The sequence below is a fragment of the Hungatella effluvii genome (genome assembly GCF_003201875.1).
In the GTDB taxonomy this organism is placed as follows: Bacteria; Bacillota; Clostridia; order Lachnospirales; family Lachnospiraceae; genus Hungatella; species Hungatella effluvii.
Genome location: NZ_QJKD01000006.1, coordinates 230,687 through 346,029, shown reverse-complemented (window position 1 = coordinate 346,029; position 115,343 = coordinate 230,687). Strand labels below are relative to the sequence as shown.

Annotated in this window: 104 protein-coding genes and 5 tRNA genes (1 of these 109 cut by a window edge); 84 read left to right on the top strand and 25 right to left on the bottom strand. The window is 50.2% G+C overall.

What is annotated here, in order from left to right; translation table 11 throughout:
* From DFR60_RS13995 to DFR60_RS13945, 10 genes are all read left to right on the top strand, one after another.
* On the top strand, positions 1–911 hold the 3' portion of the coding sequence (locus DFR60_RS13995) for an ABC transporter ATP-binding protein (RefSeq protein WP_243005074.1). Its footprint begins 67 nt before the window's first position; the window shows 911 of its 978 coding nt (coding positions 68–978); its start codon lies off the left edge, out of view; it ends in the stop codon at positions 909–911.
* A gap of 115 nt (positions 912–1,026) precedes the next feature.
* On the top strand, positions 1,027–2,733 hold the full coding sequence (locus DFR60_RS13990; RefSeq protein ID WP_110323421.1) for a peptide ABC transporter substrate-binding protein: 1,707 nt from the start codon (positions 1,027–1,029) through the stop codon (positions 2,731–2,733).
* A gap of 186 nt (positions 2,734–2,919) precedes the next feature.
* Positions 2,920–3,621: a UMP kinase gene (gene pyrH, locus DFR60_RS13985; RefSeq protein WP_055652609.1), complete on the top strand. Its 702-nt coding sequence runs from the start codon at positions 2,920–2,922 to the stop codon at positions 3,619–3,621.
* 14 nt (positions 3,622–3,635) lie between these two features.
* Positions 3,636–4,190, top strand: coding sequence for a ribosome recycling factor (gene frr / locus DFR60_RS13980; RefSeq protein WP_055652610.1), 555 nt, complete (start codon positions 3,636–3,638; stop codon positions 4,188–4,190).
* Between the two features lie 264 nt (positions 4,191–4,454).
* Positions 4,455–5,177, top strand: a complete 723-nt coding sequence (gene uppS, locus DFR60_RS13970) for an undecaprenyl pyrophosphate synthase (RefSeq protein WP_110323420.1) — start codon at positions 4,455–4,457, stop codon at positions 5,175–5,177.
* Positions 5,178–5,196: 19 nt separating this feature from the next.
* Complete coding sequence (locus DFR60_RS13965; RefSeq protein ID WP_110323419.1) at positions 5,197–5,997, top strand: phosphatidate cytidylyltransferase; 801 nt, start codon at positions 5,197–5,199, stop codon at positions 5,995–5,997.
* A 127-nt stretch (positions 5,998–6,124) separates the two neighbouring features.
* The gene (locus DFR60_RS13960; RefSeq protein ID WP_110323418.1) at positions 6,125–7,267 is read left to right on the top strand and encodes a 1-deoxy-D-xylulose-5-phosphate reductoisomerase; all 1,143 of its coding nucleotides are present in this window, start codon (positions 6,125–6,127) and stop codon (positions 7,265–7,267) included.
* A 1-nt stretch (position 7,268) separates the two neighbouring features.
* A complete protein-coding gene (gene rseP / locus DFR60_RS13955) occupies positions 7,269–8,327 on the top strand; it encodes an RIP metalloprotease RseP (protein WP_110323417.1) in 1,059 nt (352 codons plus the stop codon).
* An 84-nt stretch (positions 8,328–8,411) separates the two neighbouring features.
* On the top strand, positions 8,412–9,494 hold the full coding sequence (ispG, locus tag DFR60_RS13950; protein ID WP_110323416.1) for a flavodoxin-dependent (E)-4-hydroxy-3-methylbut-2-enyl-diphosphate synthase: 1,083 nt from the start codon (positions 8,412–8,414) through the stop codon (positions 9,492–9,494).
* Between the two features lie 28 nt (positions 9,495–9,522).
* Entirely contained in the window at positions 9,523–14,142 is a 4,620-nt protein-coding gene (locus tag DFR60_RS13945; RefSeq protein WP_110323415.1) for a PolC-type DNA polymerase III, read from the top strand.
* Positions 14,143–14,264: 122 nt separating this feature from the next.
* Here the strand turns inward: DFR60_RS13945 and DFR60_RS13940 are convergent, their stop codons facing one another.
* A complete protein-coding gene (locus tag DFR60_RS13940; RefSeq protein ID WP_110323414.1) occupies positions 14,265–15,158 on the bottom strand; it encodes a S66 peptidase family protein in 894 nt (297 codons plus the stop codon).
* 243 nt (positions 15,159–15,401) lie between these two features.
* Between DFR60_RS13940 and DFR60_RS13935 the strand changes: the two genes are divergently transcribed.
* From DFR60_RS13935 to DFR60_RS13895, 9 genes are all read left to right on the top strand, one after another.
* Positions 15,402–17,660, top strand: coding sequence for a heavy metal translocating P-type ATPase (locus DFR60_RS13935; protein ID WP_110323413.1), 2,259 nt, complete (start codon positions 15,402–15,404; stop codon positions 17,658–17,660).
* A 24-nt stretch (positions 17,661–17,684) separates the two neighbouring features.
* Complete coding sequence (locus DFR60_RS13930) at positions 17,685–17,990, top strand: metal-sensing transcriptional repressor (RefSeq protein WP_055652616.1); 306 nt, start codon at positions 17,685–17,687, stop codon at positions 17,988–17,990.
* A gap of 43 nt (positions 17,991–18,033) precedes the next feature.
* Complete coding sequence (locus tag DFR60_RS13925) at positions 18,034–18,228, top strand: heavy-metal-associated domain-containing protein (protein ID WP_002604292.1); 195 nt, start codon at positions 18,034–18,036, stop codon at positions 18,226–18,228.
* Positions 18,229–18,313: 85 nt separating this feature from the next.
* Positions 18,314–18,387: transfer RNA gene (locus DFR60_RS13920), tRNA-Pro, on the top strand.
* Positions 18,388–18,413: 26 nt separating this feature from the next.
* Positions 18,414–18,485, top strand: a tRNA-Glu gene (locus DFR60_RS13915).
* 136 nt (positions 18,486–18,621) lie between these two features.
* On the top strand, positions 18,622–19,509 hold the full coding sequence (locus DFR60_RS13910) for an N-acetylmuramoyl-L-alanine amidase family protein (protein ID WP_110323412.1): 888 nt from the start codon (positions 18,622–18,624) through the stop codon (positions 19,507–19,509).
* A 90-nt stretch (positions 19,510–19,599) separates the two neighbouring features.
* Positions 19,600–20,877, top strand: coding sequence for a Y-family DNA polymerase (locus DFR60_RS13905; protein WP_110323411.1), 1,278 nt, complete (start codon positions 19,600–19,602; stop codon positions 20,875–20,877).
* Between the two features lie 12 nt (positions 20,878–20,889).
* Positions 20,890–21,207: a hypothetical protein gene (locus DFR60_RS13900; RefSeq protein ID WP_002604289.1), complete on the top strand. Its 318-nt coding sequence runs from the start codon at positions 20,890–20,892 to the stop codon at positions 21,205–21,207.
* Between the two features lie 81 nt (positions 21,208–21,288).
* Positions 21,289–21,705 carry a bacteriohemerythrin gene (locus tag DFR60_RS13895; protein WP_110323410.1) on the top strand — a complete coding sequence of 139 codons (417 nt, stop codon included), beginning with the start codon at positions 21,289–21,291 and terminating at the stop codon, positions 21,703–21,705.
* A 7-nt stretch (positions 21,706–21,712) separates the two neighbouring features.
* Here DFR60_RS13895 and DFR60_RS30415 read toward each other — a convergent pair whose 3' ends face one another.
* Positions 21,713–21,880 carry a hypothetical protein gene (locus DFR60_RS30415; RefSeq protein ID WP_167437595.1) on the bottom strand — a complete coding sequence of 56 codons (168 nt, stop codon included), beginning with the start codon at positions 21,878–21,880 and terminating at the stop codon, positions 21,713–21,715.
* Positions 21,881–21,947: 67 nt separating this feature from the next.
* On the bottom strand, positions 21,948–22,226 hold the full coding sequence (locus DFR60_RS13890; RefSeq protein WP_110323409.1) for an acylphosphatase: 279 nt from the start codon (positions 22,224–22,226) through the stop codon (positions 21,948–21,950).
* 202 nt (positions 22,227–22,428) lie between these two features.
* On the opposite strand from DFR60_RS13890, the gene DFR60_RS13885 reads away from it, so the two are divergent.
* A tRNA-Thr gene (locus DFR60_RS13885) sits at positions 22,429–22,501 on the top strand.
* A 61-nt stretch (positions 22,502–22,562) separates the two neighbouring features.
* Complete coding sequence (locus DFR60_RS13880; protein WP_146218601.1) at positions 22,563–23,195, top strand: hypothetical protein; 633 nt, start codon at positions 22,563–22,565, stop codon at positions 23,193–23,195.
* Positions 23,196–23,304: 109 nt separating this feature from the next.
* Here DFR60_RS13880 and DFR60_RS13875 read toward each other — a convergent pair.
* A tRNA-Gly gene (locus DFR60_RS13875) sits at positions 23,305–23,375 on the bottom strand.
* A gap of 147 nt (positions 23,376–23,522) precedes the next feature.
* On the opposite strand from DFR60_RS13875, the gene DFR60_RS13870 reads away from it, so the two are divergent.
* The 7 genes from DFR60_RS13870 to DFR60_RS13840 all read left to right on the top strand — a co-directional run bounded on the left by DFR60_RS13870 (position 23,523) and on the right by DFR60_RS13840 (position 32,803).
* The gene (locus DFR60_RS13870; protein ID WP_110323407.1) at positions 23,523–25,442 is read left to right on the top strand and encodes a DNA gyrase/topoisomerase IV subunit B; all 1,920 of its coding nucleotides are present in this window, start codon (positions 23,523–23,525) and stop codon (positions 25,440–25,442) included.
* An 11-nt stretch (positions 25,443–25,453) separates the two neighbouring features.
* Entirely contained in the window at positions 25,454–27,691 is a 2,238-nt protein-coding gene (locus DFR60_RS13865) for a DNA gyrase/topoisomerase IV subunit A (protein WP_110323406.1), read from the top strand.
* A gap of 36 nt (positions 27,692–27,727) precedes the next feature.
* Positions 27,728–28,579, top strand: a complete 852-nt coding sequence (locus DFR60_RS13860; protein ID WP_110323405.1) for a DegV family protein — start codon at positions 27,728–27,730, stop codon at positions 28,577–28,579.
* Between the two features lie 152 nt (positions 28,580–28,731).
* On the top strand, positions 28,732–29,817 hold the full coding sequence (gene asd / locus DFR60_RS13855; protein ID WP_110323404.1) for an aspartate-semialdehyde dehydrogenase: 1,086 nt from the start codon (positions 28,732–28,734) through the stop codon (positions 29,815–29,817).
* Between the two features lie 34 nt (positions 29,818–29,851).
* Positions 29,852–30,910, top strand: coding sequence for an aldose epimerase family protein (locus tag DFR60_RS13850; RefSeq protein WP_110323403.1), 1,059 nt, complete (start codon positions 29,852–29,854; stop codon positions 30,908–30,910).
* A 179-nt stretch (positions 30,911–31,089) separates the two neighbouring features.
* On the top strand, positions 31,090–31,974 hold the full coding sequence (locus tag DFR60_RS13845) for a DMT family transporter (RefSeq protein ID WP_110323402.1): 885 nt from the start codon (positions 31,090–31,092) through the stop codon (positions 31,972–31,974).
* 25 nt (positions 31,975–31,999) lie between these two features.
* Positions 32,000–32,803 (top strand): nitroreductase family protein, encoded by an 804-nt coding sequence (locus tag DFR60_RS13840; protein WP_110323401.1) that lies wholly within the window; start codon positions 32,000–32,002, stop codon positions 32,801–32,803.
* Positions 32,804–33,089: 286 nt separating this feature from the next.
* On the opposite strand, the gene DFR60_RS13835 is transcribed toward DFR60_RS13840, so the two are convergent.
* Both DFR60_RS13835 and DFR60_RS13830 read right to left on the bottom strand, forming a co-directional pair.
* Positions 33,090–33,710 carry a hypothetical protein gene (locus DFR60_RS13835; protein WP_110323400.1) on the bottom strand — a complete coding sequence of 207 codons (621 nt, stop codon included), beginning with the start codon at positions 33,708–33,710 and terminating at the stop codon, positions 33,090–33,092.
* A gap of 127 nt (positions 33,711–33,837) precedes the next feature.
* Positions 33,838–34,326 (bottom strand): YbaK/EbsC family protein, encoded by a 489-nt coding sequence (locus tag DFR60_RS13830; RefSeq protein WP_110323399.1) that lies wholly within the window; start codon positions 34,324–34,326, stop codon positions 33,838–33,840.
* A 124-nt stretch (positions 34,327–34,450) separates the two neighbouring features.
* Between DFR60_RS13830 and DFR60_RS13825 the strand changes: the two genes are divergently transcribed.
* From DFR60_RS13825 to DFR60_RS13815, 3 genes are all read left to right on the top strand, one after another.
* Positions 34,451–36,511, top strand: coding sequence for a DNA topoisomerase (locus DFR60_RS13825; protein ID WP_110323398.1), 2,061 nt, complete (start codon positions 34,451–34,453; stop codon positions 36,509–36,511).
* 13 nt (positions 36,512–36,524) lie between these two features.
* Positions 36,525–37,211, top strand: coding sequence for an acyltransferase (locus DFR60_RS13820; RefSeq protein ID WP_110323397.1), 687 nt, complete (start codon positions 36,525–36,527; stop codon positions 37,209–37,211).
* Positions 37,212–37,297: 86 nt separating this feature from the next.
* Positions 37,298–38,629 (top strand): sodium-dependent transporter, encoded by a 1,332-nt coding sequence (locus DFR60_RS13815; RefSeq protein ID WP_110323396.1) that lies wholly within the window; start codon positions 37,298–37,300, stop codon positions 38,627–38,629.
* A 103-nt stretch (positions 38,630–38,732) separates the two neighbouring features.
* Here DFR60_RS13815 and upp read toward each other — a convergent pair whose 3' ends face one another.
* The 3 genes from upp to DFR60_RS13800 form a co-directional block, all read right to left on the bottom strand.
* A complete protein-coding gene (gene upp, locus DFR60_RS13810; protein WP_055653124.1) occupies positions 38,733–39,362 on the bottom strand; it encodes a uracil phosphoribosyltransferase in 630 nt (209 codons plus the stop codon).
* A 30-nt stretch (positions 39,363–39,392) separates the two neighbouring features.
* The gene (locus tag DFR60_RS13805; RefSeq protein ID WP_432764110.1) at positions 39,393–40,718 is read right to left on the bottom strand and encodes a uracil-xanthine permease family protein; all 1,326 of its coding nucleotides are present in this window, start codon (positions 40,716–40,718) and stop codon (positions 39,393–39,395) included.
* Between the two features lie 77 nt (positions 40,719–40,795).
* The gene (locus DFR60_RS13800; RefSeq protein ID WP_110323394.1) at positions 40,796–41,674 is read right to left on the bottom strand and encodes a polysaccharide deacetylase family protein; all 879 of its coding nucleotides are present in this window, start codon (positions 41,672–41,674) and stop codon (positions 40,796–40,798) included.
* Between the two features lie 241 nt (positions 41,675–41,915).
* Between DFR60_RS13800 and DFR60_RS13795 the strand changes: the two genes are divergently transcribed.
* From DFR60_RS13795 to DFR60_RS13790, 3 genes are all read left to right on the top strand, one after another.
* The gene (locus DFR60_RS13795; RefSeq protein WP_167437594.1) at positions 41,916–42,356 is read left to right on the top strand and encodes a class I SAM-dependent methyltransferase; all 441 of its coding nucleotides are present in this window, start codon (positions 41,916–41,918) and stop codon (positions 42,354–42,356) included.
* A gap of 54 nt (positions 42,357–42,410) precedes the next feature.
* Positions 42,411–42,557 carry a hypothetical protein gene (locus DFR60_RS30410; protein WP_167437593.1) on the top strand — a complete coding sequence of 49 codons (147 nt, stop codon included), beginning with the start codon at positions 42,411–42,413 and terminating at the stop codon, positions 42,555–42,557.
* Between the two features lie 143 nt (positions 42,558–42,700).
* Positions 42,701–43,891 carry an immunity 26/phosphotriesterase HocA family protein gene (locus DFR60_RS13790; RefSeq protein WP_207659533.1) on the top strand — a complete coding sequence of 397 codons (1,191 nt, stop codon included), beginning with the start codon at positions 42,701–42,703 and terminating at the stop codon, positions 43,889–43,891.
* A 121-nt stretch (positions 43,892–44,012) separates the two neighbouring features.
* Here DFR60_RS13790 and DFR60_RS13785 read toward each other — a convergent pair whose 3' ends face one another.
* Complete coding sequence (locus tag DFR60_RS13785; protein WP_110323392.1) at positions 44,013–44,297, bottom strand: helix-turn-helix domain-containing protein; 285 nt, start codon at positions 44,295–44,297, stop codon at positions 44,013–44,015.
* Positions 44,298–44,454: 157 nt separating this feature from the next.
* On the opposite strand from DFR60_RS13785, the gene DFR60_RS13780 reads away from it, so the two are divergent.
* On the top strand, positions 44,455–44,691 hold the full coding sequence (locus DFR60_RS13780; RefSeq protein ID WP_002604264.1) for a hypothetical protein: 237 nt from the start codon (positions 44,455–44,457) through the stop codon (positions 44,689–44,691).
* 139 nt (positions 44,692–44,830) lie between these two features.
* Here the strand turns inward: DFR60_RS13780 and DFR60_RS13775 are convergent.
* Positions 44,831–44,913 (bottom strand) — tRNA-Leu (locus DFR60_RS13775).
* A gap of 132 nt (positions 44,914–45,045) precedes the next feature.
* Between DFR60_RS13775 and DFR60_RS13770 the strand changes: the two genes are divergently transcribed.
* From DFR60_RS13770 to DFR60_RS13725, 10 genes are all read left to right on the top strand, one after another.
* The gene (locus tag DFR60_RS13770) at positions 45,046–45,393 is read left to right on the top strand and encodes an anti-sigma factor family protein (protein ID WP_110323391.1); all 348 of its coding nucleotides are present in this window, start codon (positions 45,046–45,048) and stop codon (positions 45,391–45,393) included.
* A gap of 11 nt (positions 45,394–45,404) precedes the next feature.
* Positions 45,405–48,047 (top strand): DNA polymerase I, encoded by a 2,643-nt coding sequence (gene polA, locus DFR60_RS13765; protein ID WP_110323390.1) that lies wholly within the window; start codon positions 45,405–45,407, stop codon positions 48,045–48,047.
* A 42-nt stretch (positions 48,048–48,089) separates the two neighbouring features.
* Positions 48,090–48,680, top strand: coding sequence for a dephospho-CoA kinase (coaE, locus tag DFR60_RS13760; protein WP_110323389.1), 591 nt, complete (start codon positions 48,090–48,092; stop codon positions 48,678–48,680).
* The gene (locus DFR60_RS13755; protein WP_110323388.1) at positions 48,677–49,474 is read left to right on the top strand and encodes an MBL fold metallo-hydrolase; all 798 of its coding nucleotides are present in this window, start codon (positions 48,677–48,679) and stop codon (positions 49,472–49,474) included. The genes coaE and DFR60_RS13755 overlap by 4 nt, the downstream gene beginning before the upstream one ends.
* Before the next feature lie 18 nt (positions 49,475–49,492).
* Entirely contained in the window at positions 49,493–49,765 is a 273-nt protein-coding gene (locus DFR60_RS13750; RefSeq protein ID WP_002604259.1) for an ACT domain-containing protein, read from the top strand.
* A 33-nt stretch (positions 49,766–49,798) separates the two neighbouring features.
* Positions 49,799–51,163: a PFL family protein gene (locus DFR60_RS13745; RefSeq protein ID WP_110323387.1), complete on the top strand. Its 1,365-nt coding sequence runs from the start codon at positions 49,799–49,801 to the stop codon at positions 51,161–51,163.
* A gap of 240 nt (positions 51,164–51,403) precedes the next feature.
* Complete coding sequence (locus DFR60_RS13740; RefSeq protein WP_110323386.1) at positions 51,404–52,045, top strand: histidine phosphatase family protein; 642 nt, start codon at positions 51,404–51,406, stop codon at positions 52,043–52,045.
* A 19-nt stretch (positions 52,046–52,064) separates the two neighbouring features.
* Positions 52,065–53,288 carry a class I SAM-dependent methyltransferase gene (locus DFR60_RS13735; RefSeq protein ID WP_341457953.1) on the top strand — a complete coding sequence of 408 codons (1,224 nt, stop codon included), beginning with the start codon at positions 52,065–52,067 and terminating at the stop codon, positions 53,286–53,288.
* Between the two features lie 58 nt (positions 53,289–53,346).
* The gene (locus DFR60_RS13730; protein WP_110323385.1) at positions 53,347–53,691 is read left to right on the top strand and encodes a phenylpyruvate tautomerase MIF-related protein; all 345 of its coding nucleotides are present in this window, start codon (positions 53,347–53,349) and stop codon (positions 53,689–53,691) included.
* A 12-nt stretch (positions 53,692–53,703) separates the two neighbouring features.
* A complete protein-coding gene (locus DFR60_RS13725) occupies positions 53,704–54,207 on the top strand; it encodes an NUDIX hydrolase (protein WP_110323384.1) in 504 nt (167 codons plus the stop codon).
* On the opposite strand, the gene DFR60_RS13720 is transcribed toward DFR60_RS13725, so the two are convergent.
* Complete coding sequence (locus DFR60_RS13720; RefSeq protein WP_110323383.1) at positions 54,202–55,461, bottom strand: nucleotidyltransferase; 1,260 nt, start codon at positions 55,459–55,461, stop codon at positions 54,202–54,204. The two genes, DFR60_RS13725 and DFR60_RS13720, sit on opposite strands and share 6 nt — an antisense overlap.
* Before the next feature lie 167 nt (positions 55,462–55,628).
* Between DFR60_RS13720 and pduL the strand changes: the two genes are divergently transcribed.
* From pduL to DFR60_RS13690, 6 genes are all read left to right on the top strand, one after another.
* Complete coding sequence (gene pduL, locus DFR60_RS13715; RefSeq protein WP_002604252.1) at positions 55,629–56,198, top strand: phosphate propanoyltransferase; 570 nt, start codon at positions 55,629–55,631, stop codon at positions 56,196–56,198.
* Between the two features lie 21 nt (positions 56,199–56,219).
* A complete protein-coding gene (locus DFR60_RS13710; RefSeq protein WP_110323382.1) occupies positions 56,220–57,416 on the top strand; it encodes an acetate/propionate family kinase in 1,197 nt (398 codons plus the stop codon).
* Between the two features lie 86 nt (positions 57,417–57,502).
* Positions 57,503–58,030, top strand: coding sequence for a YceD family protein (locus DFR60_RS13705; RefSeq protein ID WP_110323381.1), 528 nt, complete (start codon positions 57,503–57,505; stop codon positions 58,028–58,030).
* A 2-nt stretch (positions 58,031–58,032) separates the two neighbouring features.
* Positions 58,033–58,215, top strand: a complete 183-nt coding sequence (gene rpmF, locus DFR60_RS13700; protein ID WP_002604249.1) for a 50S ribosomal protein L32 — start codon at positions 58,033–58,035, stop codon at positions 58,213–58,215.
* Positions 58,216–58,457: 242 nt separating this feature from the next.
* The gene (locus DFR60_RS13695; protein ID WP_110323380.1) at positions 58,458–59,990 is read left to right on the top strand and encodes a Y-family DNA polymerase; all 1,533 of its coding nucleotides are present in this window, start codon (positions 58,458–58,460) and stop codon (positions 59,988–59,990) included.
* A gap of 17 nt (positions 59,991–60,007) precedes the next feature.
* Positions 60,008–60,460, top strand: coding sequence for a hypothetical protein (locus DFR60_RS13690; protein WP_110323379.1), 453 nt, complete (start codon positions 60,008–60,010; stop codon positions 60,458–60,460).
* Positions 60,461–60,477: 17 nt separating this feature from the next.
* Here DFR60_RS13690 and DFR60_RS13685 read toward each other — a convergent pair whose 3' ends face one another.
* The 5 genes from DFR60_RS13685 to DFR60_RS13665 form a co-directional block, all read right to left on the bottom strand.
* Entirely contained in the window at positions 60,478–61,224 is a 747-nt protein-coding gene (locus tag DFR60_RS13685; RefSeq protein WP_110323378.1) for a hypothetical protein, read from the bottom strand.
* Positions 61,217–63,406 carry a M1 family aminopeptidase gene (locus DFR60_RS13680; RefSeq protein WP_110323377.1) on the bottom strand — a complete coding sequence of 730 codons (2,190 nt, stop codon included), beginning with the start codon at positions 63,404–63,406 and terminating at the stop codon, positions 61,217–61,219. Before DFR60_RS13680 ends, DFR60_RS13685 begins: the two co-directional genes overlap by 8 nt.
* A 1-nt stretch (position 63,407) precedes the next feature.
* Positions 63,408–64,268 (bottom strand): ABC transporter ATP-binding protein, encoded by an 861-nt coding sequence (locus tag DFR60_RS13675; protein WP_110323376.1) that lies wholly within the window; start codon positions 64,266–64,268, stop codon positions 63,408–63,410.
* A gap of 65 nt (positions 64,269–64,333) precedes the next feature.
* Positions 64,334–65,842 carry a sensor histidine kinase gene (locus tag DFR60_RS13670; RefSeq protein ID WP_110323375.1) on the bottom strand — a complete coding sequence of 503 codons (1,509 nt, stop codon included), beginning with the start codon at positions 65,840–65,842 and terminating at the stop codon, positions 64,334–64,336.
* Positions 65,823–66,488, bottom strand: coding sequence for a response regulator transcription factor (locus DFR60_RS13665; protein ID WP_110323374.1), 666 nt, complete (start codon positions 66,486–66,488; stop codon positions 65,823–65,825). The genes DFR60_RS13670 and DFR60_RS13665 overlap by 20 nt, the downstream gene beginning before the upstream one ends.
* Before the next feature lie 278 nt (positions 66,489–66,766).
* Here DFR60_RS13665 and DFR60_RS13660 point away from each other — a divergent pair, with 278 nt between their 5' ends.
* From DFR60_RS13660 to DFR60_RS13630, 7 genes are all read left to right on the top strand, one after another.
* Positions 66,767–67,354 (top strand): biotin transporter BioY, encoded by a 588-nt coding sequence (locus DFR60_RS13660; RefSeq protein WP_110323373.1) that lies wholly within the window; start codon positions 66,767–66,769, stop codon positions 67,352–67,354.
* On the top strand, positions 67,351–68,319 hold the full coding sequence (gene bioB / locus DFR60_RS13655) for a biotin synthase BioB (protein ID WP_110323372.1): 969 nt from the start codon (positions 67,351–67,353) through the stop codon (positions 68,317–68,319). Before DFR60_RS13660 ends, bioB begins: the two co-directional genes overlap by 4 nt.
* Complete coding sequence (gene bioD / locus DFR60_RS13650; protein ID WP_110323371.1) at positions 68,312–69,016, top strand: dethiobiotin synthase; 705 nt, start codon at positions 68,312–68,314, stop codon at positions 69,014–69,016. The genes bioB and bioD overlap by 8 nt, the downstream gene beginning before the upstream one ends.
* Positions 69,013–70,203, top strand: coding sequence for an adenosylmethionine--8-amino-7-oxononanoate transaminase (gene bioA, locus DFR60_RS13645; protein WP_110323370.1), 1,191 nt, complete (start codon positions 69,013–69,015; stop codon positions 70,201–70,203). Before bioD ends, bioA begins: the two co-directional genes overlap by 4 nt.
* Before the next feature lie 116 nt (positions 70,204–70,319).
* Positions 70,320–70,766, top strand: a complete 447-nt coding sequence (locus tag DFR60_RS13640) for a hypothetical protein (protein ID WP_110323369.1) — start codon at positions 70,320–70,322, stop codon at positions 70,764–70,766.
* 305 nt (positions 70,767–71,071) lie between these two features.
* Entirely contained in the window at positions 71,072–71,284 is a 213-nt protein-coding gene (locus DFR60_RS13635; protein WP_025530979.1) for a helix-turn-helix transcriptional regulator, read from the top strand.
* The gene (locus DFR60_RS13630) at positions 71,281–72,018 is read left to right on the top strand and encodes a DUF3169 family protein (RefSeq protein ID WP_110323368.1); all 738 of its coding nucleotides are present in this window, start codon (positions 71,281–71,283) and stop codon (positions 72,016–72,018) included. Before DFR60_RS13635 ends, DFR60_RS13630 begins: the two co-directional genes overlap by 4 nt.
* 102 nt (positions 72,019–72,120) lie before the next feature.
* On the opposite strand, the gene DFR60_RS13625 is transcribed toward DFR60_RS13630, so the two are convergent.
* Entirely contained in the window at positions 72,121–73,320 is a 1,200-nt protein-coding gene (locus DFR60_RS13625) for a glycine C-acetyltransferase (protein WP_110323367.1), read from the bottom strand.
* Positions 73,321–73,339: 19 nt separating this feature from the next.
* Positions 73,340–74,392 carry an L-threonine 3-dehydrogenase gene (gene tdh / locus DFR60_RS13620; protein ID WP_110323366.1) on the bottom strand — a complete coding sequence of 351 codons (1,053 nt, stop codon included), beginning with the start codon at positions 74,390–74,392 and terminating at the stop codon, positions 73,340–73,342.
* A gap of 300 nt (positions 74,393–74,692) precedes the next feature.
* Between tdh and DFR60_RS13615 the strand changes: the two genes are divergently transcribed.
* The 4 genes from DFR60_RS13615 to DFR60_RS13600 all read left to right on the top strand — a co-directional run bounded on the left by DFR60_RS13615 (position 74,693) and on the right by DFR60_RS13600 (position 78,997).
* On the top strand, positions 74,693–75,124 hold the full coding sequence (locus DFR60_RS13615) for a GNAT family N-acetyltransferase (RefSeq protein ID WP_110323365.1): 432 nt from the start codon (positions 74,693–74,695) through the stop codon (positions 75,122–75,124).
* Between the two features lie 128 nt (positions 75,125–75,252).
* Positions 75,253–76,764, top strand: a complete 1,512-nt coding sequence (locus DFR60_RS13610) for a catalase (protein WP_110323364.1) — start codon at positions 75,253–75,255, stop codon at positions 76,762–76,764.
* Between the two features lie 287 nt (positions 76,765–77,051).
* Positions 77,052–77,873, top strand: coding sequence for a metalloprotease (locus DFR60_RS13605; protein ID WP_110323363.1), 822 nt, complete (start codon positions 77,052–77,054; stop codon positions 77,871–77,873).
* Entirely contained in the window at positions 77,873–78,997 is a 1,125-nt protein-coding gene (locus tag DFR60_RS13600; protein ID WP_110323362.1) for a radical SAM/SPASM domain-containing protein, read from the top strand. The genes DFR60_RS13605 and DFR60_RS13600 overlap by 1 nt, the downstream gene beginning before the upstream one ends.
* 118 nt (positions 78,998–79,115) lie before the next feature.
* On the opposite strand, the gene carB is transcribed toward DFR60_RS13600, so the two are convergent.
* The gene (gene carB, locus DFR60_RS13595; protein WP_110323361.1) at positions 79,116–82,343 is read right to left on the bottom strand and encodes a carbamoyl-phosphate synthase large subunit; all 3,228 of its coding nucleotides are present in this window, start codon (positions 82,341–82,343) and stop codon (positions 79,116–79,118) included.
* 213 nt (positions 82,344–82,556) lie between these two features.
* Here carB and yicI point away from each other — a divergent pair, with 213 nt between their 5' ends.
* From yicI to DFR60_RS13565, 6 genes are all read left to right on the top strand, one after another.
* On the top strand, positions 82,557–84,809 hold the full coding sequence (gene yicI, locus DFR60_RS13590; RefSeq protein ID WP_110323360.1) for an alpha-xylosidase: 2,253 nt from the start codon (positions 82,557–82,559) through the stop codon (positions 84,807–84,809).
* A gap of 215 nt (positions 84,810–85,024) precedes the next feature.
* On the top strand, positions 85,025–86,050 hold the full coding sequence (locus DFR60_RS13585; RefSeq protein ID WP_110323359.1) for an N-acetylmuramoyl-L-alanine amidase family protein: 1,026 nt from the start codon (positions 85,025–85,027) through the stop codon (positions 86,048–86,050).
* A gap of 52 nt (positions 86,051–86,102) precedes the next feature.
* Positions 86,103–86,318 carry a hypothetical protein gene (locus DFR60_RS13580; protein WP_146218600.1) on the top strand — a complete coding sequence of 72 codons (216 nt, stop codon included), beginning with the start codon at positions 86,103–86,105 and terminating at the stop codon, positions 86,316–86,318.
* 112 nt (positions 86,319–86,430) lie between these two features.
* Positions 86,431–87,528 carry an ABC transporter substrate-binding protein gene (locus DFR60_RS13575; protein WP_110323460.1) on the top strand — a complete coding sequence of 366 codons (1,098 nt, stop codon included), beginning with the start codon at positions 86,431–86,433 and terminating at the stop codon, positions 87,526–87,528.
* A 12-nt stretch (positions 87,529–87,540) separates the two neighbouring features.
* Positions 87,541–89,295 (top strand): cache domain-containing sensor histidine kinase, encoded by a 1,755-nt coding sequence (locus DFR60_RS13570; protein ID WP_110323357.1) that lies wholly within the window; start codon positions 87,541–87,543, stop codon positions 89,293–89,295.
* The gene (locus DFR60_RS13565) at positions 89,288–90,052 is read left to right on the top strand and encodes a response regulator transcription factor (protein WP_110323356.1); all 765 of its coding nucleotides are present in this window, start codon (positions 89,288–89,290) and stop codon (positions 90,050–90,052) included. The genes DFR60_RS13570 and DFR60_RS13565 overlap by 8 nt, the downstream gene beginning before the upstream one ends.
* A 14-nt stretch (positions 90,053–90,066) precedes the next feature.
* Here DFR60_RS13565 and DFR60_RS13560 read toward each other — a convergent pair whose 3' ends face one another.
* Positions 90,067–90,351 carry a hypothetical protein gene (locus DFR60_RS13560; protein ID WP_002604221.1) on the bottom strand — a complete coding sequence of 95 codons (285 nt, stop codon included), beginning with the start codon at positions 90,349–90,351 and terminating at the stop codon, positions 90,067–90,069.
* Between the two features lie 615 nt (positions 90,352–90,966).
* On the opposite strand from DFR60_RS13560, the gene DFR60_RS13555 reads away from it, so the two are divergent.
* The 3 genes from DFR60_RS13555 to DFR60_RS13545 all read left to right on the top strand — a co-directional run bounded on the left by DFR60_RS13555 (position 90,967) and on the right by DFR60_RS13545 (position 95,972).
* Positions 90,967–92,373, top strand: coding sequence for a hypothetical protein (locus tag DFR60_RS13555; protein WP_432764116.1), 1,407 nt, complete (start codon positions 90,967–90,969; stop codon positions 92,371–92,373).
* A 106-nt stretch (positions 92,374–92,479) separates the two neighbouring features.
* Complete coding sequence (locus DFR60_RS13550; RefSeq protein ID WP_002604219.1) at positions 92,480–94,312, top strand: ABC transporter permease; 1,833 nt, start codon at positions 92,480–92,482, stop codon at positions 94,310–94,312.
* Position 94,313: 1 nt separating this feature from the next.
* Positions 94,314–95,972: an ABC transporter ATP-binding protein gene (locus tag DFR60_RS13545; RefSeq protein WP_110323354.1), complete on the top strand. Its 1,659-nt coding sequence runs from the start codon at positions 94,314–94,316 to the stop codon at positions 95,970–95,972.
* 66 nt (positions 95,973–96,038) lie between these two features.
* Here DFR60_RS13545 and DFR60_RS13540 read toward each other — a convergent pair whose 3' ends face one another.
* The 3 genes from DFR60_RS13540 to DFR60_RS13530 form a co-directional block, all read right to left on the bottom strand.
* The gene (locus tag DFR60_RS13540) at positions 96,039–96,887 is read right to left on the bottom strand and encodes an Rpn family recombination-promoting nuclease/putative transposase (protein ID WP_110323353.1); all 849 of its coding nucleotides are present in this window, start codon (positions 96,885–96,887) and stop codon (positions 96,039–96,041) included.
* A gap of 260 nt (positions 96,888–97,147) precedes the next feature.
* Positions 97,148–98,767 (bottom strand): response regulator, encoded by a 1,620-nt coding sequence (locus tag DFR60_RS13535; RefSeq protein ID WP_167437592.1) that lies wholly within the window; start codon positions 98,765–98,767, stop codon positions 97,148–97,150.
* A 25-nt stretch (positions 98,768–98,792) separates the two neighbouring features.
* Positions 98,793–100,742, bottom strand: coding sequence for a sensor histidine kinase (locus DFR60_RS13530; RefSeq protein ID WP_110323351.1), 1,950 nt, complete (start codon positions 100,740–100,742; stop codon positions 98,793–98,795).
* Between the two features lie 288 nt (positions 100,743–101,030).
* Here DFR60_RS13530 and DFR60_RS13525 point away from each other — a divergent pair, with 288 nt between their 5' ends.
* From DFR60_RS13525 to DFR60_RS13475, 11 genes are all read left to right on the top strand, one after another.
* Positions 101,031–102,305, top strand: a complete 1,275-nt coding sequence (locus DFR60_RS13525) for an ABC transporter substrate-binding protein (RefSeq protein WP_243005069.1) — start codon at positions 101,031–101,033, stop codon at positions 102,303–102,305.
* Positions 102,306–102,319: 14 nt separating this feature from the next.
* Positions 102,320–103,063 carry a cupin domain-containing protein gene (locus DFR60_RS13520; protein ID WP_110323349.1) on the top strand — a complete coding sequence of 248 codons (744 nt, stop codon included), beginning with the start codon at positions 102,320–102,322 and terminating at the stop codon, positions 103,061–103,063.
* A gap of 24 nt (positions 103,064–103,087) precedes the next feature.
* Positions 103,088–104,452, top strand: coding sequence for an ABC transporter substrate-binding protein (locus DFR60_RS13515; protein ID WP_110323459.1), 1,365 nt, complete (start codon positions 103,088–103,090; stop codon positions 104,450–104,452).
* A 100-nt stretch (positions 104,453–104,552) separates the two neighbouring features.
* Entirely contained in the window at positions 104,553–105,674 is a 1,122-nt protein-coding gene (locus DFR60_RS13510) for a glycoside hydrolase family 88/105 protein (protein ID WP_110323348.1), read from the top strand.
* Positions 105,675–105,687: 13 nt separating this feature from the next.
* Complete coding sequence (locus DFR60_RS13505) at positions 105,688–106,602, top strand: carbohydrate ABC transporter permease (RefSeq protein ID WP_110323347.1); 915 nt, start codon at positions 105,688–105,690, stop codon at positions 106,600–106,602.
* 16 nt (positions 106,603–106,618) lie between these two features.
* Positions 106,619–107,467, top strand: a complete 849-nt coding sequence (locus DFR60_RS13500; RefSeq protein WP_110323346.1) for a carbohydrate ABC transporter permease — start codon at positions 106,619–106,621, stop codon at positions 107,465–107,467.
* Positions 107,468–107,471: 4 nt separating this feature from the next.
* On the top strand, positions 107,472–109,061 hold the full coding sequence (locus tag DFR60_RS13495) for a glycoside hydrolase family 28 protein (protein ID WP_110323345.1): 1,590 nt from the start codon (positions 107,472–107,474) through the stop codon (positions 109,059–109,061).
* The gene (locus tag DFR60_RS13490) at positions 109,058–109,882 is read left to right on the top strand and encodes a sugar phosphate isomerase/epimerase family protein (RefSeq protein WP_110323344.1); all 825 of its coding nucleotides are present in this window, start codon (positions 109,058–109,060) and stop codon (positions 109,880–109,882) included. The genes DFR60_RS13495 and DFR60_RS13490 overlap by 4 nt, the downstream gene beginning before the upstream one ends.
* Positions 109,883–109,916: 34 nt before the next feature.
* Complete coding sequence (locus tag DFR60_RS13485; protein WP_110323343.1) at positions 109,917–111,221, top strand: MATE family efflux transporter; 1,305 nt, start codon at positions 109,917–109,919, stop codon at positions 111,219–111,221.
* Positions 111,222–111,354: 133 nt separating this feature from the next.
* A complete protein-coding gene (locus tag DFR60_RS13480; RefSeq protein WP_110323342.1) occupies positions 111,355–112,683 on the top strand; it encodes an alkyl/aryl-sulfatase in 1,329 nt (442 codons plus the stop codon).
* Positions 112,680–113,123 (top strand): MarR family winged helix-turn-helix transcriptional regulator, encoded by a 444-nt coding sequence (locus DFR60_RS13475; RefSeq protein WP_110323341.1) that lies wholly within the window; start codon positions 112,680–112,682, stop codon positions 113,121–113,123. Before DFR60_RS13480 ends, DFR60_RS13475 begins: the two co-directional genes overlap by 4 nt.
* Positions 113,124–113,128: 5 nt before the next feature.
* Here the strand turns inward: DFR60_RS13475 and DFR60_RS13470 are convergent, their stop codons facing one another.
* Positions 113,129–113,596 (bottom strand): DUF4318 domain-containing protein, encoded by a 468-nt coding sequence (locus DFR60_RS13470; protein ID WP_110323340.1) that lies wholly within the window; start codon positions 113,594–113,596, stop codon positions 113,129–113,131.
* 414 nt (positions 113,597–114,010) lie between these two features.
* On the opposite strand from DFR60_RS13470, the gene plsX reads away from it, so the two are divergent.
* Both plsX and acpP read left to right on the top strand, forming a co-directional pair.
* Complete coding sequence (gene plsX, locus DFR60_RS13460; RefSeq protein WP_110323339.1) at positions 114,011–115,027, top strand: phosphate acyltransferase PlsX; 1,017 nt, start codon at positions 114,011–114,013, stop codon at positions 115,025–115,027.
* A gap of 18 nt (positions 115,028–115,045) precedes the next feature.
* Entirely contained in the window at positions 115,046–115,276 is a 231-nt protein-coding gene (acpP, locus tag DFR60_RS13455) for an acyl carrier protein (protein ID WP_002604200.1), read from the top strand.
* Positions 115,277–115,343: the final 67 nt, after the last annotated feature.

Sequence of the window (115,343 nt, the reverse complement as noted above, 5' to 3'; positions counted from 1 at the left end):
TTTTTGAAAAGAGGGTTGTAAAGGCGGTTGATAACGTTTCCTTCGGTATCAAAAGAGGTGAGACGCTCGGCCTGGTAGGAGAGTCCGGCTGCGGAAAGACGACAACAGGCCGTACGCTGCTGCGTTTATATGAACCGACGGATGGAACGATTCTTTATGACGGCAAGGATATCACTCATGTGAATATGCTTCCTTACCGCCGCAAGATGCAGATCGTATTCCAGGATCCGTATGCGAGCCTTGACCCGCGTATGACGGTTGAGGACATCGTGGGAGAAGCCATTGACATTCATCGTCTGGCTGCCAACAAGAAGGACCGCCATGAGAGAATTTTATCTGTGCTGTCCACGGTTGGCTTAAACTCTGAGCATGCAAACCGTTATGCTCATGAGTTCTCAGGCGGACAGCGTCAGCGTGTCGGCATTGCACGCGCCCTGGCGGTAAATCCGGAGTTCATCGTGTGTGACGAGCCTGTATCTGCACTGGACGTATCCATCCAGGCCCAGGTTGTCAACATGTTTGAGCAGCTTCAGGAAGAACTGGGACTGACCTATTTATTCATTGCGCATGATTTATCAATTGTAAAACATATATCAAATCGAATCGGAGTTATGTATTTGGGCAAGCTGGTGGAACTGGCAGACAGCTATGAGCTGACTTTCCACAGTGTACATCCGTATACGAAGAGCCTGATTTCTGCCATCCCGATTGCAGATCCGGAGACCAGCAGAAAATCTAAGAGAATTGTATTGGAAGGCGACGTTCCAAGCCCGGTAAATCCTCCGAGTGGATGTCGATTCCGTACCCGCTGCCCGTATGCCGACGAGCTCTGCGCAGCGGAAGAACCACAGTGGAAAGAGGTCTCCACTGGCCATTACGCAGCGTGCCATCACTTAGACAAAGTAAATTAATTTCTAAGTTGCTATTCCGGGAAATATGTGGTATGCTAAAAGACAAATTAGCACAGTAGTTAAGTAAAGTATTGCTGTGCTAATTTGAATAAAATTCTTTAGAGGAGGAATTGATATGAAAAAAACAGCACTTGTATTAGCGGCTGTTATGGCAACTGGCATGATTCTTACCGCCTGCGGCGGCAATAAGACTGCTGATGCGCCAACAACTGCTGCTGGTACGGAAACTACAACTGCTGCCGCGGAAGGCGAGACCGCTGCACCGGCTGAAGAGGGGGGAAGTGCCCTTGACCTTGCTGTACAGGTTGGTCCTGACCCTGAGACTGTTGACCCGGCACTTAACAGTGCGGTTGACGGCGCAAACATGATTATCCACGCATTTGAGACACTGATGATCGTGGACAAAGACAACAAGATTGTACCTGGACAGGCTGAGTCTTATGAAGTATCTGATGATGGCCTTACCTACACCTTCCACCTTCGCAAAGGCTTAAAGTGGAGCGATGGATCACCTTTAACAGCGAACGATTTCGTTTATGCATGGCAGAGACTTGCTGATCCGAATACAGCAGCTCCATATGCAGGCGATATGCTTGGCTACGTAAAGGGATATGAAGAAGCAGCAGAAGGCAACTTAGAGGCTCTTGGAGTATCTGCGCCAGATGATGATACATTTGTAGTTGAATTATCTGTACCATGTGTATACTTCTCCAAGCTGATTACACATGCTTCCATGGTTCCGATTCAGAAAGCTACCGTTGATGCGAATGGCGACCAGTGGACCTTAACACCAGAGACTTATATCTGTAATGGTCCGTTAAAGATGATTGAGTGGGTCCCAGGTTCTCATATAACTTTTGCTAAGAATGAAAACTACTGGAATGCAGACGCTGTTACACTGAATACCTTAAAGTTTGTCCTGATGGAAGACTCCAATGCTTCCTACAGTGCATACCAGACTGGTGAAGTACAGATGATCAAGGATGTTCCTACAGAAGAGATCCCAAGCTTAAAAGGCAAGGAAGATTTCCATGTAGATCCGATCATGGGTACATACTACTTAAGCTTCCAGACAGAGAAGGCTCCATTTGATAATCCTGATGTGCGTATGGCACTCAGCCTTGCAATCGACCGTGATTATGTAGCCAACACTGTTATGCAGGGAACTTATTCACCGGCAACTAACTTTGTAGGACCTGGCCTTTCTGATGCAGAAGATGGTTCCTCCTTCGAAGAGACAACACGCAAGAACAATGGCGGAGACTTCTTTGATGTTGCAAACCATGATGCAGACGTTGCAAAGGCAAAAGAATTACTTGCAAAAGCCGGTTATCCGGATGGCGCAGGCTTCCCAACTGTTGAATACATGACCAACGATGCCGGTTATCACAAACCACTGGCTGAGTATTTACAGAGCTGCTGGAAAGAAGCACTTGGCATCAACATGGATATTAAGGTTGTTGAGTGGTCTACCTTCACACCAACCCGTCGTGCAGGAGATTTCCAGATGGCACGTAACGGCTGGGTATATGACTATGATGATCCGTCCAACATGCTTAACTTAATGAAATCCACCAGCGGTAACAATGATGGTAAGTACAACAATCCGGAAGTGGATAAGATGTTAGACGAAGCAAATTCCACAGCAGACGTAGCAGAGCACTATCAGAAGCTGCATGATGCTGAGAATATGATCTTAGCAGATGCTGCAATGGCACCGGTTGCTTACTACAATGACTTCTATTTACAGGATCCGAAATTAAAGGGCACATGGCATTCTCCATATGGTTACTGGTACTTCATGTACGCAACCATGGACTAATTGTCCATTAAGTAAACATGTAAATCCCCGTAAGAGGCATTTCGCTTCTTCCGGGGATTTTTGTTTAATGCCGAATCGGATCCCTCCCCTAAAAAACTTTCTCTTTCCAACCAAAAGGAAATATGCTATAATCATTCATGACAATACCAAAGCGGAAAACGCTTAAATAACAGGAGAATGATAGCTATGAACCCAAGACGTGTATTACTGAAATTAAGCGGCGAAGCCCTTGCCGGACCGAATAAAACAGGCTTTGATGAAGCGACTGTGAAGGAAGTAGCGCGGCAGGTTAAGATATCCGTGGATGCTGGTGTCGAGGTAGGCATCGTCATCGGCGGAGGCAACTTCTGGAGGGGAAGGACGAGCAATGCAATCGACCGCACCAAGGCTGACCAGATCGGAATGCTGGCTACAGTTATGAACTGTATCTATGTTTCTGAGATATTCCGGTGTGCCGGGATGACGACTCAGATTCTCACACCGTTTGAGTGCGGCTCCATGACAAAGCTTTTTTCCAAGGACAGAGCAAACAAGTATTTTGAAAAAGGAATGGTCGTCTTTTTTGCAGGAGGTACCGGCCATCCTTACTTTTCTACCGATACCGGAATTGCACTTCGGGCCATCGAGATGGAAGCTGACTGTATCCTTTTGGCGAAGGCCATCGACGGAGTCTACGACAGCGATCCGAAGATCAATCCGGAGGCGAAGAAATATGATGAGATTTCCATACAGGAGGTCATTGACAAGCAGCTGGGCGTAATTGATCTGACTGCCTCCATCATGTGTATGGAGAACCGCATGCCATTGGCAGTATTTAGTCTGAACGAAAAAGACAGCATTGCGAACGCGATGCAGGGGAAAATAAACGGCACGATTGTGACCGCATAAACTAGGAGGACAATATGCAGGAGAGTTTACAGGTTTACGAGGACAAGATGAATAAGACTTTAGAAGTGCTGGAGAGTGATTATATGACGATCCGCGCAGGACGTGCAAACCCGCATGTACTTGATAAAATCAAGGTTGACTACTACGGAACTCCTACACCGCTTCAGCAGGTGGGCAACATCAACGTTCCGGAAGCCCGCATGATCATCATCCAGCCATGGGAGAAGAGCCTCTTAAAGGCGATTGAAAAGGCGATTCTGACTTCTGAACTGGGGATCAATCCGACCAACGACGGCAACGTAATCCGTCTCGTTTTTCCGGAGCTGACCGAGGAACGCAGAAAAGAACTGGTTAAGGATGTCAAGAAAAAAGGCGAGGCAGCCAAGGTAGCAGTTCGTAATATCCGCCGTGACGCCAATGACTTTTTTAAAAAACAGCAGAAGGCGGATGAGATTTCCGAGGACGACTTAGCTGAGGCAGAGGACGATATTCAGAAATTAACTGACAAAATGATCGGTAAGATCGATAAAGCAATCGAAGCGAAATCAAAGGAACTTCTTACTGTATAACAGAAAGAACCGGGGCAGGCATGATTCCAACCCACGCAAGTGAGGGGGCTTTCAAAGTGCCTGTCCTGTTTATGTTTCAGGGCAGCCTAGTACAGCGTTGCATAAATTCCTAAGTAATAGCACCCGCTATCTACGCCAGGAGCACGCCTGCGAAGCTAGCCGTAGGTCCGCCGTCGCTTCGCAGACGCACACCTGACGCAGATATCAGGCACTAATACTCAGTTATTTATGCAATGCTGTACTAGAATAATAAAGGAGAATATAATGGAAATTAATATAGATAATATGGTAATTCCTGACCATATCGCCATCATTTTGGACGGCAATGGACGCTGGGCGAAGAAGCGTGGACTGCCCAGAAGCATGGGCCACAAGGAAGGATGTGTGGTGGTGGAACGGACGGTAGAGGATGCGGCCAGGATTGGAATCAAATATCTGACTGTCTACGGTTTTTCCACGGAGAACTGGAAGCGTTCCGGCGATGAGGTGGGGGCGCTGATGCAGCTGTTCCGTTACTATATGGTCCGGCTCTTAAAGATTGCCAGGGCGAACAATGTCCGGGTACGGATGATTGGAGAAAGAAACCGTTTTGATCAGGATATTATTGACGGCATTAACCGGCTGGAAAGAGAGACCGAGAATAATACGGGACTGACTTTTGTCATCGCAGTGAATTACGGCGGACGGGATGAGATCGTGCGCGCAGCCAGGAAGATCATGAAGGATGCGGCTGACGGGAAGATTTCTCCGGACCAGATGGATGAAGCGGCATTTTCATCGTATCTCGACACAGCGGAGATTCCGGACCCGGATCTTCTGATCCGTACCAGCGGTGAACTGCGGCTGTCCAACTATCTCTTATGGCAGTTAGCCTATACGGAACTGTATGTGACGGACTGCTATTGGCCTGATTTCAATAAAGAAGAACTGAAAAAGGCGATAGCTGCGTACAATAGTAGGGATAGAAGATTTGGAGGAGTGAAATAGTCAGAAGGGAGGAAGCGCGATGTTTACAACCAGACTGATCAGTGGAATTGTCCTGGTCCTGATCGCCCTCGTTACTGTGGGAAGCGGGGGGATGATTCTTTTTGCTACGACTGTGGCCATTTCCATGATAGGGTTGTTTGAATTATATCGTGTTATGAAGATACAGAGGAATGTAATCGGATTTGCCGGCTATCTGACCGTGGTGTCCTACTACGGGCTTTTGTGGTTCCATGGAGAGCAGTATATGATGTTAATGTCCATCGCATTTCTTATGATACTGATGACCATCTATGTCTTTACGTTCCCCAAATATAAGACAGAGGAAGTGACGGTAGCGTTCTTTGGCGTCTTTTATGTGGCGGTTATGCTGTCTTATTTGTATCAGGTTCGCGTCATGGCGGATGGAAAGTATCTCGTCTGGCTGATCTTTTTGAGTTCCTGGGGATGCGATACCTGCGCGTACTGCGTGGGCATGCTGATCGGCAGGCATAAGCTGGCGCCGGTTTTGAGCCCTAAGAAATCGATTGAGGGGGCGATCGGAGGCGTGGCTGGAGCGGCGCTTCTGGGTTTCCTTTATGCGACGGTGTTCGGCGCTTCCATGGCAGAAGTACAGAACCCGCAGGTGGCCTGCGCTTTGGCCTGTGCCATAGCGGCGGTTATTTCCCAGATCGGCGATCTGGCGGCATCGGCGGTAAAACGCAATCACGCAGTGAAGGATTACGGCCATCTGATTCCGGGCCACGGCGGTATTCTGGACCGGTTTGACAGTATGCTGTTTACGGCGCCTGCCATATTCTTTGCAGTAACATTTCTGCGGTGAACAAAATTCTGCAGTGAATAAAACTCTGCGGTGAACAAAATTCTGCGATAAGCAAAATTCTACAATGAGTAAATTCCGCCGATGAGTAAAGAGGAATGCGAGAAAGATAAAAGGAGCGAAAAACAGCATGAAAAAGATTGCAGTTCTGGGTTCAACCGGTTCCATCGGAACACAGACCCTGGAAGTGGTGAGAGCTCAGAAGGATATAGAAGTAACCGCACTGGCGGCTGGAAGTAATATTACACGTTTGGAAGAACAGATCCGGGAGTTTCATCCGGAGATTGTCTGTGTGTGGGAAGAAAAAAAGGCGAAGGAGCTTGCCCTGACGGTCAGCGATCTGCCGGTGAAAGTGGTATGCGGCATGGAAGGGCTCATCGCGGCGGCCGTGGAGACGGACGCGGAGATCGTGGTGACGGCCATCGTCGGTATGATCGGAATACGGCCCACCATTGCGGCCATGGAGGCGGGGAAAGACATTGCGCTCGCCAACAAGGAGACGCTGGTGACGGCCGGCCATATCATTATGCCTCTGGCAAAGGAAAAGGGCGTAAAGATCCTGCCTGTGGACAGCGAGCACAGCGCCATTTTTCAGAGCCTGAACGGCGAGGACAAAAATGCGGTACATAAGATTCTCTTAACTGCGTCAGGCGGGCCGTTTCGTGGAAAGACGAGAGAGGAGCTTAAAAAGGTGCGTATCGAGGATGCCTTAAAGCATCCCAATTGGTCGATGGGAAGGAAGATTACCATCGATTCTTCCACTATGGTCAATAAAGGCCTGGAGGTGATGGAGGCGCACTGGCTCTTCGATGTCTCCATGGATCAGGTACAGGTTGTGGTTCAGCCGCAGAGCGTCATCCATTCCATGGTGCAGTTCGACGATGGGGCGGTGATTGCACAGCTGGGAACACCCGATATGAAGCTGCCCATTCAGTATGCACTTTACTACCCGGAGCGCCGTTTTCTGGCCGGGGACCGGCTGGATTTCTGGAGTATCGGGCAGATTACATTTGAAAAGCCGGATATGGAAAATTTCCCGGGGCTTTCCCTGGCTTACGAAGCCGGAAGAACCGGCGGAACCATGCCGACTGTATTCAACGCGGCCAATGAACGGGCTGTTGCAAAATTTTTAAACAGAGAAATTTCTTATCTTACCATCACGGATATGATAGAGGGGGCTATGAAAGGGCATACTGTGAAAGAGGATCCATCTGTAGATGAGATTCTGGAAGCAGAGGCTTCGGCTTATGACTATATAGAAAGCAGGTGGTAGATTGTCCAGCGTTATCGTAGCAGTTCTTGTATTTGGACTGATCGTGCTGATTCATGAATTAGGGCACTTTTTATTTGCAAAATTAAACGGCATCGCCGTTGTGGAATTTTCCATTGGTATGGGACCGAGGCTGTTCCATGTCAAAAAAGGGGAGACGACGTACTCCTTAAAGCTGCTGCCGATCGGCGGCTCCTGTATGATGCTCGGAGAAGACGAGGATAATCCGGCGGAAGGGGCATTTCAGAATGCAAGCATCCCGGGCAGGATGGCGGTTATCGCGGCCGGTCCGGTCTTTAACTTTATTCTTGCCTTTTTCCTGGCACTGATTCTGGTGGGAATGGGCGGATACAACATCACTCAGATCAAAGAAGTCACAGAGGGTTCTCCTGCTTACGAGGCGGGGCTTAAGCCGGGCGATGTGATTACCGGCGTAAACGATGAGAAGATGACGGTTTACGGCGATTATATCCTTTACCGCATGTTAAAACCGGATGAGAAGATGAACCGGGTGTCCTATGAGAGAACCGATGCGCAGACAGGCAGAAAAGAGCGCGGCACGGTTCTGGTGACACCGGAATTTAATGAAGAATACAACCAGTATATGATAGGCATTTCCGTAACTCCGGTAAATGTCCGGGCAGCGTCTTTCCTGGAACTGGTGAAATACGGAGCCTATGAGGTGAAATATGATATTACCGTGACGATCAAGAGTCTCGGTATGCTTTTGACGGGAAAAGCCAGTGTCAATGACTTGAGCGGTCCGGTGGGAATCGTGGTTATGATCGATGATTCCGTAAAGGCAGGGCTGACAGTGAGCGTCATGGCGGCCATTATGAATGTCCTTAGCATGTGCATTCTTTTAAGTGCGAACCTGGGGATTATGAACCTTCTTCCGATTCCGGCGCTTGACGGAGGAAGACTGCTGTTCTTAATCATTGAGGCGGTCCGTGGCAAACGCATGGATCCGGAAAAAGAAGGTATGGTGAATCTGATCGGCATGATGGCGCTCATGGCCCTGATGGTGTTTGTTGTATTTAACGATATCAGCCGCTTTACCTAAAGTGGGCATGAAAAACAAGAAAAATACTGTGCGTATCCCGGAATTCCCCCACTGAGACAGGAATGGGGTCCCGGGAGTGTGCAAATGGAGGAAAATGCGATGACGGACAGAGAACAGACGAAGACGGTTTCTATCGGGAACCGGAAGATTGGGGGAGGGAATCCCATTCTGATCCAGTCCATGTGCAATACAAAGACAGAGGATGTGGCCGCTACGGTGGCTCAGATTCTGGCGCTGGAGGCTGCCGGCTGTGATATTATCCGTGTGGCGGTACCGACGATGGAAGCGGCAGAGGCTTTAAAGGAGATCAAGAGACAGATTCATATTCCGCTGGTAGCGGATATTCATTTTGATTACCGGCTGGCCGTGGCCTCCATTGAGAACGGTGCGGATAAGATCCGGATTAATCCCGGCAATATCGGGAGTGAGGACCGGGTCAGAGCCGTTGTGGATAAGGCGAAGGAATTCGGCGTCCCCATCCGGGTCGGTGTCAACAGCGGTTCGCTTGAGAAGGAATTACTGGAAAAGTATCACGGAGTGACGGCAGAGGGCATCGTGGAGAGCGCCCTCATGAAGGTGCGTATGATCGAGGAGATGGGATATGATAATCTGGTGATCAGTATCAAGTCCTCCGATGTGCTGATGTGCATAAAGGCCCATGAACTGATCGGGGAGCAGACCGCTTATCCACTTCATGTGGGGATTACCGAGGCGGGAACCGTGCGTTCGGGGACGATCAAGTCCTCCATCGGGCTGGGAATTATCCTGCATCAGGGCATTGGCGACACGATCCGTGTCTCCTTAACCGGAGATCCGGTGGAAGAGGTGACGACGGCGAAGCAGATCTTAAAGACCCTGGGCTTACGAAAGGGCGGAGTGGAGGTTGTCTCCTGTCCGACCTGCGGACGGACCAGAATCGATCTCATTTCCCTGGCGAACCGGGTGGAAGCCATGGTGACGGAATTTGACCATCTCGATGTCAAGGTAGCCGTTATGGGCTGCGTCGTCAACGGGCCGGGTGAGGCGAAGGAAGCGGATCTGGGCGTGGCCGGAGGTATCGGCGAGGGCCTTTTATTCCGCAAGGGAGAGATTATCCGTAAAGTACCCGAGGAGAACTTACTTGACGCTTTGAGAGAGGAGCTCTTAAAGCTGGATAAGAGGAGATAATGTTTGGCAGAAAGCAACAGGTGATGGAATGACAAAAGCATTTTTGGATGTATTTCCAAATCTGAATATGACAGACGAACTGCGGGAGCTTTTAAATCTGGTGGAAGTTGAGAAGGTCACTTCCACCAGGGATAGAAGCTCTATTCGCGTTTATATCGTGAGCCCCAGACTGATCCATAAACAGAATATCTATGGGCTGGAGAAGGGCATTAAGGACCAGCTCTTCCCTTCTAAGCAGGTATCGATCAAGATTATCGAGAAGTTCCGCCTGTCTGACCAGTACACGCCGGAGAAGCTGCTGGATGTGTACCGGGACAGCATCCTGATGGAACTCAAAAATTACAGTATCATCGAATATAATATTTTCCGGAAGACAGAATATGAATTTCCGGAGCCGGATCTGCTTAAGATGACGGTGGAAGACACCATTGTCACCCATGAAAAGGAAGCCGAGTTAAAGCGCGTTCTGGAGAAGATTTTTTATGAGCGCTGCGGCCTTCCTGTTGAGGTGCGCTACGAGTACGTGGAGCCGAAGGAGAATGCACTGGCGAAGCAGAAGGAGCTTCAGATGCAGCGCGAGGTGGAGGAGATCGTCAGCAGGACCTCTCTGGCCGCTGTCTTAAACGAGGAGCAGGTGCTGTCGAAAACTGGGACAGAGGACGGATACGGCGGTCCTTCCATGGCGGACGGTGCATCTTTGGAGGCGCTGGCGGCCGGATATTCGGCGGAAGTTCCCTTCGACGAGGGCCCGGCCCGGCAGGGCGCTGCGGAAAGCGGGGCAGGCGCTCCGGTACTGCGTATGGGCGGTAAGAAGGACGAGAATAAGAAGGACGAAAATAAAAAGGACAGGAACGGAGATTACGGAAAGAAGGACCAGAAGAAAGAATATAAGGATTATAAGAAAAACGGCGGTTATGGCGGCTACGGCGGAAAACGTTCGGATAATCCGGACGTGCTCTATGGCCGTGATTTCGATGGAGAGACAATGGAGATCGAAAAGATCGACGGGGAGATCGGCGAGGTAACCATCCGTGGAAAGATTCTCATGGTGGACAGCCGGGAGCTGCGGAGCGGAAAGACGATTATGATCTTCGATGTCTCTGACTTTACGGATACGATTACCGTGAAGATGTTCGCAAGGGAGGAACAGCTGGATGATCTGAAGGCTGCCGTTGTGGCGGGGACGTTTATTAAGATTAAGGGTGTGACGACCATCGACAAGTTCGACGGCGAGCTGACTCTGGGCTCTGTGGTAGGCATCAAGAAGTCAGAGGACTTCACCGGAAAACGGGTGGACGGAAGCCTGGAGAAACGGGTCGAGCTTCACTGCCATACGAAGATGAGCGATATGGATGGCGTATCGGAGGTTAAGGACATTGTAAAGCGTGCAAAAAAGTGGGGAATGCCGGCCATCGCCGTCACAGACCACGGATGCGTGCAGTCCTTCCCGGATGCCAACCACGCCCTGGACAAGGGGGACACCTTCAAGATCCTTTATGGGGTGGAGGGGTATCTTGTCGACGACTTGAAGCTGCTGGTGGATAATCCGAAAGACCAGACATTTGCGGACTCCTTCGTGGTATTTGATATCGAGACCACAGGCTTCAGCCCGGAAAAGAACCGGATCATCGAGATCGGCGCCGTAAAGGTGGTGAACGGAGTCATTACGGACAAATTCAGCACCTTCGTAAATCCGGATGTACCGATTCCCTTCGAGATCGAGCAGCTGACCAGCATCAATGACAACATGGTGCTCCCGTATCCGAAGATTGATGTGATTCTGCCTCAGTTTCTGGAATTCTGTCAGGGATCCGTTCTGGTGGCTCACAATGCCTCCTTCGACGTGAGCTTTATCAACCGCAACGCGGAGCTGCAGGGGCTTCCCTTTGAACCTACGGTTTTGGATACGGTGACTCTGGCGCGGTTCCTTCTGCCGAACCTAAACAGGTTCAAGCTGGACACGGTCGCCAAGGCGCTGAATATCTCGCTGGCAAACCACCACCGCGCCGTGGATGACGCGGGATGTACGGCGGAGATCTTTGTCAGATTCGTCCAAATGCTGCGGGAGCGCGGCGTGGAGACGCTGATCGAGTTAAACAGCTTAAAGACGATGACTCCGGAGATGATCAAGAAGCTTCCGACCTATCACGTAATCATTATCGCAACCAACGATATCGGGCGTGTGAATCTCTATAAGCTGATCTCATGGTCCCACATCGACTACTATGCCCGAAGGCCCAGAATACCCAAGAGTCTGCTGAACCAGAACCGGGAGGGCTTAATCGTGGGATCAGCCTGCGAGGCGGGGGAACTGTATCAGGCCCTGCTTCGCGGCGGCTCCAACGCGGAGATCGCCAGACTGGTCAGGTTCTATGATTATCTGGAGATCCAGCCTCTTGGAAACAACAGCTTCATGCTCCGTGATGAGAAGAGCAGCATAAATTCGGAGCAGGATTTAATCGATATCAACAAAAAAATCGTGGAACTGGGCGACCAGTTCGGAAAACCGGTCTGCGCCACCTGTGACGTTCACTTCCTGGATCCCGAGGACGAGGTATACCGCCGGATCATCATGGCGGGGCAGGGATTTAAGGACAGTGATGACCAGGCGCCGCTTTACCTTCGGACGACGGAGGAGATGCTGAAGGAATTCGAGTATCTGGGACCAAACAAGGCGGAAGAGGTCGTCATAAAGAATACGCGGAAGATCGCGGACATGTGCGAACGAATCTCGCCGGTGCGCCCCGATAAGTGTCCGCCGGTCATCGAAAATTCAGATGGGGACTTGAGGCAGATCTGTTACGACAGGGCCCACGTGATCTACGGTGACAACCTGCCGACGATCGTTACGGAGCGTCTGGAGAGGGAGTTGAACTCCATCATTTCCAATGGTTTCGCCGTTATGTACATCATTGCGCAGAAGCTGGTGTGGAAGTCCAATGAAGACGGGTATCTCGTAGGTTCCCGTGGTTCGGTAGGATCTTCCTTTGTCGCATACATGTCCGGTATCACGGAGGTTAACTCCTTAAGCCCGCATTATTACTGTACTAACTGCCATTATTACGATTTTGATTCGGAGGAAGTGAAGAAGTATTCCGGTATGGCCGGATGTGATATGCAGGATAAGGAGTGTCCGGTCTGCGGCCATCCGCTCACAAAGGATGGCTTCGACATCCCCTTTGAGACATTCCTGGGATTCAAGGGAGACAAGGAGCCTGATATCGACTTGAACTTCTCCGGTGAGTACCAGAGTAAGGCTCATGACTATACGGAGGTTATTTTCGGAAAAGGCCAGACCTTCCGCGCGGGAACCATCGGTACACTGGCGGATAAGACGGCTTACGGCTATGTGAAGAATTACTATGAGGAACACGGCGTACATAAACGAAACTGTGAGATCAACCGTATTGTCCAGGGATGCGTCGGGGTAAGAAGAACTACGGGACAGCATCCCGGCGGTATCATCGTGCTTCCCCACGGGGAGGAGATCTATTCCTTTACTCCAGTGCAGAGGCCGGCCAACGATATGACGACCATGACGGTCACCACCCATTTTGATTACCATTCCATCGATCATAACCTGCTGAAGCTCGATATACTCGGGCACGATGATCCGACTATGATCCGAATGCTTCAGGATTTAATCGGTTTTGACCCGGTTAAGGATATTCCGCTGGACAGCAGGGAGGTCATGTCCTTATTCCAGGATACATCGGCTCTGGGGATTACGCCGGATGATATCGGCGGATGTAAGCTGGGAGCGCTGGGCGTGCCGGAGTTCGGTACGGACTTCGCCATGCAGATGCTTATTGATACCCAGCCCAAGTATTTTTCTGACCTTGTGCGAATCGCCGGTCTGGCTCACGGTACCGACGTATGGCTGGGAAATGCCCAGACCTTGATTCAGGAGGGAAAGGCGACGATTCAGACCGCGATCTGTACCCGTGACGACATCATGATCTATCTCATTTCCATGGGGCTGGAGGAGGGACTCTCCTTTACCATCATGGAGAGTGTCCGAAAGGGAAAAGGCTTAAAGCCGGAGTGGGAAGAGGAGATGACCGGCCACGGCGTGCCGGACTGGTATATCTGGTCCTGTAAGAAGATCAAATACATGTTCCCGAAGGCCCATGCGGCCGCCTACGTTATGATGGCGTGGCGTATCGCTTACTGTAAGGTGTTTTATCCGCTGGCATATTATGCGGCGTTCTTCAGTATCCGCGCCAATGGCTTCTCCTATGAGCTGATGTGCCAGGGACGCGATAAGCTGGAATATTACCTGGCTGACTACAGGAAGCGGATGGATACGCTGTCGAAGAAGGAACAGGATACGCTCCGCGATATGAGAATCGTTCAGGAGATGTACGCGAGAGGCTATGACTTTACGCCGATCGATATCTATCAGGCGAAGGCCCGCCATTTCCAGATCATCGGAGGCAAGCTGATGCCTTCCTTAAGCAGTATTGACGGACTTGGTGAAAAAGCGGCTGATGCCGTGGTTGATGCCGTGAAGGACGGCAGGTTCTTATCAAAGGAAGATTTCCGGAACAGGACGAAGGTCAGTAAGACGGTGTGCGATCTGATGGGAGATTTGGGACTGCTGGGCGAACTGCCGGAGTCTAATCAGTTGTCGCTGTTTGATTTTTAAAATTTTAATGGCAGCATAGCTATTATGTCATTCTGGGGTTTGTATTCTGGACTCAGAATGCGGATTGAAATAAATTACAGCAAAAAGGCAGGTCCTGTGCAGACCTGCCTTTTTGCTGCCAATTATGAAGGGAGAAACCGCAGTGTCTTATTTTTCGTATCCAACACAGCGCGGCAGCCAACTGGCAGGATGGCGTGATTTTTTCCGTGGCCGAAATCATCGCAGTACGCGACCGGGATGCTGTGTTTCTGGCCGAAACGTTCCAGCCTGCCAAGCAGCTGCTGCGATAAGGTGTCTGAATAGTTGCCGAACAGCAGTCCCGATACCTGATTTATGAAGGAACTCTGCTCAATATGGGACAGATACATGCTCACTGCAGCGACGGAACTAAATTTCTCGTGATCCTCCAGAAACAGGATATACTTCCGGTCTTTTTCTGTCTCCAGATAGCCGCTGTGCAGAGACAGGGCAAAATTCAGGGTATAGCCGCCGATTAAGGTGCCGCTGCAGATGCCGTCTTTCAGGGAATACCAGGTGCTGTTGCTGACGAAATGAACGGCATCCCGGCGAACCAGATGGGAGGAAAATTGTTCATAGGCGTAGGCGTCGATATCCTCGAATAGCCTGGGCGGCAGACCGTAATACGTGACCAGGCCCGTTTTCGTGTAAATCGCATTGAGAATAGAGGTACCGTCGCTGTGACTGGAAAACAGCTTTGGATTCCTCCTGATCGCTTCATAGTCGATATAGGGCAGCAGTTCAATACTGCCGTATCCGCCGCCGAATAAAACCAGTTTGACGTCTTTATCGGAAACCATCTCATTGAGATCATCGGCGCGCTCCGTCTCGCTTGCCGCGTAGCCGTACGTATGCCGGTATAAGCGGCTCCCCGTTTTCACCCGAAAGCCTTTCGCTTCGATCCCGGAGATGATTTTCGCGTAGTCGTCCGGAGTGACGGTATGGCTGGGGGAAATAATGCCGATGGTATCTCCCGGATTCAATGGATTTGCCCACATAATCAATACCTGCTTTCTCATTTGTTTGTTTTGTAACGCTTTTGCTGAAACAAGACTGTCTAATTCTACCATGAACCTGCGGCTTCTTCAAGAAGCGCCGCGGAATCTGCTTTTTTATTTCCGAAGATTTCCAGCAAGATTTTTCTTTATTGAGAAATAATATTGACAGATACCATTGACAGGGATAAGAAATCATACTATAATGAATATACCCTATAGGGGTATATGAGAAAGGATGATCTTATGAGAACTGAAGTTTACGATATTGAAGGCATGTCCTGTGCAGCCTGCAGCAGTGCGGTGGAACGGGTCACGAGAAAACTGGAAGGTGTGGAGTCGAGTGACGTGAATCTGACGACGAACAAGATGACCATCACCTACGACGAGACGAAAGTCACTCCGGAGATGATTATGGGGAAGGTGGAGAAGGCCGGATTCGGCGCCTGCCCTCTGGCGGAGGAGAAAGATGTAAAGGCCCAGGAGGAGGAAAACTGGGGGAAGCAGGAGCAGCAGCGCGACACGATGAAGAGACGGCTGATCGTGGCCATCTGTTTTGCGGTTCCGCTTCTGTACATTTCCATGGGGCATATGCTCCCGTTTGAACTGCCGCTTCCGCATTTCCTCCATATGGAAGCCAATCCTTTCAACTATGCGCTGGCACAGCTGGTACTCACGGTTCCGGTGCTTATTGCGGGAAGGAAGTTTTACCTGGTAGGTTTAAGGGCGCTGTTTAAGGGCAATCCGAACATGGATTCCCTGGTGGCGATCGGCACCGGCAGTGCGTTTATCTACAGTCTCTGTATGACAGTTACGATACCGGTGAATCCGATGAACGCCCATCATCTCTATTACGAGTCAGCGGCCGTGGTCGTCACTCTCGTCATGCTGGGCAAATACATGGAGAGCAGAAGCAAGGGCAAGACCTCTGAGGCGATCAGAAAGCTGATGGAGCTGGCCCCGGATACCGCGATTCTCTATGAGGATGGTACGGAACGGGAAGTGGAGACGGCCAGTGTGAGAGTGGGACAGCATGTCCTCATCAAGCCGGGCAGCAGGATACCCCTGGACGGTATCGTGGCGGGCGGCAGCAGCAGCGTGGATGAGTCCATGCTGACAGGAGAGAGCATCCCTGTGGAGAAGCAGGAGGGCGACACTCTGATCGGCGGCAGCATGAATTACAACGGGGCCATGGAGATGGAGGTTACCCATACAGGCGGGGATACCACGCTTTCCAAGATCATTAAGATGATCGAGGACGCGCAGGGGAAAAAGGCGCCTATCTCCAAACTGGCAGACAAGGTTGCGGGATACTTCGTTCCGACGGTTATGGGAATCGCACTGGTTGCGGCGCTCCTCTGGTGGCTGTTTGGCGGTAAGGAGCTGTCTTTTGTCCTGACCATCTTTGTGGCGGTTCTGGTTATCGCCTGCCCGTGTGCGCTGGGACTGGCGACGCCGACGGCGATCATGGTCGGAACCGGTCTGGGAGCCAGCCATGGAATCCTGATCAAGAGCGGTGAGGCGCTGGAGACCGCTCATAAGATAGACACGGTTGTGTTTGATAAGACAGGTACGATTACGGAAGGAAAGCCAAAGGTCACGGATATCGTGGTTCTGGATCAGACGGAGACCTCCGACGGACTTCTTAAGCTGGCGGCCGGCTGTGAACAGATGTCGGAGCATCCGCTGGGGCAGGCCATTGTATTAAAGGCCAGGGAACAGGGGCTGGAGCTTGTCATGCCGGAGAAGTTCGAGAGTGTGACGGGAGCGGGAATCATCGCTTCCATGGGAACAAGCCAGGTAGCCGTAGGCAATGAACGACTTGTGGAACAGATGAAGGTGTCCATGGGCGATCCTGTGAGAGAGCAGGCCCACCAGATGGCGAATCAGGGCAAGACGCCGATGTATCTGATGGTGGATGGAATATTAAAAGGCATAATCTGTGTAGCGGATACCATTAAGGAAACCAGCGTGGAGGCGGTGGATCAGTTAAAGAGTCTGGGAATCACGGTCTGCATGCTGACGGGAGACAATCAGAAGACTGCGGATTACATTGGAAAACAGGCTCATATCGACACGGTAATCGCGGAGGTTCTGCCGGAAGACAAGGCCAATGTAGTAGAGTCTCTGCAGAAGCAGGGAAAGACCGTCATGATGGTTGGAGACGGAATCAATGACGCTCCGGCGCTTGTATCTGCGGATGTGGGAACCGCCATCGGTTCAGGAAGCGACATCGCTTTGGAATCCGGCGATATCGTTCTCATGAAATCCGATCTGCGCGACGTCTATAAGGCGGTAAAATTAAGCCGTCTCACGATTCGGAACATCAAACAGAATTTATTCTGGGCATTTTTCTATAACAGTCTGGGTATCCCTGTAGCCGCAGGTGTGTTATACTTATTTGGAGGCCCGCTGTTAAATCCGATGTTTGCCGGATTTGCCATGTCACTCAGTTCGGTCTGCGTGGTGAGCAACGCGCTTCGCTTAAAGACAGTAAAGTTGTAGAGGCATAAGGAATGGAGGTATGATATGGAGGAACGCACATGCGACTGTGCGGTGAAGCACAAGCATCGTCAGGCCGCGGAGGAAAAGGACTTACTGAACCGCTTAAACCGGATCGAAGGCCAGATCCGCGGCATCAAGAGCATGGTGGAAGATGAGCGGTACTGTGTGGACATCTTAACGCAGGTATCCGCGGTTCAGGCGGCACTTAACAGCTTTAATAAGGTGCTGCTGTCGAGCCATATCAAGAGCTGTGTCGTGGAGCAGATTCAGGACGGCAATTTAGAAGCGGTTGATGAGCTGTGTATGACGATACAGAAGGTTATGAAGTGATTGACCAACCGCAATTTATGAAAAAGAAAAGGAGATAAAGATTATGAAGACTTATCGCTGTGATGAAATGATGTGTAACGGATGTGTATCAAGAATCAACAAAGGGCTGGATCATGAGGGAATCGGCCACAAAGTGGATTTAGAGACTAAGACTGTGGTGATCGAGGAAGAGAAGGACTACGGGAAAGCGGTGGAAATTCTCGATGATTTGGGCTTTACGGCGGTGGAACAGCAGTAGAATTTTTCTTATATTTTAAAAAATTAAAAAAATTCCAAAATATAGTTGACAATCCATCATTTTTATATTATACTACCAAAGGTATCGAGGCGTGGCTCAGTTTGGTAGAGCGCTGCGTTCGGGACGCAGAGGTCGCAAGTTCGAATCTTGTCGCCTCGACGATTTTTGGTTAACATTCGATACGTGGCCTATTGGTCAAGCGGTCAAGACGCCGCCCTCTCACGGCGGAAACCCGAGTTCGATTCTCGGATAGGTCATAAAAAAGCTTTCGGAAAATAAATCCGGAAGCTTTTTTCGTTATTACACAAAATTATGGGCGCGGGAGCCTGATGCAACACCTGTCCCAAAGCTTCATATCCTGTAGTATAAGCTTAAAAAGGAGTCAGCAGCGATATGAAGATATGTTTGGATGCGGGACATCAGGGCCGGTATAACCAGAGCCCGGCAGACCATCGGTATTATGAGTCTGTCATGGTATGGAAACTGCACCTTCTGCAGAAAAAGTATTTGGAGGAGTATGGAATCGAAGTGATCACCACGAGGCGCCGGGAGGATGAGGACAAGGGTCTTTTCGCCAGAGGCGCGGAGTCGAAAGGATGCGATTTGTTCCTGTCCGACCATTCCAACGCGGTGGGAACCGGTGTGAACAATCAGGTGGACTATCCGGCCGCCTACTGCGTCATTAACGGAAGCGCGGATGGGATCGGAATGGCCCTCGCGCAGTGTGTGGAAAAGGTGATGAAGACGAAGCAGCCTGCCAGAATTGAGCACAGAAGAGGACAGAACGGGGATTATTACGGCGTGCTCCGGGGCGCGGCCTCCGTGGGGACTCCAGGGCTCATCCTGGAGCACTCCTTTCATACCAACGCGCAGATAGCCGCATGGCTCTTAAAAGAATCAAATCTGGACCGTTTGGCCAGGGCGGAAGCCGATGCCATCGCCCTGTATTACGGAATCACCGTGCAGGAAAAGAAATCCGGATGGCTGGAGGAGGACGGCGGGTGGCGGTTCTATCTCGGAGATTCAGGAAACTATGTGGCCGATGACTGGTACGAGGATGGCGATCAGTGGTACTGGTTTGACGGCGCGGGCATGATGGTGCACGATACCTGGAAGACCGGCTCTGACGGGGGCTGGTATTATTTAAAGACCGACGGTGCCATGGCCAGAGACCAGTGGATCATCTGGAAGGGAGAGCTTTACCGGGCAAAGAAAGACGGCGCCATGTTCGAAGGGGAGCTGCATTTGAAAACCGATGAAAAAGGCGCTTTAAAAGAATAGGACGACGGTAGGGGAAGCTGTGACAGCTTCCTTTACTTTCCATTTACAATCGAACGTATATTCGATACAATAGTATTGAGGTGATGATTGATGGAACGCACCATATTTCATGTGGATGTGAATTCGGCGTTTCTTTCCTGGGAAGCGGTCTACCGGATGAAGCATTTGGGCGGCCGCCTGGATTTGAGGACGGTTTCCTCTGCGGTGGGAGGCGATGTGACGAGGCGTCACGGGATTATTCTGGCAAAGTCCATTCCTGCCAGGGCATGTGGGATTAAGACGGGAGAGACTGTGTTTTCTGCTTTGAAAAAGTGCCCGGAGCTGGTATTGGTTCCGCCTAACTATAATCTCTATCAGAGATCCAGTGATGCGCTGATCCGTCTCTTAAAGGAGTATACGCCGCTGGTGGAACAGTACAGCATCGACGAGGCTTATATGGATATGACAGAGAGTACGGCGCTGTTTGGACCGCCGGAGGTGGCCGCGGAGACGATAAGGGAGAGGATCTTACAGGAACTGGGTTTTACGGTGAACATCGGCGTGGCGCAGAATAAGCTTCTGGCAAAGATGGCCTCTGATTTTAAGAAGCCGAACCGGGTCCACACGCTGTGGAAGGAGCAGATTCCGGTGAAGATGTGGCCGCTTCCCGTGTCGGAGCTTTTCTTCATCGGGCGTGCGACCTACCGGAAGCTCAAGGGGATCGGAATCACCACGATCGGTGAGCTGGCACAGAGCGATCCGGATATTTTAAGGCGTCACCTGGGAAAACAGGGAGAGGTGATCTGGGGCTTTGCCAACGGCGTCGATCTATCTGCAGTGGAGGCGGAGGCTCCGCCCAATAAGGGATACGGCAATTCCACCACAGTGGCCTTTGATGTCTGTGACGCGGAAACGGCAAAACTGGTCCTTTTGTCCCTGGCGGAGACACTGGGGGCCAGACTCAGGAAGGATGGCGTTAAGATCGGCGTGGTGGCAGTGGGAATCCGGGATTATCTGTTCGAATACCATTCTCATCAGATTTCGCTGGAAACCCCGACCAACATCACGAGGGAACTGTATGAGGCGGCATGCCGGGCCTTTGACGAGGCGTGGGATAAGACGCCGGTCCGCCATCTGGGCATCCATACAAGTCACGTCTCCTCAGAGGAATCCAGACAGATTGGGCTCTTCGACCGCATGGATTACGAAAAGCTGGAGAGAATGGATAAGGCAGTCGATGAAATCCGGAGGCGGTTCGGCAACGATGCTGTAAAACGCGCAGCGTTTCTCCCGGAGCATCCGGAGGGAGCCGCCGTACATGATCACATGGGCGGCGGAATCGCAAGGGAGAAGCGCACGGTGGATTACAGCAGACAGGAAGTTTTTTAAAGGAGTGGTGACATGTCGGCGTTCGGAATAGGGACAAATGCGGAAAGAGCGGACAGCGGGCTTCTGGCTGGCAGACAGATCAAAATCGCGTGCAAGGCGTGGTTTACCAGTACCGGAGCGATCCAGCCCCTGTCCTTTAAGTTCGAAGGGGACGATGGGATGATGCAGACCGTAAACCATGTGGCAGTCCGTTTTGGAGAAGAAAAGTATTATTCCGGAATACCTTCCATGGAATACGCCTGCCGGGCGGTGATCGGCGGGCTGACCCAGGAGTTTAAACTGATTTTTTATCCGGAAGAGGGAAGATGGGTCATGGTGCTTCCGGAATAGACGGAGCACCTGGAAAGCGTGCTTGAGGCGCAGACGGGTAAAGATGATACGAGTAAAGATGATAAAAGGAGGAATGAAAGAATGAGCATTACATTTGACAGGAGTCTGGTGACGGGGAATGAGTTGATCGACACGCAGCACAGAGAACTGATCAGCCGGGTGAATAAACTGGCGGAGGAGTGCGTTCCGGGAACAGAAAAGAGAACCGCAGTGGGAACGCTCGATTTTTTGCTGGATTATACGGATTACCATTTTTCCGAGGAGGAAGCGCTCCAGAAAAAGAACGGGTATCCGAAGCTTTCGGCCCACCGCCGGGAGCATGAGAAGTTTAAGCGGGCCGTGGAGGAACTGCGGATCATGCTGGAGGAAGAGGAAGGACCGAGCGAGGCGTTCGTGGAGGCCGTGAGAAAGAACGTGGAGGAGTGGCTCCAGAACCACATTATGACCTGGGATAAAGAGGTGGCGGGATACGGGGAAAAAGAAACAGACGGTCTGTAAAGACCGCCTATTTCTTTTCCTTCAGCTCCTTACGAATCCGGGGCTCAATTCCCCGGCGTTTCATCTCAGCCAAAATCGTCTGAAATTCATTGTCCGGTGCTGGTGGTACGGGATCGTCGCTTTCAGCGGCGCGGTCGAATAAATCTGCCAGTTCCTTTTCTCCTTTTTTATGCATTTCAATTCACCCCCATAAGGTAACTATACAACTTTATGGGAGAGGTGAAGCTGGAAAAATATGGAAACTACCTCACGTGAAAGCTGCTTTCCCGTTCCGTTGGAATCTGCTTTACCACACAGTCCGTAATATCAATAAAACTGTTTTGCTCCAGCCTTCGGAAAAGCTTGTTCATGTCTGCTTCATCACCCTGAAGCTCCATCTCGACACGGCCGTCATCCAGGTTCTGAACCCAGCCGGTCAGACCAAGATTCTGGGCGAGATAATAGGTACTGTAGCGGAAGCCGACGCCCTGGACCCGGCCGCTTACCAGAATGTGTTTTCTGACGGGTTCTTTTTCCTTCATCTGATCACCTTTTATCCAATGCCAGTTATTTGGGGACGTTTCTACTGTTATTCATTATAACTTTTCACCCTAATTTTTGCAACTAATACATCAATTGTAACAGTTCTCGCTATTTACAATTTTTTCAAAAAAAGGGTTGATTTTTTTCCCCTTTGCTGATATACTATCTAAGGTCCGACAGTTAAGTCTGACAAACAAAGCTGCTTCCGTAGCGCAGTTGGTAGCGCAACGCATTCGTAATGCGTGGGTCGCCGGTTCAAGTCCGGCCGGGAGCTGACTGAAAACCCCTGATTTTATCAGGGGTTTTTATATTATTTCAAAAGAAGAGGGATGCGAGTGATGAAAAGAGTTTTAAAAACAGGTATGATTCTGCTTGCGGCAGCGGCGCTGTTATCCGGCTGTTCCGGGAAGAGCGGAAAAGAGGAGGCCACGTCGGCGGAACCGGCCCAGGTGCTGTACCCGGTTGCGATAGACGGGAAAGAGATTCTGGTCGGCGAGACCACGGTACAGACACTTTTGGATCAGGGAATGAATGTTACAGTGTCTGAGATGACGGAGGACAAACAGATCAATCAGTATGAGATCGACCCAGAGGCCGAGCTGGAGCCTAATGCTTACTACACCGGCGGATCGATCTGGGTTACGGATTCCATCTTCGCCCATATTTCCCTGGTTACAGATGAAAAGGCCGTTCGTATGGGAGACGCAGTGATCGCCCGTCTGGAATTCAGCCTGGTCAGCGGCGAAGAGAGCGAACTGAAGAGGATCACCTTTCACGGTGTGCCTGTCAGTGAGATGTCCCGGGAGAAGGCTGGAGAGATGTTTCCGGACTTCACCGGCGATGACTATATGTGGCTGCAGAAGGGGGAAGACTATGAATATTTCATGTCATTTGACCCTGCGGACCTTATGTTAAGCAGTTTTTCGCTGGAAAAGGAATACGATGTGGACTGGAGCAGCGAAGAGTAACGAAGGAAAGATTCCAGAGATGTATAAGCAAAGAGGGTGTGAAACACACCCTCTTTTGCAGTGGAAATTTCCTGCCAAATCTATAAATCAATATTTTTGCAATAAAAAAAGCAGATAACGGGAATCGAACCCGCCTCCTCAGCTTGGGAAGCTGATGTTCTACCAATGAACTATATCTGCTTAGCCAGTTTACTGACACGTCATATATTATAGCACGACTCTGGTATAAATTTCAATACTTTTTTGAAAAAATGTGTTAAAAACTTGCCAAGTGCAGGAATTTCATTGTATAATAGCAAAAGACAATACAAGATGTGGAGGAGTATCATGGCGAAAACACAGTATAATGCGGACAGTATTACCGTACTGGAAGGGTTGGAAGCGGTCCGGAAACGTCCGGGTATGTATATAGGCAGTGTCGGCACGAAGGGGCTTAACCATCTGATCTATGAGATCGTGGACAACGCGGTGGACGAGCATCTGGCCGGCTTCTGTAATCAGATATGGGTTACTCTGGAAGCGGATGGTTCCTGCACCGTGAAAGACGCGGGAAGAGGAATTCCGGTGGAGATGCATAAGAAGGGCATGTCCGCGGAACGAATCGTATTATCCACCCTTCATGCGGGCGGCAAATTTGATAATGATGCGTATAAGACAAGCGGCGGACTTCACGGAGTCGGCTCTTCTGTTGTAAACGCTCTTTCGGAGCGGATGAGCGTAAAGGTATATAAGAACGGTCAGATTCATTATGACGCATATGAGCGGGGCATTCCGACGGTGGAACTGGTGGATGGCCTGCTTCCTACGCTGGGAAGGACGAAGGAGACGGGAACCGAGATCAACTTCCTGCCGGACGGAGAGATATTTGAAAAGACCCGTTTTAAGGCAGACTGGCTGAAGAGCCGTCTTCACGAGACGGCCTACTTAAATCCCAACCTTCAGATCACATATCAGAATAAGAGAGCGGGGGAGGAGGAGACCGTCCTGTTCCATGAGCCGGAGGGAATCATCTCTTACGTAAAGGAACTGAACTCCGGAAAGGCTCCGGTTCACGATCCGATCTATTATAAAGGCACTATTGACCGGGTGGAGGTGGAGGTAGCCTTCCAGTTCGTGGATACATTTGAGGAGAACATTCTGGGCTTCTGTAATAATATTTTCACCCAGGAGGGCGGCACGCATCTGGCCGGCTTTAAGACCCGTTTTACGCAGATGATCAACAGCTATGCAAAGGAACTCGGGATTTTAAAGGAGAAGGATACCAACTTTACCGGCGCTGATACGAGAAACGGCATGACGGCTGTGGTGGCGGTGAAACATCCGGATCCCATTTTTGAGGGACAGACGAAAACCAAGCTGGCCAGCGCAGATGCCACAAAGGCAGTCTTTACGGTGACGGGAGACGAACTGCAGCGCTATTTCGACCGAAATTTAGAGATTCTGAAGGCGGTTATTTCCTGTGCGGAAAAGTCGGCGAAGATCAGGAAGGCGGAAGAAAAGGCCAAGACGAACATGCTGTCCAAATCGAAATTCTCCTTTGACAGCAATGGAAAGCTGGCCAACTGTGAGAGCCGTGACGCGGAGAAATGCGAGATCTTCATCGTCGAGGGAGATTCCGCCGGCGGTTCTGCCAAAACTGCGCGAAACAGGATGTACCAGGCCATTCTGCCAATCCGCGGAAAGATTCTCAATGTGGAGAAGGCTTCCATGGACAAGGTACTGGCCAACGCCGAGATCAAGACGATGATCAACGCCTTCGGATGCGGCTTTTCGGAGGGCTATGGCAACGATTTCGATATATCCAGGCTTCGTTACAATAAGATCGTACTGATGACGGATGCCGATGTGGATGGAAGCCATATCGACACCCTGCTTCTGACGTTCCTCTACCGTTTCATGCCGGAACTGATCTATGACGGCCATGTGTTTATCGCCATGCCGCCCCTCTTTAAGGTGATTCCGAAGCGCGGCGAGGAACAGTACCTTTACGATGAGAAAGAGCTGGAGCGCTACCGGAAGACACACACCGGTGATTTTACGCTGCAGCGCTACAAAGGTCTAGGTGAGATGGACGCGCAGCAGCTCTGGGAAACCACGTTAGACCCGGATCACCGGGTGCTGAAGCAGGTGGAGATCGAGGATGCCCGCATGGCCTCCGAAATCACGGAGATGCTGATGGGCAGCGAAGTTCCGCCGCGGCGCCGGTTTATTTACGAGCATGCGGATGAAGCAGAGATTGATGCGTAAGGAGAGGGAACATGGCTGAGAAGATTGTAAAAACAGAATATTCCGAGGAAATGCAGAAGAGCTACATGAACTATTCCATGAGCGTTATCACTGCCAGGGCAATCCCGGATGCGAGAGACGGATTAAAGCCGGTACAGCGGCGTGTATTATATGATATGAGTGAACTTCGCTTAAACCACGATAAGCCGCACAGAAAGTCGGCGCGTATCGTGGGCGATACCATGGGTAAGTACCATCCCCACGGCGACAGCTCCATCTATGAAACCCTGGTCGTGATGTCCCAGGTATTCAAGAAGGGAATGCCCCTTGTAAACGGACACGGCAACTTCGGTTCCATTGAGGGCGACGGCGCGGCTGCCATGCGTTACACGGAGGCCAGGCTGGAGAAGTTTGCAGAGGAAGTCTATTTGAAGGATCTGGATAAGACGGTTGAATTTATCCCCAACTACGACGAGACGGAAAAGGAGCCGGAGGTGCTTCCGGTCCGTGTGCCGAATCTTCTGATTAACGGCGCGGAGGGAATCGCGGTCGGTATGAGTACCAGCATTCCGCCTCATAACCTGGGGGAAGTCATCGATGTCGTCAGAGCCTACATCGACAATCCTGAGATAACAACAAGGGAACTGATGGAATACATGCCGGGTCCGGATTTTCCAACCGGCGGCATCATCGCCAATAAGAGCGGTCTCGCAGAGATATATGAGACGGGAAGCGGAAAGATCAAGCTTCGCGGAAAGATCGATATCGAACTGGGAAAACGGAAGGCCGACAAGGACAAGATGGTCATTACGGAGATTCCGTATACCATGATCGGCGCGGGCATCAACAAGTTCCTTGTGGATGTGGCGGAACTGGTGGAATCAAAGAAGCTGACCGATGTAGTGGACATTTCCAATCAGTCCAACAAGGACGGCATCCGCATCGTGCTGGAGCTGAAAAAAGATGCCGATGTGGAAAAGATCCGCAATATCCTCTATAAGAAGACGAAGCTGGAGGATACGTACGGCGTCAACATGCTCGCCATCGCCGGCGGCCGGCCGGAGACCCTGAATTTAAAGGGAATCCTCAAAAATTACCTGGACTTCCAGTATCACAACGCAACGCGCAAATACCAGGCGCTGCTGGAGAAGGAACTGGAGAAAAAGGAGATCAAGGAAGGCTTAATCAAGGCCTGCGATATCATCGATCTGATTATCGCCGTGCTGAGAGGCTCCAAGAGCTTAAAGGATGCCAAGGCCTGCCTGATGACAGGAGATATCTCCAACATCAAATTCCGGACAGCCGGATTTGAAAAGGATGCGGAGAAGCTTCATTTTACGGAGAAGCAGGCCAGCGCCATTTTAGAGATGCGTTTATATAAGCTGATCGGTCTGGAGATTCTGGCCCTGGAGAAGGAGTATAAGGAGACTATGGCGAAGATCGCCGAGTACCAGCATATTCTGGAGAGCCGGGCCAATATGGACGTCGTGATCAAGAAGGACTTAGAGGCCATCAAAGAGGAATTTGCCACACCGCGCCGCACGCTCATCGAGGATGGAAAAGAAGCTGTTTACGATGAGACAGCCGTGGCCGTCTCGGAGGTGGTGTTCGTCATGGACCGGTTCGGCTACTGCAAGCTGCTGGACAAGTCCACATACGACCGCAACAGAGAGACCATCGAGACGGAGAACGTTCACGTGGTATCGTGCTTCAATACAGACAAGATTTGTATATTCACCAATACCGGCAACTTACATCAGGTGAAGGCAGCCGATATCCCTTACGGAAAGCTGAGGGACAAGGGCACGCCGATCGACAACTTAAGCAAGTACGACGGCACAAAAGAGCAGATTATCTATCTCTGCAGCGCGGAATCCATGAAGGGCAGCCGCTTCCTCTTCGCCACGAAGCAGGCGCTCGTGAAGAGAGTGCCGGGAGAGGAATTCGAGACAAACAACAGGACCGTAGCCGCTACCAAGCTTTTAGAAGGCGACGATGTGGTATCGATTTTAGTTCTCCGGGCGGAGACCGAGGTGGTGCTTCAGACCTCAAGCGGCGTGTTCCTGCGGTTTGCACTGGAAGAGATTCCAGAGATGAAGAAGAATTCCAGAGGCGTGCGGGGCATTAAGCTGGCCCAGGGAGAGGAACTGGAGACGGTCTACTTACTGGGAGAGGATCCGGTGATCGAATACAAGAAGAAGGAAGTTCATTTGAACCGCTTAAAGATCGGAAAGCGTGACGGAAAGGGCAGCAAGGTCCGTCTTTCATAAGAAAGAGCCTGCGGCAGCCACGGGAAAGGAATCACGGTGAAGAGAATAGGGATATCTGCCGACAGCTCCTGCGATCTGTCGGCAGAAATTGCAGAACAGTATGGAATTACGGTAATCCCTCAGGCCATTATCATGGAGGGAAGGACATACCGGGATGGAATCGAACTGAAACCGTCCGATATCTTTCGCCATGTTTCGGCGGGGGGAGAGATCTGCAGTACGACCGCCATCAATACGGCGGAGTACTGCGGCGCTTTTACGGAACTTAGGAAGGAGTGCGGTGCGCTGATTCATTTTACCATCGGTTCGGCGCTGTCCAGCTGTTATCAGAACGCAGTTCTGGCCGCGGAGGAAGTTCCTGGCGTCACGGTGGTGGACTCCATGAATCTTACCACCGGAATCGGTTATCTGGCAGTAGCCGCCGCAAAGATGGCGGAGGCCGGCATGGAACCGGAAGCGATTGCGGCAAAGCTGGAAAATTTGAAGACCCGCATGGATGTGAGTTTTGTCATCGACAAGCTGGACTATTTACGGAAGGGCGGACGCTGTTCGGCGGTTACCGCGTTCGGCGCCAATCTGCTGAACATCAGGCCCAGCATCAGCGTGAGGGACGGGGAACTGACTGTGGACAGAAAGTACCGCGGCGCGTTCCGGCAGTGTGTGAGAAAATATATCGGGGAACGGCTCGACGCGGTGCAGGGGCGCTGTGCGCCGGACGTAATCTTTCTCACCCACGCGGCCTGCCCGGAAGCGGTGGTGGAGGAAGCCAGGGAGCTGATCCGGAGCCGGGGAATCTTTTCGGAGATACTGGTGACGGAGGCCGGATGTACGGTGTCCAGCCACTGCGGCCCAAACACGCTGGGAATTATATTTGCTGTAAAATCATAAAATAAAAACGTGCGATTCTTTTCCAGAACGTACATTTTAGGAAAATGTCTCTCGCAGACGTACAAATGTATTTTTGTGACGAATAAACCTTGATTTTTTTTTAACTTTGTTATAGGATAGTCTGAAAAAAGAAATGAAATGAGGAGAAAACTATGGAAAAGAAGTTAAAGGTTGGTGTGTTAGGTGCTACAGGTATGGTGGGACAGAGATTTCTTTCTCTGCTGGAGAATCATCCCTGGTATGAGGTGGTGACCGTGGCTGCCAGCCCCCGTTCCGCTGGAAAGACGTATGAGGAGGCCGTAGGAGACCGCTGGAAAATGACGACTCCGATGCCGGAAGCAGTAAAGAAGCTGACCGTGATGAATGTAAACGAGGTGGAGAAAGTTGCCGCCAGCGTAGATTTCGTATTCAGCGCCGTCGATATGACGAAGGAAGAGATCAAGGCGATCGAGGAAGCCTATGCGAAGACAGAGACACCAGTCGTTTCCAACAACAGCGCGCACAGATGGACACCGGATGTGCCGATGGTAGTACCGGAGATCAACCCTGAGCACTTCGAAGTGATTAAGGATCAGAGAAAGCGCCTCGGCACAGAGCGGGGCTTCATCGCTGTAAAACCGAACTGTTCCATCCAGAGTTACGCTCCCGTATTAACCGCCTGGAAAGAGTTTGAGCCGTACGAGGTCGTGGCTACAACGTACCAGGCAATCTCAGGCGCAGGCAAGACCTTTAAGGACTGGCCTGAGATGGAAGGCAACATCATCCCATACATAGGCGGCGAAGAAGAAAAGAGCGAGCAGGAACCATTAAGACTCTGGGGAAAGGTAGAGAACGGAGAGATCGTTAAAGCGAGCGAGCCGGTTATCACCTGCCAGTGTATCCGTGTTCCGGTCTTAAACGGTCATACAGCCGCAGTTTTCGTAAAATTCCGCAGGAAACCGACTAAGGAGGAATTGATCGAGCGCCTCGTAAGCTTCAAGGGGCTTCCTCAGGAACTGGAGCTTCCAAGCGCTCCAAAGCAGTTTATCCAGTATCTGTATGAAGACAACCGCCCGCAGGTAACCATGGACGTGGATTTTGAAAATGGTATGGGTGTTTCCATCGGACGTCTTCGTGAGGACACCGTGTACGATTATAAATTTGTCGGTCTGTCCCACAACACGGTCCGCGGCGCGGCCGGCGGCGCAGTGCTCTGTGCAGAACTTTTAACGGCACAGGGATATATTCAGGCAAAATAGTGACACAAATAAGAGAAACGCGGAGGTAGCTGAAATGGCTTACAGGAAAGAACAGTGGGGAGTTATGCCTTCCGGGGAAGCGGTCACACTCTATACGCTGTCTAATGATAACGGCGTATCGGCCTCTTTTACCGATTTGGGCGGCACATGGGTGACGATGAACGTGCCTGACAGAGACGGAAAACTCGTCGATGTGGTTCTGGGATATGACAGTGTGGAAGCGTACCTGGAGAATCCGCCCCACTTCGGAGCACCGATTGGCCGCAACGCCAACCGCATTGCGGGGGCGAAGTTTACGCTGAACGGGAAAGAGTACCGGCTGGCGGCCAACGACGGAACGAACAATTTGCACAGCGCGCCGGATCTGTATCACGACCGTCTCTGGGAGGTCGAGACAGAGGAGGGCGCTCTCGGAACCGTCATCAGCTTTTCGCTGTTCAGTCCTGACGGCGATCAGGGATACCCGGGAAATGCCAACATCACGGTGAGCTACACGCTGACGCAGGATGACAGCCTGGTCATCGCTTACCATATGGTTTCCGACAGCGATACGGTTGCAAACTTTACGAATCACAGTTACTTTAATCTGGACGGCCAGGACGGCGGGAATGCCATGGGCCAGAGAGTATGGATCGACGCGGATACGTATACGGCGGCGGACGCAGGCTCCATTCCGACCGGAGAGATCGTACCGGTGGCAGGTACGCCTATGGACTTCACCACCATGAAGGTGATTGGCCGCGACATCGAAGAGGAGTATGAGGCTCTGATTCTCGGCAAGGGCTACGATCATAACTGGATCTTAAACCACGCTCCCGGGGAGACTGAACTATCCGCGGCAGCTGAATCCGACAAAACGGGGATCCGTATGGAGGTCTACACGGACCTTCCCGGAATGCAGTTCTACACCGGCAATTTCCTCGGCGCAGGCCCGGCCGGCAAGCGTGGCATGGTATATGCCCCGAGATACGGCTACTGCTTTGAGACACAGTACTATCCAAACGCAGTGAATATGCCGGAATTTCCTTCGCCGGTACTGAAAGCGGGAGAGGAATACCGGACTACTACGATATACCGGTTTACACGCTGGTAACGCTTTAAACGTTACAGTTCACGGCCCCTTTGTCCGCCCTGCCGCCAGTGCAGACCGGGCGGCAGGACGGACAAAGGGGCCGTGAACTGCACTGCAGCACCATAGAAAGCAAAGGGCTGCCACGGCCATAATCCGGCCGCGGCAGCCCATGTGTATGTGAAAGGACATTAGGGAAACCTATGAGTACGAAAGACGGAAAAGGAATCAAAATACTGGCAGCCATCGGGCTGATCATCACGACCATCATCTGGGGAAGCGCATTTGTTGTCATGAAAAATTCGGTGGACATCATTTCCCCCACCTACTTACTGGCGCTTCGCTTTACCATAGCGGCTATCGCACTGATCCTGGTATTCTGGAGAAAGGTGATGAGGATCAACAAATCGGATTTATTCTGCGGGGGACTGCTGGGCGTGTTTCTCTTTGTCAGCTATTTCTTTCAGACGTATGGATTAAAGTACACGACGGCCAGCAAAAATGCGTTTATCACCACACTGTATGTGATCCTCGTGCCATTTCTTCACTGGTTCTTTAACCATAAGAAACCGAAGAGAAATAATATCATCGCCGCCTGTATCGCGGTCGTGGGCCTTGCGCTTCTGTCGCTGGAAGGGGATTTATCCATCAACCTCGGAGATTTACTGACCCTGATCTGCGGTTTCTTCTACGCAGTCCACATCGTATTTATCGACCGCTATACGACGGATCACGACCCAATCACGATGACGGTGCTGCAGATGGTGGTGGCTGCGGCCCTGAGCTGGATTATCGCGCCGCTTCTGGAAGGACCGTTTGACGGCGGGGTAATTGACAACACGATGATGATTGGTCTTTTGTATCTGGGAATTTTCAGCACAATGATCGGATTCCTGCTCCAGAATGTGGGGCAGAAATATTTAACGCCGAACACCTCATCCATTCTCTTATCGTTTGAATCGGTATTCGGTCTTATCTTTTCCGTGATCTTCCTGGGAGATCCGCTGACAGTCCGGCTGATGGCCGGCTGTGTATTCATGTTTGCGGCAGTGATTCTCTCCGAATACAGGAAAAAAACGGTATCTTAAAACGAAGTGGGAAAAGGAGAACTGAATGATGAATAATGCAGTTATAATTGATCAGGAACGGTGTATCGGATGTGGTCTCTGCGTGCGGGACTGTCCGGGAAACGCCATTGTATTAAACGAGAAAAAGGCCGCTGCCAAATGGCCCTGCATCACCTGCGGCCACTGTGTGGCAGTCTGTCCCTCCGAGGCGGTTTCCATACCAGAGTATGATATGGCGGGGGTGGAAGCGTATCAAAAGGATTCGTTCACCGTATCTCCGGAAAACTTTCTTCACGCGGTAAAATTCCGCCGGAGCATCCGCAGTTATAAGGATGCACTTATCAGCCGGGAAGTGCTGGAGCAGATCATCGAAGCGGGGCGCTATACGGCAACGGCGAAGAATGCACAGGCGTGTACCTTTGTGGCAGTACAGACACGCCTCCCCGAGTTCAAGGAACTGTTCTGGTCCGAATTTCCATACATTCTGGAGATCCTGCGGGAGACGAAACCTGACTACGTGCGTGCCTTTACTCGTTTCTATGAGAAATGGAAGAACGACCCCAAGGATGACACCTTCTTCTTTAATGCTCCGTGCCTGCTGATTACAGCAGCAGATAATCCGCTGGATGGAGGTCTTGCGGCGGCCAATATGGAAAATATGGCGGTGGCCGAGGGCGCTGGCGCCCTATACAGCGGCTACCTGCAGAGAACAGTCAGTGTGAGCCCGAAACTGATGGAGTGGCTGGGACTCGAAGGCAGAACTCTTGCCTGCTGTATGCTTCTGGGGTATCCGGCCGTGAAATATCAGAGAACGGCGCCACGGAAGACGGGCGACATCCGGTTTTTATAATCTTCATAGAGCTTATAAGAGACGGTTTTAGAAGCTGGCGATTGCCAGAGCGCTGTATAAGGATTTCCCGGTTATCGTGCCGGATGAACCGACAGCGGCACTGGATCGTACGCGGAGATGTTTCAAATGCAGGCAAGCCAGTATACGGGATAAAGAAGTGTTTAAAATGACAAACTGCTCAAAAAAGCGAAAGAGGCAGCTAAAAAATGGAGTTAGATAACTCTTTTTTCACTGCCTCTTCTTTTACTTACTTTTGCCAGGAATGTAATACTTTCATTTGAAATCTTTATGCGATTTTCATTTTGAGCTGCTCCATCTCTTTTTTGAGTTCCTGAATCATCTGAAGGAAAAGAGCGTTGTTTTCATGATCTAACTTTACTGCCCGATAATACTGTGTCAGCTCATCCATATTTTTTTGGAGCTGTTCCATCTTCGTTTCTAGATTCTCCTGTACTCTGTCAACCTCATTTAATACAAGATTTTCTGATCTTCCGATCTCAGTCTTTATAAAATCTCTGAGAAGATTTTCTGACCTTCCGATCTCGGTCTTTATATTATCTCTGAGAAGATTTTCTGATCTTCCGATCTCGGTCTTTATATTATCTCTAAGAAGATTTTCTGATCTTCCGATCTCGGTCTTTATATCATCTCTGAGAAGATTTTCTGACCTTCCGATTTCAGTCTTTATATCATCTCTGAGAAGATTTTCTGACCTTCCGATCTCAGTCTTTATATTATCTCTGAGAAGATTTTCTGACCTTCCGATTTCAGTCTTTATATCATCTCCGAGAAGATTTTCTGACCTTCCGATCTCAGTCCTTATATTATCTCTGAGAAGATTTTCTGATCTTCCGATTTCTTCTTTCATGATGTCCCTGATTGCCTGCAAATCACTATGTTCTAACATATTAACACCTCCTGATATGGATTACCTGTATCACGTTACCATCTTCAGCCAAGGCTAGTATATCATTGTTTCTATAAAGAAACAACTAATTTTATCATAAGTTCAACCCGGATAACCAGGACATTCTTTATATGGCCTGAACATCTTTTGCCTTGCAGACATCGATCCATTCCTTTGCCTGTGAATACTTAAAGAGTTCCTCACAGGTAAGCTCAATCGCGGAGCTGGCGCTTCCGGCCGCCGGAAATACGGAGGGGAACCGCTGCATGGAGACATCCAGGTAAGTCGTCACGTGTTCCGGATTGGCAAACGGGCAGACGCCGCCCACCTCGTGGCCGGTCAGCATGGCGACTTCCTCGGCGCCCAGCATCCGGGCCTTAAAACCGAACTGTTTCTTAAACTTGGCGTTGTCGATCTTCATGTCTCCGGCTGTGACAATCAGGATACAGCCGTTCGTTTCATCTCCATGAAAAGAAAGGGTTTTGGCGATGCGGGCGGGTTCTACGGACAGCGCTTTGGCCGCTAATTCCACCGTGGCACTGGACACCGGAAACTCCTGTACGTCACAGTCTCTGCCGTAATCTCTCAGATATTCTTTTACTTTTGCAATAGACATAATAAGACTCCTTCACTTTAACGTAATAAAATAGAAATAGAATTGTTTATAATTGTATCATTGATATTCCGGATTTTCAATGGTATAATAGACGGGTTATGAATAGAAATCAGTGGGGATATACATGTCAAAATCTTTATACATTGCAGAAAAACCAAGTGTAGCACAGGAATTTGCCAACGCGCTTAAGATAAACGGAAGGCGCAGCGATGGTTATATTGAATCAGAACAGGCAATTGTCACATGGTGCGTAGGCCATTTAGTTACCATGAGCTATCCGGAATGCTACGATCCAAAATACAAGAGATGGAGTCTCGAGACTCTGCCTTTTTTACCGAAAGAATTTAAATATGAAGTGATTCCCAGCGTCGAAAAACAGTTTAAAATCGTAAGCGGTCTGCTGAACCGGCCAGACGTGGATACGATATATGTCTGCACTGACTCGGGGCGCGAGGGAGAATATATTTACCGTCTGGTGGCCCAGATGGCTGATGTGAAGGATAAGGCCCAAAAGCGGGTATGGATCGACTCCCAGACAGAGGAAGAGATTTTAAGAGGAATCAGGGAGGCAAAAGATGAGACGGAATACGATAATCTTTCCGCCTCAGCCTATTTAAGGGCAAAAGAAGATTATTTGATGGGAATTAATTTTTCCCGTCTGCTCACACTAAAGTATGGGCAGAATATTTCGAATTACTTAAGGACCGGAAAGAATACGGTGATTTCCGTGGGACGCGTCATGACGTGTGTCATGGGCATGGTAATCCGGCGGGAGCGGGAGATCAGGGACTTTGTTAAGACTCCATTTTACCGGGTGATCGGTACGTTCTCACCTCAGGACATGGATTTTGACGGAGAGTGGAAAAGCGCCCCGGGCTCCAGATATTTTGAATCCCCGTATCTCTATAAGGAGAACGGATTTAAAGAGAGAAAGACAGCGGAAGCCTTAATCGAAGCACTTTCCGCGGTTCAGCCCATGAATGCGGTGCTGCAGGCCATCGAGAAGAAGAAGGAGACGAAGAATCCCCCGCTTCTTTACAACCTGGCGGAGCTTCAGAATGACTGCTCCAAGATGTTTAAGATCAGTCCGGATGAGACCTTGAAGGTCGTCCAGGAACTGTATGAAAAGAAACTGGTCACGTATCCGAGAACCGATGCCAGAGTCCTTTCCACCGCAGTGGCGAAGGAGATCTACAAGAACATCGGAGGCTTAAAGAACTTTGAACCGCTGGCAGGTTTTGCCGCCGAAGCACTGGAGTCCGGTTCCTTTAAAGGGATTGCAAAAACACGGTACGTGAATGATAAACAGATTACGGACCATTACGCAATCATACCGACCGGACAGGGCATGGGGGCCTTACGAAGCCTGTCGCCGCTTTCCGCGAAGGTCTATGAGGTAATTGCCAGACGATTTTTAAGCATCTTTTATCCTCCGGCCATCTACCAGAAATACGCGCTGGAGCTGGTTATCGATAAGGAGCACTTTTTTGCAAACTTCCGAGTCATGCTGGAGGCAGGGTACTTAAAGGTGGCGGATGTTCCGGGAAGCAAGAAAAAAACAGATGCCAAGCCAAAGGACGGACAGGCGGAGAATGGCTCCGGAGACTCCGAGGAGGGCAGCGCGGATTCCACACAGAAAAACATGGATAATCCGGAATTCATCGCCATGCTGGGGACTCTGAAGAAGGGCGCTGTAATCCCCCTTAAGAGTCTGGCCATCAAGGAGGGAGAGACATCACCTCCCAAGCGCTATACCTCCGGTTCCATGATTCTGGCCATGGAGAATGCGGGCCAGCTGATCGAGGACGATGAGCTGCGGGCCCAGATCAAGGGAAGCGGCATCGGAACCAGTGCGACCCGTGCCGAGATTTTAAAGAAGCTGTTCAATATTAAATATCTGGCTTTAAACCAGAAGACCCAGGTTATTACCCCGACACTCTTAGGGGAGATGATCTTTGACGTGGTAAACGCCTCGATCCGCCAGCTTTTGAATCCAGAGCTGACGGCCAGCTGGGAAAAAGGGCTTACCTACGTGGCGGAGGGAAGCATTACCTCCGATGAATACATGCAGAAACTCGAGAATTTTGTCGCTGGACGCACGGCCAATGTATTAAGGCTGAACAATCAATACGGCCTTCGGGGCGCATTTGATGCGGCGGCGGCTAATTATAAAAAAACAAAATAGGAGACTTAAGACCATGAAAAAAGAAGATATGCAAATCCAGGACTTATTTGATACCAGCCATACCATAGCAAAACTTTTATTTGAAAGAAACACGTATCCGTGGAAGATCCTCCCCAAGATCGGTGAGTATATTACATCCCTCGGCGCGCTGCTTCCGGAAGACGAATACAACCGCATGGGCAAATCCATCTGGATTCACAAATCCGTCAAGATGCCGCCGACCGCGTGTCTGGCCGATAACGTAATCATCTGTAAGGGCGCACAGATTCGTCACTGTGCATTTATCCGCGGCAACGTCATCGTTGGTGAAGGCGCCGTTGTGGGAAACTCCTGTGAGTTAAAGAACGTTATCCTGTTTGACGGCGTTCAGGTACCGCATTACAACTACGTGGGCGACTCTATCCTGGGCTATAAGTCACACATGGGCGCCGGTTCCATCACCTCCAACGTGAAATCTGACAAGACTCTGGTTAAGGTTCACGCAGAGGATGGAGATATCGAGACCGGATTAAAGAAATTCGGCGCGATCCTGGGTGACTTCGTGGAAGTCGGCTGCGGCTCAGTCTTAAATCCGGGAACCGTAATCGGACCGAAATCCAATATCTATCCGCTTTCCAGCGTAAGAGGCTGTGTTGACGGGGGCTGCATCTACAAGAAGCAGGGCGAAGTGGCAGAGAAACGCGAAACAGAGGAAGCATAAGAAAGAAGGCCGATAAAAAGGCCGGGAAAGAGGCCGTCCAATGAGGAAGGCCAGCGATAAAATCAAGGAGTAAGGTACAAAGAGACATGTCAGAAAAAACACATACTGCGGGGAAGAACGGCAAGTTCGGTTCGCGGCTTGGATTTATACTGGCCTCCGTGGGCTCTGCGGTCGGAATGGGGAACATCTGGATGTTCCCCTACCGCGTGGGGCAGTACGGAGGCGCAGCTTTTTTACTCGTTTATTTCGGATTTATCTTTTTATTCGGCATGGTAGGGCTGTCGGGAGAATTTGCATTTGGAAGACTGACTGGGACCGGCCCCATCGGTTCTTACGGCTATGCGCTGAAGAGCAGAGGGAGAAGGGGCGGGGGACTTCTCGGCGCCATCCCTCTGATCGGTTCTCTGGGAATCGCGATCGGTTATGCGATTATCGTGGGCTGGGTACTCCGTTACCTGTTTGGCTCTCTGTCGGGAGTTATGATGGGGATGGAGGCAGAGGTCTATTTCTCCCAGGCGACTGGCCATTTCGGCAGCGTGCCGTGGCATTTCATGGTGGTGGTAATCACTATGGTAGTACTGGTAGGTGGTGTCCTGAAGGGGATCGAGAAGGTCAACCGCATTATGATGCCTGCATTTTTCATCCTGTTCGTGATTATTGCGGTGCGGGTATTCTTCCTGGACGGCGCTCTTGCCGGGTATGAGTATCTGCTGATCCCACGCTGGGAGCTTCTGCTTAAGCCGGAGACGTGGGTGATGGCCATGGGACAGGCATTCTTCTCCTTATCGATTACCGGGTCTGGAATGATCATTTACGGCAGTTATTTAGACAAGAAGGAAGATATACCGAAGGCGGCCATGACGACCGCTCTGCTCGATACGGTGGCGGCCCTGCTCGCAGGCTTTGCCATCATTCCGGCGGTGTTTGCGTTTCAGATGGATCCGGCCAGCGGTCCGCCGCTCATGTTCATCACGCTTCCCAAGGTTTTCGCACAGATACCGGCCGGAAGATGGGTGGCCGTTCTGTTCTTCTTATCCGTGCTTTTTGCAGGAATCACGTCCCTTGTCAACATGTTTGAGGTATGTGCGGAGGCGGTCCAGACTCATCTGCATTTCGACCGGAAAAAGGCGGTTCTTCTCGTGGGCTGTCTCGTGTTCCTGATTGGACTTTTCATCGAGTATGAGCCGTATATGGGTTCCTGGATGGATATGATAACGATCTACGTCGTGCCCTTCGGAGCCGTGCTCTGCGCGATCATGATCTACTGGGTTCTGGGGATAAAAAGGATCGGAGAGGAACTGAATACCGGACGGAAAAAGCCGGTTGGGAAGCTGTTTTGCTTTGCTGCAAAATATATTTACGTGGGACTCGCCGTCCTGGTGTTTATTATGAGCATTGTATACAAAGGAATTGGATAAGAGAAGATAAAAAAGAAACGCCAGAACCGGCATTTGTCGGAACTGGCGTTTCTTTTATAGGAACTTATTTTACAGCTCCTGTCAGCTTTACAGTTTCATTGTCTTATTTCGTACCGAAAATTCTGTCTCCGGCATCTCCCAGGCCTGGGCAGATGTAGGCATTCTCGTTTAACTGGCGGTCGAGATGGCCGACATAGATCTGAATGTCCGGATGGGTTTTGTGAAGGCGTTCCAGACCTTCCGGAGCGGCGATGATTGCCATGAACTTGATGTTCTTTCCGCCGTGTTCCTTGATGAAATCCACGGCTGCGACGGCAGAACCGCCTGTAGCCAGCATGGGATCGGTTACCACGATGGTTCTCTGCTCAATGGGGTTCGGAAGCTTGCAGTAGTACTCGTGAGGCTCGTGTGTGACTTCGTCGCGGTAAAGACCGATGTGACCGACTTTGGCAGAAGGAACGAGAGCGAGGATTCCGTTCACCATACCGAGGCCGGCACGAAGGATCGGAACGATGGCCAGCTTCTTCCCTGCGATCATGGGAGTCATACAGGTCTCGATCGGAGTCTCGACCTCAACCTCCTTTAAGGGAAGGTCTCTTAAGGCCTCGTAGCCCATAAGCATGGCGATCTCTTCGATCAGAGCGCGGAACTCATTGGTTCCGGTTCTCTTATCCCTCAGGATAGAGATCTTGTGCTGGATTAACGGGTGGCTGAAGACAGTTACATTTTCAATTGGATATTCCATGGTATATAAATCCTTTCTTTAGTTTTTTACAGTATCGGCTGCCTGAGGCAGTATGATATTCATGAGAACTCCGATCACAACGGCAATGAAAAGGCCGGAGATGTTAAGCGTTATGGAGCCTGCGTGGACATTGAGTCCGCCCATCTGTGCAAAACCGAGGCCGAATACAAGGATCAGTCCGACGATGGTTAAATTGCGGCTGTGAGTGAAATCAAGATCCGATTCCGCGAGAGAGCGGATTCCGACTGCGGCGATCATACCGAACAGCATAACTTCTACGCCGCCTTTGACCGGGCCCGGAATAGTCTGAAGAATTGCGCCTACCTTACCAAAAAGGCCGAGGATGATCGCGAAGACGGCGGTCACACGCAGAAGACGCGGGTTGTAATTCTTCGTAGTGGCCAGAACACCGGTATTCTCCGAATACGTGGTGTTGGCAGGTCCGCCGACGAATCCGGCGAATAAGGTTGCGAGTCCGTCGCCCATCAGGGTTCTGTGGAGACCCGGATCCTTTAAGAAATCTTTTCCGACAACCGTACCATTGGTGGTAACATCACCGATGTGTTCCATAAAGGTAACACAGGCGATCGGTGCGATGGAGAGAATGGCGCCCAGCTCAAATTTCGGAAGAGACATAAAAGGAACTCCATTCATATCCTTTGTCACAAAGGGGATATTAATCCATGCTGCGGACGTAATGGCGGAATAATCCATATGGAAGACTCCGACCGCGCCCAGAATAATACACAGAACGTATCCTGCGGCGATTCCGATTAAGATCGGGACCAGTTTGAAAAAACCGTGTGCGAATATGGAACAGAGGATTACCACGAAGAGCGTAAACAGGGCGATGCCCAGGTTTAAGGCGATCTCAGAGGTAAGGCCGTCCGCCAGGCTTAAGCCGCCGGTCGCATCACCGATCGCGGTGCTCGCCAGGTTAATACCGATGACCACGATCACGGGTCCTGTTACAACCGGAGGAAATACCCTCTTGATCTTGTCCGCTCCGATTAAAAACGCAATCAGTGCAAACAGCAGATAGATCAGACCGGCAAAAATAATTCCACCCTGTGCTAAAGGAATGTTTTCTGCAACCACAACGCCTTCCGGTCGAATGATGGCGCTTAATGCGGCCAGGAAGGCGAAGGAAGAACCGAGAAAAACAGGAACCTTAAACTTAGTACAGCAGTGGAATATTAAGGTGCCCACACCTGCGGAAAACAGTGCGAGCGATGGATTGAGACCGGTAAGCAAAGGAACCAGAACCGTCGCGCCAAACATGGCAAACAGGTGTTGGATGCTGAGCAGATAGTCTCGTGTTGTCAGTTGCGTTTTTTCACTCATTTTGCTACCCCATTTCATATCTTTGTATTTTTCCGTACTATTTTATCAAATATGGGGTTAAATAGCAACTATTTTCACTATTTTGTGTCAGGAGTGTACTTTATCAGAGCATAATCGCCAAGAGCATGAGGTACCGGTATGGAAACATAGATGGTTCCCTGCTCCTCGTAGCTGAACACTTCCGGAAATTTCACGGCTTCGTCAGAGTCCTTGGAGGTGGTTTTCGGCGCCTTCCATGGGAAATCTGCGCGGCGGAACATCTCGGTATACGTCTCAATGTCGGTGTCATTCTTAACCTTCATCAATTCTTTTTCCAAAGCGGCATCTGCGTCCGCAAACTGGCAGTCACCGGACAGCACATAACCGGCCAGAGTATAGGGATCCGCGTAGTTTGTGAGCCCCATATCTTCACCGAGTGCTGTGTCAATGGTATTCGTATAGAAGAGACTGACCGGATGCGCGCCGCCATCCGGCATGTAGGAACCTGTGTAAACAGCAGTCAGGCGTCTGCGGTCTGCAGAGACAACCCTGCATTTTACGGTAAGGGAGTCCTTGCTTTCATTCACGCCGTAGGCCTTGATGAATTCCAGCGCATGTTCATTTAACAGCTTGTTGATCTTTTCCTGCACGGCAGCCTTGCTCAAATTAGAGACAACCGGGTATTCGATGGAAATGTTTCCTGTGGTGTAAGTGTGTATGGATGTGGTGACGCTGGAGGCGGTGTCTGCCTTCTTAGCGTCATCTTTTTTCGTTTCGCCGCCAGCCGCATCCGTGGTCTCTTTGTCCGCGGCCGTCGTCTCTTTCGTCTCTGCCGCTGTCGTGGTGGGAGACATGGTCTCTGCCGCCGTCGTGTGGGTGCTTGTCAAATCTGTTTTGTCCTGATTCTTCTTACCGCATCCTGCAAGTGAAATGGCACAGACGAGTGAAAGGGTGAGAATAACCGTATATCGCTTCATAAAAAGCCTCCTTTATCATTTGAATTCGATAGGAATAGTATACCATAATGGCGGGGAAATGTATTGCAGAATTGCTTAAGATTTTGTTTCGATGTAATTAGTTTCTTATGAAGTGTATGCGGAATGAGGCTTGCCGTGTTATAATGAACTGGATAAGAAGCGCATTGAAGCCATTGATCTGCTGAATGTATATTTTGAATAGAAAGAAGGGAAAAAGTGGAAATACCTTTTTGGGAAGATAGTGGAAAATCTTATAGAAAAATCAAGTAATATAATTGATGTAGGATGCGGGGATGGTAAAAATTCATTATACCTTGCTGAACACGGGTTTAAGAGTATTGATGCATTTGATCTTTCGGAAAATGCAGTAAATAAATTGCGGCGTTTATCAATTAGTCGACAGCTAACTATTAACACATGGGTTGGCGACTTATGTAATTTTAAATTTACAAAAAAATATGGGCTGATCATGGCGTTTGGAATTTTACATTTCATAAGCAAAAGTGATTGGTATAATTTCATTATCAATGCTAAATGTGCCACCGCAATTGGCGGGATAAATATAATTCAATTATTAACTGATAAGATTCCTCCATCAATTGACATTGCACCTTATGCCATAGGATTAGCTGCTGATGGAGAAATAAGGGAATGTACCAAGACATCTTCATTCGTCAAATAAAATAATTGCTCGACGTATCAAATAAAACAATTAATACCATAAGGGAGTACAACTATGAAAAAAATCACATTAGGTATCGCAATACTATTATTTGCAATTGTGCTGGCGCTCTGTTCGTCCGGATTGGACTGGCTGATTCTTATTATGGGAGTGGCCGGGCTTCTATTTTCAATTGCCGGCTTTTTCGACAAATCAAACTGAGGAGGAGACGTATTATAGGTGATTATGTGGCTTACTATCCCCTGAAACCGGAAAATGAACTGCGTGACAATCGGTTTGCGGAGATATCCGGTCGCTGGCGGAGCAGGAAGAAGAACTTTACCGTATTGTAAAAGAAGAGGGAAATGAAAAGGGTGGGACTGATTGTGAATGACAAATTTATTTTAACCAACGAACAAAGAAAATATTTAGGTTTAAACCCCATCGAAAAGCATTGGGAAGTACTGGATATCAAAGGAACCTCCTATTATTTTGATGGAAATGTGATTAAAAAAGAGATTTCCTCCTCCGGCTGTCAGGAGGAAAATTTTCGGTACAGAGAATGCGAGCTGGATGTTGAAACGGCGGAAAACAGAACGGTGGTTTTGCCGAAGACTGCGAAGGGAAAGCCGAAGAAATTAAATTTTACGGCAACCCAGTCCTTTCGGCCTGTGGATGTCTATTTTTCCTATGAGGGAGGTTGGATCACGATTGCCAGTTATACGACACAAAAGACTTTTTATTCCGAAGAAGCAGGGAGTGAAGAGAGTGGTGCGGTGTTGGAAAACTGGCTGGAAAACTGGATCAGGGAAACGACGCAGGCGGATTTCGCAGAACTGGAAACCTTTAAAAACGAAAAAAGAGTGCATCAGAGCTATAAAGAAGGCGATATTTTTGCTTTTAAAATCGGAAGAAGGCAGTATGGCTTTGGAAAGATTTTAATCGATATCGTGAAGCGGAGGAAGACGGAGGAGTTTAAACAAAACAAAAATTACGGTCTCGCAAATTTAATGGGAACGGCGCTGGTGGTAAAAGTTTACCATAAAATCAGTGACAGCATGGAGGTGAATCTGGATGAATTAGAACAGGGGCTGTCTCTGCCGCCGCAGGCTATCATGGACAACCGTATTTATTATGGTGAGTATAAGATCATCGGAAACCGGGCGGTTACATATCGGGATTTGGACGACGGTCCCATATCGACGAGTAAAAGCATCAATTATCAGGATCGGGAGACTGCATATCTTCAATACGGTTTTATATACAGAGAACTGTCGCTTTTTGAATATAAGATGTATGAAGATGAGGGGTGGTACCATACCGATTACAGGGATGAAGGAATTGGTTTTTCTTTAAATTTAGATCATCTGGAGGAATGCATCACAGCGCATTCCAATGAACCTTATTACGGCAGCGATGTCAGGAATGGTGTCAGGGGGAGACTCAGTCATCCATTAAACAAAAAGGATAAGAAGGCAATTTTTGAAGCCTTTGGTTTAGATGGGAATCTGGATTATGAGGGGAATTTGAAATTACACAGAGCCTCAAAAGAATAAGCGCTTTGATGCTTTCACAGTGAAATTATGGCAGTCAGACAGGCTGCAGCGTTTTTCTGCGGGACATGCAGCCTGATTATTAACAGCAAGCCCGTGCACGGCCTGCGTATCGTTTGGAGTCTTATCTGCTTTTCATAGCCTTGATCAGTGCCAACAGTGCGGACTTTTCATTCTGCGTCAGCCCGGACAGATCCAGACTGTCCTTTTGATCTACGCCTAAGAGGTAATCCGTGGATACTTTAAAAATCTGTGCAATGTGAATTAAAACATCGTAAGACGGCAGGCGCAGACCGGTTTCGTAGGCGCTGATTACGGATTTTGTCAGTCCTAATTTCTGGGATAATTGGGCTTGTGTCATTTTTTCGTGTAATCGTAATGTTTTTAAGGTGTTTCCAAAGTCAACCATATCAATTCTCCTTTTTTCAGTAGTTTACTACATATGGTATGTTTATATGGTGGATTAAATATTCATATAGTTGACCGAATTTAAGAAAAGCTGTATACTTTTTATACCAGGAGCCGGCCGTGATAAGATAATTGACAATGGAGGGGGAGTACATACAGTGATAAAAAAGCAAATTTATAATTTAGAATTTACCGAAGAAGAATTACAGATGATCTATATGGTTTTCAGCAAGCTGGAGAATAAATGTTTTGCAAAGTGGCGTTCCATGTGGCCGGATGACGGCGAAAGAGCAAGCGCAGAATGCACAAAGCAATGGCTGATGCTGGGGAAAGTGGAGAGTATAAAGGACCGTGTGGCCAAGCCGCTGGGGTTGAGCGTCCGGAAAGAATTATAGAATGGTATCGTAGAACCGTATCGCGTTTAAAGTAAAAGGGAATCTGCTGCATTCGGCGGGTCCCCTTTTTTAATAGAAAAAAGGACCAAAAATAACGCAGATACGTTATTTTTAGTCCGATTCCCTGCCAAGGGTGTAGTGCCGGCTGCGGGACTTGAACCCGCACGGTGTTGCCACCAATGGATTTTGAGTCCACCTCGTCTGCCATTCCGACAAGCCGGCGTAACAATCACAGCGTTGATTATTTTATCACAGGATTTTCCATTTGGCAAGTGTTTTTTATGATTATTAAATTGAAAATGGTGGAAATATATTGTATGATAGATAGAGATTTGTGGAAGGAGGTGTCCGGAGGTGACATGTAAAGAAGCGGAAAGCCTTGTAATGCCTTATATTAAGAACGAACTGACTGATGAAGAACTCTTTGAATTTCTGGAGCATATTGAACATTGCCCGGAATGCAGGGAAGAGCTGGAGATATATTTTACTGTTGACGTGGGAATCCGGCAGTTGGACTCCGAGACGGGCAATTATAACATCAAGGGAGCGCTTGAGACAGCGATCGAACAGTCCAGGGAAAGACTGGAAGCAGCTCGGCTCGTTAAGATCGTGCGCTATGCGGTATCCACACTCAGCGTTATGGCATTAATTATTACGGTCCTTCTGCAGTGCCGTATCTGGCTGCAGTCGGGACTCATCTGACAGGAGAGAACATGGACAAAGAGAAAATAGTATTAATAGACGGACACAGCATCATGAGCAGGGCATTCTACGGAGTTCCTGAGCTGACAAATTCAGAGGGGCTCCATACCAACGCCGTATACGGATTTTTGAACATTATGTTTAAGATTCTGGAAGAAGAGCAGGCAGACCATGTGGCGGTGGCCTTTGACCGGAAGGAACCCACATTCCGCCATAAGATGTTCGAACCGTATAAGGGAACGCGAAAACCTATGCCGGAGGAGCTTCACGAGCAGGTGGATTTGATGAAAGAAGTCCTCGGTGCCATGGAGGTGCCCATCCTTACGCTGGCAGGTTACGAGGCTGATGATATTCTGGGAACTGTGGCGAAAGAAAGCCAGGCGAAGGGCGTGGAGGTGGTCGTGGTATCAGGTGACCGTGATCTGCTCCAGCTGGCCGACGAGCATATCAAGATCCGAATTCCCAAGACCAGCAGGGGCGGTACGGAGATTAAAGACTACTATCCGGAGGATGTGAAGAATGAGTACCATGTGACTCCAACGGAATTTATCGATATGAAGGCCCTGATGGGAGATTCCTCCGACAACATTCCCGGAGTACCGTCCATCGGAGAGAAGACGGCCGCTGCCATTATAGAGGCATACGGAAGTATTGAGAACGCTTACGCCCATATAGAGGAGATCAAACCGCCAAGAGCGAAGAAGTCACTGGAAGAGAATTACAGTCTTGCACAGCTGAGCAAGGAGCTGGCAACGATCAATATAAACTGCGGAATAGAATTTTCCTATGACGATGCCAAAGCGGACAACTTATATACACCGGCCGCTTACCAGTATATGAAGCGTCTGGAGTTTAAATCACTCCTTTCCCGTTTCTCGGATACACCGGTGGAGAGTCCGTCGGCGGAGGCACATTTTCAGATGGTCACCGATTTTGGAGAAGCAGAAGCCATCTTTGCCGCCTGCAAAGCCGGGGCGAAGATTGGCCTGGAACTTGTGACCCTGGACCATGAGCTGACTGCCATGGCGCTCTGCACAGGAGAGGAAGCCACCTACTGTTTCGTCCCCCAGGGCTTTATGCGGGCGGAATATCTGGTGGAAAAGGCAAGGGATTTGTGCAGATCATGCGAACGGGTATCTGTGCTCAAGCTAAAGCCGCTGCTTCCATTTTTGAAAGCCGAATCAGACAGCCCGCTGTTTGACGCCAGTGTGGCTGGTTACCTCTTAAATCCGCTTAAGGATACGTATGATTACGATGATCTTGCCCGTGATTATCTGGGCATGACCGTCCCGTCCAGAGCCGATTTATTAGGAAAACAGACGATTAAAAAGGCGCTTGAGAGCGATGAGAAGAAGGCGTTTACGTGCATCTGCTACATGGGCTATATCGCCTTTATGAGTGCGGACCGTCTGACCGAGGAGCTTAAGAAGGCCGAGATGTACAGCCTCTTTACCGATATTGAGATGCCGCTGATCTACAGCCTTTTCCACATGGAGCAGGTGGGAATCAAGGCGGAGAGAGAGCGGCTGAAGGAGTACGGAGACCGCTTAAAGGTGCAGATTGTCGCGCTGGAGCAGAAGATTTATGAGGAAACAGGGGAAACCTTTAATATCAATTCTCCCAAGCAGCTGGGCGAGGTTCTGTTTGACCATATGAAGCTGCCCAATGGGAAAAAGACGAAATCCGGTTATTCCACGGCAGCCGATGTGCTGGACAAACTGGCTCCCGATTATCCGGTGGTACAGATGATTCTCGACTACCGTCAGCTCACCAAGCTGAATTCCACCTATGCGGAAGGTCTGGCCGTCTATATCGGGCCGGATGAGAGAATTCACGGGACTTTTAACCAGACCATCACGGCTACGGGAAGAATCAGCAGTACGGAGCCGAACCTTCAGAACATCCCGGTTCGTATGGAGCTGGGACGTGAAATTCGGAAGATATTCGTGCCGGAGGATGGCTGTGTCTTCATCGACGCCGACTATTCCCAGATCGAGCTTCGTGTCCTGGCGCATATGTCTGGAGATGAGAGGCTGATCGGAGCCTACCGCCATGCGGATGACATTCATGCCATCACGGCTTCCGAGGTCTTCCATACGCCTCTGGACGAGGTGACGCCGCTGCAGAGAAGAAATGCCAAGGCGGTAAATTTCGGAATCGTGTACGGTATCAGCTCCTTCGGACTGAGCGAGGGCTTAAGCATATCCAGGAAAGAGGCGACGGAGTATATCAATAAGTATTTTGAGACGTATCCGGGCGTTAAGGAATTCTTAGACAGGCTTGTGGCAGACGCCAAAGAGACCGGCTATGCGGTCAGCATGTTTGGCAGAAGGCGTCCGGTGCCGGAACTGAAATCTACTAATTTTATGCAGCGCTCCTTCGGCGAGCGTGTGGCCATGAACTCCCCGATTCAGGGAACGGCGGCCGACATCATGAAGATCGCAATGATACGTGTGGATCGTGCATTGAAGGCGAAAGGCCTTAAATCGCGCATTGTTTTACAGGTTCACGATGAGCTTCTGATCGAGACGCAGAAGGACGAAGTGGAAGCGGTAAAGGCGCTTTTGGTGGACGAGATGAAGCATGCAGCGGATTTATCAGTTTCTCTTGAGGTGGAAGCGAACGTCGGAGATTCCTGGTTTGACGCCAAATAGGACCAGGGCGTGTATTTGCCTTACAGGAGAGAGGGAGAAAAAGTGAGAGTGATAGGACTGACAGGTGGAGTCGGCGCCGGGAAGAGCCGGATTCTCGATATCCTGCAGACAGAGTACGGAGCAGAAATTATTGTCGCCGATCAGGTGGCGCATGAGCTGATGGAACCGGGGCACGAGGGCTACGAGATGGTCGTCCGCGCCCTGGGGAACAGCTTCTTAAAACCGGATGGCACCATTGACCGTCCGCTGCTTTCCGCACTCATTTTTCATGACCAAAATGCGCTTGAGACGATGAACGGAATCATCCATCCGATGGTGTGGAAAACGATCAAAGATAAAATTTCTTCTTCACAAGCGGACTTAATTGTGGTAGAATCTGCAATTATGGGCAGGGAACAGGATGACATCTACGATGAAATGTGGTATGTTTATACATCGGAAGAGAATCGCATCAGGCGCCTGAAAGAAAACAGGGGATACAGCAGAGAGCGTTCCCTAAGCATCATGAAGAATCAGCTGTCGGATGAGGAATTCCGGGAACTGGCGGACCGGGTGATTGATAACAACGGGACCGTGGAAGAGGTAAAAGCCGGGCTGGAGGCCCTATTGAAAGATAAAGGACGGAAAACATGAGACTGGTAAGTATAGCGAGCGGAAGCAGCGGAAACTGCATCTATGTTGGTTCGGACAACTCCCATATTCTGGTGGATGCAGGCATCAACAATAAGAGGATTGAGCAGGGCCTAAATGAAATTGGTTTAAAAGGCAGCGAGCTCGACGGAATCGTCATCACGCACGAGCATTCTGATCATACAAAGGGACTGGGAGTCCTGGCAAGAAAGTATGGTGTTCCTCTCTATGGGACAAAGGAAACGCTGGAGGAGGTATCGAAGCAGAAGTATCTGGGAGAGTATCCCAGAGATCTGTACCATCCGATCTGTCCGGATGTGGACTTCTTTGTCGGCGATCTGGAGGTAAAGCCTTTCTCGATCGATCACGACGCGGCAAATCCGGTGGCATACCGGATCCAGCATGACCACAAATCAGTGGCGGTGGCAACGGACATGGGGCACTATGACCAGTACATAATCGATCATTTACAGGGACTCGATGCGCTTTTGCTGGAATCAAACCACGATGTCAACATGCTGCAGGCAGGACCTTATCCTTACTACCTGAAGCGCCGTATTTTAGGGGATCACGGCCATCTCTCCAACGAGAACGCCGGACGCCTTCTGTGCTGCATTCTGCACGATAATTTAAAACGGATTCTGCTTGGCCATTTAAGCAAGGAAAATAATTATGAAGAGCTGGCTTACGAGACCGTAAAGCTGGAGATTACAGACGGAGATAATCCATTTAAGGCGTCCGATTTTTCGATCGCGGTTGCGGGAAGAGACAGGATGTCGGAAATTATCACTATATAAAAGAGGAGAAAAAGCAGCATGAAGAAAACCATTATCACAGTAGTTGGAAAAGACACCGTAGGGATCATTGCAAAAATTTGCACATACCTGGCGAACAACCGGGTGAATATCCTGGATATCTCACAGACCATCGTACAGGATTTCTTTAATATGATGATGATTGTCGACACGAACGACGCCACAAAACCTTTTGGAGAGCTTGCCGATGAACTGGAACAGATCGGAGACGAGATCGGTGTTAAGGTAAAATGCCAGCGCGAGGATATTTTTACTAAGATGCATCGTATCTGACAGCAGCGAAAAAGAAAAAGGATGGTCATTGATATGTTGAATATGTTTGAAGTAAATGAAACAAATAAAATGATAGAACAGGAGAAGCTGGATGTCAGAACGATTACCCTGGGTATCAGCCTTCTGGACTGCAGCGACAGCGATTTAGATGCGGTCAATGAGAAGGTCTATAACAAGATCACCACTACAGCTAAAAATCTCGTCGCAGTCGGCAGAGAGATTGAGCGCGATTTCGGCATCCCGATCGTAAATAAGAGAATTTCCGTTACCCCCATCGCCATGGTTGGCGCGGCGGCCTGCAAGAGTCCGGAGGACTATGTGACCATTGCAAAGACCCTCGACCGGGCGGCTCACGAGGTTGGTGTAAACTTTATTGGCGGTTATTCCGCTCTGGTGAGCAAGGGTATGACCGATGCGGACGAAAGGCTGATTCGTTCCATTCCGCAGGCGCTTGCCGTTACGGAGCGCGTGTGCAGCTCTGTCAACGTGGGTTCCACAAAGACGGGCATCAACATGGATGCCGTGAAGCTGATGGGCGAGATCGTGCTGGCGACGGCGGAAGCGACGAAGGAGTCTGATTCTCTGGGCTGCGCCAAACTGGTCGTCTTCTGTAATGCGCCTGACGACAATCCGTTTATGGCGGGCGCGTTCCACGGCGTGACGGAGGCCGAGTCCATCATCAACGTGGGCGTCAGCGGACCGGGGGTTGTAAAGACGGCCATCGAGACGGCGAGAGGAAAGGATTTTGAGGTCCTCTGTGAGACTATCAAGAAGACGGCGTTTAAGATCACGAGAGTCGGACAGCTGGTGGCTCAGGAGGCCTCCAGACGCTTAAATATCCCGTTCGGCATCATTGATCTGTCCCTTGCTCCGACTCCGGCTGTCGGCGACAGTGTCGCTGAGATTCTGGAAGAGATCGGTCTGGAGCGTGTAGGCGCTCCGGGAACGACGGCGGCTCTCGCCATGTTAAACGATCAGGTGAAGAAGGGCGGCGTCATGGCTTCCTCCTATGTAGGCGGCTTAAGCGGTGCATTTATCCCGGTCAGCGAGGACCAGGGGATGATCGATGCGGTTTCCATGGGAGCCCTGACGATCGAAAAGCTGGAAGCGATGACGTGTGTCTGCTCCGTAGGCCTCGATATGATTGCGATCCCAGGCGATACGCCTTCGACGACCATAGCAGGAATTATTGCGGATGAGGCGGCTATCGGTATGATCAACCAGAAGACGACTGCTGTCAGACTTATACCGGTGATAGGAAAGACCATTGGGGATACGGTGGAATTCGGCGGTCTGCTTGGCTACGCCCCGGTTATGCCGGTCAATCCCTATTCCTGTGAGAAGTTCGTAACCCGCGGAGGCAGAATTCCGGCCCCGATCCACAGCTTTAAAAATTAGGATTAAAAAAGATAGGCCCAGATGAACGAACACCCATCTGGGCCGTACTTGAAGTAACAGTTCAGACGGCGTAAAAATCAGTGCAAAGGCGGGCGTTAAGCTTGCTTATAAGACCGTTTTTGCACTGATTTTTACATCGGATGAACATCCGATGCTTCTTGACCGGCTTTTTCGGTCAAGAAGATGAGCCATCTGAACTGTTACTATTTGACAGAGAAGAGAAATTGGGAGGAAGATCGGATGAGACTGTATCTGATTCGTCATGGCCGCCAGTGCAGCCAGCTGTGCAACGTCAATGTGGATTTGGCTTTAGAGGGCTTCCGACAGGCGGAGCTTTTGGGAGAACGTCTGGCAGGAGAGAAGATTGAAGCTGTATACTCCAGCCATTTGCTGCGGGCGTTTCAGACTGCGGAGACGGCAAACCGCTTCTGGAATGTGGAACACATTGTAAAGGAGGAGCTGCGCGAGATCTCCTTCGGCGAGATGGAAGGAATGTGCGACGAGGATATTGCGGTAAAATTTGCTGCATTTAAGAAGGAACAGGAAAAGATGGAAGCCGACTTGCCGTATCCGGGCGGAGAGTGCGCGGGAGACGTGATCCGGCGGGTGATGCCGGTATTTCATGAGATTGCTGAGAGAGGTTATCAGACGGTTGCGGTAGTCACTCACGGCGGTGTAATCCGAAGCATGACCTCCGCATTTTTAGGCATGGAACCGGCCAGATACCGGCTGCTCGGCAATTCACTGGAAAACTGCAGCATTACCGAGGTGGCCTATAACCCGGGCAATACGCGCTTTACCGTGGAACGTTTTAATGATTACGCGCATTTGGAGCCGCATCCGGAGCTCTTAAGAAGCAGCTGGGTATCGGCAGAGAATTAAGAGAACAGGGGAATATTTTATGGAGCAGAGCAGTATGGTTCTGGAAAAAAGAGAAGAGGTTAAGAAGATCTTTGAGGACTTTTTAGACGACAGTCTGCTCAGGATAATCCTGAGCAATCCGGCCTTTAAGGACGGGGCAGGCCCATGCAAAGCACTGAAGGTCCGGGTGCGCCCGGTTATGCTGAAAGGCGGTATGGTTTTCCAGGCGGAAGAACTGACGGAGAAACAGGCATTTCACCGAAATCTGACGAGGGAAGAAGGCGTATCCTACTTGCTGGGACTGATGGAGAGCGGTTTTAAGCAGGCAGAGGTGGAATCATCCAGAGGACAGGCCCGTGTGTTGGTTGGCAAGAAAGGGACTGTCACGATTAAAGTTAAGAAAAATCAGCAGAAAATGGTGGCGGCTCCGAACGTGGCCTCCCACAACCGGCAGAAGCGCTATATCCTGGAGGAAGGAAAGCCTGTTGCATTTCTGGAGGACTTAGGCGTCATGACAGCCGATGGAAAAGTCGTCCGTTCCCGCTACGATAAGTTCCGCCAGATCAACCGTTTTCTGGAATTTATTGAGGACATTCTCCCAAGACTGGACAAGAGCAGGGAAAATGTAATCATCGATTTTGGATGCGGAAAATCATACCTGACATTTGCCATGTATTATTATCTCCATGAGCTGAAGGGCTATGAGGTGCGCATTATCGGACTGGACTTAAAGCAGGACGTGATCGACCACTGCAACCGCCTAAGCGTGGCTTATGGCTTCGACAAGCTGAAGTTTTATCACGGCGATATTGCTTCCTACGACGGCGTGGACCATGTGGACATGGTAGTGACGCTTCACGCCTGCGACACGGCTACGGATTACGCCCTGGAAAAGGCGGTAAAATGGGATGCCTCAGTGATTCTCTCCGTCCCCTGCTGTCAGCATGAGCTGAATAAACAGATGGACAACGAGCTGCTGCGCCCGGTGCTCCAGTACGGGCTGATCAAGGAGCGTATGGCAGCCTTATACACCGATGCCCTCCGGGCGGAGATCCTGGAAAACAGGGGCTACCGGACTCAAATCCTGGAATTTATCGATATGGAACACACTCCGAAAAACATTCTGATCCGCGCGGTGAAACAGGGCGGGCCGAAGGACAACCGGAAAGAGATCGAGGATATCCTGCAGTTTTTGGGGACGGAACAGACGTTGGCCGGGCTGCTGCTGGAAGATAAAACCCGGGTTGGAATTACGGAAATCTGAATGGCATTTTCTCTTTGACTGTGGTATGATAGAGAAAATTATAGGAAGGAGTAAAATTATGCCATTTATTAATTCCAAGGTAAGTGTGCCGCTTACAGAAAGTGAGAAGGAAACGCTGAAGGGTAAGCTGGGACAGGCAATATCCCTGATTCCGGGGAAATCAGAAAGCTGGCTGATGGTTGGCTTTGAGGACAATTATTCTCTTTATTTCAAGGGGAAGAATGATACGAAACTGGCTTATGTGGAGGTGAAGATTTTCGGCGGAACTACGGATGAAGCTTACGATAAGCTTACGGCCAGACTGTGTCAGATTTATGAGGAGGTGCTGGGAATTCCTCAGGATAAGATTTACATCAAATACGAGGAAGTGGAACACTGGGGCTGGAACGGCGCCAATTTCTAGGAGGAAAAACCTATGGAATTGTGGGATGTTTACGACGAGAACAGGAAACTGACCGGAAATACACATGAGCGGGGCGTGCCGCTGGGACCTGGGGAGTACCATATAATAGCCGATGTCTGGACCGTGAACCAGAGATCGGAGATACTGCTCACCAGAAGGCACCCGGATAAGCCGTACGGCCTTTTGTGGGAGTGTACCGGAGGATCTGTGCTGACGGGTGAGAACAGCGTGGAAGGGGCGCTCCGTGAGCTCTCAGAGGAAGTCGGAATCCACGCGTCAAAAGACGAGCTTCATCTGATCCACTCCATCTGTTTAAAGGAGCGGTTTGTGGATACATACATTACCCGCCAGAATGTGAATCTGGAAGATTTAAAGCTTCAGGCAGAGGAAGTGGTGGATGCGAAGTTTGTCGTGTTTGATGAGCTGATGGAGATGTGGCGTCAGGGAATCGTGGTTCCGAAATCCAGGTTTCTGCTCTATAAAGATAAGATAGAGAGTTTCATCCGGCCGTCATGACTTCATGACGACCGAATGCGTATATTCATTTTTCAAATGCGTATGATATTTTCCGGAAACGACGGCCTGGTAGAGGTGGGAGCAGAACAGATCCTTCTGAAACATCTCCCACGCCGTTCCTTCCAGAAGATTGCCGGCGTCGGCCGTTTTCGTGATGAGAGGGATGGTCCCTCTTTTTTTGATGTCTGAAAGGACCGCGGAAGCACCGCGGTGAAAGCCGAGGACACGGGCGTAAGGCGCGTAATCTGCGGCGCGGCCGGCCATAATCTCCTGATCCGTGATGCCGAGCAGAAGATGAAGCAGGGCGCGGCTGATTCTGGTATAGGTGTACTGCCGGGTCTTCAGCTCGCCTATCCGGTCTTCAAAGGAAGAGAAGGAGAGAAGTTCCTTCCTGATTCTGGCCGCCAGGTCGTCCGAGACATCGAGATACTGCTCAAGGGGATCTGATGCCGCCGTCATGCGCAGCAGCGCCGTATTAAGCAGCGTCGAGAAATCATTTAAAAAGACCGGATAAGCCGGTTCCAGGAAGTGTCCGGCAAATGATGGCATGCCCTGGAGAACAGATGCGGGAAGCCACTCGCCGCCGTTTGATGCGTTTGCTTCCAGTTCTTTTCGAATTGCGGAGGCGGAGCAGAAGACATCGGAAAATCCGGTGTCGTGATATCCGCTTCCCTGACGCAGGACCGTGATTGGCCGGATCGGGCTTTTTCGTCTTATGAGGGCCTTTGCATATTCGATTCCCAATATGTTGTTGGGAGAATCCAGGAGCTCTTTATCGAAGTCGCCGGTTAAAGAGAGTGCATGCGCCCGCGCCTGGGGCCAGGTGAAGCCTTTTTTAAGTTGTTCCTTCAGTGCCGCCGTATAAAGGTCCGGTTCTGAGGCTAAAATAGAAGCAGCACGGGAAATTTCTTCCATATTGCCGCATTCGCTTCCAAAACAGACGGAACCGACAACACCCAGGCGGTCCAGGAGCGCAATCCCGCAGGCCGCGAAATCTTCCGCACTGCTGGCGGCGAAGATGGACGGCATCTCCAGTACCAGATCAGCACCGGCTTCCAGAGCCATGGCTGTTCTTGTGTATTTGTCGAAAATCGCCGGGGCGCCTCTCTGAACAAAGTCACCACTCATGACGGCGATACAGTATTTCGCGCCGGCCAGTTCTTTGGCTTTTTGTATGTGCCAGGCATGTCCCTTGTGGAGCGGATTGTATTCCGCTATAATGCCGACGATGTAAGCATTTTCATTTTTCGTCATAAATTACGTCCTTTTTTTGCTGTTTTCCACTCTATTATGCAATTGTTTCATAAAAAATGCAAATTATTTCGAGACAGCACTTGAAAATTTTAATCAAAGCACATAGAATAGAATCAGAATTGTAATATTCATTCATATTATTAAAAAGAACAGGAGAGAATATAGGTATGAAATTCTTGGTAGAAACTTCAGCGCGTCATGTACATTTAACTCAGGAACATCTTGAGATTTTATTTGGTAAGGGATATGAACTCACAAGAAAGAAAGATTTATCCCAGCCAGGACAGTATGCATGCGAAGAGAGAGTTACCATTGTAGGTTCCAAAAAAGAATTAGCCGGCGTATCCATCTTAGGACCGGTCAGAAAGGCAACTCAGGTAGAGCTTTCGTTAACGGATGCCCGTGCGATTGGCGTGGCTGCGCCGATCAAGGAATCCGGAGACATCGCTGGAAGCGGAGCATGTAAGATCGTCGGACCGTGCGGAGAGATCGAGATCGCAGAGGGCGTAATCGCTGCAAAGCGTCATATTCATGCAACCAACGCAGATGCCGAGGCACTGGGCGTTAAGAACGGTGACATTGTATCCGTTAAGGTTGATACAGACGGCAGGAGCCTTGTATTCGGCGACGTAGTAGTTCGTGTAAGCGACAGCTATGCGCTGGCTATGCATATTGACACGGATGAATCCAATGCCGCTGCCTGTGGCAGAGAACAGTACGGCGAAATTGTAAAATAATAAAAGGAGAAATACTGTAAAATGAAGATTTTAGTTATCAACTGTGGAAGTTCTTCCTTAAAATATCAGTTAATCGATATGGAGAACGAAGAGGTTTTAGCAAAAGGATTGTGTGAAAGAATCGGTATCGAAGGCTCCAATTTATCCCACAAGGCAGCAGGCAAGGAAGAACTGGAAGTTAAGAAAGAGATGCCGAATCACACGGTAGCGATCAAGATGGTCATGGATGCTCTGGTAGACCCGGAATACGGCGTGATCAAAGATACCAGCGAAATCTCGGCAGTAGGACACCGCGTACTGCACGCAGGAACTGTCTACAGTGACTCCATCATTGTAAATGAAGATGTAAAGAACGTAATCCGCGACTGCTTCGATTTAGGACCTCTTCACAACCCTGCAAACTTAATGGGTATTGAAGCGTGTGAAGAAGCAATGCCGGGAACACCGAACGTAGCCGTATTTGATACTGCATTCGGTATGAAGATGCCGGAGAAGGCAAGCTTATATGCGATTCCTTATGAGTATTATGAGAAGTACAGCATCCGCCGTTACGGCTTCCACGGGACAAGCCACAGCTACGTATCCAAAGAAGCGATCAAGTACTGTGAATTAGATCCTGAGACAGCAAAAGTTATTGTCTGCCATTTAGGAAACGGCGCCAGCGTATCTGCTTCCATCGGTGGCAAGTGCGTTGATACCAGCATGGGATTAACTCCGTTAGAGGGCCTGATCATGGGTACCAGAAGCGGTGATATCGATCCGGCTGTTGTTCAGTTTATCTGCAACAAAGAGGGCAAGGATGTCAATGAAGTGCTGAATATTCTGAATAAGAAATCCGGTATTCTCGGAATGTCCGGCGGCGTTTCCAGCGATTTCAGAGACGTGCAGAAAGCACAGGGCGAAGGCAATCACAAAGCAGATGTAGCGATTCAGGCATTTATCTACCGTGTGGCCAAATACATCGGCGCATATGTAGCCGCTATGAACGGCGTTGACGCCATCGTATTTACCGCGGGTGTCGGTGAAAACGATAAACCGATCAGAGGCGCTGTATGCGAATATCTGGGATATCTCGGCATCGAAATCGATCCTGAGATCAACAAGGCAAGAGGCAAGAGAGTAACCATCTCCACTCCGGAATCCAAGGTAAAAGTATGCGTGATCCCGACCAACGAGGAGCTGTCCATTGCCAGAGAAACATTAGCTCTTGTGAAATAACTGGTTGTTTAATATTGGAAATATTTTGTTGACAAATGATGCGCGTCTGTGTATAATAGCATAGGTGCGTATTAATGGAGATTAATATGCTTATTAATTTGTCAGAGTTGTTTACCCTGGAAGGGAAAGAGAAAACTTATACACCCGATATTGAAATGGACATCTATCATTGCCCTAACGGCGATTACGAGGTGGCCTCCAAGGAAAAGGTGGTTCTGCGAATTATGAATCTGGGTGACCGGAAGCTGGAAGTTGAGGGGAAGGCAAAGCTTACTCTGAAAGTTCCGTGTGACCGCTGCCTTGATCCGGTGGAAGTACCGTTGGAATTTGATATTATCCGCACTCTGGATTTGAATGAATCCGAGGAAGAGCGTGTAGAAGATCTCGATGAACAACCATATTTAAGTGGTTATAATCTGGATGTGGACCAGTTGGTTTGTGATGAACTCATACTGAATCTGCCTATGAAGGTTCTCTGCAGTGAAGACTGTAAGGGGATTTGTAATAGATGTGGAACAAATCTCAACCATGAGACTTGCGACTGCGATACAAGGTCTTTGGACCCCAGAATGGCGGTCATCCAGGATATTTTTAAACAGTTTAAGGAGGTGTAACCATGTCTATCTGTCCAAAGAACAAATCTTCTAAAGCTAGAAGAGACAAACGTAGAGCAAACTGGAAGATGAGTGCTCCGAACTTAGTTAAGTGCAGCAAGTGCGGCGAACTTATGATGCCTCATAGAGTTTGCAAGGCTTGCGGTTCTTATAACAAGAAAGAAATCATCAGCGTTGAAGACTAATTTTCAACAATCTCTATGACATGAACATGAAGTACAATGAAGCCCCCCGGAGGATTTCCTCCGGGGGGCTTTGCTTGTGAATGGCGTGATGTGATTCCATCGGCCGGACAATCAGAAGTATTTTCCCAGTCCGTTTTCATCAGTACTATTTTTTCCCAACTATCATTTCACTGGATATTTTTAAGCAATTGTGGTATTCTATTCTTAGCAAGAACATATGTTTGTATCGGAGGCTTCCAGCTATGAAAACATCTGAAAATCGAATTTATGCGGCCATTGACTTAAAGTCGTTTTACGCCTCTGTGGAATGCATCGAACGCGGGCTTGATCCGCTGACCACCAACCTTGTCGTGGCAGATGCAAGCCGGACGAGCAAGACGATCTGTCTCGCTGTTTCCCCGGCACTCAAGTCCTATGGCATTCCGGGGCGTGCCAGATTGTTTGAAGTGATTCAGAAGGTGAAAGAGGCGAACACGGGACGGAGGCAAAGGGCCCCAGGATTCCGTTTTTCCGGGTCCTCTGTGAATGACCGGGATTTAAAGGCGAATCCGGGCCTTTCCATCGACTATATCGCCGCGGCGCCCCGTATGGCGCTGTATATGGAATACAGTACAAGGATTTATAATATTTATCTGCGCTATATTGCGCCGGAAGATATCCACGTTTATTCCATCGATGAGGTGTTCGTGGATGTGACCGACTATCTGCATACCTATAGGCTTACGGCTCGGGAGCTTGTCAGAAGGATGGTCATGGATGTGTTAAAGGAGACCGGTATTACGGCCACGGCAGGCATAGGGACGAACCTGTACTTAGGGAAAGTCGCCATGGACATCGTAGCCAAACACATCGCGCCGGATGAGAATGGGGTGAGAATCGCGGAACTGGACGAGGATTCCTATCGCCGTATATTATGGACGCACAGACCGCTTACGGATTTTTGGCGAATAGGGAGGGGGTATGCCAAGAAGCTGGAGGCCGCCGGTTTGTATACCATGGGGGACATTGCCAGATGCTCCCTTGGGAAACCTGCGGATTACCATAATGAGGAGCTGCTCTACAAGCTGTTCGGCATCAACGCAGAGCTTCTCATAGACCATGCATGGGGCTGGGAGCCCTGTACGATGGCAGACGTAAAGGCCTATAAACCGGAGACGAACAGCACCGGCTCCGGCCAGGTGCTGCAGTGTCCCTACGACTATGCGAAAGCGAGACTGATCGTCCAGGAGATGACAGATCTGCTGGTGCTGGATTTGGTGGATAAGGGCCTTGTAACAGATCAGGTGGTGCTGACTGTGGGCTACGACATCGAGAATCTGACGAGGCCTGAGATCAGTAAAAAGTATAAGGGCGCCGTCACCACAGACCACTACGGCCGCAGGGTTCCGAAACACGCCCATGGAACGGTGAATCTAAACCGGCAGACTTCTTCCACAAAACTGATCATGGACGCGGCCATGGATCTGTACGACAGGATCGTCGATCAGGAGCTGCTGATCCGCAGGATTTATATTACCGTGAATCATGTGGTGGAGGAAAGCAGTATTTCAAGGCAGGAGAACTTTGAACAGATGGACCTGTTTACCGATTACGAGGCTCTTCAAAAGCAGAAGGAACTGGAAGAAAAGGAGCTGGAACGGGAAAGACAGCTTCAGAAGGCTGTCCTGGATATTAAGAAGAAATTCGGAAAAAATGCCCTCCTGAAAGGTATGAACCTTGAAGAGGGGGCCATGACAATCGAACGCAACCACCAGATCGGCGGTCATAAGGCGTAATTTTACAGGAGGTATCCATGCAGAGAGAGACGGATCGACCAGATCGCTATGACGACATCATTCATTTGCCTCACCATGTTTCCACAGCGCATCCCAGCATAGCGGTATCTGACCGCGCGGCACAGTTTTCTCCGTTTGCGGCCCTGACCGGCCATGATGCGGCCATTCAGGAAACGGCACGGCTGACAGACCAGAAGATTGAACTTGATGATAACAGCAAGGAGATCCTGAATGATAAACTACTGCTGTTGATAGAAAAAATAAAGGAACAGCCAGCCGTAACGGTCATCTTTTTCGTTGCAGACGAGAGAAAAGCCGGCGGTTCCTACGTCACTGTCCATGGCCGTGTCAGGAAAGTGGATCGTTACAGGGACGTGCTGATTATGCTGGAGGGAACGGTAATTCCCCTCGATGATATTGTTGAAATAGAGGGCGAGGCGTTGTGCCCTGTGGACTTTAGATTTTATTGATAAATTCTATCAGCGTTTCAAGCCGACCATGGAACATTCCTTTTATGAATATGAAACAGTTCCGGCCTTTGCGTGTAAATAAATGCCGCAGCGCCAATGAGAACCATGGCACATTTTCCTGTCACAGACGAGAGCGGCATGGAAAACGTGGGATCCAGGTATTCCAGTGTCAGCGGGTACTGCGAGAAAAGAGCGCCGCTGTAGAGATCGAGGCTGTCGGGAAGCGGGAGAAAGCCTATCCCGAATACCAGCGCCATCATTGGGAAAAGCAGGGAGGCGTGAATCTGTCCCGCCAGCAGACCGATTCCCAGCAGAAGGATCATCGGAGGCAGGACCGCCGCCAGCGCTGGCGCCACGTACTCACCGACAGGGACGTCCCTGCCGAATAAGGCCAGCAGGAATCCAACTCCCAGGGCGGCCAGAAGAAGCACCAGCAAAAGCCAGGCAGCGGCAGCGGCACCGCATTTTACGAGCCGGTATACGCCCGGATTCTGCGCAGCCGTGGTGGTCAGCACACCGGTGCGGAGAGCCGTATTGCTGCACTGATTCCACACAAGGAACAGCAGGGCCACGCAGAGCAGGGGCAGAAGCTGTGACAGATAGCTGCCAAAACTCCAGGGGGAAAAGGGAGCGGTATGGGCTGTGCCCAGAATCGTTGTGGTATTTAATATCTGCCATCCATACCAGATGGCTACGGCGCTTAAGCCGAGGTAAAATTTGCTGAACACCATACGGCGCAGCTCATATCGGAATATCTTATTCACGTTCCACCTCCCCTTTCTTTAAGCCACAGGCATCTAAAAAATCCTTCAGCGTGATCATATCGGACGTTCCGGAGGCCTGCCTGGTGTAGAGTTCCGACCATATTTCATCGATTTTCTGCGGACCTGCCTTCTCGGCGGCGCGGTAGATCATCAGGGCGTTGCCGTCATACCAGTTGGCGCTGCTTCTGGAGGCCAGAACCTCATTTGAGTAGCGTTTGGGAAGGCGGTCTAAGTATTCCGGATGGCGCTGATAAAAGGAGGCGTGCTGGTCCTCCATGACAGCCTTCCATTTGTCTGTATAGTTTTCCCGGGCATAGTCTTCGCCCATGATTTCACTCATAAGACGGTAGGTGGTATAGACGGTGATTCCCTCGTCATTCCAGTCCTCGTCCTCCGGATCGTACAGCGTTGCGCCTAAGCCCCACCACTGGTGGATGATTTCATGGGCCAGGACCTCGGCACTGGCCGGTCCTTTGTCCGGATTGCCCAGATTCTCGTCGCTGAAGTACGTTTCCCCCATGCCGCTGATGCTGCGGTTAGCAAAACCGCCGAACTGAAATGCAGTCAGCTGGACGATCTTAAACGGTTTGTCTTCGGTAAAGGAACGGGGACCATAGTGACTGGTGCAGTAGGCGATCGCCTGTTCCATCAGCTCCAGGGCTCCGTTTTCCAGACGTGACTGGTATTTTTTGCTGTAGTAAAACTGGATAGGCATACCGCTGCCTGTAGCCAGCTCTTTATAGACATAGTCTCCGGCAAACAGCTGTATCCGCTCGGTTCCCTGATCGGTAATCGCCCAGCTGACGGTCCCGTCACGGTTATCGGAAAGCTGCTTTGGGGAACCGGTAGAGACGGGAGTCATGGCAGCCGGCAGCGTGATGGTTAAGGTGACCGGAGTATCTTCATCTTTCACGGGAGCGCAGCCAGCTACCGTAGGAGCGAGATGGTGGCTTGCAAGATAAATGCCTCTGCTGCTGATGTAGTTTCCGGACAGCTCCCGTTCCTGCGCATTCCAGATGCGGGGCATGCCTCCGTATGTAATCACAAGGCTGATTTCCTCATCCGCAGGCAGCGTACACCGCAGCTCTCTGGAAGCGATATAGTCATTTTTCAGATCTTCGAAAGGAAGCGGCTCCCCATTTGCAGTGATGGAACGGACACGATAGCCGCTGTTTAAATTGAAGTAAAGCTCCTGTGGACTGCCGGAATTGTTGCGAATCTGCCAGGAGGCCTCCCCCGATAGAGTCCCCATCAGGAAGCTGTCGATGGTCACGTTCAGGGATGTACTCTCTGTGGTCAGATGTTCATGAAACCGATCGGCCGTCTCCATGGAAATCCAGTCGTCGGGACAGTGGTCTATAAAGGGCTGTCTGTTCCATAAAACAGCGCCCAGAAACAGAAGCAGTATGGAAATAATGGGGAGTACCGGTCTTTTGATTCTGTGAATCAGGGAACCGGCCGCCCCTTTTCCGTACTGCCGGACGAACAGAAGAGAGAGAAGCCAGCCGCCGCCCAGCAGGCACAGCCAGACCAGACGGCTGTAGAACGCGGTGCGCCATACGACAGCGCTCCCGAAGGCGTCGGACAGGGTGGAAACCAGAGGAATATTCCAGTGAGCGAGAAAGTACTGGCTGCACCAGCGGCTGCGCGAAAAGATCACAGCGGCCAGCAGTGCAAGAACGCTCACATCCAGCCGTCCGGTTATCTGAATCGCCATGGCGGCAGCCAGAGTCCCCATAACAGGACCTGACAGCAGAAACAAAAGAACGGCCAGCCAGTAATCTGTGAAGGAGAACACGATATTTAATTTCCACATGGTGTACGGAAGGTAGAGAATCCCCACAGCCAGGGACGTCAGAACAGCCAGACTCAAAACAGCCAGCAGCCGTATGGCGTGCATCTTCACAGGCGGGATAATCGTCTCTATGAGGGCTGCGGTGCCGCTGCGGGCGGGCTGATCCAGAGCCGCAAGAATCAGCAGGGCGAAGAGAAGCGTCCCGACCATTCCGCCGGTCAGCATCGGATTCGCCAGATAGAGCGCGCCCATGGAATCTCCGAAGGTTGGCTGATAAAAGGAATAGCCGGCAATGGGGGCCAGCGCAGTCAGTGTTGCGGCCAGCCAGGCCAGACGGTTACGCATGAGACGGCCAAATTCCACGCGAAAGAGTGAAGGTGCATTCATATTATTGCCCCTCCTTCGTGATGAGGTAGAGATAAGCGTCCTCCAGTGTGGGTTCTGCCGCCTCGGCCTCCGGTGGAAGATTCTTTGCCACGCCGCGGCAGAGCACCCCTCTTGCCGTATTGATCCGGGATGTGATGTGAAGGCCGGAATCTCTGCGTATACTGGCATCTTCAAGAAACACGCCCACATGCCCGGAAGCCTGGCGGATCAGCTCCTCCGGAGTACCTGTGAAAAGGATTCGGCCATGGTTGATGATGATGAGGCGGTTGCACACAGACTGTACATCGTCGATGATATGAGTGGACAGCAGCACCAGCCTGTTCTGTGCCGTTTCCGAAAATAAGTTCCGAAAGCGAATACGTTCCTCGGGATCCAGACCTACGGTAGGCTCATCGAATATCAGGAATTCAGGCATTCCCAACAGAGCCTGTGCGATTCCTACCCGCTGGCGCTGTCCGCCGGACAGAGTCCGTATACGGGTTTTGCGCAGCTCCTTTAAGCCGGTGGCAGCGAGCGCCTCGTCAATAGCTGTTCTGCTGTCAGAACAGCCCTTGAGAGCAGCCATATAGTCCAGAAACTGCCAGACCGTAAGCTCGTCGTAAAGTCCGAAATGCTGGGGCAGGCAGCCGAGTTTTGCCTTTAAAGCTCTTTCACATTTCACCAGGGGCTCGCCGTCAACGGTTATACTTCCCGAGGACGGCAGAAGCCCTGCAACCAGCAGCTTCATCAGCGTTGATTTTCCGGCGCCGTTGGGGCCGAGCAGGCCGATGAGGCTTGGACTCTCCATCGTCAGGCTGATATCGTGAAGCGCCTGTTTTCCTGTTGGATAGATCATATTTACGTGTTCAATATTTATCCGCATATTGTTTTTCCTCCTGCGTGTATTCCTATTGATTATAAATGAGCCATTTGGAGGTGTGATGGATTTTATGTGTAGTTTTCATGGAGACTGTCGTCTTTCTGATAATTGAAATTCACCGTTACCCGGACTCCGATCCCGGTATTCATGACCGTGCACGCGGCTTCATGACGGTCCAGAATCATCCTGGCAAGATAGAGCCCGAGACCGCTGCCTCCGGTCTCACGGCTGCGGGATGCCTCCACCCGGTAAAAGGGTTCAAAGAGGCGGGGAAGTGATTCCGGTGGGATGTGGACCCCGCTGTTCTCTATGTCCAGAATAAACCCTGTGTCCTTTTCAGAGAGAGCGACTGAAATAAGAGCCGCGTCCGGTGAGTATTTCAAGGCATTGGTCAGCAGGTTGGATATGGCGCAGCTTAACAGGATCCGGTCTCCCTGGATCACGGCTTTTGGCGGTAAAGAGACGGATATTTGCTGTTCTTTCAGCTGGGCGAAATCCTCGGCCAGATCGAGCTGTTCCTGAATTAGTTCTGTCAAGCTGACCGGATCGCTGCGGACGGCGGAGTCGTCCTGTTCCATACGGAAAATCGTCAGCATTTCCTGAATCAGCTTCTCCATGCGGCCGGTTACAGCGAGAGACCGGGCCAGATATTTATCCCGGTCCTGATAGATGTCCACCCCGGCCAGCATACCGGAAAGCTGTCCTTTCAGGACTGTAATCGGTGTTTTCAGTTCGTGGGAAGCGGCAGCAAAAAAGGCGGACCGGCGGCGTTCCATCTCGCGTTCGCGGTCAATGTCCTCCTGAAGAGAAGCGTTCGCGTCCCGGAGCTCCGACAATGCGTCTCTGAGATGATCAGAGAGTTCGTTTAAATTTCTGCCAAGCATACCGATTTCATCTTTTCGTGTCTCCGGACATTTCCAGTCGAAATCGAGGGACGCCAGCTTTCGGGAGATACCGCTTAGCCTGACAATGGGCCGGGTGATGCAGCGGGAGTAAAAAAGAGCCCCCAGCAGGGAGATGACAAACATGATCAGAATAAGACAGGGCAGCACACGCCGCATGGCCTCGGAGGTCTCATTGACAGCGGAAACACGGATAACGACGCTTAAATCATACGGCTTGCCGCTTCCCTTGAACGTTACGGCCGCATCCCAGTCCGTACTCGTATATTCGACTTCCGGGGAATCGGAAACGACTGTGGCAGCAGTGGAACGGCATGTGGATACGGAAGAGCCATAGTCTTCTATAGTGACTGAATCCACAGCCTCCTCCGGTGCATTGCCGGGCAGGAGGGACGTTTCTCCGTCTCCGGCCGTAATCAGAATCTCCGCGTTGTTCTCCTTCTCAAAACGGGAGATCAGCGGACCGCTTTCCTCAAAGGTCGTTTCCCCTAAATCGCTGATCAGCCGGTCCACCTTTTCGTTTAAATTATCGGCAATGATGGAGCGATAGGATATCGGTGTCGCCCATGCGAGAAAGAGATAGGTTACACTGCTGGATATGAGCAGAATCACGATCGTCATCAAGAAAATGCGCGCAGTCAGACTTGTCCGAATATCAATGAATCTTTTCAACACGGTATCCCACCCCCCTTACCGTTTCAATATAGTCACGGTTCAGCTTCTTTCGCAGATTTTTGATATGGCTGTCCACGATGCGCTCGTCACCGATAAAATCGTAATTCCATAGTTGTCCCAACAGCACAGAACGGGTCAGAACGCGCCCCTGATTCAGTAAAAGTTCTTTTAAAAGTTCGAATTCCCGGGTGGTTAGATCGAGTAATGCTCCATCTACAGTTACCCGGTACGCGTCTAAGTCCATGACGATATCACGGTAGAAGAGCTGACGGCTTTCTGTATCAGACCCGGTCCGGCGCAGAACCGCGGCAATTTTTCTCAGAAGTATGGGCATGGAAAATGGTTTTGTCACGTAGTCATCGATCTGCAGATCAAATCCGCGGATCTGGTTTTCCTCTGTATCCAGAGCAGTCACCATGATGACCGGAACATCAGATTCCCTGCGGATGAGCTCGCATACGCCGTAGCCGTCGATCTTGGGAAGCATTAAGTCCAGCAATATTAAATCCCAGCTTTCCCGGTGGAAACAGTCCATCGCCTGGATTCCGTCACTGGCCGCAGACACGCTGTAACCGGCGTCTCGCAGATATGCACAAAGCATTTCCTGAATATCGGGTTCGTCTTCAATAACTAAAATTCGTTTCATAGGTTACTCCTCCTGTAAACCAGTATATCATGGCTCTTTGAATTTTGCGTGGAGTTTTCTGAGATTCTTTCTTTAAATTATTTGTTTAAATACAGTTATGTTGGCAGGAAGAGAAGTATTATTTCTGTGAACCTTTACTTTTTGCTGACAGTATACAAATGTCAACCATATACTAATACAGGTTGACATTTGCATAATTTATTGGTAATATCAATATTATCACAATTGTAAACCGTATATATTTTTTAGTTTACAATCAAAAAGTAACAGGAGGAACTATGGCAGAAAGAGCAGAAAAGAAACTACAATACACCTCGGCGATAAACCTTACATACACCGCAATGTTTACAACGCTGATTGCCGCCGGTGCATTTATCAAAATACCGGTTCCCGTGGTGCCGTTTACGCTTCAGTTTTTATTTACCATGCTGGCGGGGCTGCTGTTAGGCGGAAAGGGCGGTGCGCTCAGTGCAGCCCTCTATATGATATTAGGCTTGGCCGGGCTTCCGATTTTTGCGGAAGGAGGCGGGCTCTGGTACCTTTTGAAACCCAGCTTCGGTTATATCATCGGTTTCTGTCTGGCAAGCTATGTGACTGGAAAAATGGTTGAAAAGCAGAATCCACTGACGATGAAAAGGCTGCTGACTGCAAATTTCACCGGCCTTTTCATCGTTTACGGCATGGGGATGATTTATTACTATGTCATCTGCAATTTCATCATCAATACGCCGATCGGACTGTGGCCGCTGTTTTTGTACTGCTTTATTCTGGCAGTTCCGGGGGATCTCTGTTTGTGCGTTCTGGCCGCGTACCTTGTAAAGCGCATTCAGCCTGTTATGAGGAAAATGAGGGGAATGGGAATATGATTGAAGAATTAAAGGAACGGGTATTGGCAGGAGAACAGATTAACCGGGCAGAAGCGCTGCGTCTGGCGGAGGCGCCGTTAAAGGAGCTGACCGAAGCGGCGGATGAAATCCGTACCCGCTTTTGCGGCCGCACATTTGACCTGTGTACAATTATCAATGGAAAATGCGGAAGATGTTCGGAGGACTGTAAGTACTGCGCCCAGAGTGTCCATTACCACACCGCCTGCACCGGGGCATATGAGCTCTTGCGGGCGGAAAAGCTTGTGGAACAGGCGAAATATAACGCGGAACAGGGCGTCCTTCGTTATTCCATTGTGACCTCCGGAAAAAGGCTTTCTGACCGGGAAGTGGATGCAGTTTGTGAAAGCATACGCGAAATAAGAGCGCAGGTCGGAATTTTGGTATGCGTTTCTTTCGGGCTCTTATCAGAAAGGCAGTTTGAGAAACTGAAACGTGCCGGGGCATCACGGGTTCACTGTAATCTGGAGACGTCTGAGCGCTATTTTCCCCAGGTCTGCACCACGCATACCTACCGCGATAAGATTGAGACCTTAAAGGCTGCCATAAGAGCCGGACTTGAGGTCTGTTCCGGCGGCATCATTGGCCTGGGAGAGACCATGGAGGATCGTATCGATATGGTTCTGACTGCCAGGGAACTGGGCGTAAAATCGATTCCGGTGAATCTGCTGAATCCGATTCCTGGAACCCCTTATGAACATAACCCGGTTCTCACTAACGAAGAATTATGCCGGACGGCAGCCGTATTTCGTTTTCTGATCCCGGATGCCTCCATACGCCTGGCAGGCGGCCGGGGGCTGGTGGAGGATAAAGGGGAAAAGTGTTTTAAGAGCGGAGCTAACGCAGCCATAAGCGGAGATATGCTGACCACCGCAGGGATTACGGTACAGACGGATATGGAACTGCTGAAAAACATTGGATACGAGGTTAAATTGGACGATGAGTAAAAATATCTTTATCACCGGGACCGGGACGGATATCGGAAAAACGTTTGTGACTGGTCTGATTGTCAAAAAACTGCATGAGAGCGGACACAGCGCCGCCTACTATAAAGCTGCCATGAGCGGAAATGACCGCCGGGAAGACGGGAGCCTGATACCGGGGGATGCGCTGTATGTAAAGACAGTCTCCGGCATCGGACAGCCTTTGGAGGAAATGTGTCCGTACATCTATGAAAATGCCTTTTCGCCTCACCTTGCCTCACGGCTTGAGGGAAATCCGGTGCAGATGCAGGTGGTGAAAAAAGGCTTCGAGGCCGTAGGCCGGAAGTATGAATACGTCACCATGGAGGGCAGCGGCGGCATCCTCTGTCCCCTCTGTTACGACGAAGCAAAGATTCAGCTGGAGGATGTGATCCGGGAACTGGGACTGGCCTGCCTGATCGTCGCAGACGCGGGGCTCGGCACAATCAACGATGTGGTCCTCACGGCCTGCTACATGCGTGCCCGGAATATTCCCGTGAAAGGAATTATTTTCAACCATTTCCACGCCGGAGATATGATGGAAGAGGACAATCGGAACATGTGTGAATCGCTGACAGGCCTAACCGTGCTGGCCTGTGTCAAAGACGGCGATACGGAGCTGGCCATGGAGGCAGAGGAACTGGTGTCGTTATATGAGCCGGGAGAGGAGGTATCCATATGATCTGGTATCCATATCAGCAGATGAAGACGATGAAAACGCCTTATAGGATTGTCAACGCGGAGGGCGTCTGTCTTTATACGGAGAACCGGAAACTGATAGACTCTGTATCATCCTGGTGGAGCGTGATTCATGGTTATAAGCATCCGGTGCTGACCGAGGCGGTCAAGTCTCAGGCCGACTGCTTTTCCCATGTCATGCTGGGGGGACTGACCCATGAACCGGTGGAAAAGCTGTCATCCAAACTGCAGGAATGGCTGCCGGGAGATTTAGACTACTGCTTCTTTTCGGACTCCGGAAGCGTGGCGGTGGAGGTGGCCCTGAAAATGGCGCTGCAATTCTATACTAACCGGAACATCAGGCGGGAGAAAGTCCTGTCTCTGACTCATTCTTACCACGGCGATACCTTTAAAGCGATGGAAGTAGGAGATGATGAGGATTACCACTTCGCCTTCGGAAAGAAAAAGAATGTTATTCATATACCGACGGAAATACCGGCGCTTGAGGAAGCATTTCACCTCCATCACGACGAACTGAACTGCCTGATCGTCGAACCGCTTCTGCAGGGAGCCGGAGGCATGCTCATGTACGATATATCTTTCATAAAGCGGGCCAGAGAGCTGTGCGATGAGTATGACGTGCTTCTGATCTTTGATGAGGTGGCCACCGGCTTCGGCCGGACGGGGCACCGGTTCGTAGCCGATCTGGTATGCCCGGATATTCTGGTACTGGGAAAGGCGCTGACCGGCGGCTATATCGGGCACGCGGTGACGGTTGCGAACCACAAGGTATACCAGGGCTTTTACGGGGATGATCCCTCCCTGGCGCTGATGCATGGCCCTACTTTTATGGGAAATGCCCTGGCCTGCAGTGTGGCGTTAAAATCGATTGAACTTTTCGAGTCGGAAGACTATATGGCGAAAATCAGCCGGATCGCAGCGATTACCAGGAGAGAGATGGAGGGCTTCGAGGACAGCCGCATAAAAGAGGTGCGCATGATGGGTGGCTGCGTCTGTGTGGAGGTCTTCGATCCGGCTGTATTGGAGGGATACCAGCAGTTCGCATTTGAACGGGGCGTATTCAGCCGTCCGTTTTTGAGATATCTGTACGCGATGGTTCCATATGTGATCGAGGAGGCGGAGCTGGTAACGGTATTGGATACGATGAAGGCCTGGTTTCAAATGCGTTAGTGCATTCCCCACCTCTTTAAGTCTCTACATACCTTTTCAAATGACGGGATTGTATGGTACAATGAAATTAGAATTTTTACAATCGGTTAAAATATGAAAAGGGAGGCCTCATTCTAATGAAGTGGGAATTATGTATATTGGCAGCAGTATTACTGCTCCTGACTGGATGCAACAGCCAGAAAGCAGAAAGTCCTGAAGAGCAGACTGGTACAGGTGTCACAGAGGTTGTGAAAGCGGATCCAACTACCCAATCCGCCCTGGATTCGGAAGCGGAAATACCGGAATGGTGGGGAAGCTATGAGGATGGTGACAGGCAACTGGGGATCACGAATTTTAATGGAACCATGTTTTGGTTTGAATTAAAGGCAGGAGAGCCGCACACGCTGGAGGGCGCTGCGGCTGTAGATCCTGAGAATCAGTATGCAGCTGATTATATGGATCTGCATTTCGAATATAAGAAGGAAACAGGAGATGTCGTAATTACCCTGTGGGAAGAGCGGGAAGATTCCAATGAACGAATCGTTTTTACCGGAACGTATTCTCCACATTCGGATCAGGAATGACCGGAGACCTATGAAATGGATGATGAAAACTGAGGTCTTTCGACAGGAAAGCCGAAAACCATACTGAAGAATAAGACTATAATCTGATAAAAGAGACGGGCTGACGGTTAAATACATTTTTAACCGTCAGCCCATTTCGTGTCTTCCTGATCCACTGATAACGGGATCTGTTCCATAAATGCAGCGGTTGGTTGACAAATAAAGTTGTCAAATAGTATTGACAAGGAAAGTTGTCAATGATATACTGAGTTGACAAGAATAATTGTCAAATTGTAAATGGTAATTGTCATATGGAAAGGAGAGCTATGCCATTATATAACAGGTTAAAGGAACACCGGGCAAGGCTCGGCGTGAATCAGGCGGAGTTGGGTAATCTGGCAGGTGTATCCAGACAGACGATCAGTTTAATTGAGCGGGGCGATTACTCCCCCTCGGTGACATTGGCGCTTAAGCTGGCACGGATTCTGTCCGTAACAGTGGAAGACATTTTTGCGTATGAAGAGGAGGAGACAAAATGAAAGTAAAAAATTCATATTTAAAACTAATGCTGTGGGCTTTGACAGGGGCGGCGATCGGAGCAGTGCTTGGAGCCGGATCCATATTGTTTGCAAAAGGAGGGGCGGCCTCCCTGGCAGAACTGCTGTATGCGGGAGCGGTGCGGTCTACCTTATGGATTCAGCTGATAGTCTGGCTGGTACTAGGAGGCTGCTCCCTGATTTTGATGAACAAGGCGAAGAAGTGGTCCCCCCTTATGGATTCCGATGAGGAAGGCATAACGGAGAAAAAAGTAGGCGACGCTCAGAATATTGTTTTGACTCTTACCAATGTCAATTTGGTCATTCAGTTTATGGCATTCGGCATAGGATTCGATAAGAGAAACACGTTTGCACTTTGGTCTGTGGTCGTATTTTTAGTATCCACAATCTCCATGGTCTGTGTGGAAATAGCGGTTATCAAACAGGTAAAGAAGACGAATCCACTGAAAAAGGGGGATCCTGCGGATTTTGCCTTTTTGAAGACATGGGAAGAGAGCTGCGATGAAGCGGAACGGCTGCAGATTTATCACTGCGGTTACAAGGCATTTCAGATAACGAGACATGCACTTTTGTTTGGGCTTGTGATCGCATTAATAGGAAAACTGAACATGGGGACAGGCAGTATGTCCATCCTGCTGTTAGGTCTGATCATGTTGATCCAAAGCATTTCCTATGGGATTTATTCTTTGAGAGAGAAAAAAGGATTGCAGGAATAGGATTGTAATTTCGCATGGTATGAGGGCACGATATAAGGGGAAAAGGAAGCGGTTCACTTCCTTTTCCCCCTATACTTATGGCCGCAGACCGAATATTTGGCCTTACTTTAGCCCCATTTCTTCCCGAACCTCCATGAAGCATTTTACAATAAAATCAATGTCTTCTTTTGTATGGCTCGCGCATACCTGGGTACGGATTCTCGCCTTCCCCTTTGGTACGACCGGGAACGAGAAGGCCACGACATAGACCCCCTTTGCCATCATTCTCTTTGCAAATTCCCCAGCCAGTTTTTCATCATACAACATGACCGGCACGCAAGGGTGGGGTCCCGGAATGATATCGAATCCGTTGTCTGTCAGCTGCTTTCTGTAGTATGCGGTGGTTTCCTCCAGATGATCCCGCAGCTCCGTGCTTTCCTCCAGCATGTCAAACAGTTCTAAGCTGGCGCCGACGATCGCAGGCGCCAGGGTGTTGGAGAATAAGTATGGACGGCTTCTCTGACGAAGCAGATCGATAATTTCCCTGCGCCCGGAGGTGTATCCGCCTGACGCTCCACCCAGAGCCTTACCGAGCGTACCAGTGATGATATCCACGCGGCCTTCCACGCCATTGTATTCCGCCGTTCCGCGGCCGTGTTTTCCAATGAAGCCTACTGCGTGGCTGTCATCTACTATAACCAATGCATGGTACTGGTCTGCCAGATCACAGACACCCTTTAAGTTGCAGATGATTCCGTCCATAGAGAATACGCCGTCTGTGGCGATCAGCTTGATTCTTGCTCCGGCAGCATCTGCCTCCTGAAGCTTCTTTTCCAGATCGGCCATGTCATTATTCTTGTAACGATACCGTTTGGCCTTGCAGAGCCGAACGCCGTCGATGATAGAAGCGTGGTTCAGTTCGTCGCTGATAACCGCATCGTTCTCTGTGAGAATCGTCTCGAACAGGCCGCCGTTGGCATCGAAGCAGGAGGAGTAAAGAATCGTATCATCTGTTCCAAGGAAATTGGAAATCTTTGCTTCCAGTTCCTTATGAATGTCCTGGGTTCCGCAGATGAAACGGACAGAAGCCATGCCGTAGCCCCGGTTGTCGTACGTTCTCTTTGCGGCATCGATCAGTCTCTGGTTGTCGCCAAGGCCAAGATAGTTATTCGCGCACATGTTGATGACTTCCCGGCCGTCCTCCAGCTTTACGCGGGCGCCCTGGGCGGAAGCGATTGGTGCTTCTCCCTTAAACAGGCCGGCTTCCCTGATGTCTTCCACTTCTTTCGTATAAATACTTAAAATATCGTTTTTGCGAGCCATTTTCAAATCTCCTTTTTCTTTAATCATTGATATGGGACCAGTCCAGAATTACTTTGCCCGACTGTCCGGAAATCATAGCTTCAAATCCCTTTTCGTAATCGCGGATATCAAACCGGTGAGTGATGATCGGCGATATATCCAGACCGGCCTGGACCATGGTGGTCATCTTATACCAGGTATCCCAGACCTTTCTGCCGTAAATACCGCGAAGATTCAGGCCATTGAATATAACGGTCTCTAAGTCAACCGTGGTTTCCCGTCCCTGGAGCCCCAACAGCGCAATCTTACCGCCGTGCTTCATATTATGGATCATATCGGAAAGACCGGCCGGACTTCCAGACATCTCCATGCCCACGTCAAAGCCTTCCGTCATCCCGATGGATTTCATCACATCGCCCAGCGTCTCTTTTCTTAAGTTGACCGTTCTTGTAGCCCCCAGCTTCTTCGCCAGATCCAGCCGGTAATCGTTTAAATCTGTTACGACCACATGGCGCGCTCCGCAGAATTTTGCGATGGCCGCGGCCATGATACCGATAGGGCCTGTCCCGGCAATCAGGACATCCTCACCCAGAAGGTCGTAGGAGAGCGCCGTATGTGTGGCGTTGCCGAACGGATCAAAGATGGAGTAGAGCTCCTCTGGAATATTCGGATTACAGGGCCACACGTTAGAAGACGGAATCACCAGATATTCTGCAAACGCTCCGTTTCGGTTTACACCGACTCCTTTTGCATCCCGGCAGTTTTCCTTATGGCCTTCCAGACAGTTCCGACATTTACCACAGGTGATATGGCCTTCACCGGATACCAGATCCCCCACCTGATGTCCGGTTACGCCCGCGCCCGTCTCCACGATCTCGCCCACATATTCGTGGCCGGCGGTCAGGCCGATCGGAATGGTGTGCTGTGCCCATTCATTCCATTGATAGATGTGTACGTCCGTGCCGCAGATGGCCGTTTTATGAATCTTGATTTTTACATCATTCGGCCCAACGGCCGGAACCGGCACGCGCTCCATCCAGAGTCCTTCCTCCGGTTTCTTTTTCGTCAATGCCCACATGGTTTGTTCCTGCATGATATTACCCCCTTTATACTGCTTGATTATGGAAAAATACAATTTTCCGAGTATCTGATACCTACATTATAAGGGGCGGCAGGACAAATAGCAAGAAAAATGTTCCGTATCGAGCGGACATTTTCGAAAGAAGTGTATTTGTGTCGCGAACACGAACGATTGTTTTTTTCTGGCATACACTTGGGAATCTCGATGGAATCCTGAGCGCTTTCCTGACTCATTTTTCTGTTGCCGCTGACGGCCTCCTGTGTTAAACTCTGAGTAGAAAATACAGAAGATTGGCAGGTAGAAGGAGAGGCTATGGTAAGATACGTACTTCAGGAAGATAAAGAAATGATTCTGTCTATGATGGAATTGGTTAAAGATGATTTCGCCGGGTATAAGGAAGATGATTTTCTGGCGGCACTCAGTGAGTCAATCGGTAAGAACGAGGCTTTTATAGACGACAGGAATGGCGTGCCGGCAGGCCTGATTCTATTCACAAAGGCGGGGAAAGAACTCACGTTTCTGGCGACCCATCCGGATTATCGGAAAAATGGGGTGGCAAACGGGCTGATTCGAAAGATGACAGAGTGCTTCGAAGCCGGCGATCAGATCTCTGTCGTTACGTTTCAGGACGGTGATCCAAAGGGAATCGCGGCGCGGGCATGTTACCATTCCTGCGGGTTTACAGACGCGGAGGAACTCGTTGTATTTGATTATCCCTGTCAGAAGATGATTTTGAAATTATAAATGTGTATTGTTCAAATTGACAATTATATATCACACTCGGCGGTATTTATATATACAATGTGCACAAATATGTTTTGACTTTTAGAAAATGTTGGAATATAATATAATTATGAAAGAAGGAGGTACTTATGGATACAAAAGCGAAAAAACTAACCAATGAAGTAGGGGCACCTGTCGCTGAGAATGAGCATTCGCTGACTGCGGGTCCGAGAGGCCCTGTTATGATGCAGGATGTCTGGCTTATGGAGAAATTAGCACATTTTGACAGAGAAGTAATTCCTGAGAGGCGTATGCATGCCAAGGGCTGGGGCGCTTATGGGACCTTTGAATGTACCGAGGATATCTCCGCTTTTACGAAGGCAAAGGTGCTGCAGAAGGGCACAAAAACAGATCTTTTTGTACGTTTTTCAACGGTAGCGGGGGAACGGGGCGCGGCTGACGCAGAGCGCGATATCCGAGGCGTGGCAATCAAATTTTATACAGAAGAAGGAAACTGGGATCTGGTCGGAAATAATACACCAACCTTCTTCCTTCGTGATGTACATAATTTCCCGGATTTGAACCGTGCGGTAAAGCGCGATCCTCAGACCGGCATGCGCTCTGCGCAGAATAACTGGGATTTCTGGACGCTGCTGCCGGAGACGTTCCATCAGACGACCGTTGTAATGTCTGACCGCGGAATTCCCGCGTCTTTCCGTCATATGAATCTCTATGGAGAACATACCTTTAGTTTTTATAATAAAGATAATGAGCGATTCTGGTGCAAATTTCATTTTATAACCCAGCAGGGGATTAAAAACCTGACGGACGAAGAGGCCGGGGCGCTTATCGCAAAAGACAGGGAGAGCCATGGCCGTGATTTGTACGAATCGATCGTAAAGGGCGAATATCCGCGCTGGACTATGTATGTCCAGATTATGACAGAGGAACAGGCGAGGAATCATTATGAAAATCCATTTGATATCACAAAGATCTGGCGTCATAAGGAATTTCCGCTTCAGAAGGTGGGCGTGCTGGAGTTAAACCGCAATCCGGAAAACTATTTCGCAGAGGTCGAGCAGTCCGCATTTACACCGGCCCATGTTGTTCCCGGAATCGGTTTTTCACCGGATAAGTTCCTGCAGGGCCGTTTATTTGTCTACGGCGACGCGCAGAGATACCGTCTGGGCATCAACTACAATCAGATTCCGGTCAACCGGCCCAAGGTCGAAGTTCACGATTACCACAGAGACGGACTCATGCGGACGGACGGCAATTACGGCGGCGCTCCCGCCTATTCACCGAACAGCATGGGAGACTGGGCGGCTCAGCCTGACGTCATGGAACCGCCGCTCGATTTATCCGGGGCGATGTATGCCTACGATCCCCAGGACGATCCTACAGACGACTGCTTCCGGGCGGGCGGCGACCTGTGGAGAGTACTGAAAGAGGACAAGCGGGAGCTGCTGATCGGCAATACCGCAAGAAATATTGCGTCTGTCATGGAGAATATCAAATACCGCCATGCCGTTCATTGCTACTGGGCCGATGAAGAGTACGGGATCCGGATCACGGAGGCCATGGGCCTTGACTTAAACCGCGTTCTGGAACTGGCGGAGCCTCACAGCCATGAGAAGCTGATTCAGGCTACGTTAAACTGATACACAGAGGAGAGGTGGTTCCATTCGGGTATCATCGAAGCAAATTTCTGTCATTGCAGATACAGGAAAAGTAAGGCTTTTGGGGAAGTCCTCGGAAGCCTTGCTTTTCCTGTGTCTGAGGGTTACAATTCACTCCCCACCAGTGGCGCCGCAGTCCGGTTTGGCCGGGCAGGCTTCCTTCATCGGGCAGACGTTGCTTTCATCCGTACAATTTGGTATACTTTTCTATAGAAAGCAGTAACCGGACGTTGAAGCACACAGCGAATTCCCGCGAAGGAGGATGAGCGATGAAGGTAAAAACGGTAACCAGATATAAAAATCCCGGATACCCGGCAAAAGAGGAGATACTGGCTGATCCGCAGCTGCTGAAACGGATTCCGTCCAGATGGGAAAAGAACGCTTACGTTATGACTGCGTTAGGTCTGACTGTCTCCTTAAGCGCCTGCGGTGCAAGCGCGGAAGGTGCCCAGGGAGCATCGGACCGGGTCGCTCCGGTCTTTATTCACGGCGGTGGAAGCGGGGCCTACGGCTGTGTTTCGGTGGTTTCGCCATACTTTCTGTCTGAAGAGGAGGCATTTGAGATTATACGGGCGGAGGCGGAAAGCTATGGCGGCCTCATACTGACGCAGGAGGTAGCGCCGGAGTTGAAAAACGTAAAGCTTCCCGTCACGCATATCTATCCTGAACCAGAAAAGACGAAAGAAAAAACAGTGAAAGGCAGTCTCCAGACAGATGGCTGGGATCCGAAAAAAAAGATCGCCATAGAGTTCGTGTCCAAATCAGATGTCGGAAACTGGAAGGAGACGGAAGAAGGCGTATATGCAACCGTAGAGAGCTATGCGATTCAGGATACCGCGGTGAGGCTTCAAAAAAGCCTGGAAAAGACTTCTCCGGAAGAGATCGTGGGAATATTCTATGATCCTTATGACTACGGCGATTTGATCGACGAGTACGATAAAATCCAGAAGAAATACGAAGGCAGAGAGGGAAACTACTGGGCAGCTATGTCAGAAGAGCAGAATGATATGGCGCGGGCAGCTTCCGAAGAGAATTTAAAGGCGCAGGTAAGGGATTTCATAGACTGGCTGAAGGGACAGGGGGTAATCTGATGCATATGACCCTGCACCTGACCAATGACTGTAATTTGCAGTGCGGTTACTGCTACGTATGTCAGAAACCGGAGTATATGAACCGTTCCACTGCGGAACACGCAGTCCGTCTGGCTGCCGCTTCCGGAGAGCCTTCCTGCGGTATTATATTCTTTGGAGGCGAACCTCTTTTGTGCCGCGATACGATCCGTGACACGGTGGCATACTGCAGGGCCATGGAACGGGAAAGGCCTGTCCGGTTTCATTTTAAGATGACGACTAATGGAACGCTGCTGGACCGGGATTTTCTGGAGTTTTCCCAAAAAGAGAATATATTTATCGCTCTGTCCCACGACGGAACGAGAGCGGCTCACGATTTCTTCAGACGGGATCACGGCGGAGCGGGCACGTATGACCGCCTGGAAGCCGTGACGGACATGCTCCTGGCCTCGCGCCCCTATGCGCCGGTTATGATGACCGTCTCGCCGGAAACAGCGGCAGAGTATGCGCAGGGGGTGAAGGAGCTGTGGCAGAAGGGATTTCATTACTTCATCTGCAGCCTGAATTACGCGGGGAACTGGACGAAGGAATCGGTTCGCGAATTAAGACGCCAGTACCGGGAACTGGCTGATTTTTACTATGAACTGACGAAGCGGGAGGAGAAATTTTATTTCAGCCCCTTTGAGGTGAAGATAGCCAGCCATATACAGGGAAAACAGTACTGCCACGAACGGTGTGAGCTGGGGAAAAAACAGATATCCGCCGCCCCTGACGGCCTCCTCTATCCCTGTACCCAGTTTGTGGGACACAGAGAGTTCGCGATTGGGGATGTCGTGGGCGGAATCGATGAGAAAAAGCGTACGAAGCTGTTTGAACGCAATGAACTGGAAAAAGAGGAGTGTAAGGGATGTGCCGTCATCGGCCGCTGCAACTGTCACTGCGGCTGCCTGAATTATCAGGTGACAGGCAGTATCGACCACGTAGCCCCCATGCTGTGCCAGCATGAACGAATCGTGATACCTGTCGTTGACAAGCTGGCCAAACGGCTGTTCCAGGAACGAAACGGAATGTTTATACAGAAGCATTACAACGATGTGTTTCCGCTGATCTCCATGGTGGAAGACATGGTGAAGCCGGAAAAATGAGGTACGCGGTTTTCCGATGAAACAAATTTCCGATGAAACGATAAAGAAAAAAAGCACCGGCAACGATTGATCCCAACCGTTATCGGTGCTTTTTGCTTCTTACATTAGAAAAGGAAGGTTATTCCTTATCCCTGATCTCGCTGTGGAGAGACTGGAGGGAATGAACCTCTCCCTGTCCGTGTTCCTTCACATACCGGATGCCGCTGGCCGTTGCTTTGGCGGCAGCGATGGTGGTCATGTACGGAACTTTTCCCTTGATGGCGGCCTTTCTCAAATAGCTGTCATCATGGATGCTGTCTTTTCCGACCGGGGAGTTGACAATTAACTGGATCTGTCCGTTGGTAATCATATCCAGGATGTTGGGGCGTCCCTCATAGAGCTTGTTGACGCGTGTCGCCGGGATTCCGGCGGCCTGGATCAGTTCATAGGTATTGCCGGTTGCCACGATATTAAATCCGTCCTCATGGAAGCTTCTCGCAACATCCACGACCTCCGCTTTATCCTTGCGGTTGACGGAAATGAGCACGGTTCCTTCCAGCGGAAGCTTGTTCTGTGTCGCCTCCTGAGCTTTATAGAACGCTTCGCCGTAGGAGTGGGAGAGTCCCAGCACTTCTCCGGTAGAACGCATCTCCGGCCCTAAGATCGGATCTACTTCCTGGAACATATTGAACGGGAATACCGCTTCCTTCACGCCGTAGTTCGGAATAATCTGCTCCTTTAAAGCCGGCACAGGGGACGGTCGTCCGGTCAGTTCGGAGGTAATGATATCGGTAGCCAGCGGCACCATACGGATGTTGCAGACCTTGGATACCAGCGGTACGGTACGGGAAGCGCGCGGGTTGGCCTCCAGAACGTATACTTTATCATTTTCAATGGCGTACTGCATATTCATCAGGCCGACCACGTGCATCTCTTCTGCGATTTTGCGGGTGTACTCTTTGATTGTCTCCACATTTTCCGGAGAAATCTGTACGGACGGAATGATACAGGCGGAGTCACCGGAGTGAACGCCGGCCAGCTCGATATGTTCCATGACTGCGGGCACAAACGCATGGGTGCCGTCGCTGATGGCGTCTGCCTCACATTCCATCGCGTGATTTAAGAAGCGGTCGATCAGAATCGGACGGTCAGGAGTCACTCCGACTGCGGCCTTCATGTAACCGATCATGCTCTCGTCGTCGTAGACGACCTCCATGCCGCGTCCGCCCAGTACATAGGAAGGACGAACCATCACCGGATAGCCAATCTTTGCCGCGATAGCCAGCGCTTCTTCCACGTCCACCGCCATACCGGACTCGGGCATCGGAATCTCCAGTTTCTCCATCATGGCCCGGAATAAATCGCGGTCCTCGGCGAGATCGATGACAGAAGGCGGTGTTCCCAAAATCTTCACGCCGTTCTTTTCCAAATCCGCCGCAAGATTTAACGGTGTCTGGCCGCCGAACTGGGCGATCACGCCTGCCGGCTGTTCCTTCTTATAAATACTCAGCACGTCCTCCAGCGTCAGCGGCTCGAAATACAGCTTGTCCGAGGTATCGTAATCGGTGGATACGGTCTCAGGATTACAGTTGACGATAATGGTCTCAAAGCCCAGCTTTTTAAGGGCGAGAGAGGCGTGTACACAGCAGTAATCGAATTCTATGCCCTGGCCGATTCGGTTGGGACCGCCGCCCAGGATCATGATCTTCGGTCTGTCTGTGCGGACCGGGTTCTGATCCGGTGCGTTGTAGGTGGAGTAGTAGTAAGCGCTGTCCTCGGTACCGCTTACGTGAATGCCTTCCCACGCTTCCTCCACACCGATGGCGATACGGCGGCGGCGAATGGTTTCCTCCGGAATCTGGAGCAGCTGGCTTAAGTATTTGTCGGAGAAACCGTCTTTTTTAGCGGTGGTGAGCATCTCGTCAGACGGGAGTCCGCCTCTGCAGGCGAGGAGTGCTTCCTCCTCCTCAACCAGTTCCTTCATCTGCTCGATAAACCAGGCCTTAACCTTGGTAATCTCATGGATTTCCTCCACAGAAGCACCTTTTCTCAGTGCCTCATACATGATGAAATGGCGTTCGCTGGAAGGGGTAATCAGCATGTGGAGAAGCTGTTCTTTCGTGTACGTATCGAAATCCTTCGCATGGCCCAGACCAAAACGTCCCGTCTCCAGGCTGCGGATCGCCTTCTGGAAGGCTTCCTTATAGGTTTTGCCGACACTCATAACCTCGCCGACGGCGCGCATCTGGGTTCCCAGCTTGTCCTCCACGCCTTTAAACTTTTCAAATGCCCAGCGGGCAAATTTGATGACCACATAATCGCCGTCCGGCACATACTTGTCCAGGGTGCCGTACTTTCCGCACGGAATGTCCTTTAAGGTCAGGCCGGTAGCCAGCATGGCGGACACAAGGGCGATGGGGAAGCCGGTGGCCTTGGAAGCCAGCGCGGAGGAGCGGGAGGTACGCGGATTGATTTCGATGACAATAATGCGGTCAGAAACAGGATCATGGGCAAACTGCACGTTGGTGCCGCCGATCACCTGCACTGATTCCACAATCCGGTAAGCCTGTTCCTGAAGGCGCTTCTGGCATTCTTCGGAGATGGTCAGCATGGGGGCGGAACAGAAGGAATCTCCCGTATGAACGCCTAATGGATCTATATTTTCAATAAAGCAGACGGTGATCATACGTCCTTCCCTGTCACGGACGATCTCCAGCTCCAGCTCCTCCCACCCGAGAATGGATTCCTCTACCAGTACCTGGCCTACCAGGCTGGCCTGTAAGCCTCTGGCACAGACTGTCTGAAGCTCATCCCTGTTATATACGAGACCGCCGCCGGCGCCGCCCATGGTATAAGCCGGGCGCAGAACGACCGGATAGCCCAGCTGGTCCGCGATCTTCAGCGCCTCGTCCACACTGTAAGCCACCTCGCTGCGCGCCATCTCGATCCCGAGTTCGTTCATGGCCTTCTTAAATTCGACACGGTCCTCACCGCGTTCGATGGCATCCACCTGGACACCGATGACCTGTACGTTATATTTTTCCAGAATTCCTGCTTTATTAAGCTCGGAGCAAAGGTTTAAGCCAGACTGGCCGCCGAGATTGGGAAGCAGGGCATCGGGCCGTTCCTTTGCAATAATCTGCTCTAAGCGTTCCACATTGAGTGGTTCGATGTAAGTTACATCCGCTGTCTCCGGGTCTGTCATAATCGTAGCCGGGTTGGAATTAACCAGTACAATTTCGTATCCCAGTTTCCGAAGCGCTTTGCAGGCCTGAGTACCGGAGTAGTCAAACTCGCATGCCTGACCGATGATGATCGGGCCGGAACCGATAATTAGTACTTTGTGAATATCCGTTCTCTGTGACATAATAATGTCCTCCTTTTTTCTCTTCAGTCTATTCTAGTATAAGGCGGCTCAGTTTGAAAGTATTTTTTTCAATAATTTGCAAAAATAATGCATATTTTTCCCTTTTGGGGTGGGTAAATTTTCAACCTTCCCGTATTTATATTCGGTGCTTATAATTACTTATAATAAAAGAAAATGAAAGAGAAAACGGGACGCCGTTTCAGGAGGGACACGATGAAATTTACAGAAGGATACTGGTGTATAAAAAAGGAGATTACGCCGCTTTATGCGGTGGAGTATGCGGACAGCAGACGGAACGATAACGAACTGATCGTCTATGCGCCGGGAAAACACATAGCAGACCGCGGCGACTGTCTGAATCTGGGCATGCTGACGATCCGGCTGACCAGCCCGATGGAGGATGTCATCCGGGTGTCGGTCCGCCATTTCGACGGAACGGTCTATCGCGGTCCCTTTGCCAGGATTTACGGGACATCACCTCACATCGTAGTCGAGGAGACCGATGAGGAGATCCGTTACAGAAGCGGACGAACGACCGCGGTAATCGACAAGAGGCCGAATTCCTGGGGGATTCATTTTCTGGATGGCGACCGGGAGCTGACAAGTACCGGATTTCGGAATATGGCTCACATGACAAACCGGGAGACCGGAAAATGCTACATGGTGGAACAGCTGGCCCTCGACGTGGACGAGTATGTCTACGGGCTGGGAGAACGCTACACCCCGTTCATAAAAAATGGCCAGACTGTTGAGATGTGGAATGAAGACGGCGGAACGGCCAGTGAGATTACATATAAAAACATTCCGTTTTACATTACCAACAAAGGATATGGCGTTCTTTTAGAAAACGAAGGGGATGCCGCCTATGAGATTGCCAGCGAGAAAGTGGAGCGTATACAGTTTTCTGTGGAAGGTGAGCGCCTGGATTACTGTGTAATCAACGGCTCCACGCCCAAAGGGACCATCTCCAAATATACGGAGCTGACCGGCAGACCGGCTCTGCCTCCAGCCTGGTCCTTCGGCCTGTGGCTTACCACCTCCTTCACGACCAATTACGACGAGACGACGACCTCAGGATTTATTGACGGTATGGCGGACAGGGACATTCCCCTGCACGTCTTTCACTTTGACTGTTACTGGATGGAGGCGTATGAGTGGTGCAATTTCACCTGGGACCCGAAGACATTTCCGGATCCGGAAGGCATGCTGCGGCGCTATCACGGCAGAGGCTTGAAGATCTGTGTATGGATCAATCCCTATATCGGACAGAAGTCCCCGTTATTCGAGGAAGGGATGAAGCTGGGATACCTGATGAAAAAGACAAACGGGGACGTATGGCAGACGGATATGTGGCAGGCCGGAATGGGACTGGTTGATTTCACAAATCCCGGCGCGGTGGAATGGTATCAGGCAAAGCTTAAGACGCTTCTGGACATGGGCGTGGACTGCTTCAAAACGGATTTCGGTGAGCGGATTCCGGTAAAGGATATTGCATATTTTGACGGCTCCGATCCGGTGAAGATGCATAATTATTACACATACCTTTATAATCGGGCGGTGTTTGAGCTTCTGGAGCGGGAGCGCGGAACCGGGGAAGCAGTAGTATTTGCGCGGTCCGCGACGGTGGGCGGCCAGCAGTTTCCCGCACACTGGGGTGGCGACTGTTCTGCGGCGTATTCTTCCATGGCGGAGACTATCCGCAGCGGCCTTTCCCTGGCATGCGCAGGATTCGGATTCTGGAGCCACGATATCAGCGGCTTCGAGAATACGGCGCCGGCCGATATCTACAAAAGATGGTGCCAGTTTGGCCTCCTGAGTTCCCATAGCCGCCTTCACGGATCCTCCTCCTACCGGGTTCCGTGGCTCTTCGACGAGGAGGCGTGCCGTGTGCTTCGGAAATTCGTAAAGCTGAAATGTGCTCTGATGCCGTATCTTTACCTTCAAGCGGTAAAGGCTCACGAGGAAGGCATTCCGATGATGCGTCCAATGTTCGTGGAATTTCCAGGCGACCGCGCCTGCGAGACGCTGGATAAACAGTATATGCTGGGCGACTCTCTGTTAGCGGCTCCGGTCTTTAAGGAATCCGGGGAGGTGGAATACTATCTGCCGGAAGGAACCTGGGTGAACTTACTGACCGGTAAAACCGTGACAGGCGGTCGCTGGCAGAAGGAGACCCACGATTACTTCTCCCTGCCGCTTATGGTCCGTCCCGGAAGTGTGATCGCAGTTGGCGCAAACAGCGAAAAGCCTGATTACAACTACGCAGAAGGGGTGAAATTCCTTCTGTATCTGCCGGAGGATGGCATGGAGGCCGCGGCTGCCGTGACGGACCTGTCCGGAAAAACTGTGATGACCGCCTGCGCACGGAGAGAAGGAAACAGAATCTCTCTCTCTGTAAATGGCGGAAACGGCAATTATACGTATGAAGTTCTGGGGAAGGAACTGCTTTCCGTAGTCTGCGGTTAAATACAGCCAGTATTTTTTCTGTCTCTTTCAGGTATATTTCAGCTTTCTGTGGTACTTTTATTCTCGCGAGCAACGAGCCAAACGGACACGCTGACGCGTCCATTTGGCGACTGCCGCGTGGGTCAAAGCCCCCGCAGCCCGCAATATTGCAAATTTGATGTATAGTTGCTTGCAGCGGGGTTTTGGGCTGCAGAACAGAAAGAGGAGGAACTTATATGCGTATTGTGCAAAGAGTGACAGTTTTTTTCCTGGCGGCGGTACTGATGACCAGTCCATCTACAGCCATGGCGGCCACGAGTACGAAGATAAGCGGCGTATCTCTTCGGATCGCCTCGGATATCGAAGTCGGAAGCAGCGGAGCAGATGTGTCGGTCTCCACAATTTCCAGCAAGTATTACGTGGAAGAGGTGGAAATCAAGAATGAACCTTCCGACGAGTGGGAGGACGGAGACAAGCCGAAGATCAAGGTAACTCTGGAGGCAGCCGATGATTACTACTTTGCCTCCGGTTTTTCGAAGGGAGACGTCAACTTAACCGGAAATGACGGCACGGTCACTTCAGTGAGCCGTACCAGCAGCACTCTCGTCGTCTCGATCACCCTGGAGGCGCTGGAAGGGGAGAGCGAGTACGATCTGGATGTAGACGGCCTGGACTGGGACGCGGAGGATGGAACTGCTTACTGGAACGAAAATGAGGAAGCTAAAAAGTATGAGGTCCGCCTTTACAGGGGAAGCACCGCCGTCACCTCCGTCATTACCACGACAAAGACCAGCTGCCACTTCGGCAGCTACATAACGAAAGGCGGATATTACACCTTCCAGGTGCGCGGAGTCTACAATTCTTCAAACAAGGGAAGCTGGAAGGAGTCGGAGTCCTGGTATGTGACCTCCGCAGAAGCCGCTGAAATCAGTTCTAACAGCAGCTCCGATGACAACTCCGATGGAAGCAGCTCAGGAAGCAGTTCGGGCGCCAGCGGTCCGGGGGCCACGGCCGGTAGCGGGGCCTGGTTAAAGGATGACATCGGCTGGTGGTACTGCAACGCAGACCGAAGCTATACCGTGAGCAACTGGCAGTACATCGACAACGTCTGGTACTATTTTAATGAGACCGGCTACATGGTAACCGGCTGGGTCCAGTGGAACTCCAAATGGTACTACTGCAGCGACAGCGGAGCGATGCTCGCAAATACTACGACGCCGGATGGGTATTATGTGGGGAGCGACGGGGCGTGGGCTGAATAGTGATGTCTAAATCTATTTAGTTAAGAAAAGATAGGAAATTCAAAACGGTTATGTGGAAATGGTAGATTTTTTGGAAAAAGGGAGATTAATGGATAGAAATGTAAATATTATAACAGATCTTGATGGCAAGAAGATTGTTCTGATTAATGATATTCGTTTTAAAGCAAAGAAGAGAGAAGACTGGAAAGATGTAGAAGAATATTTGAAAGAATATGCTCATTTGTGTCAAGAAAAAAATCAAAATAAGCTGGTACCTGTGTGCAGATAAAAGCGAATCTATGCTTAAAATATCATTACCTTAAAACGAGACACAGTCCATATTGGAAATCTCTCCCTAAGATGGTATAATGGAAAAAGTGATGCTCCAGAGGGAGGGACTTATGGACGAGTTTATCAGATCGGAAAAACAAATTCGGCGGAAGCAGGCTGTCAGGACCATGATATGTATGGCCCTGTTGCTCCTGCTGTCCGCCGTTTTATATGGATGCAGCAAAACAGAAGAAACCGGTCCCGCGGCCGCGGCCGCAGCCGGAACCGGGGCCAGACGCCAGGCGGATGGTTACGGAGTCAGCGAAGACAAAAAGCTGATCATATACACCTCTCATAAAGAGGAAGTATACGGCCCTATTATCAGGGAGTTCGAAGAGCGGACCGGCATATGGGTTGAGGTGAGGGATGGCGGTTCCACCGAGCTTTTAGAGGCCATCGGCCGGGAAGCGGGACAGCAGACGTGTGACGTCATGTTCGGAGGCGGAGTGGAAAGCTATGAGGCTTACCGGGAGTATTTTGAGCCGTACCGGTGCAAGCTGAGCGATAAACTGGACGACCGGTATTTATCTTCGGATGACAGCTGGACCGCGTTTACAGAGCTTCCTATCGTGTTTATTTACAACAACAAGCTGGTAAGTGCGGAAACGGCGCCTCACAGCTGGAAGGATTTTTTAGATGACGAGTGGCGGGGGAAAATCGCATTTGCGGCGCCTGGAAAATCGGGTACCAGCTATACAGCTCTCGCTACCATGATTCAGGTGCTTGACATGGACGAGCGGGAACTGATGGAGGACTTTGTAACCGCTCTGGATGGAAAGGTCTCAGCCGGTTCCGGAGAAGTCGTGGATGAGGTCAGTACGGGAATTCATCTCGTCGGGATCACACTGGAGGAGACAGCAAAAAAACGGATTGCCAAAGGGGCGGATATCACCATGATTTATCCGGAGGAAGGCACCAGCACTGTGCCGGACGGCTGTGCCCTGGTTAAGGGGGCTCCCCACGAGGCCAATGCGAAGCTGTTCATTGATTTTACGGTCAGCGACGATGTCCAGAATCTGATTATGGACCAATTCTGCCGCCGGACAGTGAGGAAGGATTTACAGATGAAAACGGCCGGTGAGGAGATGAAGATCATGGATTTTGATCTCAAATGGGCCAGCGCGCATCAGGATGAGATCCTGGCGCTGTGGTCGGAACTGATCCGGTAGAGAGGAATCGCCATGTGGAACTTTATCAAAAAATCGTTTAAACGGGAACTTCTCGTAAGTTTTGTGGCTGTCGCGCTGCTTCCTCTGGTACTCAGCTGTATCTTCCTGATTCAGATGTTCAAAGTGAAGCTGGAACGCGACTATCAGAAGAAAGATCTGGAACAGGCGGCGGTTATGGAAGAAAAACTGACCACCCTGTTTCAGACCATCGACGAGGTGACGCTGCGTCTGAGCGAAGAGCCGGAGATCGTGGCTTCCATCAGGGAATCCGGCAACCGGGGCAGAAGCGCGGTCTATGCGAAGCTGTACGAGGAGACTGCCAGCCTGCGGGAGATGGCTCAGTTTGATCTCTACTCAGGAGAAGGCGTCTGCCTCTACTCTACCGGCGCAGGCATGTTTCATACCCAGCTTCCGGTTTATTGGGGAATCTTAAATGTGGCGGAGGCCCACCCGGACGAGATGACTGTACGGCGCGAGAAGGAATATTCCGGATCGTCCAATATTCTGCTGCGGGCCGCCCGTCCCATCCTGGATTCCGAAGACAGCAGCGTGGGTTATGTTCTTGTGAGTATCAATGGTTCCAATTTTGAAAAGATTCTGGGCGGAACTTACGGCAGCCAAGATGGCGTCTGTATCTTAAACAGCTTCTGGGAAACTGTCTACAGTACGGGAACCGCGGTCCGTGAGGAGATCGGGACGGTTCTGAGGCACCGCCTGATGGCGGGCGCAGCAGTTGATGAGCCATTTAATAATAACAGCATCTATATTTCCGAGATCGGCGGGACGGGACTCTACAGCGTCTTTCTGCGGCCGAAGGTATTTACGGCTGACACGACGAAATCCATGTACAGTGTGCTGATTGTCATGACGGCCGCCAGCCTGATGCTTTGTTTGGCAGTGGCTGCGAAGATGAGCAACCATCTGTCGCGTCCGATTCAGAGCCTGAATGAGGCCATGCATGAGGTGCAGAATGGAAATCTCGACGCGCGAGTCATTTCCACGAGGAATGATGAGTTCGGCCAGCTGTCCGGCAGCTTTAACACCATGGCGTCGGAGCTTAAGACCTATATGGAAATGCAGGTCAGCCAGCAGAAGAAGCTGAACGAGGTGCAGATCGCAATGATGCAGGCCCAGCTGAATCCCCATTTCCTGTACAATACACTGGATACGATGAAATGGGTCGCCAAGGCGAACCACATCCCGGAGATCGCCACCCTGGCGGCAAAGCTGGCGAAGATTCTGCGGACCAGCATATCCAACGCCCAGTTTATCACCCTGAAGGAGGAACTGGAGCTTGTGGACTGCTATGCGGAGATACAGAAGATCCGTTTCCAGGGGAAATTCTGTTTCGATTACGAGCTTCCGGATGAGATTGCAGACTGTGTGGTTCCGAAACTGGTCGTTCAGCCCATCGTGGAAAACGCCATGATACACGGACTGAAAGACTGTGAGGAAGGCCATATCCTCGTCAGGGCGTTTTCGAAGGAGGTGCGGCTCTTTATAGAGGTGATGGATGATGGCTGCGGAATCAGCAACGAGGTACTGAACCATTTAAATAATCGGACAGCAGGGACGGGCCTACCATCAGAGGGCGGAGAGGAAGATCTGCTCCGGCTCGGACATATCGGTTTTTACAATGTGGATACGATCATCCGGCTGCATTACGGTGCAGAGTATGGGCTGTCGGTCTGCAGGCCGGAAGAAGGCGGCACGAAGGTGACCATCATGATTCCGGTCAGACAGGGAGAGGAGTTAGAAGATGCTTAAGGTATTGGTAATTGACGACGAGGTATTTGTGAGAAAAGGAATTGTCATGGAGACGGACTGGGCGTCCTTAGACTGCATGGTGGCCGGCGAGGCGGCCAATGGCCTGGAGGGCCTGGAGGCATGCCGCAAATATAACCCGGATCTGATCATCTCCGATATCCGGATGCCAAAGATGGATGGAATCGAAATGCTAAGAGTCCTTCGTGAGGAGGGAAACCACGTCTCCGTCATCTTTCTGACCGCCTACAGCGAATTCGAATACGCCAGAAATGCGTTAAAGCTGCTGGCTTTCGATTATTTACTGAAACCCTTTGAGGATGGCGAACTGGAAGACGCAGTCAGCAGGGTGCGTGATAAGCTGGTAAAAGAGCGGGAAGAAAAGGAACGCCAGGAGGAGTCAAAGATTCTTTCTCCCGGAATCAAGACGGGCGATAAGAGCCGGTATATCAAAGAGGCAATCGCCTACATAACCGAGCATTACAATGACAGTGACTTAAGTGTAGGAACGATCGCCGAATCTCTGGGGATCAGCGAAGGGCACTTAAGCCATCTGTTCAAGAAAGAGACGGATTACACTGTTATGGCCTATATAACCCGGTGCAGAATCAGGGAGGCGATGAAGCTTCTGACCAACTGCCGCTATAAGGTGTATGAGGTGGGAGAGATGGTCGGCTACCGCGATATCACTTATTTCTCCAGCACATTTAAGAAAATAGCGGGCGTCACCCCCTCTGAATACCAGTCTGCGAATTCTTAAGGCCATTCGGCGCTTTAGCAGCAGTCAAAGATCGTCTTGGCAGTGAGTAAACTGCCGTACTTTGCTTTCCAGTCACGGTGAATATCGGAAGCGTCGAAAACAGCAAGCGCCTCACGCTCCAGCTCTATTAAAATCATGAAATCGTATCGGTTAGGCAGATCAATCACGGAAGGATAGAAGGATACCTGGTGTATACCTTCTATTTTTTCTGCCTTTTTAAACAGGACTTCAATTTCCGGATACAGGGCTTCTTTCTCTTTGACGGTTTCGGAAAATTTTACGATGATATAGTGTTTCATAGGATAACGGCTCCTTTTCATGTGGAAATAATAATTGGAAATGGATGTTGGGAAAATTGTTTCTGTACTGTATCAAGTATAGCATAAGCGGGGGATTTCGAAAAGTATTGCAGTATTGATTGAAGCACAACCACATTAACGCATCATCACATTTAAATTCAACAATGTTTTCAGAACTGCCATTTACTTAAACGGTATAAATGAAAGTACTGTACTAAGCTGTTAAAACCGGCAAAAGCCGCCATTATAGACAGACGCATCGGAATGCTCCGCTTGTTTTGTGTACAATATATATAATAACTTTACTGTGCAAGCAGAAATAATATACAAAATATCAGGATACACAAAGGAATAACAGTATTGTCTAGTTTAAAATGACGAAGAGACCAGATATAATAATTACATCAGATGATGCTGCAGCATCGAAAAGGCAGGAAATAAGAAGCCACTCCACTAAGCTCGTGAAAGACCTCGCTATACCCGATAAAGCGGGGCACGCTGAGTGGAGATGACATGTATCGCACGTAGGAGACCAAAATACGGTCTCCAAGTGCTCATAACAAGGAGGAGTAAGAAGTGAAAAAACAAATTTTATCAGCAGTTCTAATCAGTACCATGTTGGCGGCAACACTTGCCGGATGCGGCTCTAAGGCGGCGGATCCAACGACCGCAGCACCAGCGGCTCAGACAGAGGCCGCAAAGGGGGAGGAAACAAAGGCCCCCGAGGCCGAAGCAAAGGCAGAGGAGCCGAAAGTGGACGACGCAAATCTTTCGGAAGTCGAAAAGATCATCAAAGAAGCCGAGACCATGAGCATGGAAGAGCTGGCAAAGAAGGCAATCGAAGAGTCCAACGGAAAGACCTTTTACGGAGTTGGCAACTCCAGCCGTGGAAAGACCGCTTTACCGCTTTTCATCGAATACTTACAGTCCGTCGATCCGTCCTATACCATGGAATATGAGTGGCAGCAGCCAAAGAATAATAAGATCTTCGAACAGCTGTCGGCTGACTCGTTAAAGTCTTCCGGAACATTTGCCATGACCCTGATCCAGGATGGCAACCAGATCGAATCCAAGATGGTACAGACCGGTATTTTAAAGACCTTTATTCCAAAGGAATGGGCAGATGCCAACGGCACTACAGCAGACGCTTACACAGGATTCCTTCCGTTGCAGACACTGAATAAGGTATTCATGTACAATTCCACCGGAAACGCTGAATTCAATAACTGCTGGGATTTCGTGGCAGAGGGCGTTCACCCGTTATACATGGACATTGATTCAGAGGTTGTAGGAAAGAACTTCTTATACATGCTGACAGAAGATACGTACGCCGGATGGTTAAAAGAGGCATATGATGCGTTAGACAGCAGCAAACAGGCGTATTTCAAGCCGGTGGTCGATGAGATGGCAACCGATGCACAGGATTTGGGACTCGGTGAAAATGGCGCATACGCCCTGGCATGGATCAAACTCTGGGTAGAAAATTACAATGAACAGACCGATGACGGCCCGATCTGTAACACTCTGGTATCCAAGACCGCTACTGACCAGTGCGGACTTCTCGTATATTCAAAGCTTCGCTCCGTTGAGGAATCTTCGGAAGTATCCGTCAACAATATTAAAGTTGCAGCCTACCAGGATGGCTACAAGGGCATCGGCGGCTACGGCTACTGCCATTACTTATTCCTGACCAACAACAGCCCGCTTCCATGGACCTCCTGTGCATTCATCGCCTATATGACCAACACAGCAGACGGATTCTCCGCATGGGGCAAAGATATGGGCGGTTACTCCTCCAACCCGACCGTTATGGAAGAGACCGAAAAAATCTACGGCCACAGCAAGGGCGGCTACAATGACAAGGGCGAGAACGAATTCGACAGCAAGAACGACAGAGGATATGAGTGGTGGACCACCGACGGCGAACTGGTTCTGGAAGATCCGGAATACTGTGCGGACGTATCCTTTACAGTAGGAAGCTGGATTGAGCTGCTGACAAAATACAGCGATTCAGCGCAGTAAACGATCACTCGCAGAAGCTTAAGCGGGTCACCGCAGCAATGAGATAACGGGTGTGCCGCATTAAGGCTGTTCTTAATGCGGCAGCCCATTTTATAAGGAGTTAGTTATGGACCAGACAGTTAATCGTAAGTCAAACAATAAGGTCATCGTGCTTAATAAGATCAAGACATACTTTTCCAAACCGCAGAATGTCATCCTTCTGTTGTTCGGCATTGTGCTGACTTTTACAACGGTTGCACCAATCGTGGCAATTGTGAAGGATACGCTCATGATCCATCCGGGAACCATCGATGCCCATTTAACGGGAAAGGCATCCGGCTATACAATTGTCAACTATGTTGACTTATTTACCAGCCGGCTGGCCAGAACGAATCTGTGGAAACCGTTATGGAATACGCTGCTTTTAGCGGTATTGACCTGTCTTATCTCGATTCTCTATGGCGGCGTGTTCGCATTCCTTGTCACGAGGACCAATTTAAAATTCAAGAAGTATTTAAGCTCCATCTTCATTTTCCCGTATATCATGCCTCAGTGGACGTTGGCGGTCGTATGGCAGAACTTATTTAACAGCAACGCGGTCGTGGGAACGTCCAACGGGCTTTTGGCTTCACTGTTTGGGATTCTGGCGCCCAAATGGGTATGCCAGGGACTCTTTCCCAGTGCGGTCGTCCTGGGCCTTCACTATGCTCCCTTCGCCTATATCCTGATCGGCGGCATTTTCCGCAACATGGATGCCAACCTGGAGGAAGCGGCCACCATACTCGATACGCCGAAATGGAAAACCATGTTCCGGATCACGCTTCCAATGGTAAAACCGGCAATTCTCTCCACCGTTCTTCTGGTATTCGGAAGCGCCATGGGAAGTTATCCGGTACCGCATTATCTGGGCTTTACGACGCTTTCCACCAAGTATATCTCCATGAACTCCAAGTATACCGGTGAGGCCAGTATTCTTGCCATTATCATGATGGTATTCGGCGTGGCGATCCTGACCATGAACCAGGTGAGCTTAAAGAGCAGAAAGAATTACACGACGGTTACCGGAAAATCGGGCCAGCTCTCCAAGATCAATCTCGGAAAAATGGGGAAGTATGTCATCGGTATCGTGATGATTGTGGCAACCTTCTTTACGAGTATTTTCCCGATTCTTTCCTTCGCACTGGAGACCTTCCTGCCGAACCCGGGAGATTACAGCTTCCTGTACACAAGAAATTTAAGCAATTTAACGACCAAATGGTGGATCACCAGTGAAAATATCACGGAAAACGGAATGTACGGTCAGAAGGGAATCCTATATAACTCCACGATCTGGCACGCCTTCTGGGGAACGCTTCTCGTTTCCATATGCTGCGCACTGATTGCCGGTACGATCGGTACCTTAATCGGATACGCGGTATCGAAGAACCGGAGAAGCAAATGGGCCAACTACGTGAACGGAATGGCTTTCCTGCCATACTTGATGCCGTCCATCGCAGTAGGCGCGGCGTTCTTCATTCTCTTTTCCAATGAGAAGATCAATTTATTCAACACCTATACGCTGTTAATCATTGCAGGTACCATCAAGTACATACCATTTGCCAGCAGGAGCGCATTAAACTCCATGCTGCAGATCAGCAATGAGATCGAGGAAGCGGCGATTATTCAGGATCTGCCGTGGTTTAAAAGGATGTTCCGTATCATCATTCCGATTCAGAAATCGGCCATTATAAGCGGATACATGCTTCCGTTTATGACGTGTTTAAGAGAGCTATCCTTATTCCTGCTTCTCTGTACGCAGGGCTTCATTCTTTCCACGACTCTGGATTACTTTGACGAGATGGGCTTATACGCATTTTCCAGCGCCATCAACTTAATCCTGATCGTAACGATCCTGATATTCAATACATTAGTAAATAAACTGACCGGAGCGAGTCTGGACGACGGTATCGGAGGTAATTAACATGCCAGAAATAAAATTGACAAATGTGACAAAGAGATGGGGGAAGTTCTACGCAGTAGACAACTTGAACCTCGATATAGAAGATAATTCTTTCATCACCCTGCTAGGCCCCTCCGGCTGCGGAAAGACGACAACCCTTCGTATGATCGCAGGTTTGGAGACGCCTACCAGCGGCCGGATCTCCATCGGCGACCGGGTGGTATTTGACAGTGAGGCAGGCATCAATGTGCCCGCCAACAAACGAAAAGTGGGATTCTTATTCCAAAACTACGCGCTGTGGCCCAATATGACTGTCTATCAGAACATCTCCTTTGGTTTGAGCAACATCAAGGAGGAACTGCCGCAGATTGATTTCGAGGCAAAGACCACCAATGATTTGATCCAGGCCTTAAAGAGCGGAAAACGAATCGGTGAACTGGTGGAAGAGTGCCGTGACAAAAAAGGCAAGCTGGATATGGATAAGGTCTATTTAAAGCTGATCGACGCCTACACACTGTCGATCTACACGGCAAAGACACTGTTCGGCTTCAATATTCAGGAAAGTTCTGATCCCGAGGCTGCTGCGAAGGCAAAGGCCGCAGAGCTTCAGGCAAAGCTGGATTCCCTCCGTGCTTCCTACAAGGGCAAAGGCCAGGAATTAAACAATGACTTCGCTGTGGTAAACGGCAAAAAAGTGCTGACAGAAAACAGAAAGCTCCATAAAGAAGAGGTGGAACAGGCGGTAAGACGTGTCTCCCGTATCGTCAAGATCGGACCGTTCATGAACCGTTACCCGGCAGAGTTATCCGGCGGGCAGCAGCAGCGAGTCGCCATTGCCAGGACCCTGGCGCCGGAACCCGCGGTACTCTTCATGGATGAGCCGCTGTCGAACTTAGACGCCAAGCTGCGTCTGGAGATGCGTTATGAGCTTCAGCGTCTGCATGTGGAGACGGGCAGTACCTTCGTCTATGTCACCCATGATCAGATGGAGGCCATGACACTGGCTACAAAGATCTGCCTCATCAACAACGGCGTACTCCAGCAGTACGAGGCGCCCTTAGACGTATACAACCGTCCGCGCAATCTCTTCGTGGCAGATTTCGTCGGCAATCCTTCCATCAACTTCATGGAGGCAAAGGGCAGACAGAGATCGGATGGTTCCCTGGAGCTGACCGTCCTGGACGGTGAAAAAGCCGTATTCCTGCCGGAAAAACCGATTTCCATGGATCGCTGGTTTATGGAACGAAACCAGGCTGATGAGGAGGCCGAGAAGAAAAAACAGGAAATCTTAAAAGACAAGAAGGCCGTGGAAAAAGGAAATAAAGACGAGACCTTTAAATACCATATTGCGAAGGTAGACGAAAGCGATTACGCGGTGGAAGACGATCCTGTGATCACAGACGAGGACTTTGTCATCGGCGTCAGACCGGAATGCTTAAACTTAAGTTCCGCCGGCCAGGGAAGCTTAGAGGCCACCGTCTACGGCGCCATGCCAACCGGTATGGAGTCCACCGTAAAACTGCGCGTCGGCGATTTCCTGCTGACAGGAGTAGTCTTCGGAGGCGTCACCTACCAGATCGGAGAGAAGACGGGGGTGGATATAGAAGGAAATGATATCCTGCTGTTTGACCGGAAGTCTGGGAAATGCGTGACTGCGGGAAAGATTGAGTTTATCAGATAACGTGTATAGAAAAGGTGCAGCCTTACCAGGCAATTCATATGCCTGGTAAGGCTGCACCTTTTAACGCTAAAGGCCAAATTCTTCAAAAAGCTTCTCCTGGAACTCCCGGTCCCTGGCTGCGCGGATCATATCTTCTGTACGGGAGGCCTCAATCAATTTAAGATTCAGCTGATTGACCCGTTTCAGCCCTTCTTCCAAACCTTCCTTATGGATCATCTGTTCCCGTTCCCATGATTTCATATAGTTGATTCCAACCTCCTTATCCCGTTTTACTTTATCGACAAATCCATGGATTTTGGCAATGTTCTCATCCGTTACATTGTCGTCCGTACTGTTCTCTATATATTTTAACATATCACGAAGGGCTTTTCCAGGATTTCCGGCGGTTCCTTTCGTGTAAAGATAGATTTTTTTCAGCCCGTCATCATAAGAAACTGACGAATCCTCCACGCAGCGGTTCTGTACTGTGTATACCATACGTTTTCTGTCAAATGGGTCATACGGAAGAATCATAATAATTATGACATTTTTCATATGACCGTAATCTGTCCCTGATTCTAAAAGCTGAGAATCAATGAGCGCATCATAATAACGTGTCCGCCTGGGCAGAGATTCCTTTTCATAGGTATTGTTTGGCTCGATATCATAGACATCCGTTGAAACCTCTATGTCATCTGTGGAAATATCATCAGAGGATATCTCCTGGACATAAGCGTCAAGCCGGATCCCGTGGTTGCCGGTATCAATTCCTGCCACAGTTTTTTGCGGGATGATTCTCACTTTCTGTATAGTTCTGTTCAGGATTGTACTGAGAAGAATCCGGCAGAATTCCTCCCCAATTCCTTCTTTGGATACCATCTCCTGAAACAGGAAATCATCCATTAAATTCAGTTCTTCCAGCTTTCGTTTCATCATAAGCAGTTTTCTCCTTTTTATCAGTTTTCTTGTTATTTTGGAATTGCGTCGGCAGAATGCCGGGGATTCTTTCGTTCTCCTGGCCGGAGAACAGAACGTATGCCGCAGCAGAAAACCGCGGCGATCAAACTATAATATGACTATAAACCATCTCAGCCGGTATTACAAGCAAAAAAATTTCAGCCAAAGCTTCCGCAGCGCCTGTCTGTTTCTGCTGTCAATGGCTTTTAACAGCCCCTGAACACAGAAACAGACAGATTTTACTCACCGAGCTGTTCCTGATAGCGCGTTCTGTAGTCATTGGGCGTCATCCCTGTGGACTTCTTAAACTGGCGTGAGAAGTATTTTTCATCTTCGAAACCGACCTCGTGGGCGATCTGGCGGATTTTTATCATGGGATCCTTCAGCATCTGCCTGGCCTGGTTGATTCTAAGATCGTTTAAATACGTGATCATGGTCACGTGGAAGGTCTGTTTGAATTTACGGCAAAGGTATTCCTGGTTGACAAAAAAGGTCTGGGCACACGCTGCCTGGCTGAAAGGCTGGTTATAATTCAGTTCGATATAGTGTGCGACCTGATAGATCATATCGGCCTCCGGAGAGTGAATGGACTTCAGCTCCCCATAGAGAAACAGGATATCCGCCCGCATTCGGCGGCGGAAGCGTTCAAAGGATATCCGCATCGATCCGTCCATGATGTCGCGGAAGTTTAAGACCACATACTCCGTCTGATGGCGGAATCCTTTGTGACGGTTTTCGAACAGTTCGGCCCAGGAGGCAAACAGACGGTTTTCATCCTGAACTGCTTCCAGCACAATGGCAAGAAGCGGAGCATCTTCCGGAATGCGGCTGCGAATCCAGACAGAGATACTGTCGTCAATCAGCTGCTCATTCCCGGTCAGCAGAGCGGAAAGCAGCATTCGGTCATCCACTTCCTTCTGTTTTTCGGTCAAACCATGGAACGGCCTGTGGAAACCGGGTTCCAGACTGCAGAGAACAGGAGAGAGGCTCGCCATATTGCAGGCTCCAAAGGCGGCTCTTGCCTTCTGGTACGTCTCCATAATTCCTCCGGGAAAAATACCGGCTGCCACCCCCATGCAGACCGGAAACGGCAGTGACTGCCGTACGGACTGCAAAAAATTCTTTAATTGCTCCTGAAAGGCCGGACTGTAATCGGTGAGAAAAACAGCGATCTCATAACGGCTGTCCGCAGGCAGCAGAAAGCCCGCACCAGAATCGGCCAGAAAGCAGGCGAGCGCGTCTCTGTAGCGGTGAAAGGGCTCGTTCCAGGAAGCTTCTTCCCCGGATATAAATGGTTCCAGATTGCAGTAGGTAAATCCGCAGGCGGTAAGCTCCGAAAGCTCGGGAGACAGCTCCATCAGTTTTCTGCAGGCCTGCTCCGGATGGTCGCCGTGAATCAGACGCGACAGCAGATTCTCACGGCACAGGGTGGCCATGGAATCGATCTGATCCTTGTGGATTTGAGCCGTATGGTATAAATTATGCTCCTGGTTCCAGGCGTCAACCGCCTTCTTTACGGCCTCGATCAGCTGATCCTGATCCAGTGGCTTTAAAAGATAATCCACACCTCCATGCTGGAGAGAGCTTCTCACATAATCGAAGTTATTATAGCCGGAAATAACGATGACCTTGATATGCTTCAGGGAACTCGCAATATATTTCATCAGGTCGATTCCGCTTAAATCCTGCATGACAATGTCGGTGATTAAGATCTCCGGCTGTTCCGCCTCCATGATGCGGATCGCATCATGGGGTGTGAGCGCTTCGTAAGTTTCCGTAATTCCAAGTTCCTGCCACGGCACCAGGAGTTTTACGGCCCTGATGACATGGGCTTCATCATCTACGATTAAGACTTTCATGATTTTCTCCATTCTTCTGTGATATTCAGTGATGCTCCAGCATCCGGTAATCTGCCTGGATATGGATCACCGTCCCGCTTTTTCCATCAGAACTGATCTCCATGGAGCACTGGTTCTTGTAATTTAACAGGAGGCGCTGGTAGACGTTGCGCATGCCGATATTGTTTGACACGTATCGGTTTTCCCGGTCTGTCTCCAGCTGCTGTTCACTTTGAATATCAGCGGTTCTGGAAGCGGGACGTTCTTCGGAAAAACGGTTAAGCGCATCGACAAAGGTTTCCGCATCGGATGAGGAGGCAGCTGCCTTTACCTGCTGAAGCGAGCGCGTGAGCTCCTCCAGTCTTTCAGCAGAAATGCCGGTTCCGGTATCTTTGACGAATAAATGGAGGTAATTGCCTTCCACAAAAGCGCGTATGGTCAGGCGGCTGTTGTCAAGCTTCAGAAGATTACCGTGTCGGATCGAGTTTTCAACCAGCGGCTGCAGCGTCATCTTCGGAATCAGCATGGCGCCTGCCTCATCGGATATGTCAAATTCTGTCTCCAGCGCGTTGGGGAAACGCAGCTTTTGCAGCTTTAAATACAGCTCGATGTAATGGAGCGCATCGTTTATGGGCACGAGATTGTGAGCGGTGTCCATGGAGTAGTGCATCATCTGTCCCAGGGCCGTGATGGACTGGTACAGAGGCAGATTGCCGCCCTCCAGGGCATTGGTCGCCAGGCACTGGAGCGTATTGTGGATAAAGTGAGGATTGATCTGGGCCTGAAGGGCCTTTAATTCACTTGTCCGGTTTGCCAGCTCCAGCTGGTACTGGTGAATGATAAAGTTTTTGATGGAGTACATCATCTTGCGGATCGTGATGAGCAGAGAGCCAATCTCGTCATTTTTCGTGTAAGTGATGTAGGACGACATATTGGCATCCAGATCACCGGCACTGACGGCTTCCGCATAGGCTGTCACCTTTCGGATCGGCGCAGTAAAACGTATGACGGTTATGACGATCAGAAGAATCTCCGCCAGGGTCACGATGATAAAGGAGTAAAGCATCATGTGGAAGAAGCGGCTTGCCTTTTCATAGACAAAGGCTTTCGGAGATATCTTGATTAAATACCAGTCCACCGGATCCTCCAGAATGCGGCTGCAAATGACGATGTCCTCGGAATCCGTGTCGAGAACCAGCGGGACGCCAGGCTCCAGGGAAGAGGAGAGGATGTTCTGAATAACCGGATTGCGGGTCTGTGTGGCGATCTCTGCGGGGATGCTGCTGTAGACGTAGCTGCCATTTCCATCCACCAGGCAGAGGTACTCCTTTTCCTTGAACAGGGGAGCGCAGATGGAATCCAGAACCGATATGGGAATGTCGATGGTAATCTCCCCCAGGGAATCGGTGACGGAAGGAATCTGATAAATGGGCATATGCAGAGAAAAAACAAGGGAAAATTCCCGCCCCGACAGCTCCTGAAAATTATAGTTGGACTGCATGTGGGCCGACGTCACATAGGAGTGGTACGGTTCGCATGGGAAACGCCGTTCCTGGCTTAAATAGATATGGTCCTTTTCATACCGCTGCATATCGGACTGGAGCAGCAGGGACTTTTTTAAATTAAATGCGGAAAGCTGGATCTGTGAGGCATCCGGCACACTGGAATAAAGGGTCTGAAGGAAATCGAAGATGCGGGACTCCGTCTGAAGCAGGCGGTAGCTGGATACAGACTGTTCCTTTTCCGACAGGATGTCCATGACCTCAGAGTTGAAATAGAGGCCGCGCGCCGTATAATCCACCAGCTTCACGTAATCGGAAATACTGTTCCCGGTGGCGCGCATCGTATCGGTCGTCTGAGAGACGAACTCCTCGTCCAGTGACGTTTTGATATACTCATAGGAAAAAAACCAGTATACCAGAAACGGAACGAGAATGCAGATAAAGAGCAGTGATAATAATTTGATTCGTATACTGACAAAACGCTGACTGTTCATACTTACGTCCCCCAAAACACAGTTATCTGGCATCATTCTACCATAAACAATAAATTTGCGAAAGACCATGAAGTCAAAATAGTCCTCCTATCATATCAAAAACATGAGTGTAAAAAGAAGCCAGGTTCTATTACAATGAAGGCACAACAAAGAAAGAGAGAAAAATCCAGGAAACGGAGTGATGGTTATTTTTAGTTTCCACCCCTGAAACTGTCATGGTATACTATAAAAAATACTGTGACAACAACACATCAGAGGGAGTGCTTTACGATGAAGAGAAGGGTTAGAATGGGTTTGGTAACAGTGGGTATTGTGCTGGCTGCAGCGGGATGCAAAAGTCAAAACACAGAAACCGGAGCGGCAGAAGCAGCCGCAGAACCAGGAATTGTACTTACCGTGAGCATGCCGTCTTCCGAATGGAGCGGATATGTGAAGGAACTGTCGGATCTGTACAGAAAGGAGCACCCGGAGATCGGGGGCATCGAATGGAATCTGGTGGACCGGAGTATGTATTCCGATTTGCTGCGGGTCAGCCTGGCGTCTCAGAAGCTTCCGGATATTATCTGCGTCGGCTTCGATGGTTCCATGGAAGAGTGGAAGGACCATCTGCTTCCGCTGGAAGATCAAAACGTACTGCAGAAGCTTCCGATGCCGTACCGCACCATGGGAAGTCTGGAGGGAACGGTCTACTCGGTACCGCTCCAGATTCAGGGGATCGGTATCGCCTATAACCAGAGGCTTTTAAGAGCAGCTGGATGGGAGCGTTTTCCTGAAACGAAATCCGAATTCGAACAGTTATGTCTGGATCTGGAGGAGCAGGACATAAAGCCCATGATGAACCACTATAAAGAAACGCTGCTCACCATGGCCAACAACTTATTCATGCTTCCTGCGATGGCGGAGGACAATCCCACCGCGTATATGGAATCCCTGTTAGAGGAAGACCGTCAGCAGGAGTATGAAGAGAACTGGCAGGCGCTGGCGGACTATTTTGATCTGACCCTGCGTTTCGGAAACCGGGATTCCTTAACTACCGGAGCCCCGACCGCAAGAGATTACTTCTTCATCGAAAAATACGCAATGCTGAATGACGAGGGCAGCTGGCTCGCGCCGGTTCTGGCAAAGTCCAAACCGGCTCTGGAACGGGAAATCTCCATCGGAGCGATTCCCCTCTACGAGGAAGCGGAAAGAAATAAGCTGATCGTGGAAGTCCAGGCACTGTCTGTGGTGAAAAGCAGCCGGCATCCGAAAGAAGCCGAGGAGTTCTTATACTGGCTCGCCACTTCAACAGAGGCGTCCCGGTATTTAAGAGATACGATGGGCTGCCTTCCTGTCATGGCCATGAACGACGAAAGCCTGGAGGGGCTGTCCCCTCTGGCGGCCGAAGTAAAGGAAAGCATCAAGGAAGGCAGAACCGCGCTCGACGTGGTAAACTGCCTTCCCGGGGAACTGAAAAATAAGAGTGCCGAACTCTGGGGCTTTTATCTGACCGGTGATTTGAGCCGGGAGGAGGTTTTAAAGGATTATCAATCTCTCTGGAAAGATTATATGAAACATAATTAGGGAGGTTATTTAAGATGTCAGTAATTCATTACCAGAAAAAAGAAGACATGAAATTTGAGACAACAGGAAACGGAATTTTAAGAGCGGAGATGCTTCCGGGGATGGTAGACGGCGTACATACCTACAAATGCAAAGTGGCGGCCGGTACCGTGGTTACGCTGGAAACCTTTGGCGATCAGACACAGATTTACTACTTTACCAGGGGCGAAGGCTATGTGGCCACACCGAAAAAGGCATTTAATATCGAAGAACCTTCTCTGTTTATCCCAAACATGGACAAAGAAGCGAATATCTTACACGCCGCAACAGACATGGAATTTTTACAGCTGACTTCTGTCATGCTTCCGGAGGATTACGAGCAGTTTGATCACTGGCACATTGCGCTGCCGAGATTCTGTCCGTTAAGCGGCTGTATCGAATATATCGAGGGTTTCCGCCCGGAAGGCATCAAGGCGCTTTCCATTCTGGATACTCATTTCCTCACCCGCATGACCATGGGCGCTATTATCGGTAAGGGACCGAACAAGGCGGCTCCTCACAGCCATGATAACCTATATCAGTGGTATTACGGAATGCCGGGAACGAAGTTCATCTACCGCGCGGCGGATGAGGAAATCGAGCTTCATGAGGGAGACTGGGCGTTTATACCGACCGATATTGAGCATGCCATCGAAATCGAAGAGGATGAAAATGTAAACTACGTCTGGTTTGAAATTGAGCTGACAAAAGCCGAGCTGGAAGCAAAAAAAGCGCGGTAACCGATAAAAGGAGAGGGAATGATCATGATGAAAAAAATGACAGCTGCGGTTTTAGCCGCAGCAATGGCAGCATCACTTACGGCATGCGGGGGCAATGCCGCGAAAGAGACGACACAGACTACGGCACAGACATCGCAGGAGGCGGCCACCGTTGCAGGAGGCGCATCCACGACGGACGGAAAAGAACCTGTTACCCTGCGGTTTTCCTGGTGGGGCGGGGAGACGAGACATAAGGCGACCATGGCGGCCGTCGAGGCATTTGAACAGGAATATCCCTGGGTAACCGTAGAATGTGAATACTCCTCCTGGGATGGCTGGACCGATAAGGTGGCTACCCAGCTGGCAGGCGGAACGGCTCCTGATCTGATGCAGGTCAACTGGAACTGGCTTTACCAGTTTTCATCTGACGGCTCCAAATTCGCAGATTTAAATCAGTTTAAAGACATTGTTTCCCTGGATAACTGGTCGGAGACCAACCTGGCAGCCATGACTGTCGGAGGAAAGCTTCAGGGCGTACCGGTTTCCATCACGGGAAAGCTTCCGATGTACAACAAGACCACCTTTGACAAGGCCGGCGTGGCCATTCCCACCTCATTTGAAGAGCTTCGCGCCGCAGGAAAGGCGTTTCAGGAAAAACTCGGCGATGATTACTATCCGCTGGCTGAGGAAGGCTACGAGAGAATGATCTGGATGGTAATGTACCTTCAGGAGAAGTACGGAAAAGAGTGGATTAAGGATTTATCCGTCAATTACACAGTGGAAGAAGTGACAGAGGGCATGGAATGGATCAATTCTCTGGAAGAAGACCACGTATTCCCGAAGATCTCCACGATCGCCGGAGACGGTGCGGAAAACTTCTTATCCAACAAGAAGTGGATGGATGGCCACTATGCCGGACTGACCGAATACGATTCCAACGTCCAGGAAATCGCCGATTCCTTAGATGAAGGCCAGGAACTGGTACTTGGAGACTACCCGACCGATCTGGGGCCCAATCCGGCCGGCATGAGCAAGGTTTCCCAGGGCTTCGCCATCACAGAGACCTCCGAACACAAGGAAGAGGCCGCCTTACTTCTGGAATACATTACTTCCAATGAAAACGGTGTAAAATTAATGGGAACCGAGCGCGGCACCGTGTGCAATACAGCGGCAAAGAAGATCCTGGAGGATGCGGATATCTTAGGCGGACAGACCCTGGAAGGCAACCAGAAGGTGCTTGCGTTCTGTCACTATACCTTTGATCCAAACTTCGAAAACTCCGCGTTAAAGGAACGTACCGGCGCTTATTACGAAGTATTTGACAACTTAAGCGCGGGAGCAGATCCGGCGGAGATGGCCCAGTACCTGATCGATTCCATCAATGACGTCAATGCGGCTAACCCATACTAATTAAGAGCGACAGGATATAACAAAAAGGGACGCTGCCAGGGCGGCGTTCCCTTTTTGTACCCTTTTTCATTCAAATAAAAATAAAAAGCAGGTGCATTTTATGAATCTGATACCATTTTTCAAAGAATATATGAAAAATTACGAGGGGCTTGACGATTATCTGGTGGAAATCGACGGCCAGTCCATGTATGAATGGAACTATGAGGACGGCTGCTTATTTGTCGGCGCCTCCCGTCTTTACAAGCTGACGGGAGACCATGAATATCTGGATTTTATCGTTAAGATGGTGAGTCCCTATATTGAAGAGGATGGAGCCATAAAGAGCTATCACCGTGAAGAATACAATCTGGATTTTATCAACGCGGGGAAAATCTTCTACTTCCTCTATGATGAGACGGGAGAGGAGCGGTACCGGAAGGCGTGCGATACCCTGATGACCCAGCTGATCTACCAGCCCCGCCTGACTACAGGAAACTTCTGGCATAAGCTGATCTATCCCTTCCAGGTCTGGCTGGACGGCCTTTATATGGGACAGCCGTTTTATATGGAATATGAAAACCGTTTTAACGAGAGGAAGAATTACAGCGATATCATGAATCAGTTTAACCAGGCAAGGAAGCTTCTGTTCGATGAGAAGGCCGGCCTGTATTACCACGCTTACGACGAGTACAAGGACAGAAAATGGGCCGATCCCGTAACTGGGCTTTCCCCGAACTTCTGGCTCCGCTCCATCGGCTGGTATCTAATGGCTCTCGTTGACTGCTGCGAGCTGGCCTCCGAGGAGATCTATGAGGTGAAAGCCAGGTTTGGCGAGCTTTTAAGAGAAGCGGTTCATGGAATCTTAAAGTATCAGGATCAGGAGAGCCGGCTTTTCTACCAGCTTCCGGCACTTCCGGAGCAGGAGGGGAATTACCTGGAAACCTCCGGATCACTCATGGTGGCTTATGCGGTCTTAAAAGGCTGCCGCCTGGGGGCGCTTCTGGAAGAAAAGTATGCCGCAAGGGGAAGAGAAATCTATGACGCCGTTCTGGAACAGAAAATATACCAGGCAGACGACGGTGCATACCATTTATCCGGCACATGCGCAGTGGCAGGCCTTGGACCGCGCACGGAGCGGGATGGAAGCATAACCTACTACTTGTCGGAGCCGGTAGTCGATGATGATGTAAAGGCCATGGGGGTACTTATGATGGTAACGGCCGAACTGATGAAAATGGAATGATAGGAGTGAGAGTATGGAAGCACAGCCCGTAAAGACACGAAACTGGAAGAATTTTTACCGCAAATACAGGGGATTTTTTTACATCCTGCCGTGGATCATCGGATTCATGATTTTTAAGTTTTATCCATTTATCATGTCCCTGTTTTACAGTTTTACTAACTACAGCTTATTTAAACCGGGAACGGAATTCGTCGGTCTCGACAACTACTTAAGTATATTTCATACGAAGAAATACATAAAGGCATTTAAGGTTACGTTTCAATATGCGTTTCTTACGGTGCCGCTGAAACTGGCATTTTCCCTGTTCATCGCATATATCTTGAATTTTAAACTGAAATTCGTCAAAATGTTCCGGACCATCTACTATATTCCTTCCATCCTGGGAGGTTCCGTGGCGATCGCAGTCGTGTGGAAATTCATTTTCCAGGGAGACGGTTTGATCAACCAGTTTATCCAGATGTTTGGCGGTGAAAAGATTAATTTCCTCGGAAGCACGCACTACGCGCTCTTCGTCATCTGCCTGCTCCGCGTATGGCAGTTCGGTTCCGCCATGGTGATCTTTCTCGCCGCGTTAAAGGGCGTTCCGCAGGAGCTTTACGAGGCCGCCTCCATCGACGGAGCCGGCAAATGGAGACAGTTTTTCTCCGTTACAGTACCGCTTATTACGCCGGTTATTTTCTATAACCTGATCACACAGCTCTGTGAGGCATTCCAGGAGTTCAACAGCGCATTTATCATCACGAAGGGCGGACCGCTGGGATCGACGACGCTGATCTCCCTGTTAATTTACCAGAATGCATTCCGTACGTATGAGATGGGGCTTGCCAGTGCAATGGCGTGGCTGCTGTTTATCATCATCTGCACTCTGACTGTGGTCTCCTTTGCCAGCCAGAAGTACTGGGTGTATTACTCGGATGATGAGAGATAAGGGGGGGACGATAGAGATGAGTAAGAAAACTAGAGAACAGGTCAGTACCGTGGTTCGCTACACCGTTCTGATCCTGGTAGGCTTCGTCATGTTTTACCCTATGCTCTGGATGGTGGGCGCATCTTTTAAGGCGAGCAACAATGAGATTTATTCAACCATCAGCTTTCTTCCGAAGAGTCCGTCGTTTCAGGCTTACATTGACGGTTGGACCGCGACAGGCAATCCATACAGCCTTTATCTGATCAATACCTTTAAGATTGTCATACCGAAGGTGATCGGAGCGGTGGTGGCCAGCGTCGTTACGGCGTACGGCTTTTCCCGTTTCGAGTTTCCGGGAAAGACTTTCTGGTTCTCCATCCTGCTGGCGACTCTGTTCCTGCCGCAGGTAGTGCTTAACATACCTCAGTTCCTCTTATTCCGGACATGGGGCTGGACGAATTCCTATCTGCCGCTGGTGGTTCCGGCCTTCTTCGGAGCCGAGCCGTACTTCATCTTCATGCTGGTTCAGTTCATGCGGTCTGTATCGCGGGAGCTGGAGGAAGCGGCAGAGATCGACGGCTGCAATTCCTTCGAACGGCTGGTCTACATCGTGGTGCCCATGGTGAAGCCAACCATCGTTTCGGTGGCGCTGTTCCAGTTCATGTGGGCGTTTAACGACTTCCAGGGACCGTTAATTTATATCGACAGTGTAAAGAAGTATCCGACTTCCCTGGGGCTCCGTCTCTTGACGGATGCGGAGACAGGCTTTGAGTGGAATAAGGTTCTGGCGCTGTCAGTCATCACCCTGCTTCCGTCTCTGATCGTATTCTTCCTGGCACAGGATCAGTTCGTGGACGGCATTGCGGCAGGCGGTGTAAAGGGGTAAGAAAATGAAAGCAAACGTGATTTTTAAGACTTCCCGGAAGTTCCTTCTGGAATGGGAGGACTTCGGAGTCTTCTATACAGAAAAAGAGTATGAAGTATGGCTGGATGACCGGTTCGTCTTAACAAGCAGCCGCGTCATCCAGACCGTGTCGGGCCTTACGCCCGACACGGAGTACCGCGTATCCCTGCGGTGCGGCGGAGAGATTTATGCGGAGTTTTCGGTCCGTACCGACTATGAGTTTGTCACGCTGAACGTTCGGCGCTTTGGAGCAGAGGGCGACGGAATCCATGACGACACACTGGCCATCCAGGCGGCGATCGCCTCCTGTCCGAAAGACGGGAGAGTGTTTATCCCGGAGGGAACGTATCTCGTAACCAGCCTGTTTTTAAAGAGTGACTTCACGCTGGATATCGGGAAGAACGCCGTGCTCCTGGGCCATGCAGAACGGGAGCGGTTCGGCGTGCTTCCCGGCATGATTCAGAGCTACGATGAGACAGCGGAGTACAATCTCGGATCCTGGGAGGGAAATCCCCTCGATATCTTTACCAGCATGATTACGGGAATCCATGTTTCAAATGTGGTGATCACAGGAGAGGGAACCCTGGATGGGAATGCCACCTTTCAGGACTGGTGGGAGGACGACAGGGCGAAAATCATCGCATTCCGGCCACGTATGGTATTTTTGAACCACTGCGATCACGTGGTGCTTCATGGGGTCACCGTGCAGAACAGTCCTTCCTGGAATATCCATCCCTATTTTTCAGATGATCTCCGTTTCCTGGATTTGACCATCTTAAATCCCTGGGATTCCCCGAATACAGACGGCATGGACCCCGAATCAGTGAACGGTCTGGAAATCGCCGGAATCTATTTTTCCCTGGGCGACGACTGCATTGCCCTTAAGTCCGGAAAGTATTATATGGGCCATAAATACAAAGTTCCGTCACAGAACATTGAGGTGCGCCAATGCTGTATGAACAACGGGCACGGCGCTGTGACCATCGGAAGCGAGATGGCAGCGGGCGTGAAACACGTCCATGTGAAAGACTGTCTGTTCCTGCACACCGACCGGGGACTGCGGATCAAGACGAGACGGGGAAGAGGAAAAGACGCCGTCGTCGAAGATATCTGTTTTGAAAATATCCGCATGGACCATGTGCTGACGCCCTTTGTTCTGAATTCCTACTACAACTGCTGTGATCCCGACTGCCATTCGGATTATGTGAAATGCAAGTCGCCGCTTCCGGCAGACGAGCGGACCCCATCGGTGAAGCAGATGATTTTCCGAAATATTGAGGCGCATAACTGCCACGTGGCCGGAGCATTTATATACGGACTGCCGGAGAGGAAGGTGGATTACGTGGAGTTTGACCATGTGACCATTGATTACGATGAGAACCCGGAACCAGATGAGCCCGCCATGATGGATGACATCCAGTTGACTGCAAAAATGGGCCTCTACATCAACAATGTACAGGAACTGGTTTTAAACGACGTCTCCATAAGCGGCTGCGATGGGGAACCGCTGCTTTTGAAGAACATCGATAAAATAACCGGAAATTCAGGCTTTACCACGGAAGGAGAACAGACATGAGCATGACGATTGCCGCTACGGCAAGTATATCCGCAGGCGGGGATGATCCCATCCTGTTTCGGGGACCGTTTGAAGAGACGATTCCCCAGATGGCTGCGCTGGGGTACCGCGCCGTGGAGCTTCACATTTACGACTCGGATCAGATCGACAGAAAACAGTTATACCGGCTTTTGGAAGAGAACCACGTGGTCCTCACCTCCATCGGCACAGGCTCTGCCTACGAGAGGGACGGAATCTGTCTCGGCAGCTCGGATCCTGAGAAACGGGCTGCTGCCATCCGCCGCCTGATCGGGCACATGGTGACAGCCGCTCCATTTCATGGTATAGTTATCATTGGTCTCATCGCGGGAAGATTTTCCGACTGCGGTCAGGATGGAGAAGCATTTAAAAGAAATCTGACGGAGAGCTTAAAGCTCTGTGCGAAAGAAGCAGAGGTTCACGGCGTAACCTTGGGCTTCGAGGTGATGAACCGGCTCGAGAGCGATTATGGAACCACGATCAAAGAGGCATTAGAGCTTCTTCGCGCGGTCCGCTCTGACCGGCTGAAGCTTCACCTGGATACGGTACACTTAAATATTGAGGAAGATGATATCGGGAAAGCCATCGAAAGCGCCGGCGCCGCCATCGGCCACGTCCATGTGGCGGATAATAACCGCTGGTATCCGGGACATGCGCACTATAATTTTGTAGAAACACTGGCAGCCTTAAGCCGCGTGGGTTACAACGGCGCGCTGGCACTGGAAATCACGAATGATCCGGATACGGAAACAGCCGCCAAAAACAGCCTCTCCTACTTAAACGCAATTCTTGAGACACTATAAAAACGAGGGTTAGTTCCCTCCGGGAGGTTTTATCTTGCTGTTAAAGAAGTTTTTCAAGTTCGTAATTCCATCTATCGTATCCATGTGGATATTTGCTCTGTATACCATGGTGGACGGAATGTTTGTGGCATGGGGAGTCGGTGAGCGCGCGCTGGCATCGGTGAATCTTTCCATGCCCTATGTGATCTGCATTTTTTCCATCGGCCTGCTGATGGCGACGGGGACCTCCACGCTGATTTCCATTGCGCTGGGACAGAAGAAGGAAGAGGAGGCGAGCAGCTTATTCTCCATGAATCTGGTCGTCTTAACCATCGTCTCCCTTGTGGTGACCGTACTCACGTTTCTGTTTCTGGAGCCTCTCGCCGTGTTTCTCGGCGCCTCGCCGGACAACCTGGAGTACGTAAAGAGCTATGTGGGAACCATCGGGGCCTTTGCCGTATTTTTTATCCTGTCCTATAATATGGAGGCGCTGGTGAAAACGGATGGAACGCCTGTCGTTTCGACGATCGGTGTCATGGTGTGCGGACTGACCAATGTCATTCTGGATTATGTCTTTGTCATGGTATTTCACTGGGGCGTCTGGGGAGCGGCATTCGCGACCGGACTGGCTCAGGTCGCCTCCACAATCATATTCTTTACATATTTTGCACGTTTTCGGAAGAAACTCTGTTTCCGCAGATTCAAATGGAATCCGGGCGTTTATAAAAAAATCATTCCCCTCGGCCTGGCTAATGGATTCACGGAGCTTTCGGGCGGTCTTGTGGTGTTCCTGTTCAATCAGACCATTCTTCGCGTGATCGGGGAAAGCGGTATCGTCAGCTATACGGTCATTTCCTATATCAATACCCTGGTGCTGAACACTATGGCAGGGATTGCCCAGGGGATGCAGCCGGTTACCAGCTACCATTACGGCGCCAGGGAACCCGGTCAGTGCCGGAAGCTCTTAAAGTATTCGCTCCTGATGGAGGTGATCGTGTCGGTGGTCTATGTATTTGTCCTGGAACTGTTTCCGCAGATTTTTGTCGGCGCATTTCTGGACAGGGGGGATGGCGAACTGTTTGCCTATACCATGAGGGCGCTGCGCCTCTATTCGCTGTCGTTTTTGTTTCTTGGATTTAATGTGGTATCGGCCGGTTACTTTACGGCAATGGAGCGGCCCTGGCAGTCCTTTGCCGTATCGGCGGGAAGAGGACTGTTCTTCCTGGCTGCGGCTCTTGGCGTCATGGTCGTTCTCCTGGGAGAGAACGGAATCTGGCTTTCGCCGGTCGTCTCGGAATTTATCTGCGCCATCCTGGCGGCGGTATTTTTCCTTCATAAAAAGGCAGGCCCTGTGAAATAAGGAAGTGAAGCGGGCAGGCAGGATGTTTCTTTAACGGGACATCCTGCTTTTTTGTTGACATTACTTCGATATCGAAGTATTATAGAAGAAAAACATTCGATATCGAAGTAAATCGGGAAAGAGAGGCCGGACCATGATCTATGAGGGCGAGGAAAAGTTAAAAAAGCAGGCGGAAAACGGATTTCCAAAAGGGATTACGAAGATCTGTGACAGTGTATATTTTGCTTTGGGATATGGCGGGAGCACATGCACACTTGTGATAGGAGAGGAGTCCTGTATTCTGGTGGATACGTTAAACGGCGTTGCACCGGCCAGGGAAGCCAGGAAAGAGTTTGAGAAGCTGACAGATAAGCCAATCCGGACGATCATTTACACGCACTATTTTCATTTTGACCATACCTCGGGCGCTTCCGTATTCGCAGGCCCTGATACGCGGATTATCGGGAGAAAACCGACGTATCCCCAGTATGGAAGGACCGGTCTGATTAAGGACATCTGCGGCGTGCGCGGGGCGAGGCAGTTCGGTGTCGGTTTAACGCCGGAGGAAAACATCTGCGTGGGAATCGGGCCGAGAAATGAAATCAACGGAGAAAAGGGCAGTCTTCCGTGCAGGGAGTTCTTCGAGGAGGAACTGCTGGAGCTTGAAATCGACGGTACGAAGGTCGTTCTCGCAGCCGCCCCGGGGGAGACGGACGATCAGATCTTTGTCTGGTTCCCTCAGCACCGCGTTCTATGCTGCGGCGACAACTATTATGAATCCTGGCCTAATTTATACGCCATCCGCGGCGGCCAGTACCGGGACATCAGCGGCTGGATCGATTCCCTGGATAAAATGAGGGAGTACAGGGCTGAGTATCTGCTTCCCGGTCACACCAGAGCCGTGATTGGAAGCGTGGAGGTGGAGACAACGCTTAAAAATTACCGGGATGCGCTGGAATACGTGCTGACGGAGACGCTTCGCGGCATGAACGAGGGCCGGACACCGGATGAACTGGCTGACAGCGTCCGTCTTCCCGAGCACCTGGCGTCACTTCCCTATTTACAGGAGTACTACGGAACCGTGGAGTGGTCTGTCCGGTCCATTTATACCGGTTATCTGGGGTGGTTTGATGGAAATCCAACGAAGCTGGGGCATATGAACACGAAGGAACGGGCAGAAAAGACCGCAGCTATGATGGGAGGCGCCGGTCAGGTGCTGGCTGAGGGAAAGGCCGCCCTGGAGCGTGGAGAGGCGCAGTGGGCCGCGGAGCTGTGTGATATCCTGTTAGACTGCGGCCAGGAGATGGAAGCGGCCTCCTGTCTCAAGGCCGATGCGCTGACCGAGCTTGGCCGGAGACAGACGAGCGCCAATGCCCGCCACTATTATCTGGCGTGCGCCAGACAGTTGAGGGGAAAAGGCGAGGCCCTTAAGCTGAACGGCGCCATGCTGGATGTGGTGAAAAAGCAGGAAGAAAAGTCATGATCGACAATACCTTTACACTGATCAGCCGCATAGATGGAGAGATACGCCATTTCATTGCCGAAGAGCTGGCGAAGGACGGCATCACGGATATCGTGCCCTCACACGGCGCCATCATTTTGGAATTGATGAAGCATGGGCCTCTGCCCATGAACGAACTGGCGCATGACATTGACAGGACGCCTCAGACCGTGACCCATCTCATAAAGAAGCTTGTAAAAGCCGGTTACGTGGAGACCAGGAAGGCACCGGAGGACAATCGGGTGACAATGGCCGCATTGACAGAAGCGGGAGCCCGTCTTGCTGCTGCGCTCTGCTGCATTTCCGAAAAAATCTATGACCTCCAGTACAATGGAATAAAGGAAGATGAGATTGCAGTCCTGCGCGGAGCATTAGCACAAATGTATGCAAATTTTACGGGAAACACAGACAGGTCTGAATAAACGTGTCACAGAATCTCCTGTATTTCCAAAGACCATCCGGGGCCGCCATACATGTAGGATTCAGTAAGCGCCACCGTATGCAGACGGCCGTCAAGCCTGACGGTGGCCGGAATGTCTTTCTTAACGTATTCCAGCGAGATAGAGCTCTTTTGACAGTAGGTTTCCAGAACTGTGAAAAACTCTTCCGGAGTACCCGGTTTTTCCTCCAGATCTATGAGGAGAATCCTTCCGGCCGCACCGCTGTTTAAATCTTTAGCAACAGATTTCAGATATCGGTACTCCGCTTCCCACAGCAGCAGAAGCACTACGGTACTGGTCAAAAACATGACCTGGATGGAACGAGGGATTTGCTGTGCCAGAAAAAACAGGCAAAACAGGAAAATATAGCACCAGGCCAACGCGGCTGCACCGCGAAAGAACGAGGAGTTCAGCCGTGCAGGCCTGGTCTTTACAATGTACATAGAATTCCGCATGTTCAGGTTCCTTTTCCGGAATCACTCTGATCAGAGTCTGCATGTCTGCCTCTCCTGCCCTTTTCTTCTTATTTTGTTCCCTTTCCGTTTTTTATCCTCATATCAGGGATTTGTTCCAGATGGGTTTATTATAAAGGAAGTGTCGGAAAATATCCATGAGTTTTCGGTAAGTGGCAGTTTTTCAGGGGTAAGCGGCAGTCTCGGGCAGCGTTTGAATATCTGCAGCCGTTTTGAAAAAGTGACATTATTTCATAAAAAGGTTTTTTTAAGCGGAAAAATCTGGTATGATAAAAATCAGGGAATTAAGCTTCTCAGAATGAATTCTGATTTTGAAATTTTATATTGATTTATAGAATAATATTTAGTATATTATGTAATAGGTTATCTTAGGCCAGACTTGAAAGGGGAATTGTGATGATAAAAGTAGCTGTAGATGCCATGGGCGGCGATTATGCACCGGCTGAGATGGTAGCAGGTGCCGTGCAGGCGGTGAACGCGAACAGGGAGATCTCCGTTCTCCTGGTAGGGCAGGAACCGGCAGTAGCTGAGGAGCTGAAAAAGCATAACTTTCCGGCGGAACAGATACAGATTGTTCCTGCAACAGAGATAATCGAGACGGAAGAACCTCCGGTGAATGCCATACGAAAGAAAAAAGACTCTTCCATTGTGGTTGGCATGAATCTGGTGAAAAAGAAAGAAGCGGATGCCTTCGTTTCAGCCGGCAGTTCCGGCGCCATATTAGTTGGCGGTCAGGTCATTGTCGGAAGAATCAAGGGCGTGGAAAGACCTCCGCTTGCGCCGTTAATCCCCACTGAAAAGGGCGCGTCTCTGCTGATTGACTGCGGTGCCAATGTCGACGCCAGGGCTTCCCATCTGGTACAGTTTGCACGCATGGGCTCCATCTACATGGAACATGTGATGGGGGTGAAGAACCCACGGGTCGCCATCGTCAATATCGGGGCAGAGGAAGAGAAAGGAAACGCACTTGTTAAGGAGACGTTTCCGCTTCTCAAGGAATGCAGGGACATAAACTTCATCGGAAGCATTGAGGCGAGGGAGATTCCGCATGGCGGCGCAGATGTTATCGTATGCGAGGCATTTGTAGGCAACGTAATCCTGAAGCTTTACGAAGGAGTAGGTGCCACTCTGATCAGTAAGGTCAAGAGCGGCATGATGGTGAACTTAAGAAGTAAGATTGGAGCACTGCTTGTAAAACCAGCGCTTAAGGAGACACTGAAATCCTTTGATTCGTCTCAGTACGGAGGAGCACCGCTTCTCGGTCTGAACGGTCTGGTGGTGAAAACCCACGGGAATTCCAAGGCAAAGGAAGTGTGTAATTCCATTCTTCAATGCATGGCCTTTAAAGAACAGGGGATTAATGATAAGATAAGAGAGAGCCTGACTGCTGAAAATCAGGAAAATAAAGAATAGGAGAGAGGAAGGGAAAAGATGGAATTTGAAAAGTTACAGAATATTGTCGCAGAGGTACTTAACGTTGAACCGGAGGAGGTAACCATGGCTTCTACATTCGTAGATGACTTAGGTGCAGATTCCCTGGATGTATTCCAGATCATCATGGGTATCGAAGAAGAATTCGATATCGAGATACCGTCCGAGGTAGCGGAGAAGATCGCTACAGTCGGTGATGCGGTAGAACAGATTAAGAACGCGCTGAATTAATAGATGTGGGTGTTGCAGGGCGGCATTATGCCGCCTGTCCGCAACACCTTCTTTCATAGTAAAGGAA

Bases quoted from the DNA above. Each gene is read 5' to 3' on its own strand.
- DFR60_RS13990 (WP_110323421.1), top strand. From the start codon at position 1,027: ATGAAAAAAACAGCACTTGTATTAGCGGCTGTTATGGCAACTGGCATG.
- pyrH (WP_055652609.1), top strand. From the start codon at position 2,920: ATGAACCCAAGACGTGTATTACTGAAATTAAGCGGCGAAGCCCTTGCC.
- frr (WP_055652610.1), top strand. From the start codon at position 3,636: ATGCAGGAGAGTTTACAGGTTTACGAGGACAAGATGAATAAGACTTTA.
- uppS (WP_110323420.1), top strand. From the start codon at position 4,455: ATGGAAATTAATATAGATAATATGGTAATTCCTGACCATATCGCCATC.
- DFR60_RS13965 (WP_110323419.1), top strand. From the start codon at position 5,197: ATGTTTACAACCAGACTGATCAGTGGAATTGTCCTGGTCCTGATCGCC.
- DFR60_RS13960 (WP_110323418.1), top strand. From the start codon at position 6,125: ATGAAAAAGATTGCAGTTCTGGGTTCAACCGGTTCCATCGGAACACAG.
- ispG (WP_110323416.1), top strand. From the start codon at position 8,412: ATGGAGGAAAATGCGATGACGGACAGAGAACAGACGAAGACGGTTTCT.
- DFR60_RS13945 (WP_110323415.1), top strand. From the start codon at position 9,523: ATGACAAAAGCATTTTTGGATGTATTTCCAAATCTGAATATGACAGAC.
- DFR60_RS13940 (WP_110323414.1), bottom strand. From the start codon at position 15,158: ATGTGGGCAAATCCATTGAATCCGGGAGATACCATCGGCATTATTTCC.
- DFR60_RS13935 (WP_110323413.1), top strand. From the start codon at position 15,402: ATGAGAACTGAAGTTTACGATATTGAAGGCATGTCCTGTGCAGCCTGC.
- DFR60_RS13930 (WP_055652616.1), top strand. From the start codon at position 17,685: ATGGAGGAACGCACATGCGACTGTGCGGTGAAGCACAAGCATCGTCAG.
- DFR60_RS13925 (WP_002604292.1), top strand. From the start codon at position 18,034: ATGAAGACTTATCGCTGTGATGAAATGATGTGTAACGGATGTGTATCA.
- DFR60_RS13910 (WP_110323412.1), top strand. From the start codon at position 18,622: ATGAAGATATGTTTGGATGCGGGACATCAGGGCCGGTATAACCAGAGC.
- DFR60_RS13905 (WP_110323411.1), top strand. From the start codon at position 19,600: ATGGAACGCACCATATTTCATGTGGATGTGAATTCGGCGTTTCTTTCC.
- DFR60_RS13900 (WP_002604289.1), top strand. From the start codon at position 20,890: ATGTCGGCGTTCGGAATAGGGACAAATGCGGAAAGAGCGGACAGCGGG.
- DFR60_RS13895 (WP_110323410.1), top strand. From the start codon at position 21,289: ATGAGCATTACATTTGACAGGAGTCTGGTGACGGGGAATGAGTTGATC.
- DFR60_RS30415 (WP_167437595.1), bottom strand. From the start codon at position 21,880: ATGCATAAAAAAGGAGAAAAGGAACTGGCAGATTTATTCGACCGCGCC.
- DFR60_RS13890 (WP_110323409.1), bottom strand. From the start codon at position 22,226: ATGAAGGAAAAAGAACCCGTCAGAAAACACATTCTGGTAAGCGGCCGG.
- DFR60_RS13870 (WP_110323407.1), top strand. From the start codon at position 23,523: ATGGCGAAAACACAGTATAATGCGGACAGTATTACCGTACTGGAAGGG.
- DFR60_RS13865 (WP_110323406.1), top strand. From the start codon at position 25,454: ATGGCTGAGAAGATTGTAAAAACAGAATATTCCGAGGAAATGCAGAAG.
- asd (WP_110323404.1), top strand. From the start codon at position 28,732: ATGGAAAAGAAGTTAAAGGTTGGTGTGTTAGGTGCTACAGGTATGGTG.
- DFR60_RS13850 (WP_110323403.1), top strand. From the start codon at position 29,852: ATGGCTTACAGGAAAGAACAGTGGGGAGTTATGCCTTCCGGGGAAGCG.
- DFR60_RS13845 (WP_110323402.1), top strand. From the start codon at position 31,090: ATGAGTACGAAAGACGGAAAAGGAATCAAAATACTGGCAGCCATCGGG.
- DFR60_RS13840 (WP_110323401.1), top strand. From the start codon at position 32,000: ATGATGAATAATGCAGTTATAATTGATCAGGAACGGTGTATCGGATGT.
- DFR60_RS13835 (WP_110323400.1), bottom strand. From the start codon at position 33,710: ATGTTAGAACATAGTGATTTGCAGGCAATCAGGGACATCATGAAAGAA.
- DFR60_RS13830 (WP_110323399.1), bottom strand. From the start codon at position 34,326: ATGTCTATTGCAAAAGTAAAAGAATATCTGAGAGATTACGGCAGAGAC.
- DFR60_RS13825 (WP_110323398.1), top strand. From the start codon at position 34,451: ATGTCAAAATCTTTATACATTGCAGAAAAACCAAGTGTAGCACAGGAA.
- DFR60_RS13820 (WP_110323397.1), top strand. From the start codon at position 36,525: ATGAAAAAAGAAGATATGCAAATCCAGGACTTATTTGATACCAGCCAT.
- DFR60_RS13815 (WP_110323396.1), top strand. From the start codon at position 37,298: ATGTCAGAAAAAACACATACTGCGGGGAAGAACGGCAAGTTCGGTTCG.
- DFR60_RS13805 (WP_432764110.1), bottom strand. From the start codon at position 40,718: ATGAGTGAAAAAACGCAACTGACAACACGAGACTATCTGCTCAGCATC.
- DFR60_RS13800 (WP_110323394.1), bottom strand. From the start codon at position 41,674: ATGAAGCGATATACGGTTATTCTCACCCTTTCACTCGTCTGTGCCATT.
- DFR60_RS30410 (WP_167437593.1), top strand. From the start codon at position 42,411: ATGAAAAAAATCACATTAGGTATCGCAATACTATTATTTGCAATTGTG.
- DFR60_RS13790 (WP_207659533.1), top strand. From the start codon at position 42,701: ATGAAAAGGGTGGGACTGATTGTGAATGACAAATTTATTTTAACCAAC.
- DFR60_RS13785 (WP_110323392.1), bottom strand. From the start codon at position 44,297: ATGGTTGACTTTGGAAACACCTTAAAAACATTACGATTACACGAAAAA.
- polA (WP_110323390.1), top strand. From the start codon at position 45,405: ATGGACAAAGAGAAAATAGTATTAATAGACGGACACAGCATCATGAGC.
- DFR60_RS13755 (WP_110323388.1), top strand. From the start codon at position 48,677: ATGAGACTGGTAAGTATAGCGAGCGGAAGCAGCGGAAACTGCATCTAT.
- DFR60_RS13750 (WP_002604259.1), top strand. From the start codon at position 49,493: ATGAAGAAAACCATTATCACAGTAGTTGGAAAAGACACCGTAGGGATC.
- DFR60_RS13745 (WP_110323387.1), top strand. From the start codon at position 49,799: ATGTTGAATATGTTTGAAGTAAATGAAACAAATAAAATGATAGAACAG.
- DFR60_RS13740 (WP_110323386.1), top strand. From the start codon at position 51,404: ATGAGACTGTATCTGATTCGTCATGGCCGCCAGTGCAGCCAGCTGTGC.
- DFR60_RS13735 (WP_341457953.1), top strand. From the start codon at position 52,065: ATGGAGCAGAGCAGTATGGTTCTGGAAAAAAGAGAAGAGGTTAAGAAG.
- DFR60_RS13730 (WP_110323385.1), top strand. From the start codon at position 53,347: ATGCCATTTATTAATTCCAAGGTAAGTGTGCCGCTTACAGAAAGTGAG.
- DFR60_RS13725 (WP_110323384.1), top strand. From the start codon at position 53,704: ATGGAATTGTGGGATGTTTACGACGAGAACAGGAAACTGACCGGAAAT.
- DFR60_RS13720 (WP_110323383.1), bottom strand. From the start codon at position 55,461: ATGACGAAAAATGAAAATGCTTACATCGTCGGCATTATAGCGGAATAC.
- pduL (WP_002604252.1), top strand. From the start codon at position 55,629: ATGAAATTCTTGGTAGAAACTTCAGCGCGTCATGTACATTTAACTCAG.
- DFR60_RS13710 (WP_110323382.1), top strand. From the start codon at position 56,220: ATGAAGATTTTAGTTATCAACTGTGGAAGTTCTTCCTTAAAATATCAG.
- DFR60_RS13705 (WP_110323381.1), top strand. From the start codon at position 57,503: ATGCTTATTAATTTGTCAGAGTTGTTTACCCTGGAAGGGAAAGAGAAA.
- rpmF (WP_002604249.1), top strand. From the start codon at position 58,033: ATGTCTATCTGTCCAAAGAACAAATCTTCTAAAGCTAGAAGAGACAAA.
- DFR60_RS13695 (WP_110323380.1), top strand. From the start codon at position 58,458: ATGAAAACATCTGAAAATCGAATTTATGCGGCCATTGACTTAAAGTCG.
- DFR60_RS13690 (WP_110323379.1), top strand. From the start codon at position 60,008: ATGCAGAGAGAGACGGATCGACCAGATCGCTATGACGACATCATTCAT.
- DFR60_RS13680 (WP_110323377.1), bottom strand. From the start codon at position 63,406: ATGAATGCACCTTCACTCTTTCGCGTGGAATTTGGCCGTCTCATGCGT.
- DFR60_RS13675 (WP_110323376.1), bottom strand. From the start codon at position 64,268: ATGCGGATAAATATTGAACACGTAAATATGATCTATCCAACAGGAAAA.
- DFR60_RS13665 (WP_110323374.1), bottom strand. From the start codon at position 66,488: ATGAAACGAATTTTAGTTATTGAAGACGAACCCGATATTCAGGAAATG.
- DFR60_RS13660 (WP_110323373.1), top strand. From the start codon at position 66,767: ATGGCAGAAAGAGCAGAAAAGAAACTACAATACACCTCGGCGATAAAC.
- bioB (WP_110323372.1), top strand. From the start codon at position 67,351: ATGATTGAAGAATTAAAGGAACGGGTATTGGCAGGAGAACAGATTAAC.
- bioD (WP_110323371.1), top strand. From the start codon at position 68,312: ATGAGTAAAAATATCTTTATCACCGGGACCGGGACGGATATCGGAAAA.
- bioA (WP_110323370.1), top strand. From the start codon at position 69,013: ATGATCTGGTATCCATATCAGCAGATGAAGACGATGAAAACGCCTTAT.
- DFR60_RS13640 (WP_110323369.1), top strand. From the start codon at position 70,320: ATGAAGTGGGAATTATGTATATTGGCAGCAGTATTACTGCTCCTGACT.
- DFR60_RS13635 (WP_025530979.1), top strand. From the start codon at position 71,072: ATGCCATTATATAACAGGTTAAAGGAACACCGGGCAAGGCTCGGCGTG.
- DFR60_RS13630 (WP_110323368.1), top strand. From the start codon at position 71,281: ATGAAAGTAAAAAATTCATATTTAAAACTAATGCTGTGGGCTTTGACA.
- DFR60_RS13625 (WP_110323367.1), bottom strand. From the start codon at position 73,320: ATGGCTCGCAAAAACGATATTTTAAGTATTTATACGAAAGAAGTGGAA.
- tdh (WP_110323366.1), bottom strand. From the start codon at position 74,392: ATGCAGGAACAAACCATGTGGGCATTGACGAAAAAGAAACCGGAGGAA.
- DFR60_RS13615 (WP_110323365.1), top strand. From the start codon at position 74,693: ATGGTAAGATACGTACTTCAGGAAGATAAAGAAATGATTCTGTCTATG.
- DFR60_RS13610 (WP_110323364.1), top strand. From the start codon at position 75,253: ATGGATACAAAAGCGAAAAAACTAACCAATGAAGTAGGGGCACCTGTC.
- DFR60_RS13605 (WP_110323363.1), top strand. From the start codon at position 77,052: ATGAAGGTAAAAACGGTAACCAGATATAAAAATCCCGGATACCCGGCA.
- DFR60_RS13600 (WP_110323362.1), top strand. From the start codon at position 77,873: ATGCATATGACCCTGCACCTGACCAATGACTGTAATTTGCAGTGCGGT.
- carB (WP_110323361.1), bottom strand. From the start codon at position 82,343: ATGTCACAGAGAACGGATATTCACAAAGTACTAATTATCGGTTCCGGC.
- yicI (WP_110323360.1), top strand. From the start codon at position 82,557: ATGAAATTTACAGAAGGATACTGGTGTATAAAAAAGGAGATTACGCCG.
- DFR60_RS13585 (WP_110323359.1), top strand. From the start codon at position 85,025: ATGCGTATTGTGCAAAGAGTGACAGTTTTTTTCCTGGCGGCGGTACTG.
- DFR60_RS13575 (WP_110323460.1), top strand. From the start codon at position 86,431: ATGGACGAGTTTATCAGATCGGAAAAACAAATTCGGCGGAAGCAGGCT.
- DFR60_RS13570 (WP_110323357.1), top strand. From the start codon at position 87,541: ATGTGGAACTTTATCAAAAAATCGTTTAAACGGGAACTTCTCGTAAGT.
- DFR60_RS13565 (WP_110323356.1), top strand. From the start codon at position 89,288: ATGCTTAAGGTATTGGTAATTGACGACGAGGTATTTGTGAGAAAAGGA.
- DFR60_RS13560 (WP_002604221.1), bottom strand. From the start codon at position 90,351: ATGAAACACTATATCATCGTAAAATTTTCCGAAACCGTCAAAGAGAAA.
- DFR60_RS13555 (WP_432764116.1), top strand. From the start codon at position 90,967: ATGTTGGCGGCAACACTTGCCGGATGCGGCTCTAAGGCGGCGGATCCA.
- DFR60_RS13550 (WP_002604219.1), top strand. From the start codon at position 92,480: ATGGACCAGACAGTTAATCGTAAGTCAAACAATAAGGTCATCGTGCTT.
- DFR60_RS13545 (WP_110323354.1), top strand. From the start codon at position 94,314: ATGCCAGAAATAAAATTGACAAATGTGACAAAGAGATGGGGGAAGTTC.
- DFR60_RS13540 (WP_110323353.1), bottom strand. From the start codon at position 96,887: ATGATGAAACGAAAGCTGGAAGAACTGAATTTAATGGATGATTTCCTG.
- DFR60_RS13535 (WP_167437592.1), bottom strand. From the start codon at position 98,767: ATGAAAGTCTTAATCGTAGATGATGAAGCCCATGTCATCAGGGCCGTA.
- DFR60_RS13530 (WP_110323351.1), bottom strand. From the start codon at position 100,742: ATGAACAGTCAGCGTTTTGTCAGTATACGAATCAAATTATTATCACTG.
- DFR60_RS13525 (WP_243005069.1), top strand. From the start codon at position 101,031: ATGGGTTTGGTAACAGTGGGTATTGTGCTGGCTGCAGCGGGATGCAAA.
- DFR60_RS13520 (WP_110323349.1), top strand. From the start codon at position 102,320: ATGTCAGTAATTCATTACCAGAAAAAAGAAGACATGAAATTTGAGACA.
- DFR60_RS13515 (WP_110323459.1), top strand. From the start codon at position 103,088: ATGATGAAAAAAATGACAGCTGCGGTTTTAGCCGCAGCAATGGCAGCA.
- DFR60_RS13510 (WP_110323348.1), top strand. From the start codon at position 104,553: ATGAATCTGATACCATTTTTCAAAGAATATATGAAAAATTACGAGGGG.
- DFR60_RS13505 (WP_110323347.1), top strand. From the start codon at position 105,688: ATGGAAGCACAGCCCGTAAAGACACGAAACTGGAAGAATTTTTACCGC.
- DFR60_RS13500 (WP_110323346.1), top strand. From the start codon at position 106,619: ATGAGTAAGAAAACTAGAGAACAGGTCAGTACCGTGGTTCGCTACACC.
- DFR60_RS13495 (WP_110323345.1), top strand. From the start codon at position 107,472: ATGAAAGCAAACGTGATTTTTAAGACTTCCCGGAAGTTCCTTCTGGAA.
- DFR60_RS13490 (WP_110323344.1), top strand. From the start codon at position 109,058: ATGAGCATGACGATTGCCGCTACGGCAAGTATATCCGCAGGCGGGGAT.
- DFR60_RS13480 (WP_110323342.1), top strand. From the start codon at position 111,355: ATGATCTATGAGGGCGAGGAAAAGTTAAAAAAGCAGGCGGAAAACGGA.
- DFR60_RS13475 (WP_110323341.1), top strand. From the start codon at position 112,680: ATGATCGACAATACCTTTACACTGATCAGCCGCATAGATGGAGAGATA.
- DFR60_RS13470 (WP_110323340.1), bottom strand. From the start codon at position 113,596: ATGCGGAATTCTATGTACATTGTAAAGACCAGGCCTGCACGGCTGAAC.
- plsX (WP_110323339.1), top strand. From the start codon at position 114,011: ATGATAAAAGTAGCTGTAGATGCCATGGGCGGCGATTATGCACCGGCT.
- acpP (WP_002604200.1), top strand. From the start codon at position 115,046: ATGGAATTTGAAAAGTTACAGAATATTGTCGCAGAGGTACTTAACGTT.